Here is a 115,343-nt window from a genome sequence, read left to right as displayed (position 1 = left end):
GTTCTGCAAGTTTCCTAATTTCTTCTGCAACAACAGAAAAACCTCTTCCATATTCACCAGCCCTAGCTGATTCTATTGCAGCATTTAAGGCTAAGAGATTTGTTTTTTCTGAAATATCTCTTATTATATCAATTATCATAAGAACTCTTGAAGTTTTTTCTTTTAATTCTCTTGCAATAATAAATACCTCTGAGTTTTTACTCTTAACATTTTTTGAGTTTTCAGCTACATCTTCTATCATTTTAAATATATTTTCAAAAGTATCTCTACTTTCTTTAAACTTTATTTCCATTTCCTTAGAATTATTAACTGCGCTTTCAATATCTAATCTTATATTACTTGAAGCTTTATTTTGTTCTTCAATATTTGAAGTTGTAACCTCACACCCATTTAATATTTCTAATATAGCACTACTAATATTGCCAGAAGATGTTTCTATTGTATTAAAGGTATCAGAAATTGATGAAGTATTTTTATTTAACAAATCAATTGCAGTTCTAATCTCCACCAATATTTTTTCTTGTTCTTTTACCATCTTATTACTTTTTTCTCTTTCTATATTAGCTTCTTCTCTTATTTTATTTGATATCTTTGTTATTACATAAGCCATAATATAAAACATAAAGACGCAAACTATTTCTAACAGGATATTTTCCTTTATATCAGGATTTTTTATATTTATAAATACCCAAATTATATTAAATGTAGTAGCTCCAGCTATTGGAATAATCATAAATTTATGATCTAAATAAATCATGCATATAACTATAAGTGGCACAATTGCTATTGGTGCTACTACTAAATTAGACTTAAATAGTAAAATTGCATATACAATAGCATAAGGTGTTCCAACTATATGTCTAATTTTTATATTTTCTTTATTTCTAAAATAAAAGATAAGCATAATTATTGTAAAGATTGCCATTATAGCAAGTGCTATTATTGCAAAATTCTTTTCAATTTTATTATCTTTTATCATAAATAATAATCCAAGTGAGTATGTTATCGCAAGAACTGTTGTTGCTATAACAAAACCTCTATTCGTTTGTTTTTTCACATTGTTTCCCAAATTCTTTTCCCCCTCTATCTTTCTCTATAATATTTTCGTAATATCCAATTTTTTCTTTATATTTATAATGATAAAAAAAGAAAAAAGTAGAAATATGCCATAATTTATAAAATCATTTGCATATTTCTACTAATTTGTTATTCCATCATAGACTATATTTATTAGTCATATAAAGGATGTTTTTCACATAAGGCTTTTACTCTAGCTTTTAAAGATTCAATATCAGGATTTTTTACAGAAAGAGTATCATTTATTATAGATGCAACTTCTTTAATATCCTCCCCCTTAAATCCTCTTGTTGTAACTGCTGGAGTCCCTATTCTTATTCCTGATGTTATAAAAGGACTTTTTGTTTCATTTGGTACTGTATTTTTATTTACAGTTATTCCAATACTATCTAATAATATTTCCGCGTCCTTTCCAGTAACATCTTTGTTAGTTAAATCAATAAGTATTAAATGGTTATCTGTTCCATCTGAAACTATATTAAAACCAAAGTTCTTTAATTCCTCTGAAAGAATCTTACAATTATCAACTACATTTTTAATATATTCTTTATAAGATGGTTCTAATGCTTCTTTAAAACACACTGCTTTTGCTGCAATTGTATGTATTAATGGACCTCCCTGTATTCCTGGGAATATAGTTTTATCAATTTGCTTTGCATATTTTTCCTTGCAAAGTATTAATCCCCCTCTCGGTCCTCTTAAAGTCTTATGAGTTGTTGATGTAACAAAATCTGCATATGGAACTGGTGATGGATGCACTCCTGCAGCAACTAAGCCTGCAATATGAGCCATATCAACCATAAAGTATGCTCCTACTTCATCACAAATTTCTCTAAAAGCTTTAAAATCGATTATTCTAGAATAAGCACTTGCCCCTGCAACAATTAGCTTAGGTTTATTTTTTAAAGCAATTTGTCTTACTTCTTCATAATCAATAGTTTCAGTTTCCTTATTAACTCCATAAGATATGAAATTATAAAGTTTACCCGAAAAATTAACTGGTGATCCATGAGTTAAATGTCCACCATGACTTAAATCCATTCCTAATACAGTATCACCATACTCAAGTATTGACAAATAAACTGCCATATTAGCTTGAGAACCTGAATGTGGTTGAACATTTGCATGTTCTGCTCCAAAAAGTTCCTTTGCTCTTTCCCTTGCTATGTCTTCAACTTCGTCTACCACATGACATCCACCATAATATCTTTTATTTGGATATCCTTCTGCATACTTATTAGTAAGATATGACCCCATAGCTTCCATTACAGCTTTTGATGCAAAATTTTCAGAAGCAATTAATTCAATTCCTTCTTGTTGTCTTTTTAATTCCTTATTGATTAATTCATTAATAATTTTATCTTCTTTTGAAAGATTTTCAAAATTCATCGTATCACCCCAACTAATATTTTAAAATGTACTTTGTCTAAATTATAAATATAATTCCAATAATAATCAATTAAAATCTATAATAATTATTATTTTCATCTTTAATATAATTAAAAATGAAAAGCAGTATATACTATATAATATTCAATATGTTATAATACCTAAGGAAATTATACGTTTTTAAGGAGTATATTGCTATGGATTTAAATGAAATACTTCACGTTGCTACCTTCGCCGGAAAAATAATGTTAGAATCTGGCGGTGAAACTTACAGAGCTGAAGAAATAATATGGAGAATTTGTAAAATTTATGGTGTAGAAGAAGCTGAAAGCTTTGTTACTACTACTGGTATAATGGTTTCTATTTGCCATAACGGAAAAACTTATTCTCTTATTAGACGAGTTTCTACAAGAACCATTGACTTAGACAAGGTTCATAAGGTAAATGATTTATCTAGAAATATACTAAGCAGAGGGTTAACTGTATCACAATTAAAGGAACAACTTCAAATCATTAATGATGGTCAAAGATATAATGACAAAACAGCAATTATTATTTCTGCTCTTGGTGCTTTCTGTTTTGTATTTCTTTTTGGTGGTAAAGTTAAAGAGGCCATTGCTGCATTTTTCATTGGACTTATTATTAAATCTTTATCTATAAAATTTTCAAAGCTAGAAATAAATCAATTTTTTATAAATAGTATTTGTGCAGGAATATCTGCTATAATAGCAATTTTATTCTTAAAAATTAATTTAATTAATGATATCGATAAAACCATAATAGGATCTATAATGCTCTTAGTTCCTGGTCTCGCTATTACTAATGCTATCAGAGATACTATTTCTGGGGATCTTTTAGCTGGATCAACTAGAGCTGTTGAAGCATTTTTAGTGGCCATATCAATTGCTATAGGAACTGGAGCTGTTCTTAGTTTCTGGATTTCTACATTTGGAGGTCTATAATGATAAATACAACTATGATAACACAATCAATTTTTGCTCTATTTTCTGCTCTTGGCTTTGGAATATTATTTAATATTAAAGGGAAAAAATTGTTTTATGCCGCATTAGGTGGAGGTATAAGTTGGTTTGTTAGTTTATACTGTGAAAGCTTAGGCTTTGATGTAACTTCATCATTTTTTATTGCATCAATAGTTTTTAGTATATACTCTGAAATAATGGCTAGAATCTTAAAAACTCCAGTTACCACATTAATAATATGTGCATTAATACCATTGGTTCCTGGTGGCGGTATGTATTATACTATGTATGAAGCAATTAGTGGTAATATTATGGAATCAATTGAACTTGGGTTAACTACAATGTCTAGTGCTGGCTCTTTAGCTTTAGGTATAATTTTTGTTTCTACTTTAACTAGATTATTTCTCTCTGCTAAGAGAAAGAGAGAGCTTAGAGAATTAGAAAAGATATCAAAGAAAAAAAAATTATAAAAGCCATACACAAATTTGTGTATGGCTCTATTTATTATTCTTCTATTGAAATTGCAGTAACTGGACAGCTATCGCAAGCTTCTCTTGTTGCATCTTCGTATTCTGCTGGAACATCTCCTTCTTTAGCAACAGATACTCCTGTTTCTAATGAGAATATTTCTGGGCATATTCCTTCACAAAGTCCACAAGATATACATGTATTTCCATCAACAAATGCTTTCATAATTCTTTCTCCTCCTAATTATATATATTAAAGTTAAGTCTTCAAAATTTACTAAATAATTTATAACTTTATATACCATAATTATAAATAATTATTTATAATTGTCAATATTTATCACATGTCATAAATCCCAAATAATATTAATTGTATCAAATTAAATTGCTTATAATAGTTTTATTTCGTGTTCTCTACATATTTTAATATTTTTTTCATCCCACACACTTGATTGAACTTCGCCTATATGAGCTTTGTTTAAAAAGAACATACAAATCCTAGATTGTCCTATTCCTCCCCCTATAGTGAAAGGAAGTTTATCATTTAACAACAATTTATGGAATTCATATTTCCTTCTATAATCATTTCCTGAAACTCTTAGTTGATAGTCTAAAGCCTTCTTATCTACTCTAATTCCCATGGAGGAAAGTTCTACAGCCCTTTCTAATAATGGATACCAAAATAATATATCTCCATTTAAACTCCAATCATCATAGTCTGGGCTTCTTCCATCATGTTTTTCTCCTGATTTTAATATATCTCCAATTTTCATTATAAATACAGCCTTATGAGCCTTACAAATAGCATCTTCTCTTTCTTTAGAAGTGTAGTTTGGATACATATCTTCTAGTTCTTGAGTGGTTACAAAGAAAATTTTCTCAGGTAATTTATCTTCACCTTTTATTAATTCCTTATGAACATACTTCTCCGTTCTCTTAAATACATCATATATACTTGTAACTATTTCTTTTAATTTTTCTTCTGTTCTTTCTTCCTTAGTTATTATTTTTTCCCAATCCCATTGATCTACATATACAGAGTGTAAATTATCTAACTCTTCATCTCTTCTAATTGCATTCATATCAGTATATAAACCCTCTCCTACATTGAAGCCATACCTATATAAACTTAATCTTTTCCACTTTGCTAAAGAATGAACTATTTCAACATCTTCTCCTGTTGCTAAAATATCAAATTTTACTGGTCTTTCTATACCATTTAAATTATCATTTACCCCACTTTCACTATCTACAAATAATGGTGCTGAAACTCTAGTTAAATTTAAATTTTCTGCTAAAGCCCTTTCAAAAAAATCCTTAATTTTTTTAATGTTAATTTCAGTTTCAATTAATGTTGTATTGCTTTTATAATCTTTTGGTACAATTATTCCTTCGATTTTCATAAAAAATCCTCCTTAAATTTTATTATAAAACAAAAAAACCTTCACCCTTATAAAAGGATGAAAGTTATATTCCATGTTGCCACCTTAATTCATTATTACTTCACAATAATAATCTTATCAAGTACGTAAGTTAACCTTAGATACTCTATCACTTTAACGGGTGAAACCGATACTGCCTACTAGTTGTTATCTTTGGGAGTACAGCTCAGAGATGTTATTCAAACTAACTTTCCTATTCTACTTTCAGCCTAGATAGAACTCTCTTTGAGGATACATTAATCTTACTTCTTCTCTTCATAGCATTATTTTATTTGTATTATTGAAATTAATAATATCATTTTATTTTAAAATTGTAAATACTTTTTTAAAAATTCTATTAATTTAATAAATATACACTGTTTTATCTTACTATTTCACAAAAGTATTTATAGTCTTTATCAGTTGTTTTAATGTCTCTTGTTCCATAGATCCTTCTTCTATATTTAAACAATTATTAGCGTAGTATTCTATAGTTAATCCCCCAACTCTATTTATTGCTGATCTAATTGCTGATATTTGAACTAAAATATCTGAACAGCAAACGTTTTTTTCCATCATTCCTTGAATTCCCTTTACTTGACCTTCAATTCTTTTAAGCCTATTAACTATATCTTTTCTAAGCTTTTCATTTTCTTCTTCCATTTTTATCCCTCCAAAATATTATACCTCTACAGGGTATATATATTTTACCATTTATAAATATATCTTTCAATTAATAAAATATTAAAATTATCTTTACTAGGATATAAAGTGCTATAATAGTCTATATATTGTATTAAATTATATAATACCTTGGAGGTTATGATGGAAAATATCATTAAAATTTTTAACGAACAAAAAGATTTCTTTTATTCAGATGTAACAAAAGACATAGATTTCAGAATAAAAGCACTGAAAAAACTAAAAAAAGTTATAAATGAAAATGAAGAAGAAATAATGATTGCTTTAAATAAGGATTTGAAAAAATCAAACTTTGAGTCTTTTGCTACTGAAATAGGAATGGTATATGATGAAATAAATCTTCACTTAAAGAACTTAAAAAGCTGGGCTAAAAAAGAAAAAAGAAGAGCTCCATTAGTACACTTTCCTGCTAAAAGTTATATATACAAAGAACCTTATGGTATTGTTCTAATCATAGGTCCCTTTAACTATCCATTTCAACTAATAATTTCACCTTTAATTGGTGCTATATCTGCAGGTAATTGTTCAATAATTAAACCTTCTGAAAACAGTCCAAATACATCATTATTGTTAGAAAATATAATAAATAAAAATTTTGATGAAAGATATATTAAAGTAATAAATCCTTTAGGTGGAAAAGAAACTGTTTCATTTTTATTAGATTTAAAATTTGACTATATTTTCTTCACTGGAAGTATAACGGTTGGAAAAATCATTATGGAAAAAGCGGCTAAAAATTTAATTCCTATTACCTTAGAACTAGGTGGAAAAAGTCCTTGCATCATAGACAAAACTGCAAATATTCCCCTAGCAGCTAAGAGAATTGTTTGGGGTAAATTCTTAAATGCTGGTCAGACTTGCGTTGCTCCTGATTATATACTAGTAGAAAGTTCTATAAAAAATGAACTACTGAAGTCATTAAAAGATGAAATATTAAAACAATTTGGTTCAAATATAAAAGCTAGTCCTGACTTTCCTAGAATAGTAAATATTGATTCTCTTAATAGGCTTAAAAGCTATTTAAAGGATGGAAATATATACTTTGGTGGAACAACTTGTGATGAAGATTTGTACATGGAGCCTACTATACTTATGGATATAAAAGAGAACTCCTCTGTTATGTCTGATGAAATTTTTGGTCCTATTCTTCCAATTATAGAGTTTTCTAGCTTAAATGATGCAATTAACTATGTTAAATCTAAAGAAAAACCGTTAGCCTTATACTATTTCTCAGAAGATAAATCTTCTATAGAAAAAGTTCTCTTAAAGATTTCATCTGGAGGTGCTACTATTAATGACACTATTATCCATGTGGCTTCATCAAATATTCCATTCGGAGGGGTTGGATTAAGTGGTATAGGTAGTTATCATGGTAAAGCTAGCTTTGATACCTTTTCTCATAGTAAATCTATAATAAAAAGAGGCACATTTTTTGAACTACCTATTAGATTTGCTCCTTATAAAGATAAAATTCATTTACTAAAAAAGCTTATGAAGTAAAGATATTTTATAAAAATAATAATTAATATTAAACAATTCATCTTAATTTGAAAATATTCATAATATACTGTAATATATAATTATATAAATATATATTTAAGGAGGATTTATGAGAAATTTTAATTATAAAAATGGCACAGAAATTATTTTTGGTAAAAATACCGAAAGTACAATAGGTAAAGAGATTAAAAAATACACAAACAAAGTTTTACTTCATTACGGTGGTGGAAGTATAAAAGCTAATGGATTATATGATAGAGTCATAACATCCTTAAAAAATGAAAACATAGAAGTAGTTGAGCTTTCAGGAGTTAAACCTAACCCTAGAGTATCTTTAGTTAGAGAAGGTATAGATATTTGCAGAAAAAATGATATAGATTTTATACTTGCTGTAGGTGGTGGAAGCGTTATAGATTCTGCTAAAGCTATTGCTGCTGGTGTTAATTATGAAGGCGATGTTTGGGAGTTGTTTATAGATAAACCAATTGAACATACTTGTCTAAAGCTTGCAACTATATTAACTATACCTGCTGCTGGTAGTGAAACTAGCTCAGGATGCGTTATAACTAATGAAGATGGATGGTATAAAAGAAGTACTGGTCATCCAACATTAAGACCTATCTTCTCCATTTTAAATCCAGAGCTTACTTATACTTTACCGAAATACCAAACTTCTTGTGGAATAGCAGATATGATTGCTCATATACTTGAGAGATATTTTACTAATGAAAAGAATGTTGATTTAACTGATAGACTATGTGAAGCTACATTAAAGGCTATTATGGAAAATGCTTTAAGATTAAATGAAAACCCTAATGATTATAATGCTCGAGCTGAAATTATGCTATCAGGAATGATTGCACATAATGATTCTTTAAGCATGGGAAGAATTGGAGATTGGGCTAGCCATGATATTGAGCATGAACTAAGTGGAATATATGATATTGCTCATGGTGCAGGACTTTCAATTGTATTCCCTGCATGGATGAAATATGTTTATAGTCATGATTTAAATAGATTTGCTCAATTTGCAAATAGAGTTTTCAATATAGATATTAACTTAAATAACCTTGAAGAAACAGCTCTCAAAGGTATAGAAGCCTTAGAAAACTTCTTTACTGAAATTGACCTTCCAACAAGATTAAGTCATGTAAATATAGGTGATGATCGTATCGAAGAAATGTCAATGAAGCTTGTTGCTCATTATGATCACGTTGGTAACTTTGTTGAAATAAGACAAAAAGAAGCTTTGGAAATTCTAAAATTAGCACTATAAATGATATCTAAAGCCCTCTAAATGATAGATAATAATTTAAGACTCTCCTAGTAAACTTCACATAATCAAGTTTACCAGGAGAGTCTTTCTTTAATTCCTAATTACACTTTTAATTTTTCATTATAATTATCTATTTTTCTAAAATTCATTTTATAATAGTAGAACTTATAAATAACTATAAAAAACACTACTAAAGATATAATTACTAAGGCATATAGCTTAAATAATTCTTCTGGTAAAACACTAATAATAGGATCAGTTTTTTCATCAAAAATCCAATAGTCATTATTAAAGAAAATTTTATGAAATATAACAAAAGCCTTAGAAAAATCAAATAATATTGCTGTTAATAATCCTCCTATTATACATATCAAAGAATTAGCTCCATAGTTTAATACTTTATATATTCTTATCTTTTTATTTTTTAATTTTCTATAAAGAAATACTCCTATAAAAAATAAAACAATAAAAATAATCATACCATAAATATATAAAAATATTTTTTTCACCTCGTAAAAATGAAACTCTCCATTCATACTCATAGGAAAACTAACTAATTTTAACTTATCTATAAAAGGATTTTGTAAATAACTAATTAATGTATTAAAATCTTTCATAAGCATTTCTCTTGATACTCTTCCTACTTCCAATAAGTTATATTTACCTATTGAATAACTATAAATAAACTTAAAATTCAAAGTCATTATAGTTGAAATTCCTATAGTAAATAATGAAATTAAAATTCCATATGTAACTTTTTTAAAAATTCTTAATACTCTTTTCATTTTTCACTCCATAACATGTTATTTTAATAATTATATATTATCCATACATCTTTTATTTTATATATTTATTATAATATCATAAAATTATAGATATAAAAATAAGATAAGCTATATATTATATAGCTTATCTTATCATTATTAAGTTTTAATTGTTTCTTTATTTAACTAACAACTAAATCTATATTTTCTTTATATTGAGTATGCTCTTTCTCCTTATATAATATAGCATTTTTAGGGCAAGCATTCACGCATCTACAACACATTATACAATTATCCCTAAATTTAATATAACTATTTATATTTTCAATATTTTTTGTAGGACAAACATTTACACATAAATTACATTTATCACAATTTGAACTTACAGAGAAATTTAAAGAATTCTTATATAAATCTCTTGTTTTAAATTTGTATATTGTTTTATAAATAGATGCAGTAATATCACTAACCTCTTCTTTTATAGTATTATCTATTAAAAAATTTAAAACTATATCTTTAATATCAGCTAATGAACTATCATAAATTTCCCTAATATCTTTTCTAGTTACCTTTTTGTATCCTTTACCCAAAGTAAAGCTGTCTGGCATCTGAAAATTTTTAGTTACAATTACCTTATAATTTTTTTCTAATAATATTTTTTCTAACTCATGAAAATAAATTTTCATTTTATCTTTTCCAGTGGAAAATATCATAGTTTTTATTTCTTTTGATGAATAATATAAATTATCCTTTAAATACTCAATAAAATTATGTGGTATATATTCAAAATATTTAGGAAATCCTAGTATTAAAAAATCATAAGATATATTCTGTAAATCTAATTTCTCTTCAATTGAATGAGTTTCTATTTCACATCCATTTTTAGTAAATTCTTCTTCAATTTTATTAGCAATAAATTTTGTATTTCCAGTTCCACTAAAATATAAAATTATACCTTTCAATGAAAAATCCTCCCATTTAACTATATAAATTATTTATTCAACTATAAATAACATTATAAACCAAATGGTATATTATGGAAATATTTTTTTTATTCATTTTTTCTACTATATATACTTATCTTCATCAATTTATGATAATAAGAAATAGATCTTATACTAAATTAAACATTTTTTCTCTTAAACTTCCAAAATAATACTGATGCTATTAATAAGGTCCCACATATTAATAAGTATTGTATAAATAATGGATTTGAAAAACTACCAAATAAAATAATTATAGACCCCCCCATAGCTAATATAGGATTTATTCTTCCTTTCCATATTCCTTTAACTTCTCCACTTAAGCCCATCTTTAAAACTTTTATATATAGTAATATGTATAATAAATAATTAACTGTTATTGATATCTCAGAAATATCTCCATTAGGTAAATAATTATATTTCTGAGTTATGTAATGAACTATTAAACAAATTAAAGAAATTATAAAAGCAACTATTGCTGAATATATAGGCATACCTAATTTATCATTTACTAATTTTATTTTATTAGAATTAGGGAACATATTTCTAATAGCTAATGAATAAGGCATTCTAACATGTCCCATTACTAATCCATTAACAGTACCTATAATAGATACAACTACGAATGTTAAAATTATTTTAGCTCCCCATGGACCAAATATCATACTGGCAGCCAAATCAACATGAGCATCTCCTAGAGCCATTATTTTTTCAGGCCCTACATAAATACTTATTCCAACAAAATATAAAACATAAATTATTAAAATAAATAATGGTGCAATAATTAGAGCCTTTGGTAAATTTCTCTTAGAATCCTTAATTTCATGTCCTATAGATGTTGCAATTATCCATCCATCAAAAGAAAATGCAATTGGAGCAATTGCAGCTATCCAGGATGCTGATTGCATATGAACCACATCATCAACTTTAATTTCACTTGGATTACCAAATAATATTCCTGCTAAGGCAATTAAAATTAAAGGAATAATTTTAATTACTGTGGATGCATTTTGAAAGTAACCTCCTAATTTTCCTGATAAGACATTTAGAATATATAATACTATCATAACAACAAAACCAATACTAGTATGAGTAGCTAGTCCAGCTTCAATTCCAAACAACATGCAAATATATATTCCAGACACCCAAGAAACTACTGCTATTAGTGTTGGATAATATAAAAAAGTATGAAACCAGCCAAAAGCACATGCTACTGATTCATTATAAGAATATTCAGCATATGTTATAATTCCTCCTGCTTTAGACTCTCTAGATGCTAGTTCTGAAATAGTTAAACTTCCAAAAATAATACCAAGGGCTGCTATTGAAAAAACAATAACTCCTAAAGTAATACTTCCATTTGTAGCTATTAGTATATTATCACTTTTAAAAAATATACCTGAACCTATAACGATTCCTACTATCATTCCTATGGCAGTAAATAATCCATATTCATTTTTTTTCATAATTCCACCTCTTCTTAACGTCATTAAATATATTATGCCAATTTTACTATGTACAATATATCATATATATTTGAAAATAAGAATAAAAATTTTCTAATATTAATAATTTTTTTATAACAAAACCATTATTTTACTTTTAATTATAAATTATTGATCTAGATGAAAACTTTTATTAAATATTTGTAAAACAAGCTTTCTATTATATAATTAATTTATAATAAAGCTTTATAGGAGACTATTTATGAAAGATATTTTAATTTATTATCTAATTTTAATTAATATTATTGCCTTTATAACTATATATATAGATAAGGAAAAAGCTATTAAACATAAATGGAGAATTAAAGAATCCAATTTATTTTTATTAGCCATTATAGGTGGAAGCTTAGGTACTTACCTCGGTATGTATTCTTTTCATCATAAAACTAAACATAAAAAGTTTATATTAGGTATTCCATTGATTATGTTTTTTCAAATTTCACTTTTTTTCTTTAAATAAAATAATAGAAAGATATCATAGTGCTTGCACCGTGACGCTATTTCAAGTCACCTCACTATGATATCTTTCTATTTTAAACTAACTTCTTATTTTTATTAAATATCTTTCTTTGAATATAAATTTGATGTTATAAAATAAGAAGTTAAAATTAATGTTATTATACAAAGCACTATTAAAATTATAAAAATATTATTATTTAAATTTATCTTAGGTAAAAACTTTGTTAATTCCATAGAATACACTATTGGAAAAACCGTTAGAAATACTAGTATAACTCTTGCTTTTTCAAAATTAAGTAATACCTGCAACGGAACCAATATTGTCATCATAAATATTCCTATTCCGCCTAAAACTAAAATAAATGACCATAATGGAATCTTTGATACAACATTAAATCTTTCAAAACTTAACATTAATTTATATATTATTGATAATATTCCCATTGAAACTAATGTATTTATAGAAACAAATATATATTTAGATAATATATATTCAGTACTTTTTACTGGTAAAGAATATATAAGATAATTTACTTTGCTTTTTTCTTCATAAAAGGCCGTATTATAACATGTAGCCATTATAAACATTGCACCTGCAAATGGAAACATATCCGGCTGTATAAATACTAAAAATATTGCTAATCCAATTATTAATGTCATATATTTTTTTAATGATAATAAAGTCTCAAACTGTAATAATATTAAATTTATAATTCTGCTCATGTTATTCCCTCCCTGTATAATAAAGCATTATATCTTCTAATGTAGGCTTCTCATATATTACTTCATTACCAAATACCTCAAAAGCCTTTACTTTATTATCTGTAAGCCCTTCAAAGTTATATCCACTTGTTTTTATGGATATAAACTCTTTTTTTGTATCTATATCTAAAAGTTCTTTCTTTCCCTTAATAATAGAATGATTTTCTAATATCAAATCCTTTTCTCCATACAATATAAGGTTTCCTTTGTAAATAAAAGCAATATAATCAGCACATTTTTCTAAATCACTGGTAATATGAGTAGAATAAAATATGGTAGTATCTTCATTTTCCATTTGTTCTTGTAAAATTTCTAAAAACTCATTTCTTACTATAGGATCTAAGTTAGCAGTAGGTTCATCCATTATTAAAACTTTTGGCTTTTTAGCTAAAGCTATGGCTAGTTCAAATTGTTTCTTTTTTCCACTTGAAAGCTTTCCATAAACTAAATCTTCTTTTATATTAAAGTTATTTATTATTCTTTTATAAAGATTCTCATCCCAATTTTTATAAAACCTTGAAACAGCTCTTCTTATACTTTTAATATTAGACTCTTCTAAAAAACCAGATGTATCCCCAACAAAAGCTATTACTTCTTTTATATTTACATTCTTACTTACATCTTCATTTAGTACTAAAATTTCCCCTGCATTAGCTTTTATCATATTCATAATAGCTTTAATAGTTGTTGTCTTTCCCGAACCATTTGGCCCTATAAATCCAGTTATATAACCTTTCTTTACAATTAATTCTTTTATGTCTAATTTGAAATTCTTATAATTTTTTTCTACCCCTCTAATCTCGATAGCTTCCATAACTATACCTCCTCATATAAACTTTTAACTATATCTAAAGTTTCTTCCAATGTTAGTCCAATTGCTTTTGATGAAATTATGGCTTCTTCTAATTTATTTTCTATTTCATACATTGCAACTTCTCTTAATCTTTCATTGTTTGCTTGGGAAACGAATGTCCCCTTTCCTACCACAGTTTTTATAAATCCTTCCTTTTCTAATTCCTCATAAGCTCTCTTAGTTGTGATAATACTAACTTTTAATTCTTTTGCTAAAGTTCTTATTGACGGTAAAATCTCTCCTGGCTTTAAGTTCATATTAACAATTTGATTCTTTATTTGCCTTTCTATTTGCTCATATAAAGGTACTTGTGAGGAATTGCTAATTATAATATTCATTACTTCACCTCCAAGTGTATATTAAGTGTATATATACTCTATATACATATATTATTCCATATATTTACCATTGTCAATAATCTAAATTAAATTATATTAAAAAAGAGATAGTTTTAAATAAAACTATCTCTTTTACTTGTAATTTATAAGAAATTACTTCATTAAATTTTAATTCCTATTGTTCTTTCTTTACAATTGAAATACCTAAGTCTTCTAATTGATTTTCATCTACTATATTTGGAGCTTCACTTAAGTAACAATAAGCATTTTGATTCTTAGGGAATGCTATAACATCTTTGATGTTATCAGTTCCTGCTAAGAACATTATCATTCTATCAAGACCAAATGCTAATCCTCCATGTGGTGGTGGACCAAACTTAAAGGCATCTATTAAGAATCCAAATCTCTCCTGAGCTGATTCTTCAGTAAAGCCTAAAACTTTAAACATTTTTTCTTGAAGTTTAGAATCGTGGATTCTTATAGAACCTCCACCTAATTCTTCACCATTTAAAACTAAATCGTATGCTTTAGCTCTTACTTCTCCTGGATTACTTTCAAGCATATCTATATCTTCATCCATAGGTGATGTAAATGGATGGTGAGCTGCATAATATCTTCCATCTTCTTCTGAGTATTCAAAAAGAGGGAATTCAGTTATCCAAGTAAAGTTAAATTCATTTTTATCTTTTATTAAATCAAATTGTTTTGCAAGTTCTAATCTTAATGCTCCTAAGCTTTGGAATACTACTGAGTTCTTATCTGCTACTATAAATATAGCATCACCAACTTCAGCATTCATAGTTTTCATAATTGCATTAGTTACATCATCAGTTAAGAATTTTGCTATTGAAGATTTAATACCATCTTCTTTAATTTGAATCCACGCAAGACCTTTTGCTTTATATGTTTTAACAAATTCACCTAATTTATCAATTGGCTTTCTTCCAAGGTCTGCTCCACCCTTTAAGCAAAGAGCTCTTACAGAACCACCATTTTCTATAGCTGATTTAAATACTACAAAATCCATATCCTTTACGTCTTCTGTAATATTAGTTATTTCCATTCCAAATCTTAAATCTGGCTTATCTGAACCGTATTTTTCCATAGCATCTTTAAATGTCATTCTCTTAATCGGAAGCTTAACATTTACTCCAGCTACTTCTTTAAATACATGAGCAATTAATCCTTCATTCATTGACATAACATCATTAGCTTCAACAAAACTCATTTCTAAGTCTATTTGAGTAAATTCTGGCTGTCTATTAGCTCTTAAATCCTCATCTCTAAAGCACTTAACAATTTGATAATATCTATCAAATCCAGAAACCATTAATAGTTGTTTAAATATTTGAGGTGATTGTGGTAGTGCATAGAACATTCCTGGATAATTTCTTGAAGGAACTAAGTAATCTCTTGCACCTTCTGGAGTACTCTTTGTTAACATTGGTGTTTCCACTTCTAAGAAATTATTTGCATCTAAATAATCACGAACTGACTTAGAAACCTTACTTCTAATCATAAATATTCTTTGCATGTCAGGTCTTCTAAGATCTAAATATCTATATTTCAATCTTATATTTTCTGCTGCATCTAAGCCTTCCTTTATGTAGATAGGCGGAGTATCTGACTCTGAAAGAACTTTTAAACTTTCACATTTAAGTTCAACTAATCCTGTTGGCATATTGTGATTTGGAGCCTCTCTTAAAACTACTTCTCCAGTTACAGCTATACAGTATTCAGGTCTTACATCTTTAGCTTTTTCAAAAGCCTCTGCATTTATTTCTTCCCCAAAAACTATTTGCATAATTCCTGTTCTATCTCTTAGGTCTATAAATTGAAGACCTCCTAATTTTCTGTTTCTTTGCACCCATCCCATTAATGTGATTTTTTGAGAAACGTTACTTTCTCTAACTTCTCCACACATTAGGGTTCTCTTTAATCCACCTAAAGCTTCACCCATTATTATTCCTCCTAACTATTTTATAACCTTTGTTATTTCATCTATATTATCTAAACTAACTTCAAATTGTTCACCATCGCTCATTCTTTTAAGCTTTAAAACTTTATTTTGAAGTTCGTCATCACCTAAAATTGTAGTAAAGGCTGCTCCTATTTTATTAGCATATTTCATTTCTGCCTTTATGCTTCTTCCCATATGATTTACTTCTGTTTTTACATTATTTGTTCTAAGCTTATTTGCTAAAACAAAAGCTTCAAGTTTAGCCTCTTCACCTCTAGCACCTATATAAAGCTCTATAACATCTTCTTTTGGAATTTCTATTTCTTCATTTTCTAACGTCATAATAAGCCTTTCAAGACCTAAACCAAAACCTACAGCTGGCATTTCTGGTCCACCTATTTCTTCAATAAGCTTATCATATCTTCCACCACCACAAACTGTGAAATCATCATTTAAGATTTCAAAAATAGTCTTTGTATAATAATCCAATCCTCTTACTATACCAGGATCTATTGTATATTTTATGTTTAATGCATCAAGGTATCTTTTAACTTCTGTAAAGTGAGAATCACATTCTTCACATACATAGTCTAGTATTATAGGGGCATTTTTAGTAATTTCTTTGCAAGTTTTTTCCTTACAATCAAGAATTCTCATTGGATTTTTTTCAAATCTTGTTTTACATACATTACAAAGATTATCATAATTATCTTCTAAATATTTCTTTAAAGCTTCATTATACTTAGGTCTACATTTTGGGCAGCCTAAATTATTTATATTTAAACTTAAGCTCTTTAAACCTAACTTTTTTAAAGCTTCCATTGCTAGTGAAATTACTTCCGCATCCATAGATGGCTCTTTCGATCCAAAAACTTCTACTCCATATTGATGGAATTGTCTAAGTCTACCCTTTTGTACATTTTCATACCTAAAGCATGGTATCATATAGTATAACTTTGTAGGTTGTGCTTCATTAAAAAGTCTATTTTCAATAAAAGCTCTAACTGTAGGGGCTGTTCCTTCTGGTTTTAAAGTTATACTTCTATTTCCCTTATCATTAAAAGTGTACATTTCTTTTTGTACAATATCAGTTGTTTCACCAACTCCTCTTAAAAATAATTCAGTATGCTCAAAAATTGGTGTTCTAATTTCTCTTACACCAAAGGCTTTTGAAACTTCTCTTAATATCCCTTCAACATAATGCCATTTATATGCATCTTCAGGCAACATATCCTTAGTACCCTTAGGTGCTTGGATTTCCATAATATCTCCTCCTATTTAAGGTAAAGTGTATCTAAAAGTTTTATCTTTTCCTCTACCATTTCCTTAATTCTACTAGTGTACTCTCTAATGTCTTTAACATTTCCAAATCTCTCAATTCTATCTTCTTCTAAGAATACAACCTTAGATACCGCATCAGCACCTAATGCTATTATAGTTTGTTTATCTTCTATCATTTGGATATTATATAAACATTCCTTACCTTCTTTAGAATATCCCAAATTCTCCATATTTCCAACCATATTTTTTTGTCTATACATATAATATGGATTAATCTTTAAAGATTTTGCTAAATCCATGCTTTTTTCGTACATTAAAGATAACTCATCTTGTTTTTTAATTTGTATTCCCTTTTTTAAAATAAAATTCTCATAAAGAATAGAAGCTCTTTTTAAAGATAGTCCATGAACTGTTAAACTATCAGGTTTTAATTTTAATATTTCATTAGCTGTATAATTTACTTCCTTTATTCCTTCACCAGGAAGTCCTATAATCATATCCATATTTATATCATTAAAACCTAAACTTCTTGCTAAATTAAATTTATCTATAACATCATTAGCTGTATGCCCTCTACCTATCATCTTTAAAGTATCATCATTCATAGTTTGAGGATTAATACTTATTCTAGTAGTATTATATCTTTTCATACTCTCTAGCTTCTCTAAAGTTATGCTATCAGGTCTTCCACATTCAACAGTAAATTCTAAGATATCTCTATCTTTAACAAAGGCTATATATATTTCCTTCATAATAGACTCAAACTCTTCATTATTTACTGAAGTTGGAGTTCCCCCTCCAAAATAAACACTTTCTATATTTAATTTTCTTTCATCAACATACTTTTTTATCTCTCTAATTTCATATGTTAATGCCTCTAAATAAGGATTTACTAGTTTTTTATTACCACCAATTGGGTTTGCTGTGAAGGAACAATAAAAACATCTAGTTGGACAAAAAGCCATACCAATATATATAGCTATATTTTTTTCATCTTTATTTACAAGTTCTTTTTCTTTTCTTGCTACTTCAATACATAGTCTAGCCTTATCTTCTGAAGCTAAATGTTTCTTTTTAAATAATTCAATTATTTCTTCATCACTTTTTCCTTCTTCTAAATATTTTAATGCTATTTTAGAAGGTCTTATTCCAACTAGAATTCCCCATGGATAATAATCTCCTGTTAATTCTTTAAGAGAAGAAAATATTAACTTTTTAATATCTTCTTTAATATTATCTCCTATAGCAGATTCTTTGTAAAAATTTTTATATAAAAATGATACTTTTTTCTCATCTATATTTATAATATAGTCTCCATTATCTTCAAACTTAATTTCTTCTAATGGATAATATATATTAAACATTTGATATACATCATATCTATACTTTAAATTATTTAATTTAATTATTACTTCCATTTATTCTCCTTTTACACTAGGAATGGATTTTTCATCCTTTCGTGAATAATAGTAGATTTTGGTCCATGTCCAGGATAAACATTAACATTATTATCTAATATCATAAGTTTATTTTCTATACTATCAATAATTTCATTGTAACTTCCACCTAAAAAATCGGTTCTTCCAATTGAACCATTAAATAAAGTATCACCTGTAAACACATTATCTTCAACTAAATAACAAGTACCGCCTTTTGTATGTCCAGGAGTAAATATAGTTTTAAAAACTAAATTCCCAACCGTTATTTCTTCACCTTCATTTACATACTTATAAAACTTAGGTAGTTTACCAAATATCCCAGAAGAGTCCATTTCCATATATTCTTCTTCTGCTTTATTTAAATATACATCAACATTATATTTATCTCTCAGCTCTACAACAGCTCCATTATGATCAAAATGACAATGAGTTAAAAGTATTTTATCTATTTCTATTCCTAATAAATTAATCTCTTTAATTAAATACTCAGCACTTGCACCTGGGTCAATTATTGCTGCTTTATTTGTAGTTTCATCAATAGCTAAATAGCAGTTAGTTTGTAAAGATCCAAGTGGGTATGTTTTTACTATCATATTATTACCTCCTAACTAAAAACTCTTTTTACTATCTAATATTAAAGTAACAGGACCATCATTTTGAATGTCAACCATCATATGAGCTCCAAATTCACCTGTTTCAACCTTTAAATTAGTTTCTCTAAGTAACTCTACAAATTTATTATATAAAGAATTAGCCCTTTCTCCACCTTCCGCTTCCATGAAGTTAGGTCTTCTTCCTTTTCTACAATCACCATATAGAGTAAATTGTGATATAGCTAAAATATCACCTTTTACATCTAATAGAGATAGATTCATTTTATCATTTTCATCTTCAAAAATTCTTAAGTTTACGATTTTATCCCTTAAGTACACTAAATCTTCTTCACTATCTTCTTTTGAAATTCCAATAAGTAAATTAAGTCCTTTATTAATAGCTCCTACTATTTTATCTTCTACTATAACCTTTGAAGATGTTACTCTTTGAACTACAACTCTCATAATATCCCTCACTAATTATTCATTCTATAAACGTCCATAACACCTTTTAATCTTCTTATTTTTCTCATAAGTTCTTTTAGTTGTTCAATGGAATCAATTTTTATTTTTATATTTATCATAGCAACATTGCCTTTAGAAGACTTAGCATTTAAAGCATTTAAAGGTAATTTTGACTCTGTAATTATTATCATTATATCAGATAATATTCCAATTCTATCTTCAGCTCTAACTTGAATTTCTGCAACATATGCAGCTCCCTTAGCTGTGCCCCAAGATACTTCAACAACTTTACTGCTATCATAATTAACTAATGCTTTTAAGTTACTACAATCGCTTCTGTGAACAGATACCCCTCTCCCTTTGGTAATATATCCTTGTATTTCATCTCCTGGCACTGGATTGCAGCATCTTGCAAATCTAACCATTATGTTATTAACACCCTTTACTGTTATTCCATAAGAATTAGATGATACAGCTTTATTATTATTTTTATCAGACTTAGATATATGCTCATCTATACTTTTATTTAAATTTTCAGGTGTTTGCTTTTCAATAATATTTTCTTCTTTTAATTTAGCTATGTAGGCTGATGCAGATATTTGTCCTATGCCTATTGCAGCATATAAATCTTCCATGTTATGGATATTATATCTTTTTATAAATTTTTCATAACCATCACCTTTAGCAACTTCTGAATATATTACTCCCTGCTTTTTAAGTTCCTTCTCAAATATTTCTTTACCTTTATCTATATTCTCTTCCTTTTTAATCTTCTTAAACCATTGTCTTATTTTACTTTTAGCTTGGTTACTCTTAGCCATATTAAGCCAATCAATATTTGGTCCCTTAGCATTTTTAGAAGTTAAAACTTCAACTATTTCTCCTGTCTTTAACTTATAATCAAGAGGAACAATTTTCCCATTTACCTTTGCACCTACACATCTATTTCCAACATCAGTATGTATTCTATAAGCAAAATCAATTGGTGTCGCTTCACTTGGTAAATTAATTACTACTCCTTTTGGAGTAAATACAAATATTTCATCTGTAAATAAATCTATTTTAAATCCTTCTATAAATTCTTCCGCATCTGAAGTTTCTTTTTGCCACTCCAGCATATCTCTAAGCCAAGCTAATTTGTTTTCAAAAGAGATTTCTTTTTCTTCTTGTGTATCTCCTTCTTTATACTTCCAGTGCGCCGCTATACCATATTCTGCAGTCCTATGCATTTCAAAGGTTCTAATTTGAATTTCAAAAGTCTTCCCCTGTGGTCCTATTACTGTAGTATGAAGTGATTGATACATATTAGGCTTAGGCATGGCAATATAATCCTTAAACCTTCCTGGTATTGGCTTATATATTGTATGTACTATTCCTAACACACCATAACAATCTTTAACTGTATTAACTAAGATTCTTATAGCTGTTAAATCAAATATTTGTTCAATACTTTTATTTTTATTCACCATTTTTTTATAAATACTATAAAAATGCTTTGGTCTGCCATCAATATCACAATCTATTTCAGACTCCTCAAGTTTTTTATATAAGTCCTCTTTAATCTCTGATATATAAGTTTCTCTTTCAACTCTTTTTTCTGCGATTTCCTTAACTAAATCATAATACTCTTCTTCATGTAAATATCTAAATGATAAATCTTCAAGCTCCCACTTTATTTTAGAAATACCAAGCCTATGAGCTAATGGAGCATATATATCTAGAGTTTCTTTTGCCTTTTGCTTTTGCTTTGCTTTTGGCATAAATTTTAAAGTTCTTAAATTATGAAGTCTATCTGCAAGCTTTATAATAATAACTCTTATATCCTTAGCCATAGCTAAAAGCATTTTTCTTACATTATCAGCCTGTTGCTCTTCTTTAGTTTTATATTCTATTTTTCCAAGCTTAGTTACTCCTTGAACTAAATTTGCAATTTCTTCATTAAAAATATTTTTTATATCTTCATAGGTATAATCTGTATCTTCTATTACATCATGTAGAAGTCCAGCAACAATAGTACTCGTATCCATACCCATTTCTGCTAGTATTATAGCCACATCTATTGGATGAGTTACATATGGCTCTCCTGATTCCCTTTTTTGCTCTTTATGGGCCTCACAAGCTAAATCATATGCTTTTTTCACTATATTTATATCAATATTATTACAATTTTCCTTAATTTTCTGTAATAGGCTTTCATACATATGGGTAATCTCCTTTGATTTAGTCTAAAATAATTGGCTGGTTTTAACAACCAGCCATTTTTCTTATATTATATAATATTCGTCCCGATATTTCAACAATATTAAAACTCATAATCAACTAACGACATAACTTCATACTTATCAAGTTTCTTTCTTCCGTTAAGCCCAGTAAGTTCAATTGCAAAATCTAAACAAACAACTTCTCCACCTGCTAACTCTACAAGCTTTGCCACAGCATCAATAGTTCCACCAGTTGCTAATAAATCATCTACTATGGCTACCCTTTGACCTTTTTTTATAGCATCTTTGTGTATTTGCAATGTATCGCTACCATATTCTAAATCATAAGTTATTGATACTGTCTCTCCAGGCAATTTTCCTGGCTTTCTCACAGGTACAAACCCTATTCCCATGGCATAAGCTACAGGCACCCCGTATATAAAACCTCTTGCTTCTGGTCCAACTATTAAATCTATATTTTTATCCTTCAAGTGTTCTACCATTTTGTCTATAGAATATCTTAATGCTTCACCATCACCAATAACAGTTGTAATGTCTTTAAAGCTAATTCCTTCCTTTGGAAAATTGTCAATCACCCTTATTTTTTCCTTTAGATCCATGATAACTCCTCCATCACTAAAAATTATAAACTATATAATTATTATAACTATTTTTACTAAAAAATAATATGATTATTTCTTAAAAGTAATTAATTAAAATAATTATATAGTCATCTTTGATTTATTTAAATATTTAGTTATTTGTTCTGCTCTATCTTTTTTATTTGTAGTTAATAATTCTATAATTATACGTGCATTATCCATCATTCTAACTGCATTTATAGTCGGAGTGATTACATCTATAATTTTTAATATGCACTCATTATCCATTTGAACCATATTATAATAATTCATTATAGCTCTTAAACCGTAATTATTAGTGTTAATCAAAAATTTTCTTCCTTCTTTTAGTATGACACCATTTTCACCTTTTAATGGAACTTCAGCCCATTGTTCTCCTATAAGAATTAAATCTAAATATTTATTAATACTTTTAATGTTATAATAAATTGCAATTGCTTGCATTAACTTAAAAGTCAATCCACTAATAGATAAATTCTTATATCTATATTGACATCCTTTTTGACTAGGATTTATGTATATGTAATTTTTTTCTTCATTATCTTCTTTATTTTCCAAAACTATCAAATCTATCCCAAGATCCCTACAAAGCTTTTCTTCTTCTTCTGACTTTAAATCTAATCCTAAGGTTATTAAGAGCTGTCCTCCTAGAAAACTAACTTCATTTATTATACTTTCAGAAGTTATTTTAGAATTAGAATCTTCGTCATGGATTATATACTCCGTATCAGCATTTAAATACTTTAATACTAAGTTTAAAGATGATATAGCACATAGTCCATCAACATTTGGCACACCATAAATAACTATCTTTTTCCTATTATTTATAGCTTCTACCATATGTTCAATAGCTTTGTTCATATTTTTAAGTATAAAGGGATTATATCCACTAATATAATTTGGACTATAAATACTCTCCCAAAACTTACGCATTATAAACTCCTCCATAAAACTTAAGAAAACACATATATTATAATGTAAAATCTTAAATATTACAAATGTTTTCTTACAAAAAAAACAATAAACCTCCAAATTATTAAGGAGGTTTATATTTTTTTATATTATTTAGCCCTAAGCTATTTTAGTATTAGATTTTTTAGCTTGTTTTTTTCTTAAAAGAACCCATGTTGGTGCAGCTATAAATATAGAAGAATATGCACCTGCTGCTATACCTATAATTAATGGGAATGAGAATTCTCTAACTGTCGGTACAAATATATTTACAGCAATAATTGTAATTAATGTTGTTAATGTAGTATTTATAGATCTTGACATAGTTTGAGTTAAACTCTTATTAGCTATTTCAGTATCTGATGCTCTTCTCATATTCTTAGCATTTTCTCTCATTCTATCAAAAATAACTATTGTATCATTTATAGAATAACCAACTATTGTTAATACCGCTGCAATAAATGGTGTGTTAACTGGTATATTAAATATAGCAAAAACACTTATTGTTATTAATAAGTCATGTACAAGTGCTATAATTGCAGCTATACCATAATCCATCTTAAATCTAATTGCTATATATACAAGCATCGCACCACAAGCTATAAATAATGCGAAAATAGAATTTCTTGTAAGTTCCTTACCTATTGAAGCTCCTATTTCAACTTGTGATAATAACTTATTATCTTCTAAATTATACTTATCTTGTAAAGCCTTAAATACTTCTGATACCTTAGTAGTATCTAAATCCTTAGATTTTATTTCATATTGAGTGTCATTTGCTTCATTAGTAACTGCATCAGGCACTAATGCTTTTACAATTTCATCTGCTTCTGGTTTGTTAAAACCTGCTCCTAATTCTACTACCATCTTAGTTCCACCCTGGAAATCTATTCCAAAATTCAACCCTCTAGAAACGGTAAATCCTAATCCTATGATTATAAATATTAGTGAAAGGCTAAACCAAAGCTTAGTTTTTTCTATTATCTTAAGCATTCTTAGCCCCCCTTTTTACTCTAAATTGACCAAGACTCTTTAACAGTCCCATATCTACAGCTAAATTAATTAATGTTTTTGTTACTATTAAGGCTGTAAATAAACTTAAAAGAATACCTATCATTAAGGTAACTGCAAATCCCTTTACCGAACCTGAACCTATAAAATATAATATTATTGCTGCTATAAATGTAGTTGAGTTTGAGTCAACAATTGACGACATAGCATTTTCAAATCCAGCTTTAACAGCACTTTTAATTGATATTCCCTTTATTAATTCTTCTCTAATTCTTTCAAATATTAATATATTAGCATCAACAGCCATTCCAATTGTTAACAGAAAAGCTGCAATTCCAGGCAATGTTAAAGCTACCTTCATTTCTGCAAATACTAAAAGAAGTAAAGTAATATATAGTGTTAATGCAATACTTGCAAAAACACCAGGCAATCTATAATAAACTATCATAAATAAGAATATTAACCCTACCCCAATTGCTCCTGCTTTTAATGCATTAGGAAGTGCTTCCGAACCTAATTGGGCTCCAACACTTTCAACAGAAACTGCTTTAACTGTAACCGGAAGAGCACCAGAACTTATTATTCCTGATAATTTCGTTGCTTCATCCATTGATGACATTCCATTAATTACTGCTTTACCATTAGTAATTGCACTTTGAACTACCGGTGATGATACTACCTCATCATCCATATAAATGCTTATAGTTTTTCCTATGTTATTAGCTGTTACTTCAGCAAATTTATCTTGACCTTCCTCATTTAATTCTAATGAAACTACAGGTCTTGAAGTATCATCTAAAACAGCTGTTGCCTCTTTAACATCTTTTCCTGTTAAGACAACATTCCCATCTGCATCCTTAAATTCTAAGTTACCAGTTTTACTTAAACTTTCAACTATTTCATTTGAGTCATAAGCACCAGGTATGTCAATTCTTATTCTTTTGTCACCTTCTTCAGTAACTACAGTTTCAGCTACTCCAATTTTATTAACTCTAAGTTCTAATAATTGCTTTGTTCTTTGACGTACATCAGATGAAACATCATCCTCTTGTATTTCCATTAAAACTGAAACTCCTCCTTGAAGATCAAGGCCCTTTGTAATTGCTTTATCAAAAGACTTAAATTCCCAGCCTGCTACTACAAAGCCTTTAAAGCCTGCAAATGCTAGTGAGATAATAGCAACTATACAAAGTACAAATAATGTTAAGCTTTTGCTCTTACTTCTCCCTTTCATGTTCTTCCCCCTCTGGTACATTTTCTCTTAAATTATATTACTTATGTTAAGTAATATCAACAACTTTTTATATAGTTTGTATTTTATTACCATGTCCTATGCCAAATTTTATTAATTTATATAAATGTTTTCATTTTTATTAATTTATTTTTAAATAAAAAATGAAGAATTATAGATGAACTTTTTTACAAACTGCTAAAACAATTTAATTTTAACAATTTTTATAGGAGTTTTCTCCTTCATTCTTCACCTTCACTCTTCATTCTTTATTCTACTACAAGTTTATACCAAGCATACCAGATAAAAGCCCAATAAATAAGCATAATACAAACTTTATAAAATCATATATAGTTAAAGTTGCTTCTGCTCCAAATAATATTCCGATAAAATATAAGGATATGTAAAAAATACATCCTACAGCTAAACCAATAATCCACCCTTTACTGCCATACGATTTTACAGCTATTACAGAACCTAATACTAAGGCTAAACAGGAAATTACTACGTAGATTATATTAAATATTTTTTCTTCAATTGGAACTCTATTCATTACAAAAGAAAAAATAATAGTTGTTATTATAGTAATTACGAGTGCCCATGCAAGTCCTTTAAATACACTTTTAAAATAGCTTATCCAATCCATAAAAACTCACCCCCTAGTATCAATTTTATGATTAACTAGGGGGCATTATTCTTATTGTTCTACTTTATTTACTTTTGTAGCTATTCCATTTTTAGAAATCTTAAGTTTAGTTCTTTCAGCACTAGTTTCAATTATTACATAGTCATCTTCAACTATTATAATCTTCCCCATTATTCCGCCTCTTGTAACTATTTCATCATTCTTTTCTAAAGCAGTTAACATTTCATTATACTTCTTTGTTCTTTTCTTTTCTGGTAGTATTAATAAAAAATACATAAGAGCAAACATTAAAGCAAAAGGTATTACTAATGATAATATAGGTTCCATTGAATTCATTCCCTTCGTATAATAATATTTTTTATCATTTCATAATAAAAAATATATAACATTTAAGTGGTACTGTCAATTATGTTAACAGATGTTTAATACTTTAAGCTCTTCCATTCCATTCTTTTAGTTTTTGTTCTTTAAATTCCTTAAAATATCCTCCATCTATAGCTGCTCTTATATCTTCCATAAGCTTATTATAAAAATAAAGATTATGTAAAACACAAAGTCTCATAGCCAGCATTTCCTTAGCTTTAAATAAGTGTCTAATATATGCTCTAGTATAGCTTTTACATGCTGGACACTCACATCCTTCATCTATAGGTCTTGTATCTAGTTCAAATTTAGCATTCATTAAATTAATTTTACCGTCTTTAGTAAATACATGTCCATGCCTTCCATTTCTAGCTGGAAGAACACAATCAAAGAAATCAACCCCTCTATCAACAGCTTCTAAAATATTGCTAGGAATACCTACTCCCATTAAATAAATTGGTTTATCTTCTGGCAAATAAGGGACTACTGCATCTATAATCCTATACATTTCTTCATGAGTTTCACCTACTGCTAACCCACCTATAGCATATCCATCTAAATCCATTTTAGTAATTGTTTTAGCATGTTCTATTCTTATATCCTCATAACAACCGCCTTGATTGATACCAAAAAGCATTTGTTCTTTATTTATAGTCTCTGGCAGAGAATTTAGTCTATCCATTTCAGTCTTACATCTTTCAAGCCATCTAGTAGTTCTTGCTACTGATTTCTCAACATATTCTCTTGTAGATGGGTTTGGAATACATTCATCAAAGGCCATAGCAATTGTTGATGCAAGATTACTTTGTATTTGCATAGACTCTTCTGGTCCCATGAAAATCTTTTTCCCATCTATATGAGAAGAAAAATATACTCCTTCTTCCTTTATCTTTCTCATTCCTGATAAAGAAAATACTTGGAATCCACCTGAATCTGTTAAAATTGGTCTATCCCAATTCATAAACTTATGTAAGCCCCCAAGTTCTGCTACAACCTTATCAGATGGTCTTAAGTGAAGATGGTAAGTATTAGAAAGTTCTACTTGACATCCTATATCTTTTAAATCCATAGTTGATACAGCACCCTTTATAACTGCTAAAGTACCAACATTCATAAATACAGGTGTTTCTATAGTTCCATGAGGAGTTTCAAATCTTCCTCTTCTAGCTTTTCCATCTTTTTTTAATAAAGTATATCTTTTTTTACTCAAATTTTCACTTCCTCTTCTTGTTATTCTTTAATAAGCATAGAATCTCCAAAGGAGAAAAATCTATATTCTTCTTTTACAGCTGTATTGTAAGCATTCATTACATTCTCTTTTCCTGCTAAAGCAGAAACTAACATAATTAGTGTAGATTCAGGTAAATGAAAGTTTGTAATTAACTCATCTATAACCCTATATTTGTATCCTGGATAAATGAATATGTCAGTCCATCCACTTTGTTCTCTAACATATCCATTTTCATCTCCAATAGTTTCTAAAGTTCTAGTGGAGGTTGTTCCAACTGCTATAACCTTGTTGCCTCTTTTTTTAGTTTCATTTATTAAATCAGCATTCTCTTTATCTAAATGATAATATTCCGAATGCATAATATGTTCATTAATATCTTCAACCTTAACTGGTCTAAAAGTCCCTAGTCCTACATGAAGAGTTAAATAAGCTATATTAACTCCCTTTTTCTTAATTTCATTTAATAATTCTTCAGTAAAATGTAATCCTGCAGTAGGAGCTGCCGCCGAACCTTTTTCTTTTGAGTACACAGTTTGATATCTTTCCTTATCATCAAGTTTTTCCGTTATATATGGTGGAAGGGGCATTTCTCCTAACTCATCTAAAACTTGCTCAAATATACCCTCATAAGAAAATTCAATTATTCTATTTCCTTCTTCAACTATATCTACTACCTTGCATTTTAGTTTTCCTTCACCAAAGGTAAAGCTTTGCCCAATTTTAGCTCTCTTACCTGGTTTTGCAAGACACTCCCATTTATCTCCTTCTATTCTTTTTAAAAGTAAGAATTCAATTTTACCACCAGTTTCTTCTTTTTCACCAATCAATCTTGCTGGCATTACTCTAGTATTATTTAGTACTAATGTATCACCTTCATTTAAATATTCTATCACATCATGAAATGATCTATGCTCTATACTTCCTGTATTTTTATCTAAAACCATTAATCTTGAAGCATCTCTTTTTTCTAAGGGATGTTGTGCTATTAATTTTTCTGGTAGATAAAAATCAAAATCACTAACCTTCATTTTATTATCTCCTTGTCTTTTCGTAGTATATTTATCAAAACAATTTTTGTTGTTCTCCAGTTATTTTTCTTTTCCTTTTGCTTCTTCCTAAGTGTTCATAAGCCTTATCTGTTGCTATTCTTCCTCTTGATGTTCTTACAATAAACCCAGTTTGTAATAAATAAGGTTCATAAACATCCTCTATAGTTCCTAGCTCTTCTCCTATAAAATAGGATAAAGTTTCTATTCCAACAGGGCCACCATTAAAATTATCAATTATAGCTTCTAAAATTTTATTATCAACTCTATCAAAGCCTTTATTATCAACTTCTAATAATTCTAAAGCTGCTTTTGCTTCTTTATAACTTATTAATGAATTAGAATATACCTCTGCATAATCTCTAACTCGCTTTAATAGTCTATTTGCTATTCTTGGTGTACCTCTTGAACGTCTAGCTAGCTCATATGCTCCTTCTTCCGTTATATCGCAATTAAGAACAAATGCAGATCTTATTATAATTTCTTTTAACTGCTCCTCTGTATAGTATTGCATATCACAAAGGACTCCAAATCTATCTCTAAGAGGAGAAGTAAGCATTCCTATTCTAGTTGTAGCACCTATTAAAGTAAACTTAGGTAAATCTAATCTAATAGACTTTGCTGCAGCTCCTTTTCCTATTACTATATCTAAAACATAATCCTCCATGGCGGGGTATAATATTTCTTCAACATTTCTATTTAATCTATGAATTTCATCTATAAATAAAACATCATTATCTTTTAAGGTTGTTAAAATAGCAGCTAAATCTCCCGCTCTTTCTATAGCCGGTCCTGATGTAATTTTAAGTTCTCCATTCATTTCTTTTGCTATTATATTAGCTAAGGTTGTTTTTCCAAGTCCAGGTGGTCCATATAAAAGAACATGATCTAAAGATTCATTTCTATTTTGTGCAGCCTTAATAAATATATTTAATCTTTCTTTAACTTTATCTTGACCTATATATTCTTGTAAAGTTTGAGGTCTTAAACTTAATGTGTTTCCATCTTCAAAAATCTCCTGTGGCGTTATTATTCTTTCCATAAACTCACCTCTAACCCATAAGAACTTTTAAACAATTTTTTATTATATTCTCCAAGCTATCAGTCTTATCTACTTTCTTAAGAGCAATTTCTGCTTCTTTTTCAGAGTATCCTAGTGCTAATAAAGCTCCTAAAGCTTCTGCTATATTACTTGCATTTTCAGGCATCATGTCATTAAAATCTCCTGAGTTTTCAATACCTTCTGCTAAATCTTCTTTTTTAATTTTATCTTTTAACTCTAAAATAATTCTTCCTGCAGTTTTCTTCCCTATTCCAGGAGCTTTACATAAGTGTTTTTCATCACCCATCATAATTGCATATCTTAAATTATTTATTCTACTAATAGAAAGTAAAGATAAAGCAGCCTTTGCCCCTACTCCATTTATAGATATAAGAAGCTTAAACATTTCTAGTTCATCTTTAGAATCAAATCCATATAAACCTAAAAAATCTTCTCTAACTATTTGCTCAAGATAAAGCTTAACTTCCTCATCAATTTTAGGCATAGATGACATAGTTGCTCCCGAGGTGAAAACCTTGTATCCAATTCCGTTATTTTCAACAATTATATAGTCTTTATTTATACCTTTATATTTTCCTATTATGTATTCGTACATACAACTACCCCTCCCTTATGCTCATTAACCATATTAATCTACACTATACTTTATCATTATAGATAAAATAATTCAAGGCAAAAAAACGAGGCTACTCAAGCAGCCTCATAACTAAAAATATATAATAATGTTTATATTTCTATATAATTACTATTTTTTATTTTAAAAACTACTTTCAATAGTTTTTAATCAATTTTACATTCTAAATTCTTTATTATTCATTTGTAACTTATCTATCATTTCCTATAAAAAATAATGCCACTGTTCCAGGCCCCGAATGGCTACCTACTGCCGGACCTATATTATTTATAATAACATCTTTAACATTCAACTCTTTTAATATTAACTCTCTTAAATGTTCAGCATCCTCTAAACAATCTCCATGACTTATAAAAATAACTTGTTCTTCTGGATTTACAATTCTCTCTTTTAATTTTTCTTGTAATGCCTTTATAGATTTTTTTCTTCCTTTAACTTTTGACACAGGAATTAATCTACCTTCATTATCTACATGCATTATAGGTTTTATGCTTAACATTGTACCAACAATAGCTACCGTGCTAGAAATTCTTCCGCCTCTTTTTAAGTGATTTAAGTCATCTACTGTAAACCAATGATTTATTTTAAGCTTGTTTTCTTCTATCCAGTTTATTATTTCTTCTTTATTTTTTCCTTCCTTAAGCATATTAGTTGCGTAATATACAATAAGCCCAAGGCCCATTGAAGCACTTTTAGTATCAATTATTGTTATATCAGCGTCTTTCATATCTTCTAAAACAGTTTCTTTTGCTAACCTTGCACTGTTTATACAACCACTTAACGCTGATGAAAATCCAATATAAATAATTGAATATCCTTCTTTAACAAACTTTCTAAAACCTTCTTCAAAAGTATTTACATTCACTTGAGATGTTGTTGGCATTTCTCCTTCTCTAATAAGATTATAAAAATTCTTATGAGATATGCTTTCACCTAAATCATCAGGTATGTCCTTACCATTAATATTAACTCTTATAGACATAACTTGAATATTATTTTCTTTAACAAAGCTTATAGGTAAATCACAACAAGAGTCTGTGAAAATTATAGTTTTCATCATCATACCTCCTATTATTTAGCCAGTTTTTTCTATTAATTATAATTCTTCTTCTTTACTCTGTCTAGAGATATTAAGTAATATTCCAACAGCTCCTAAATTAAATACCAGGGATGTTCCTCCATAACTAATAAAAGGCATTGGAACTCCTGTTACAGGCATAGATCCACTTACTACCGCTATATTAATTATAGCTTGAATTGCTATAACAGAAATTATTCCTATCCCTAGTAAAAACCCATAATTATCTCTAGCTTTAATTGCTATAGTTGCTCCTTTAATTACTATAAACATAAAAATAACAATTATTGCAACGCAGCCAATTAATCCCAGTTCCTCACCTATAATAGCGAAAATAAAATCATTATGGGGCTCAGGCATAAATAAAGCCTTTTGCCTTGAATTCCCAAGCCCTACGCCGAATATTCCTCCTGACCCCAATGCATAAAGAGATTGTATTAATTGATAACTATCTCCAGAAGGATCTGCCCAAGGATTTAAAAAGCTAGTTAATCTATCTAATCTATAACTTTGAGTAAATATTAAAGCTATACCTGCTGCTAAACCTACTGGAACTAATGAAAATAAGTGACTAAGTTTAGCACCACCAACTAATATCATTATAAAAGCAACCATCATAACTATAGCTGTTATACTTAGATTTTTTTGAAGTAATATTAATAGTGCAAAAACTCCTGCTATAGCTAAATAGAAAATAGTTCCTTCCTTAAATTTTCTTATTTTTCCCTTCCTTTTATCTATTAATAATGCTAAATAAAGCACAACTACATACTTAGCCAATTCAGATGGTTGGAAAGATAGAGGTCCAAGTCTTATCCACCTAATGGCTCCATTTATATTAGCGCCTGCAAATAATACTATTACTAGGAATCCTAAAGTAATTAATACTAACCATGGTGTCCATTTCTTATACAAATGATAGTCTAAAGACATGGTTAGAAACATGCCTACTATTCCAACTGTAGACCAAATTATTTCTTTTATAAAATAAAACTCTGAATTATATACATCCTTTTGATATAAAGCATAATATGAGCTTGATGAATATACCATAACTATACCTATAAAAAGTAACACTAATATAGCACATAATAATCCATAATCTATACTTTTCATACTATACTTTTTTTTCTTTCTTTTTAAATTGCTCTCCTTTATATTTGACTTTTTAACTTTATTCATCTTATCTCCACTCATCCTACTCTTTTAAACTTAATGTTACCTTTGTTCCTTTTTCTATAAGCTTTCCAGCTATAACATCTTGTCCATCTACTATTCCTACACCATTACTTCTAAAGCTTATATTTAAACTATTTAAAATATTTGTAGCTTCTTCTAAAGTTTTCCCCTTTAAATCTGGCATAATAAGCTTATTAGAATCTATTTTATCACCTGGTAAATTAACGCTAATATTCGCTCCCGCTTCTACTAATGACCCTGGATATGGCTCCATGTTAGTAACCTTAGATGCTGTATTGTCAACCATAATATTTAAGTTAAGCTCTTCTAAAATTTTCTTTGCATCCTTTATGCTTTTCCCTCTTAATTCAGGAACTACAACTTTAGTTTTTTCTAAATACTTTTCCTTGTACACTTGTGAGTCCATATAAGTAAATAATTCTGTTAACAGTGACTTTAATATTGGGCTAGTAACCGGTCCCCCGTAATATTGACCAGCACTTGGTTCTACTACTTTAATGTATACTGTAACTTGTGGATTATCGACAGGATATAATGATAAAACTGAAGCTATATACTTATCTGATGAATATCCTCCATTTACAGTATCTACTGTTTGAGCTGTTCCTGTTTTTCCGCCAACTCTTCTATTCTTATCCCCCATAAATGCTCCAATTCCTCCACCTGCATTTATAGTTCTTTCTAAGTAATCTCTTATAATAGCAGTTGTTCCTTCTGATATAACACCCTCTTTAACAGTTGGTGTTAAAACTTTATCTATTACTTTTGTACCATTACTTGCTTCGTAACTAATTTCCTTCATAATATGAGGTTGAATTAAATCCCCACCATTAGCTATAGCATTAAATGCTTGTAATAATTGAAGACTATTAGCTGTATTAGTTTGACCAAACGCAATTGTTGCTAAATCCATCTCACTCATATCACTAACAGATTTAACTATCCCCTCAGATTCTCCTGGAAGATCAACTCCTGTTAATTGTCCAAATCCCAACTTGTCTATATACTCTTTTAATTTTTGATTTCCAAGTCTTGCTCCTACCTCCATAAACCCTACGTTACATGAATTTTGTAAAATTTCTGCAAGGGTTTGTGTGCCATGTCCTGCTGTATTCCAACATTTTATCGTAATTGACCCAAACTTTACTCCCCCATCACAATAAAAAGTATCACTTTCACTTACAACTCCCTCTTCTAAAGCTGCTGCTAAAGTGAAGTTTTTAAAAGTTGATCCTGGCTCAAAGGAATCACTTATTGCACCATTTCTAAACATACTTTGAAGTTTATCAAAATCATTATCCCCTTGAAAATTCTCATAATCTTCATATGGAGTATTAGGATTAAAATCAGGCTTATTAACCATGGCTAATATTTCTCCATTATTAGGGTTCATTACAATAATAGTTACTTCCTTAGCCTTATTATCTTCATACCCTTTTTCTGCTGCTTTTTCAGCAATTAGCTGTATATTTTCATCTATAGTCAATGTAACTGTTTTTCCATCAACTGGACTAGTGTATTTCACAGTTTGAAAAGGTAATTCATCTAAACTCCCATCTACTTCAGCAATCTTATATCCATCTAATCCTTTAAGTTCATAATCATATTGTAGCTCAATACCATTTAATCCTTTATTATCATCATTTACACTTCCCAATACATGAGATAAGAAATTATCATTTGGATAATATCTTTTAGGACTAATAGAAGTAACTACTCCATATATATTTAATGCTCTAATTTTATCTGCTAATTCTTTATTTATTCCCTTTATAAGATTACTTGTAGTAACTTTAACTCCATCCTCACTAATAGGATTTAATTTTTCCTTAACTTCTTCTAAAGCTAATCCTGAAGCCTCTGATAATTTTTGTGCTACTTCATCTTTTGTTATTTCTTCGTCCTGTATATATATATCTATTGCTTCTAAATCTAAGTCAACTCTATAAACATCAATAGAAGTTGCAAGAATCGAGCCATTTCTATCAGTAATATCACCTCTATCTGCTTCAACTGTAACTTGAGAATTCCATTGTCCCTGAGCCATATGCTTGTACTCTTTACTTTTATAAATCATAATATATGTTAATTTACTTATTAGTAATAAAAACACCAAGCAAACGGATATAGTCACATATAGAGCTCTTTCTCTTGAATTATTCTTACCTTTACTGTCTACTTTTCCCTTAGCACTCTTAAATCTTCTTTCCATTCTAAACCCCCAAGGTTGTAATTATATTTTCCTAAGTTCTATTATTTAATTATAACAAAAATTAAATAATTATGTAAATCAATACATTATTCTTAACTTAAATAAAAGTAAAAGTGAAAATTCACTTTTACTTTTCATGAAACAAATCTAAATATTCTTCATATCCTTCTTCCTTCATCTTTTCTTTTGGTATGAATTTTAAAGCTGCTGAATTAATACAATATCTTAAGCCACCTAATTCTTCTGGTCCGTCACAAAAAACATGACCTAAATGTGAATCTGATGATTTACTTCTTACTTCTGTCCTTATCATTCCATGACTTCTATCAATGTTTTCCTTAATTAACTTCCTATCAATAGGCTTTGAAAATGCAGGCCATCCACATCCTGAATCAAATTTATTATCTGATACAAATAAAGGTTCTAAAGATACTATATCCACATAAATACCTTCTTTAAAATTATCGTAATACTCATTAAAAAAAGGTGGCTCTGTACCATTTTCTTGTGTAACTTTATACTGTAACTCAGTTAATTTATTTTTTAATTCCTCTTTACTATATTTTTTCATTTTCCACCCCTCCATTTACTTATAATATTATATATATTATATATGTATCCAGAAATTTTTTCTATTTATTCTTAGTTATAAATAATCTTTTTACAACAGTTTGTGGTGGCTCTGACTTTGTCATTGCTTCACTAACTCTCATATAAACTAAATCACCTTTTTCAACTTCTATATTTTCTTTTTTATCATTAGTTGAGTTCATAATTTTAGTTTCATCATTAATTATCCCTACAACTTTAATCTTATTTACTTCATTTCCTTTTATATATCCTTCTACTGTTACCCTAATAATCTTATCTTCTTCGCTCTTTTGAACTTCAATTACTTCTCCCATTACTACAGGACTTTTGCTATTCATACCCTTTTCTGGATCTGCTCCTATTAGTATAAATGAAAATACGAATATAGAGCAAATTACTATTAATGATTTTTTAAACTTCATAAAAAAACCTCCTAAAATTAAAATCATTAATAGTTTTGATTTATTTTATATAAATATTCATTTAATTTTACTTCTTAGAAACATAGGGATTATCCTTAATATAAAATCTCCATAAAAATTCTTTAGCTTCCTCAGCATAATCAATTCCTATTCTCGTTGTTTCTACTATTTCAAAATTTTTGTTTGGATTATATTCTAAATATATATCTTCTTCTAAATATAGTTTTTTATAATTATCACTTCTTGTTATATTTAGAGCACTACAAAGCTTAGATGGCCCATTTGTTAAATTCTTTTTTTGATATTTAGTTAACTCATTATAATTTTTGTTAAATCTTATATTTGAAATTAAATCAAAATTGTCTAAAGGCTCTACCGCTCTAATTAATACAGCTTCTGGTTCATTTTTTATATTAGTTACTATATTAAAGCAATGATATAATCCATAAATAAAGTAAACATAGGCTATTCCACCCTCTTCATATAAAGGCTTAGTTCTTTCTGTTCTTTTATAATTATAAGCATGACATGCTTTATCTATTGCACCTATATAACTCTCAGTTTCTACAATCATTGTTTTAATCTTAATTCCATTAACTTCTCTAACAATATAATCTCCCAATATACTTTTAGCAACATCTATTGCACCTTTTTTATAAAAATCCTTGCTTATTATCATCTTATATCTCCACAAAAAGTATTTTTTATTTATTATAACCTATTTTAAATTATTATTATTAATTATCAAAAATATAATTTATAATCAATACACTAATAAGATATTTTTAGCATTAGTAATTTATTGAGAAATGAGTTAATAAACCTAAATGAAGAAAAAAGAGCAAAGATAAAGGAGCTATTAAGCCCCTTAAATCTTTGCTATTTTAAATTTTTTAATGATGCTAGTGTTTGTTTATTATCTTTATAATTAATATAAATATCATTATTCACAGTAGAAATTTTAATATATGGTCCAGTATTACTTTGAATATAAAGCTTCACCTTTTCTCCACTTTTCAATTTAAAATCACCTTTTTTAACAAAACCCCCATCACTATAACCATTAACCTTTAAGGTTACTTCTGGTAAACTTTCTATAAGCTCTATTGATTTAATATCTTGCTTTTTTATGCTTGTACCAAAACTTCCATCAATAATAATAGTATTTTCTGTTACTTTAATTTTATTTGGTTCAGCACCAAAGGAAAATGTTATTAAGGTTATTGAAAATGCTACAAAAGCAATTATTATAATTACAATAGTTTCCGCTTTATTCTTTTTATTATGATCAAATCTTTGAATATAAAATAAATATCCAAAAATCACCACAAGCATTAATATAATAAATGGCAATATTGAAATACTATAATATTTAGAAGTCATCGACCCTAAAAATAATATAAAAGCTATTAGGTAACACATTCTACTCATGTGCTTAGCAACATTTTCTATATCAATTCTTGCTTTTTCTTCCTTAGATGCAGTATTATAACCTGCAATTAGCCAATAGCACTTATATCTACTTATTGCTATTCCAAGAAATACAAATAACAAACTGACAATAGAAAAAATAATTATATACGCCATTATTAACCACCCTTTTAAGCGTTTAGGAATACCCTTTATTAAGTTAATTATATCATCTTTACTTATAGTGTCAATATAAAAATATAATTTTTACCACTCTATATTTAATATATCTACTTCATCTTTAATTAAAGATACTTTATACCCTTCATATATTAGCCATGATATAATTTCACTTTTTATTTTCTCATCTTCAGTAATAAGAATAGCTGATATTTTATTTATTTTTATTTCTTTAGCATAATTTATATTTTCTAATATTTTATTTTTTCTATCTTCTAATAAGATCTTTTCCATGTAACCACTCCCTTTTAACTATTATTATTCTTATAAATAGGATATTATGTTAATTATTTTCTGGGAAATATTTACATTCGCTAAAAACAAAAAAAAACTCCCTAAGGAGTTTTTCATCATTTTTAACTCTTAATTTTAATTATTAGATAGCTCTTTTATTACTCCTATTGCAACACCTAAAATACTTACATCTTTATTTTCTAATTTTATAGGAGAATATAGAGAATTGGCTGGCATTAATTTAGGTGATTCGCCATTTAAATTTAAAGTTTTTAATGTGGCCTCTCCATCCAAGCTAGCTGCCACAATATCATTGTGATTAGCATTTAATTGTTTTTTTATTACAACTAAATCTCCGTCACAAATATTTTTATCAACCATTGAATCTCCCTTAACTCTTAAAATAAATGAATCTTTTCCTTTTTCAAGCCAATATTTAGGTAAATGGAAAAATCCTTCTATATTATCATTTATCTCTATAGGATTACCTGCAGCTATATTATTAAACATAGGTATATCAGCTAATTCATTTTCAGCATATACAGTATTTTCATCATCATCATATAGTTCTTTATTATTAGATGAAGTATCTATATTAAATTCAACTATATTTTTATTTTTTAAATTAACATACTTATATCTCTCAATAGTATTAACTTTCTTTTCTTTCTTCTCAAATTTTAATTTAAAGTTAAAACTCTTTCCTTTAACATCAACACCTAAAGTATTAAATTTTCTTCCCTTTATCATCCATGAGTTTTCATTATTATTTAATTCACTATTTAATATAAAAACAAACGAAGAGTATGATCTTTCTTTATAAAGTCTTTTAACAAAATCTATTTCAGCTTTTGTTAACTTCTCAATATCATCTAAAATTACATGACTGTATAATCCCTTAAATCTTTTTAGATACGAAATAGCAAATAATACATGATCATATTCATCTACAAAAAAATCACTTAATAATTTTTCATTATATAATTCTTTTATTTTATATATACTTTCCCTTGTATAAGAATTTTTTTTAATTCTTTCTTTTCTACCTTTTCTATCAACTGATAAATACTCTTCTAATTCAAAATTACTAGCCTTTATCCAAAGAATCTCATCTAATAAGAATTCCAAACTTATTTTTTTTATAAACTTTGATTTTCTACAAAAATATTCTATTTCATCTTTTAAACCACTCAATATCTCTATAGCTTGGCTTCTATTTATTTTCTTAAAAATTTGTCCCTTTTCTCTAATATAAGCATTATAATATGTATTTAAAAGTTCTTCTAAAGTAACAATACTAACTCTTTCTTTATCTAAAGAAAATAGTGAATAAAAGTATTCTTTATTATTTTCTTTGTTATAAAGCTCAATAGCATCCATATTTTTGCTATAATTTGATGTTACAAACAATACTTTATCATCTTCATAAAGACAATAATTATTTTCTAAATTTAATGCCTTATAAATTGATACAGTACTTTTACCTGTTCCTTCTTTACCTTTTAAAACCTGGTAACCAGAAGATCTATGTCTTATAAACTTATCTTGAGTTTTTGTAAATTCCATTATCTCACCGCCTAATCTACGTCCAATTATTTATGTATTATAATAATATATTCATTATTACTATAAGTCAAATATTAACTAATATATTTTAATTAATCTATTTTCTAAAATTAAAAAGCTTATGAAAATATTTATATAAATATTTTCTAAGCTTTATATAAGTTTACTGTTAATATATTGTGCTTACTAAATAAATGGATTATAGAATCTTCCATTGTTAGCTTTAGCTGCTATAATAGCTAAAACTAATAACAAAACAGAAATTCCGATAGTTATATAGTCTCCTTTTTTAAACTCTCTTGCATTATACCAAGTACGTTTTTTATTCTTACCGAATGCTCTTAGTTCCATAGCTGAACTTATAGTTTCTATTCTTTCTAAACTTGAAAATATTAATGGCATTAATATTGAAGCTGAATTCTTAATTCTTTTTGTTAACTTTTCTTTTTTAGACATATCTATTCCTCTAGCTTGTTGTGAAAAAGATATCTCTTGATAATCTCTTTGAACATCTGGAATATACCTTAAGGCTATAGAAACAGAGTAAGCTATTTTATAATTAACTCCTATTTTATTTAATGAAGCTGCAAATTCGCTTGGATTAGTTGCAACCATAAATAATAATGCCATTGGTATAATTGAAAAGTATTTTATTGTTATATTAAATTGATAAAATAATTGTTCTAAAGTAACCGTATAAGGTCCAGCAATTTTAAACAGCTCAGTTTTGCTACCGTAAATTTGAACACCTTCATATGGTGAAAAAATAAAAATTGCCACATTATTCAATAGTAAAAATATTAGTATAAAATAAAGTACAAAGGATATTTGTTTAAATTCTACTTTTGATATTTTAAAAACAACTATGCTTAAAAGAAGCATGAAAATAAGTAATCTTGTATCATAGGTAATCATAGATGCTACTGCCCATATTATGAAAGCAATTAACTTTGCTGCCCCTGTTAACTTATGAATAGGGGAATCTATATTTGAATACTCTAACATTTTACTCATCTGCTCTAATCCTCCTGTCATAGTCTATAAACTTTTTCACAAAGCTTCTTGGATTTTCTAGCTCAGACTTTATTGCCAAATCATATAAAGATGTCTCTTTTAAATTAGCTTCTATGATAACATTTTTATCTGTTATTACATTTGCAGCAATATCATCGCATAATTTTAACCCATTTGAAAATACTATAGCTCTATTTGTATACTCTAGCATTAAGTGCATATCATGGGTTATCATAATAATTGTAACACCTTTTCTATTTAATTCTTTCAAAAATTCCATTATTTCAGTATAATGCTTGAAATCTTGTCCTGCTGTCGGTTCATCTAAAATGATTATTTCAGGATTTAATATAAGAATCGATGCTATTGTTACACGCTTCTTTTGTCCAAAACTAAGAGCTGAAATTGGCCAATTACGAAATTCATATAATCCACAAATCTTTAAAGTTTCGAATACTCTTTCTTTAATTTCTGATTCTTTTACTCCTCTCACTCTAAGGCCTAGTGCTACTTCATCAAATATCATAGTTTTAGATATCATTTGATTTGGATTTTGCATTACCATACCAATTTTATCTGCACGCTCTTTAATAGTATCATTAATTAAGTTTCTTCCATTAAATAATATTTCTCCTTCATTAGGCTTATAGAAACCACAAATAAGCTTTGATATTGTAGACTTTCCTGCTCCATTTTTACCAACTATACTAACCATTTCACCTTTTTTTACATTAAAAGAAATTCCTTTTAATGTGTCCCTATTTTTGTCATATCCAAACTTAACATTTTTCAATTCTAATATGGTTTCATTATCAGTATCCTTGCATTCCTCAACAGTCTCATTATACCAATTTTTTAGTTTATCCTTACATTTATCTAAATTTAATTTATTTATATTTTGCGGATTAATATCTGAAGTAACCTCACATCCAGCATATCTTAAAGCTGTTATATAAAGCGGCTCGCGAATTCCTATTTCAGGTAATATATTAGTGCTTAATAATTCTTTTGGCGTCATATCTGCAATTATTTCACCATTATTTACAACTATTATTCTATCTACATCACAGTGTAGTACATCTTCCAATCTATGCTCTATAATAACTATAGTTTTATTTGTTTCCTTTTTAATCTTATCAATTAATTCAATTGCATTCTTACCCGTAGCCGGATCTAAATTTGCAAGTGGCTCATCAAATAAAAGTATATCTACCTCTCCAACCATAACCCCTGCTAATGTTACACGTTGCTTTTGCCCCCCTGATAAACTGTGAGGCGCTACATCTAAATGATTATCTATATCAACAATTTCAGAAACTATCTTAACTTTTTCTTTCATTTCATCTTGTGACACACATTCATTTTCTAATTTAAAAGCAATATCTTCAGCTACAGTTAATCCAATAAATTGACTATCTGGATCCTGAAGTACAGTTCCAACTGAATTTGACAGTTCAAAAATACTCATTTCCTTAGTTTCTTTACCATTTATTTTTAAACTTCCTGAAATACTTCCTTTATAAGAAAATGGAATTAATCCATTTATACAATTTGAAATTGTACTTTTCCCCGATCCTGATGGACCAACAATAAGAACTTTTTCACCTTCATATATAGTTAAATTTATATTATTTAATGTTGGCTTTGCTTGAGCTCTGTATTGGAAGGTAAAGTTATTGAACTCAATTACAGGTTTTTTCATAGCAAATCTCCCTTTACACAAAAATATAATGTTAAAAACTTTGTCTCCGATTTAAAATATTACTACATTTTTTGTAATATGTATATAAAAAAGTATTAAAATATCATATCTAGGTTCCGTCGCAATCTCCAAGGCACCTTGCTATGATATTTTAATACCTCAAAAGTGAAGGATAAAAATTATAAAAAGTTATGTACAGTTTAATCTTTTTATAATTTCCCCAAAGAATAAAAATACTAGAAACCCACAGCCTCCAGTATTTTATTTATATACTATTCTCTATCTAAGCTTCCTTTTTTAACCCTAGTTTTTGCATAAGTATAAACTAAAATAGTTCCTAATACTCCAACTGTAATTGAATTAGAAATTGCAGCTACTATTCCTTGTAAATAAACTTTATTAGCTGGCTCTGCATAGATAAATACATCTAATGTAGGTGCAATTAATAACCATGCAATCATATTGGCAATTACTTGATAAGCATTGAATAAAATAATTTCTTTTATTTCAAACTCTCCTTCATTAACCTTTAGCTTTTTCCATGATAATCCTAAAATAAGACCTACAACAGCTGAAGCTATAACCCAACTAAACCAAGGTGAACCGTAAAAGACCAAATCCTTTAAAGCATGTCCTATAAACCCTATAGACAATCCTGCTATTGGTCCATATAAAACTGCCATTAAGGCTAAAAATGCATAACTTGTTTCTATATTAGTATTTGGTATCCCTGTTGGAATTGAACCAAAACGACCTAATATCATAAATACAGCTGCACCTATTCCTATTGCAACTATTGTTTTAATAGATAAATTTTTTTCCATTATATTTCCTCCATATAAATGATAATTTTATTACATTACTATTATAATTTATTTTTACTCATATACAAGCCTTGGTGCTTTTCTAATTGATATTATCCAATTAGTACCTGTTTGTATATTATAAGCTCTCGAGAATGAAGCTTAATTAATAGCAACAGCTAAGTTATCTAAAGAATTAACATAAACCAACGTTTCTCCTACATAAACATCTACAAAAGATTTTGCATAAACCATTATATTTCTATAAGTTTCTTTTGGCCAATAAACTGTGTTTTGTATCAACCTATAAGATGCCTCCATATATTATATACATTATTAAAGGGCCTGTTTAAACAGTCCCTTAATTACAGGTTTTCACAATTTTTAATTAAATATATTCATTAATATTTTTGTATTTCTAACTCAGAAATAATAGGATAATGATCAGATGGGTATCTACCATCTTTATTATAGTATATAATTTCACTATTTTTAACATTAAATTCTTCTGTAACAAAAATATAATCTATATGAAGTCCCTTTTTTCTTCCTTTAAATTTACTTAATGTGGATAAAGAATAAATCTCCTTTTTAGTATCTTGTACAGCTATGAATTTCTTGCTAATATATTTGCCTTCCGATAAATTTCTAATAGCTTTGCTATTAGGACTAGCATTAAAATCCCCCATTAATATGGCTGGATAATCATCTTTTTTATGTTGATTTTCTATATATTCACCTATTTTTTTTAGTCCATATTCTCTAGCTTTAGGCAATAAAAAATCTAAATGTGTATTATAAACTCTAATTATATTACCATCTTCTAACTCAATTAAAGCAGTAGTACATATTCTTGGAAAAACAGAATACCAAACAGAACTACCTGTTTTTTGAGGATTTTTAGATAACCAAAATGTATTGTACTCTATTATTCTATGTCTGTTAGAAACTAAAATATCATTTCTCTCTATAAAATATTTGCTACTCCGTGGCATTCCTACAAAATTATAATTAGATATTTCCGAGGTAAGGTCATTAAACATTTTATTGTTTAATTCCTGAACTCCAATTATATCAAAATCATTATTTTTTATTAGTTCATAAACTATTTCTTTTCTTTTATCCCATCTATTATTAATATCTAAAGGAAAGTCTGTTCTTAAATTAAAAGTCATTACTTTCATGTCAATACCTCGTTATTTAGAGTTATTTAGCTGGATTAAAAATTCTTTCTTTAATATTAATTTTATCAAAAGCATATACAGCTAATAAGAATATTATACCACTTACTATTGGTTGTATAACCTCTAAATATAAAGTTGCAAGAGGAGCAATAAAGTTTCCGGACACAACAGCACCTGCTAAATAGTAACCAAAACAGCCCACAAAGCCAGCTAAAACCAATGCTAAAACATTTCTTTTACAAAGTAATTTATCTGATTTAGACGTAAAAAATAATACCATAATTGGTTTTATAACTATAGTTGGTATTACCCATACCATTCCACCAGTTAAGGCATCTGCAAGACCTGCTCCTACTCCTGCTGCAAGCATCGCATATGGTGTAGGTAAAAGTATGGCACCTAAATATATAAATGTATCCCCTAAATGAATATATCCTCCATTAAATCCTGTTGGTATTCTAGGTATAAAGGCAATTGTTGTACATATTATTGCTGCAAAAAGCGCTGCTAATACAATGTTCTTAGTCTTATTATTTGTGTTCATTAATTAAAATCAACTCCTTTAAAAATAACTCAAACATAATTCCCTCTTTTGTATCCGTATTAAATTTGGAAGTAAATTCTATGGTTTTATAAATAAATTTAGTTGCATTTTCTACACAATACTTTAAATCATGGCCGTTTAAAAGTAATCCTATAACTATTGAAGTAAATATATCCCCTGTTCCACTATAAGATTTATGATTAAAATTACTTTCTACTTTAAAAAACTTATTTTCTATTTTGTCATAAGCAAAATTAACTATTTTATTTTCTCTTATAATCCCCGTTATTATTACCTTTTTAGGCCCTATAGCTGATATCTTTTTTGCTATATCAAGTATATTTTCATCATTTGAATTATATTTATCATATTGTTCATTAATTAAGATGCATGCTTCTGTTAAATTCGGTGTAACTATATCAGCAATTGAGACTAGATTTTTCATTTTATCGCACATTTCTTTTGTAAAAGTGCTATAAACAACTCCATTATCACCCATAACAGGATCAACTACTATTAAAGAGTCACCTCTTTCATTAATAAAATTTGAAACTATATCTATTTGTTTTTCAGACCCCAAAAAACCACTATAAATACAATCAAAGTCTATATTTAAGTTGTCCCATGATTTCTTATAATTTATCATTTCATCAGTAATATCTAAAAAAGTAAACTTATCGAATCCTGTATGACAGGATAATACTGCTGTTGGAAACGGACAACACTGAACCCCTAAAGCAGATAAAACTGGTATTGCTGCAGTTAAAGAACATCTTCCAACTCCTGATAAATCATTAATTGTTGCTACCTTCTTGATCTTATTCATAAGTACACCTACTTCTAAAATTTATTCATTCCTTAATAATAATCCAAGAATTTCATTTTGTCTATTGTATCGGTACAATCCTTCAATTGCTTAATTAAGTATTTATAATTAAAGTGTTAACTAATAAAAGCACTTTCAAAAACAAAAAGGTAGATATACGTAACTTTATTATTCCTGTACTTTAATTTTAGGAATAATTATCTTACATATATCTACTTACATACTTAATTTTTCATTTATTAATTGTCTATAGTAAACTTAAAGCTCCATAGCTAAACTTAACACCTTATTACTTCTATTAATAAAATTATCCATTTCCTCTGGACTTAATTCTTTATTAGAAAGTAATGCTATATCTACTATATAATTACACATCAATTCAACTTTTTCTTTGTTTTCATCTAATTTTATTTGTGTTAATTTTCGTATTATAGGATTATTATTATTAACTATTAAAGTTTTTTCCTCGTTAAACATGTTCGGAATATCCATTCCTCCAAACATTTTACTCATTTCAGCCATTCTTCTAGACTGTTCAGAAACTAATATCATCGCTGGAGTATCAGAATTTCTAAGACTTTCAACTTTTACTTCCTTTATACCATTAGAAGATATTTCTTTAAATAAATCTTTTATTTTATTATTTATATCTTCTAACTCTTCACTATCATTATTTTTTAATGTATCTGAAATATCTGAATCGATTCTTGCAAAGGTTACTCCTGTTTCTTTAGACTCTAAAAAGCTTATAAAATGATTATCTAAAGAACAATCTAATACTAAAGCATCTAAATTAGCTTCCTTAAACATCTTAATGTATTGTGATTGCTGTTTTTCATCTGTTACATAGAAAACCTTATTTTCATGCTTTTCTTTATTTTCTTCAAGATATTCTTTTAAAGTTATATATTCTCCATTTAATCTTCTAAAAATTATTATATCTTTAATTTTTTCATAGAAGCCTTCATCTCTTAAACATCCATACTTAATAAATATTTGTATATCTTTCCAGAAGTTATTAAAGTTTTCTCTTTCATTTTTATAAAGATTAACTAATTTATCTGCTACCTTTTTAACTATATGCTTAGAAATTTTTAGTACATCTCTATCCTTTTGAAGGAAGCTTCTAGAAACATTTAGTGGTAAATCAGGACAATCTATTGTTCCCTTTAATAATAAAAGGAATTCAGGTATAACTTCCTTAATATTATCAGCAACAAACACTTGATTATTATAAAGCTTTACTTGACCTTCTGTTGCTTCTAATTCATGCTTTAATTTAGGAAAATATAATATTCCTTTCAAATTAAAAGGATAATCAACGTTCAAATGTATCCAAAATAAAGGATCATTAAAATCTAAGAACACCTTTTTATAAAAATCCTTATATTCTTCGTCAGTGCAGTCCTTTGGAGACTTCATCCATAATGGAGTTGTATCATTTAAAGGCTTTTTATCCTCACCTTTTTCTTCTTTACATTCATCTTCTAAATATATCTCTGTAGGTAAGAAAGAACAGTATTTTTGAATAACTTCTCTAACTTTATATTCATCTAAAAACTCTTTACTATCTTCATCAATGAATAAGGTTATAATGGTGCCTCTTTCATTTTTATTTGATGGAGATATTTCATATTCTGTTCCTCCATCACAAGTCCAAGTTACAGCCTCAGATCCTTCTATATAAGATAATGTATCTATTTGAACTCTTTTAGCAACCATAAAAGCTGAATAAAAACCAAGTCCAAAATGTCCAATTATATCCTTATCTTCCCCGATTTTCTCCTTATATTTGCTTATAAAATCTTCAGCTCCAGAAAAAGCAACTTGATTAATATATTTTTTTACTTCTTCTTCAGTCATACCAATTCCGTTATCAGTAAATTTTAAAGTTCCATTTTCTTTATTAACGGAAACAACAACCTTATAATTTTCATTTTCTTCTATCTTAGCTTCACCTAAGCTTTGTAATCTTTTTAATTTACTTATTGCATCACAACCATTACTAATAAGCTCTCTTATAAAAATATCTTTGTCTGAATAAAGCCATTTTTTAATAATTGGAAAAATATTTTCAGTATGAATTGAAATATTTCCTTTATTTTTCTCCATAAATAATCCCTCCTCTTACATCAAATCATTTTAGATAATCTACTAGATTATGTCAATATTTACTAAAGATCAATTTTAATCATTTTAGTTTTTTTATACAATTTAAATTGATAAATTTTCATTTTTCAAATTAAATCTTTAATTATCAACTACCTTAATCTTATTATTATTTATACCAATTACACTCAAGCCATTATTAATATACTCATTAATTATTTTAATAATTTCACAAGTTATTTTTTCTCCTGGACAAACTATTGGAATACCTGGGGGATATGGAACTATAAAGTCTTTTGAAATTTTATTTATAGCTTCATTTAAGTTTATCTCCCTATCCTTTAGATTAAATATTTCATATGGCTCTAAAATTTTTTCAGGATACGAATTAATAAATTCCATTGTACTTTCATTATTTTTTAATGTATTTAAATTAAGTTCCTTTATAGCTAAATATATTTTTTCAAAATCCTCTATAGTATTTGACGGAGATAAAATTAAAACTACACCTTTACTAAAACTCATTTCTGATTGAATGTTTTTTTCTCTTAAATAATCTAAAAGCTTATGCCCACTAAAACCATCCTTAACTATCATTAAATATCTACTTTTATCAATTGTATAACCACTTTTAACTTCTTTTTCACTTACTATATAAACTTTATTTAATGAGTTTATTTTTTCTGTATAATTTTCAGCTACTTCAATTAAGTTTTTATAATCTTCTCTTGCATAATTATCTAAATAATATCTAGCATAATCTAAAGATGCCATAATTAAATATGATGGTGAAGTTGTCATAAATGCTCTTAAGTAAAATTCAACATTATCACAATTGTTATTTACTAATAAAAAAGCTCCTTGAGTAAGACTTGGCAGTGTTTTATGGGCACTAACTACTACATAATCTCCTAGCTTAGCCATGGATTTAGGTAATCTTTCATTAAATCCAAAATGAGCTCCATGAGCACTATCAATAATAACTTTTAAGCCTATATCCTTTAACTTCTTTATTACATCTTCTATATCACTAGAAATTCCAAAGTAATTTGGTGAAGTTAATATTATTCCCTTTGGATTATTAGCCTTATTTAAAGCCCTAAGTATTTCTTCTTCTCTTGGAGGTAAAAATATTCCGAGATTTTCATCTATTACAGTATCAATATAAACTACTTTTAATTTTCTTAATATAAGTCCATTATAAATTGATTTATGACAATTTCTTTCAACTAATACTTCATCACCTTCATTAAAAGCTGAAAATATAGCAGCTAGATTACCCCCTGAGCTACCATTAACTAAAAAATAAGCTTTTTTAACTTTATATGTTTTAGCTAAAAGCTCCTGGGCTTCCCTTATTATTCCTTCTGGATTATGGAGATTATCTAAAGGGTCTACTTCTGTTATATCTAAATCTCCTAAACTATCTTTAAAAACTTCTCCTAATTTATCTTTTAAAAAAGCCTTACCACTTTTATTTCCAGGCATTGATAAAATTAAATTTTCTTCATTCTTATATCTTAATAATCCCTCTAACAATGGCGCCTTATTCATCATTTCTCCTCTTTAATTTATTATTATTTCTATAGATTTATTACTTAATACTTTTTTAGCAGAATTTAAAATATCTTCACTTGTTATCTCTTCAAGATTATCTAATTCTTCATCATAAATTTTATAATTACCAAACATAGTACTATATGTAGATAACTCCTTTGCAAGGATTATATTTTGTTCTTCTCTAAATAGTCTTTTTAATTTTATACTCTTAATATAGCTATTTTTTTCTTCATTTTTTATAATAACTTTATTATCTAAAACTTTATTTATAGCTTCATCAATTAAATTTAACGCCTTATCTAATTTGTCTTTTGATGTACTGAAGTTTATCTTATAGAGTTTTATATACGTTTCATAGGCTATCTTAGTTAATACATCATAAACAAGACCATTTTTTGTTCTTAAAACATCAAATAAAACAGAATTTACTCCCTCACCAAAATATTCATTGAAAATTTTAAAAGCCTTCATCTCATTAAAATTTAATGTATCTATTGGAAATATAATTTCTACTTTACATCCATTAGTACCTTTTTTAATATTCCTATAAACTCCAAAATTATCCTTATCATAAATTATATCTTTTTGATATGAAGTATTACTTCTTTCCCAAGCTTCAAAATATTTTTCAACTACATTTTTTATTAATTCAAAATCTAATGAAGATACTACAGCTATTGATAGGTTTTGTGGAATATAATTTTCATTATAAAAAGCTTTTATATCATTTAAAGTTATTTTTTCTAAATCATCAAATCTTCCTATTATGGGATACTTTATTCTTCTCTTCTCAAAACTATTTAAAAATAATTTATCTTCACAGAACTGTTCTAGCTCCTCATCCCACTCTCTTAACTCTTCTTTTATTACATCCATTTCTTCTTTAAATCCCTCTTCTTCAAAAATAGGATTTATAATTATATCAGAAAATATTTCTATGGCTTTTTCAAAATCTTCTCCAAGCATTGTTCCGTAATAAATTACATAAGGATAATTAGTCATAGCATTTTGAAAACCAAATATACTACTTAATTCTTTATTTATTTCATTTTCACTTCTTTTCTTTGTTCCTTTATAAACCATATGCTCTGTAGCATGAGCTAGCCCCATAAGATTTTTTTCTTTGCACGCACCTGCATCAACAGAAATTGAAATTGACGTAAGCTTAGACATTGTTTTTCTATAAATTAACTTTGTTCCATTATTTAACAATACTTCCATTGCTACCTCCATATATTTTATAATCCTATTTTAATATTTTTATTATAAAATGTAAAAATAAAAAAAGAGATAAACATTATATTCCTTGCTCCGTCGCATACGCTCAAAGTCAACCTCATACAATGTTTATCTCTTTGCAAACTGAAGGAAGGAAATTATAAAAGAGCTGCCATTAAGACAGCTCAGCTTTATTCTGCTTTTAAAGCAATAGCACATTCAATTCTTTTCTTTTGCATCTTGCAGCCTATTTCATACGGAATTTTCATATCTCCATTGAAACTGAAATTATTTGCTTGGCAACCTCCACTACAATAGAATCTTGCCCAACACTCTCTACATTTTGGCTTATTATATATATGAGCTTTTTTGAACTTCTTTCCAAGTTCTGAATTATATGTATCATCATATATAGTTCCAAGCTTAAATTCTTCTTTTCCTACAAATTGATGACAAGGATATACTTCTCCTTGAGGTGTTATTGCAACATATTCAAATCCTGCACCACAACCTGAAATTCTCTTATATACACATGGTCCACCATTTAAATCTACATTAAAGTGATAGAAGTTATATTCACCCTTCTTTTCTCTCTTTCTTCTTGCCATATCTTCATATAGCTTATCGTAGTTTTCCATTATCTTTGGTAAATCTTCTTCTCTTAAAGCAAGAGGATGTCCATCTTCAAGTACAACTGGTTCAATAGATACTTCATCAAAGCCTTCATTTACCATAGCCATTACATCTTCAAAGAAATCAGTATTTGCTCTAGTAAATGTACCTCTTACATAATAGGTTTTACCAGGAGTTCTCTTTTCAATCATCTTTTTTATGTTAGGTAGTATATCATCATAAGAGCCTGTTCCATTAACTTTAATTCTTACATTATCATTAACAGATTTTCTTCCATCTAATGAAAGAATAATATTTCCTAACTCCTTGTCCATAAAATCCATCATATCATCATTTAAAAGAGTGGCATTAGTTGTCATAGTAAATCTAATATTTTTGTTCCACTTCTTTTCATTTTCTCTAGCATACTGTACTATTTCCTTAACAGTATCCATTATCATTGTTGGCTCACCACCAAACAAATCTATTTCAATATTTCTTCTTGGACCACTTCTTTTCACAACATAATCAATTGCCTTTTTAGCAGTTTCTATAGACATAACACCTTTATGCCCATTATATTCACCCTCATCTGCAAAACAATATTTACATCTTAAATTACATCCATGGATTATATTTAAACAAACTGCTTTAATATAATCCCTATCATCCATTGACCCATGGGCTATATCTTCATATTTATCTTCAGAATATAGCATACCATCTTTTATAAGTTCTAATATTTCATCATAAGCTTCTATAATATTATCTTTATCATATTTATTTGATAAAAGTTTAATTGTTTCTTCTTTATCCTTCATTCCATCATCATGTACTAAATCATATACAAGCTCGTCTACTATATGAACAGCTCCTGTATTTACATCTAATACAAAATAATTTTCACCTTGTTTAAATTTGTGTATTAAAGACATCTTAATCCCTCCAAAAGCTATTTAACTAAAAAGTAAGCAGCAACCTATTGTTGCCGCTTTCTTTTTAATTAGTTTTCACACTCTAAGTTTGCAACTGTACATGAAGTTTTGCAAGCTGATTGACATGAGTTAGCACATTCTTTACAACCTGGTTTTACTAAGCTGTTTTTGATGTTAGTCTTATTGATTGTCTTGATATGTTTCATGATTATACTCCCCCATTCTTTCAAAATCCCCCACGATTATATCATAAAAATTTTAGTTATAAAAGATTAAATTTATAAATTTGGTTAATTTCTAATTATGTAACCATTATATGGTATCCTTACTCCAACCCCTGTTACATCATAATTATATTCTGTATTTTCTAAAGGACTTCTTCCTTCCACAAAATTTATTCCTATTCTATATAATGCCCTTACAGTTGCTTCACTATCTTGAATTACTGTTCCTGTTAATTCTCCCTTATTAATTAATTGCTTTGCTTCTTCTAACCCATCTACCCCAACTATTGGAATATATTTCTCGCTGTTCCCTATATTATATCCATATTTTTGTAACGCTTTTAAAGCTCCTATGGCCATAGAATCGTTGTTTGAAATTATAAGTTCTATGTCCTCTCCATATTCACTAAATAATTTTTGTATTTTTTCTTCTGCACATTCTCTTTCCCAATTACAGTGTTCTTCTGCAATTAAATTAGTGTTTATGCCATTATTATTTAAAGTTCTTATTACACATTCAGATCTTAGTTGTGCTTCTATGTTATTTACTTCTCCAGACAATAAAATTATATCTAATATTTTATTATCATTTTTATCTTTTATATCATTTTTTCTTAATTCTCTTAATATTATTTCTCCCTGAATATTTCCTGATTCACAAGCTTCTGTCCCTAAATAAATGGACTTTTTATAAGATTCTATCCAATTTAAAGAACTAGGCTCTCTATTAAAAAATATCACCGGTATGTCTTTTTCTTTTATTTTTTCTATTACTTCCTTAGATTTAGTAACATCAACCAAATTTAATAATATTACATCGACATTATCACTTAAAAGTTTTTCTATCTGAGAATTTTGTAATTCTTGGTTGTTATTAGCATCATAAATTGTTATTTCTATTATGCCTTTATTTTTACTTTCTATTTTTAATAATTCATTTTTTATAAGTTTTATATAATCATCTTTTTCTTTATATAGTAATACCCCAAATTTTATAGGGTAACTATTAGAAATAGCTTTTGGTGAACTACCAGATAAAATGCTAAACATTAAAAATATCAATATTAAAAAACTTATTTTCTTCATAATCTACTCCATTTATTATTATTTTTAAATATAGTATTTATTTATATTCTTTCTAAATATTTTATATTTATGTTATCTATTTACTTTTACAAATATTTAATCAGTAATTTTATCATTTAATGTTATATATTACATAAATATTTTTTCTGTTTTTCTATTGAAAAAAAATTCATTTTTGTTATTATATATTTAGACTTAAGTAGCTTCCAAGTGGAGTGAAACTGTCTTTTACAGAAGTATCTGGGGAGTGATTTGGGCAAATCACTCTTTTTTATTTAAAAAAAATAAAGGCAACTATATTTAAGTCACCTTTATTTGTTAAAAATATATATTTTTAGGTGGATTCACCCTTATATATTCTTCTATCTCTAAATAGTATTCTCCATCAAAGGATATTTTCCCCAAAACTTTTAACCATTCTCCTTCTTTAAATTTATCCTTAGAAAAAGTTTTTATCCCTATCATATATGAATCGGCAGCACAACAATTCATCTCTTCTCTTCCTAAAATAAACTTTTCCTCTTCATATTTATATACATGTCCAGTAAAAACTACATATCTCCCTAAATATTCAGCTCCCTTACTATTTAAATCTTCAAATATATAGTGATTCTCATGACTTATTTCAATAGCATTTTTGGCTAAAATGTTATTAAAACTTATTAATTCTTCTCTATCATCATAGCTATTATTTCTTATTAACAATAATACTCCAACAATTAAAGTAAAAATAATAGGGAGAAACTTCATTGAAGTGTCTTTCCTCGAATTAAAGCTTATCACTTTCATTGATTGCACTATAATAAAAATCGGCAATATAACTAAGGCTATATATAAATTTTTAGTTGTTTTTACACTTAGATAATTATAAATATCTCCTGAAATCATTAAATAACTTATATAAACAGTTATAAGAATTAATATTAATAACCAAATAAATTCATCTACATTAAATTTTTTCATAATCCTCCATAAGTAAAAGCTGTTAATAACAGCAGGTTAATATTTAATAATAAAGGTTAAAGCAGTTGAAAAAGCTAGTACAACTACTACAATTAAAAAAATCAGCTTGTATGCAAATGATTTTTTGAAATATGATGATATTATAATTGCATTTTTCAAATCTAACATTGGTCCAAGTATTAAAAAAGCTGATATTGCTGGAACTCCAAAATAACTTAAAAATCCTTTAGCTATGAAAGCATCTGCCTCTGAACATAGAGACAATAAAAAGGCTAGGGACATCATCATAAAAATTGGTAGTAATGTTCCCTTTGTATAATTAATTAAATATTCCTCTTTTAAAATAATAATAAATATACTAGATAAGAAAGATCCAAATATATAGTATCTCAGTATGTTAAAAAATTCCTTACTAGAATGTTCTAAGCATAGTCTTAACTTTGATTTATTATAAAAATAATCTACTACCTCACAACCGCAATCACATATATTTTCATATTGGCTCTTTATCTTAACTACTTCTTCTTTTTTATTAGTTAAAATTTCTATTAGAAATCCTATTATTATTGCAGATATAATTCCACCTAAAACTCTAATGAGAACTATCTTAGTATCATTAAAGGCATAGAAAGTAGATACTATAACTATAGGATTCACTATTGGTACTGAAAGCATAAATACTATGGCTACAGCAATAGGTACCCCTTTTTTTATTAGACTTCTTGCAATAGGAACTATAGCACATTCACAAATAGGGATAAAAATGCCTAGAATAGCTGCAATAATAATTGATATAAATCTACTCCTTGGTAATATCTTTTTTACTCTTTCTTCTGAAATATACATTTGAATAATTGAAGATATTATTGCTCCAATTAATATAAAAGGTAGTGCTTCCAATACCATACTGATAAAAATATTAGCCCATTTTATCATATAACCTTTTTTCTCCTCTCCTATTAAATAAAGCATTAATCCCTTTTAAGAATTCCCATTCTTTAAAATATTTTGAGGATTTCAAATCAAAGCTTAATTTGTTTATTGAGCTTGATAATATTATAGGTGCAGTATTATTAATTTCTTCTACTTCTTTTATTAATTCTATTTGCTTTTTTTTATCTAATAAATCTATATTATTTAATACTATTAATTTACTAGATTGTATAAAGGGAACTATTATTTCACCCATATTTCTTAAATATATCATTAAACTGTTACTATTTCCTATATAATAATTCCCATAGAAATTATATTTATTTTTTACATGTTTATCTTTAAAAATCTCTCCAATTAAACTTAATTTTTCTGTTCCATTATACTCAACAATAACCTTATAGTATTTCTTTTTACTAATTTTATTAATTAAAATTTCTTTTAGACCCTCAGTCTTTTCTAACCAGATTACTTCTATATTTTTTCTCTTACTTTGAATCTCTGTAATTCCTTTTTCTAAAAGTACAATTAATATATCTCTATTTGCACAAACCTCAGTATCCAAATAGGAATTTATAAAGGATGTTTTTCCTGAACCTAAAAAGCCACTTACTATTTCAACCCTAGTCTTCATTTTATCCCTCAATTAAATAGACTTTCTATTTCCTTTTTATTTAACTTAACTCCAATAAAAGAAATTACAGTATCCTTACTATTAGATATTTTTCTTATTTCAAACTCATCCTTTACAAAATCAAATTGTCCAAAGCTACCATCTATAAGCTTTACTATTCCCTTTGCTCTTAAAACTTCTCCAAAGCTAGTACTTGAAGAGATAAACTTAAACTTAGACACCAACTCTGATTTGGAAATCCTTTTATTTGGATAAATAGCAAAGCTTTCAAAAGTATCCTTAGCCTTATTATTTTCTATTGCCCTTAAATTTGCTTTTAAACTTTTATTTTCATTAATATTTTTAGTATTTATATTTCTTAAAATATCTAAAGAATTTATAACATTCCAATCCTCTGTTAATATAGTATTTTTTTTGCTTATTTTATTTATTTTTGCTATAACCTCCTGTAACTTATCTTTTTTTATCTTTTGAGTTCTACTTAAAATTATTTTTTTTGAATATATAATTTGATCCTCATAAAAATCTTTAAAATTATTAATATATAAATCAAATTTTTCTGGGTCTATTACCGTAATTACATTATCAACATAAACTTTTTCTTTTAGTCTTTCTTCTTTAAAAACTTTCAGTATATCACTTAGCTTCGCAACACCAGAAGGCTCTATTATTAACCTACTAGGTTCATACTTTTCTATAACCTCTAAAATAGCATTTTTAAAATCTCCCGTTACTTCACAACAAATACATCCTGAGTTAATTTCCTTTATTTTAATATTAGATTCCTTAAGAATTAATGCATCTATACTTACTTCTCCAAACTCATTTTCTATAATTACTATATTATCTTCATAAGCTCCATCTTTAATAAGTTTTTTTATAAGAAAGGTTTTTCCTGCACCTAAAAAACCTGAAAAAATATCTACTTTTACTTTCATTCTTCACCTCAAAATAAATAATATTATGTTCTAAACATTTTATGATAATAAGAATATATTTATTACAAAAAATAGAGAAATAGCCATTACTAACAATATATATATTATTAGTAATGGCTATTTCTTTATTATATATATTAATTTTCTTTAGTTACTAAACTTAAATTTTCAAAAGAATTTGTTAATATATATCTTCCTTCTCCAACTTTTATATATTTTAACCTAACTTTATCACCTACAGAACTTAAAGCAACCTCCCTAGAAGTTTCTGTAGAAACTGTAAATATGTTTTCTTGACCTTTTATTTTAATATCATATATACTAGTTCCATCTTTAACCACTAATCCTATTCTTTCTATTTCTCCATCTAAAACTTCTTCATTATTACTACCTTCAAGAGAAATATTCGTATTAGTCAACCCTTCCATATATTTATTTAAAGTAGATTGAAGAGAATCCCCAACTCCAACTATATTGTAGTTTTTAACATTTACCATAGCATATTGTTTTACTAACCCATTAGAATCCTTCAATGTCATAAAGTATGTTGGCTCATTTTGAATATTAATTAAATATGGTAATGTTGCTGTGTATCCATACTGCTGAACTTTTCCCTCTGCTGACTTCATACTTGCAGTTTCTGTAGCACCTGAAGTTTTATACATTTTTGTTTTACCAGTTCTTGTGTCAGTTAAAGTAAAACCAACTAACCCTTCATCATTTCCCACTGATGTTATTCCTGTATAGTAATAACAATCATCATTATTATAAATTAAATTCATTCCTTCAGTTGATTTTAATTTATTTTTATCACTAAAATTAAATACTCCATGCACTAACTCTCCCCACTTATCTATATAATTTCTTATATATCTATCTGGCTGGATTCTATCTATCCATTTTGGTGCATTTTCTATATCATATACTTTAGATTCTCCACTTTGAGCATCTAAAACTAATACTCCTACTGCCTTTGATTCTGCTAATCCAATTGCATTATCATACCTTGTAACTACCCAATAAGGATTACCTTCATCATCTAATTCAAAGGTAAAATCAGTATGACCAGCTTTCATGTCCCTTAAGTAAGAAGCCCTTTCCAAATCACTAAATAGATATGCTGATTCTAAATATTTTATTTTAATATCTTTTCCCTTTACTTCTGTAACTAATTGAACATCACTTTCATTAGTTGCGCTTACCTTTATATAACCTGTTGTTCCTTCTCTATTAGTTAACCACTTAAAAAATGAGGAATGTTCTAAAGGAGCTACAAAATATAATTGCCCATTTACACTTTGAAGAGTTAAATCTCCTATTGTTACCTGACTTCCTAAACTAGGTATTTCCCCTAACTTTTTATCAGCTAATTTATAAGCAACATCTTTATCTATTGTTGGCAATTGCTTTAAATCTATATGTTGAATTTCATTACTAAACTCAACACTTTCTACTTCACCGATTAAATCTCTATGTGCTTTATAATTTAATAACGGACTACAAGCAATAGATGCAATTATATATATTAAAGCAACCGTAATTGCAGCTACTCCATATTTTTTGTTAAAAGTAAAGAATGCATATACCGCAGTAACTACAACAAATACTCCAACTATATAAAAAGAGCTTAAGGTAAAATCTAATATTAAATCACTATTGAAAGCTAAAACTATTCCTGAAACTAAATAAGCAATAATTAGATAACTTAAATATTTTGAAAATGAACTTTTTTTTGGTTTGAAATCTTTTATATTTTCCATTTTAATCCCCCTAATTCAAAAGAACTACTTGTATGTTATAATATATAATATAGTATTTTTTACCTCTTGTAAAGTATTTTTTATCATTTTTAATAATTTATTTATATTTTATCAATTTATATTTTTCCAATATACAGTGTAATTAATTTAAATAAAAGTAACCCGACAAAATGTCGAGTTACTTTTTTAATTATTTTTGTAAGTTTTAAAAAGATAATTTACCACTATTTTCCCCATTGATTGTTTGTAGCTGTTTTTTCAGCACCGTGTGCGCATCCACAACAGCCTGATTTATGTTTCTTTTCTTCGTTCTTTTTATTTTCACATCCACATTTACTCATTTAAAACACCTCCTATAACTTACACTCTTATTATTTGTTTTTAAAAGATTTTAATGTTATAAAAAATGTTCATTATATGGATTAAAAACTATATCAATGTTTTAATTACCAAGCTAATTTCTAAATATTATATATCCCATATATCCAATATAAAGTATTACTAAAGTTAATCCTTCTATTTTTCCTAATGCTAACTTATCCTTTTTCCCTTTGAACATAAATACTCCAAGAATTAACGATACAACTATTAAAAATAATATATCCGCTAATAAAGATGCTGAAATTAGAATAGGATTAATACTTGAAGAAACACCTAAAATTAATAATATATTAAATATATTAGAACCAAGGACATTTCCTATTGCTATATCATTTTCTCCCTTAATAGCTGCTATTATAGATGTAACTAGTTCTGGTAAAGATGTACCTATAGCCACAATAGTTAAACCAACTAACTTATCACTTAATCCAAAGGAATAAGCTATATTAGAAGCGGAATTAACTACTAAATTTCCACCTAAAATTATTCCTGCTATTCCAACTATTATTTTAATTATTGAGGCTAAAATTTTTATATTATTATTGGTTTCATTATCTTCGCCTTCAGATTTAGCAGTTTTTATTAAATATAATGTATAAACTACACAACCTAATATTAAAATAATCCCTGATAATCTACTTAAACCTACTTCTTTATTAAATAAAATTCTCCCGAAGGTTAACATAAATAAAGAAATAGTAACAACTATATTTACTATATAATCCTTAAGCATTGTGCTTTTTTTAATTAATATTGGTGTAATTATGGACGTAACTCCTAATACCATTAAAGTGTTAAAAATATTAGATCCTAGTACATTTCCTATAGTTATGCCATTATTTCCTTCAAAAGAAGCTATCAAACTAACTGCAAGTTCTGGTGCACTTGTTCCAATTGAAACTATGGTTAACCCAACAACAATAGGTGGAATTCCAAATTTTTTAGCAATATTTGATGCTCCTTCAACAAATATATCTGCTCCTTTAATAAGTAAGATAAAACCTATTATTAATATTAAATAACTCATTTTTTCTCCTTTATCTTTAGTTACTATTCTTTTTTATAATTTTAACTATATCTAATTTTTTATTCATATCTTTAAATACATAAAATAAGGTAATCTAAAAAAGATTACCTTGTAAAAATCTTAATAAGTAGAATTACTTTCTTTTCCTTCACAAATTGCTACGGATGCTGAAGCTCCTATTCTATTAGCTCCATTTTCAATCATAGTCATTGCATCTTCTAAAGTTCTAACTCCACCTGAAGCCTTAACTCCAAGTTCATCACCTACAGTTTCTCTCATTAGTTTTATATCACTTGCAGTAGCTCCACCTGTGCTAAATCCTGTAGATGTTTTAACAAAATCTGCACCTGCTTCCTTTGATAACTTACAAGCAGTTATTTTTTCTTCATCTGTTAAAAGACAAGTTTCTATTATAACCTTTGTTAAGGCCTTTCCCTTTGCAGCATTTACAACAGCTTCTATGTCTTTTTTAATGTATTCTAGATTTCCTTCTTTAAGCTTCCCAACATTTATAACCATATCAACTTCAGTTGCACCTTTTTTAATAACATCTTCTGTTTCAAAGGCTTTAACTTCAGTTGTAGTAGCTCCTAAAGGAAATCCTATCACAGTACAAACCTTTACATTGCTTCCTCTTAATATACTATGAGCCTTTTCAACCATTGCAGGATTAACACAAACTGATGCAAAATTATATTCTAATGCTTCCTTACATAGCTTTTCAATTTCCTTTTCAGTAGCCTCCGGCTTTAAACTAGTATGATCAATCATTCTAGCTAAATCTTTTTTATTCATAAAAGATCTCCTCCTATATAGTATTTTAAACACTCTCATTATATAGTAAATTTGATAATATTTAAAGACATTTTAAAATAAAGTTAATTGCTCTATTGAATTTTCCTTAAAGGATGACACAGTTACACCAATTAATCTAATATTTTCATTAATTTCTTCATTATTTATTATTTCATTGCAAACTTTATATATTTCATTAAAATTATTTGTATAAAAATTTAACGTTTTACTTCTAGTATGGCTTTGGAAACTTTCTGTTTTGTATTTAACCGTTATAGTCTTTCCTTCTATATTTAATTTTATTAATTGATTACTTATTTCTTTAGAAAAATCTTTTAGATACTCTAGAAGTTCTTCTTTATCACTTGTATCAATTTTTAATGTTCTTTCTCTGCCATAGGATTTTCTATCTCTTTCAACCTCAACTTCCCTATTATCTATTCCTCTAATTCTATCATATATCTCTAAACCATACTTTCCTAAATACTCTATATAAAAGTCCTTTGGCATTTCATATAAGTCTTTTACAGTAAATATACCTATATTGTTTAATCTTTCAACTGACTTTTTTCCTAATCCATAAATTTTAGAAATTGGAAATGGCAAAAGAATCTTTGGCATCATATCCTTAGTTATTATCTTAATTCCATTTGGCTTATTCCAATCAGATGCTAACTTTGCTAAAAATTTATTGTAAGAAATTCCAATTGAAATAGTTAATCCTATTTCTTTTAACACACGATATTTTATATAATTTGCAGCTTCAAGTCCATCCTTAAATCTACTATACGTTATATCTAAATATGCCTCATCAATAGAAAGAGGTTCTATTATTGGAGTTACATCCCTTAATATATTAAATATCTTCCTAGATATTTCTTTATATCTAATCATTCTAGTTCTTAAATATATTCCATGAGGGCACAATTTTCTAGCAATAAATATAGGCATAGCAGAATGTATACCATATTTTCTAGCCTCATAAGAACATGTTGATACAACCCCTCTTTCACTTACCCCACCTACTATAACTGGTTTTCCTCTAAGTGATTTATTATCAAGTTGCTCTACTGATGCAAAAAAGGCATCCATATCTACATGTAATATTAACCTTTCCATATTAACTCCTTTAGGCTAAGGCTTCCGCAAACATTCCTTTATTTTTAGACTTTATAAAACAATATACTCCCTGTGCTAGTAATTCATCAATATAGTTTCTTTTTTCATTTATTGTTGTAAAGGATATTATCGTTATTGCAATAATAGTTCTAAAGCCCTTATCCATATAATATTCATATTCGCTTTCTTCATCGCATAGCATGTCTATTACACCTTCAATTAAATCTACACTTTTTCTTGTATCTCTATTAGATAGTACACCTAAAAGAGGAAGAAATTGTTGTGCAAGCTTTATTTCTCTTTTTTCTAACTGTAAAATAAATTCAATAGTTTTATACATATGGCCAGAAGAGCCATTTAACATTATGGCATTTGTTAAGCTTTGAATTCCATTTTTAGATTTTATATTTAAATTAGTCATATAATTATATATAGTTTCAATAAATTCGTCTATTGTCTTTATATCAATATCATTTAATGCCCATAATGCACAAACTAAATAATCATCTTCACCTGTTATATTATAATATTTTTCTTTAAGTAAAATAAATACAGCTTTCATTTTTTCAGCTATTTTTTCTTTATCTTTATCCTTACCATATTTAGCTAAAACAAATGAAGTTAGTACTAGATAATCACACTCATTAAAACCTTCTGATTTTAAAACTTCCTCTACTTCATATATATCACTAATTAATTCTTTCTCATTTTCTTCTTCTAAGGCTATTAAAAGAGAAAGGATGTAAAGTATATCTCCTCTAAAGGGAGATACCCTAGATGATGTAGACTTAATATATTTTCTAATACCTTTTACCTTTTCAAAAGGTATTTCTTTTTCATAGTGAGAATAAACTAAAGATGCAAAATGATTAATTAAATCTCCATCATTTCTTAAATCTATTTTCGCTTTTCTATAATTTTCAATTGTCAAATTAATTCTGTCTCTGAGAAGTTTATCCATATTAATACTCCCTCGCTTTACTTAAGCATATTAAATTCCCCAAGTTTATTATACTATAAATACTGTGTCATTTTCATAACAAAATAATAACAATTTATAAAATAAACATTAAAGTAGCCAAGGTAAGTAAAACTTATCTTGGCACTTAAACTTTATCCTTTGTTTATTTAAATACTAACAACAGAATAATAATGCTAAAGCTGCTAATCCAAATAGGCCGCCGCATCCAAATCCACAGCCACCACCGAATCCTCCGCATCCACAACTACCACCAAATCCTCCACAACTACAACCACCGAATCCTCCGCATCCAAATCCGCATCCACAGTTATTTTGTGTAGCAAAAACACTTCCATTTTTATCAAAAATAATAATTAATTTTACAGTGTTATCACAATCAGTTATATACATTTGTGGGAACTGACAAAGAAATTGTGATATAGCTGGGCTAAAAGATCTTACTATTATTGCAAATTCTTGTGGAGCAAATGTTTCCGGAATAAAACTATCTACCAAATTACAGTTTTCATTTAATTCTTCTATGCCAAATTTAAAATCATCCATGTTGTAATCACTGCAGCATTTCTCATTCTTCTCTGAACAACAAGGATTTCTTCTTATAACTTTAATTGGACTAGAAATAGCAATTAAGTTATTACATGGTAAAGCTGGAGCTTGTAAAACTCCATCACATCCAGTAACTATAATGTTAATTTTTATTCCGTCACCACATATACACTTTGGTAAATTTCTTCTAATTTCTCTTCCTATACATCCATCACAACAAATAATTAAATTGTATTCATTGCAAGAACACATGTTTCTAACTTTTTTTAAACATATTTTCATTTGTATCTTCTCCTTTTATCTAAAAGTATGGATAGTACATAATATGTTTAAATTATTTATTGTTCTCCTAAAATAAATTTTATTATTATTGTATAAAAATATATAAACTCGTTAAGAATAAAAAAGGATACCTTAATCAGTATCCCCTTAATATTATGAAAAAATTATGGTAGTACTTTATCTTTAAATACTACCATAATTTTTTTCTCTTAAGGCTTCATAGCATATTCTCTAATTTTACTTCTGTTATAGAATCTTATATACTCCTTATATAAAAACCATTATTATAAATTTCTTTGTTATATTTTATTTCTATATTATCACATAATCTTTCATCTTTTCTAGCTATTACAAAATTCACTCCATTTATACTAACTTCGGAGTCTTCCTCTGACACATAATCAGTATAAAGATCATATGCTGGCTTACCACATCCCACTGCAGCAACCTTTATTCTTATATTCTTTAATTCACTATTTTTTATTTTTTCTAATAATGCTATCTTTGTTTCTTCATTAAATACTATATTCAATATTATCTTCCTTTCTAAAATTAATAATTAAAATTATATCACCAACATAATATTATTTATATATATTATAATAATAAATATTTTATAAGGAGGATATACTATGAAGAGGGATTATATTGACAGCAATGAAAGTTGTTCAATTAAATTACCCTATCCTAATATAGAAGTTAGAGAGAAAAATGTAGATTATGCAAAAATGTTAAAAAAATGTTATTGTGGTCTATATTCAGAATTAACACTAGCAAATCAATATATTTACCAAAAATTTTTAACAAATTCTTACTTAAAAGATATATTTGAAAAAATGTCAAAAGTAGAACTTGAACATTTAAATATTTTAGGAGAATTATTAATAGCTTTAGGAGAGCAACCAAACTTTTCTTTAGAAAGAAAAAAGAAAAGCTATAATTGGAATGTAAATTTCATAAATGAAGATACTTCATTAAAAAGTATGTTAATAAACAATATTAAAGCTGAAGAGAAAATAATTAAAGAGTATAGAAAAATTGCTAAAGTAATTGATGATGAAAATATAATTACTATACTAAACAGAATTATCTTAGATGAGGAAATTCATATAAAAATTTTAAAACAAATATATAAAAATGAAATCGATAAATAAATATTTATTTTTTTGTTTTATTAATACTTTAATTATGTTATAATGACCTTGATATTATAATTGTTTATATACAATATTTCATAGATATAAAGGAGTTTTAATTATGGGTTTCAAAGATAAAATGAGTAAATATTTTACAGATGCATATATGGAAAAGTATGGGGATAGAATGACTAGCACAGCTGGTACTGTTTTATCTGTAAAAATAGAAGAAAAGAACATATTAGGAATTATAAGAAAATTAACAGCTCATATTTTAATTAAGCCAGATATGGGTAAAGGTGTAGTTAAAACTCAATATAAGGTTAGAAAATGGTTTAAAAAGCCTACTTTTATTGATGTTAAACAAGGACACAAAGTTATTATAATGGGAATTGAAGGCGAAAAAGGCAAAGCTGATTCAGAAGTAATTACTATTTCTAATATAGCTAACTTAACAACTAAAAAAGACTTACACCCATTTGATCATAATCAATTAAAGAAAGCAAGACAACAAGCCACAAAAATGAGAGCAAGATAGTAATTTTTTATATAGGAATTTAGATTTAATCTAAATTCCTATTTTATTTTTACAAAAGAAGGTTGCCTTAAGCAACCTTCTTTAATTTATATTATTTTAACCTTATTAATTAAATACTACAACTTCTGTTTCTTCAATAGCCTTGTTAACTAATTCATCAATATTTAAAACTTCTTCAGATTTTCTTATCATATCTACTCTTGGTTTAGTTTTTGGATGTTTTGGAACAAATATTGTACAACAATCTTCATATGGTAATATTGATGTTTCGTATGTTTCAATTTCTCTAGCTATATCCATGATATCAGTTTTATCCATAGCTATTAAAGGTCTAAATACTGGTCTATCTGCACAATCATTACTTACCATTAAACCTTCCATAGTTTGACTTGCAACTTGACCTATACTTTCCCCTGTTGCTACAGATTGAATTCCGTACTTCTCAGCTAGTGCACAAGCTACTCTCATCATAAATCTTCTCATTATTATAGTTAATTCATCTTCTCTACAACCATTAATTATAGCCATTTGAATTTCTGTAAAAGGTACTATATGTAAGTTTACCTTTTCTGTGTAATTTGATAATATCTTAGCTAAATCTTTAACCTTATCCTTTGCTCTTTCAGAAGTATATGGATGACTATGATAATATACACAATGTAATTCAACACCTCTTCTAGCCATTAAATACCCTGCAACTGGAGAATCTATACCACCAGATAACATTAGCATTGTACTACCATTAATTCCATATGGAAGTCCACCAACACCTTTAATCTTGTCTTTAGTAGTATATATGTATGCACTTTCTCTTATTTCAATATTTACTAAGCACTCTGGATTTTTAACTTTAACTTCTAATCCATTCATATTGTACACAACAAACGCTCCAACTTCTTTAGAAGTTTCTAAAGAGTTTTTAGGAAAAGATTTATTTGCTCTATTTGTTTCGATTTTAAAATTCTTAGGATTAGCTTCTTTAACCTTTCTTAAAGCTTCTTCTTTAATAGCTTGCATATCTCTTGGTACTTCCGTTACTATACAAACTTCTGAAACTCCAAAAACTTTTCTTACTCTTTCCGCAGCCTCTTCTATATCATTCGCCTTTATAAAGTATCTTCCTTGATCTGAAATTAAAGAATATTCTAATCCCTTTAACTTCTTTTTTATATTATCTCTTAATTTTTTTTCAAACTTATTTCTATTTAAGCCCTTTAAAAAAATTTCTGATGCATATTTTACTAATATTAATTTATTCATCTTTTAACTCTCCTTAAAAATGTTAATGAACTTTTCAGTACTTCTATAACCTTATCTACCTCTTCTTTAGTGTTAAATTTAGAAAATGAAAATCTTATGGCACTTTCCACTTCTTGATTGTTTAACCCTAAAGCTTTAACAACATAACTTCCTTGAGATGCACTTGTTTTAGAAGTACATGCAGATCCTGTTGCTACATAAATATTATTTTCTTCTAATAAGTGAAGTAATACCTCAGCCCTAACTCCGATAAATGAAACATTTAGTATATAAGGAGTAAAATCATCTCTTAAAGGACTATTTATTCTTATATTATTTATTTCACCTAATCTCTTTATCATATATTCTTTAATAGATTTTACATATTCAAAGCTAGCCTTACTATTTTCCATAGTTAATTCAGCTGCTTTATGCAATCCTACAATTCCAGGGACATTATGAGTACCACCTCTTATTCCACTTTCTTGACTTCCTGCATTTATTAAAGGATTTAATACTATACCTTTTTTAATAAAAGTAAAGCCTACACCCTTAGGTCCATGAATTTTATGCCCAGCAGCTGTTAACATATCTATATTCATTTTCTTTACATCTATATTTAACTTTCCATAAGATTGTACTGCGTCAACATGGAATCTTGCTCTAGAGCTATTTTTCTTAATAATTCTACCTATTTCTTCAATATCTTGAATTGATCCCATTTCATTATTTACATGCATTATTGTAACTAATACCGTATCTTTAGAAATAGCCTTTTCTAATTCCTCTAAGGATATTTTTCCATCCTTATTTAATTTTAAATATGTAACACGAACTCCATTCCTTTCAAGTTCCTCATATGGCATTAAAACTGAATGATGCTCAAAGCTTGTTGTAATAATATGATGTCCTGGTTTTACTAATCCCTTAATTATTAAATTATTACCTTCACTTCCACCTGAAGTAAAATATATTTCTTCCTTTGATGCATTTATACTTCTACCTATAAACTCTCTTGCTTCAGTTATTTTCTTTTCAGCCTTTATTCCTATTTTATGGAGAGATGATGGATTACCGAAATATTCCTCCATTGCTTTTGCCGTTTCTTCTATAACTTCTTTATATGGTTTTGTTGTTGCACTATTGTCAAAATAAATTTCCAAAGTTTATCCCTCCCTTTAGTATTTTACAATAGGTTTAAAATTAATATATCAAATTTCTAAAAATAAATAAAGATATTTCTCTTTAAACTTAGTTCATAAAAAAAAGACTATTCATAAAATAGCCCTTTTTTTGCGTGATATAAAATATTTTAAGGAATTTTTATTCCATAGCCACAAATTCAACTTTTTCTACATCTCTTAATTTGGACAATCCATCCATTAATGTAGTTAAATCTCCACTTATAGATGATATATTAATAGTTAAACTAACATTAGCTTTTTTATTCATTGGTATACCTTGGTTTATAGTAATTATGCTACCACCCTCTTCTGAAATATAATTTAATATTCCAGAAAGTACACCTTTATTATCATTTATCATCATATTTATAGTTACCTTTTGTCCTTGGTCAGTTTCTACAAGCTCAAATACAGTATCTTTATATTTATAATATACACTTCTACTTATATTAACTGTTTTAGCTGCTTCAGTAACATCCTTAACCTTTCCTTCTTTAAGAAGTCTTTTAGCATCAACTACTTTTTCATAAACATCAGGCAAAGCTCTTTTGTCTACAATTAAAAAATTCCCTTTCATTTGTACCACCTTTATATGACTTAGCCCCCACATTATCTATAGAAAGCTCTTTAACATTCCAATTTATATGCTCATCTTTTAAAAATTTTTTTATATTTCCCACAATCTCCTCATGGTCATTTTTTATAATAGCCATAATTGTTGGCCCTGCCCCACTTAAAAAACAACTTAAGGCTCCACTGGATATACATTTATTATAAACTAAATTATAATTTTTTATTAGAGGACTTCTATACTTTTCATGTAATGAGTCCCTACAAGCATATTTAAGTAGTTCATATCTTCCATTTGAAAAAGCTGAAATCATTAATGATGCTCTACTTATATTATAAACTGCATCTTTAAAAGCCACTTCCGTTGGTAATACTTTTCTTGCTAAGGAAGTCGATAATTCGAAATCAGGAATTATTGCAACAAAATTAATTCCTTCTTTTACATCTATTTTATTATATATTACATCCTTTTCTTCAATTACAGATACAACCATTCCACCAAAAAAGGCAGGTGCTATATTATCTGGATGTCCTTCAATTTCAACACCAATTTTAAAAAGGTCTTCTAAGCTTAATATATTCCCCATTATATAATTTGCTCCTAAAAGTCCTGCTACTATACAGGTAGAACTAGATCCAAGTCCCCTTGACATTGGAATGTTTTCTTCAACTAATTTTATCTTTAATCCCCTAGGTATATAATTACACTTATTAAAGCAAATCATCATAGATTTATATACAATATTATCTTTATTAGAAAATTCTTCTTTGAATCCTTCAAATTCAACTCCATTTTCAATTTCAGAGAATTCAAATATATTATATAGATTAAAGGCTATTCCTAACGTATCAAATCCTGGCCCCATATTAGCTGAAGTTGCTGGTACTCTTACTTTAATCATTGATTATACCTAAAAAATCTAAAAGTGGTTTTTTTAATTCATTGCATTCACAAATAAAATTATGAATTACCTCTTTATTATTTAACCCTTTTAAATTAAAAGGAACTTTTACTTTTGAAAAATTATATAACTTTTCAATTACTTCAAAATCATCAATACCACTAAGTTCTAGTCCTAATGCCCCTAAAATACTTCTAGGAAATTTGTATGGGCTTGCAGTTGAAGCAATTAAATATGGTGTTTCATCCCTAGTTTCACTTATATATTTATTTAATACAGCATAAGCTACTGCTGTATGAGTATCTATTAAGTAGCCCTCTTTATTATATACATCGCTTATTGCCTTATAAACCTCTTCACTTGTAGCATAATTTCCGTAAAAATCCTTTAATCCATTTATAATTTTTTCATTTACTTTATAGATGCCATTTTCACTTAAATCTTTCATTAAGTTTTTTATTTCATTGCAGTCCCTACCACTTGCTTCAAATAATAGTCTTTCTAAATTAGAAGAAACCAATATATCCATAGAAGGTGATTCTGTTAATATAAGTTCCCTTCTTTTGTCATATATACCTTTTTTGAAAAAGTCAGAAAGTACGTTATTTTCATTAGATGCACATATAAACTTAGCAATAGGAAGCCCCATTTCCTTTGCATAATATGAAGCAAGTATATTCCCAAAATTTCCAGTAGGAACTACTACATTTATTTTATCCCCAAATTTTATTTTTTGCTTATTTACTAATTGAAGGTACCCATAAAAATAATAAACAATTTGTGGTATTAACCTTCCAATATTAATTGAGTTTGCAGAAGAAAGTAAGAATTTATTTTGAATTAACTTTTCCTTAAACTCATTATCCCCAAAAATATCTTTTACGCCTCTTTGAGCATCATCGAAATTACCCCTAATTCCTACTACTCTTAAATTATTTCCTTCCTGAGTTAACATCTGCATTTCTTGTACTGGACTTACCCCATCTTTAGGATAATATACCATTACCCTAAATCCATCTATATCTTTAAAGCCTTCTAAGGCCGCTTTACCTGTATCTCCTGATGTAGCTGCTAAAATCACTATTTCTTCATCTAAGTTAAGTTTCTTCTTAGCTAATCCCATGATTTGAGGAAGAAACAATAATGCTGCATCTTTGAAAGCTGACGTAGGTCCATGATATAATTCTAAGAAATTATTTTTCAACTCTACTTTAAACCTTTTTTCATACGCCCCGTTTATTGCAAGTTTAATCTCTTCATCATTAAAATCTGTAAAATATTCTTTTATAACCTTAAATGCAATTTCTTCATAAGTTAAGCTTGTCTTATCTTTAAAATCTTTAAATATATTTGGAAAATTCCTTGGAACATATAACCCCCCATCTTTAGATATTCCATTTATAATTGCCTTGGAAGAAGATATATCTTGTTCTCCTCCCCTAGTACTAATAAACCTCATAAAATCACCCCAAACTTCGGTTTATTATCTTTTTATTTATATTAACATGTTTTCCTTATATGTACAAGTGTTTTTATTTTAGATACAAAAATATTTTTTATTATTAAAGGGACTGTTAAAAACAGCCCCTTTAGACTCAAATTTATAAAAGTTTTTATTGTAATATATCCTAATTACTTCTTAGTTTTTATAAATAAATATACGCTATTTATTAAGAATATTACACCAGAATAAAATAATACTATCCCCCATTGACCAATATTTAATGCCACAGTATTAAATACATCTGCTAAAAAAGGAACATATAAAATTGAACATACCATTATTATAGAAACTAATACAGCTGCAACTAAATATGGATTTGTAAATACCTTAATTTCAAAAATAGAATGTCTTTCTGATCTACATTCAAAAACATGTAATAATTGTGACATAACTAATGTAATTAAAGCTAATGTTCTACATGTTGCTAAATCCATGCCATAAAGCCTTCCTGTCATAAAGGAAAGTAATGTACAAATTCCAATTAAACATCCTCTTATTAATATCTTGCTCCATAGTCCTCTAGCAAATATACTTTCTCCTTTTTCTCTTGGTTTATGCATCATTATATCCTTGTCTGGTGGATCTACACCAAGAGCTATGGCAGGTAGTCCATCAGTAGCTAAATTAACAAATAATATTTGTATTGGAGTTAAAGGATTTGGTAAATAGAAAATTGAAGCTAAAAACATTGTTAATACTTCACCTAGATTACAAGATAATAAATACCTTATAAACTTTCTAATATTATCATATATTATTCTTCCCTCTTCTACTGCTGAAACTATAGTTGCAAAATTATCATCCATTAGTACCATAGAAGCTGCTTCTTTAGTTACATCTGTTCCTGATATTCCCATAGCAATTCCAATATCAGCTTCCTTAATTGCTGGAGCATCATTTACTCCATCTCCAGTCATTGCAACTATATTGTTTTGCCTTTTAAAAGCTTTAACTATTCTTAGTTTATGATGAGGCGAAACTCTTGCAAAAACTCTAATATCATTAACTTTTTTAAATAGCTCTTCCTCACTCATCCTTTCTATCTCTTCTCCAGTTACCGCTTGGTCGTCTGTATTACATATATTAATTGATTTAGCTATTGCAAGAGCTGTATTCTTATGATCTCCTGTAATCATAACTGGTTGAATACCAGCGAGCTTACACTTTAATACAGCATCTCTAACTTCTACCCTAGGTGGATCTATACTTCCTGCAACACCTAAAAATATTAAATCTCTTTCTAAGTCATCACTTTTTACTAGTCCTGTTTCTTTATAAGCAGCTGCAATACACCTTAGGGCCCTGTTAGACATAGCTTCTATATATGAAGCAACTTGTCTCTTCTTTTGAGATGTTAATGGCTTAATAGTTCCATTTTCCAATATGTGGGTACATTTCTCTATTACCCTTTCTGGAGCCCCCTTCATATAGCAAACTTCCTTAGAACCCTCTCTAACTATTACACTCATCATTTTTCTATTAGAATCAAAAGGGATATCAAATATTCTATTAGAATTTGAAACAAAGGCTTTTAATAAATTTGTATCATTAAAAAAAGCCTTTACTAAAGCTGTTTCTGTTGGATCACCATACAGAGCTTTATCTATGTTTTTAACATTGAAATCATAATTACAATCATTACAGTAAACAAAAGCCTTTATTAAAGTTGAATGACTTTTTAATTCATCTTTATCTAAGTTATAAATTCGTCCATTTAAATATATTTCTTTTACAGTCATTTTATTTTGAGTTAATGTTCCTGTTTTATCTGAACAAATTACTGACGTACAACCTAAAGTTTCTACTGCTGGTAACTTTCTTACTAAAGCATTTTTCTTTAACATTCTAGACACACCTAGTGCTAAAGCAACTGTTACTATAGCTGCTAAACCTTCTGGTATAGCTGCTACTGCTAAAGAAACTCCTAGTAAAAACATTTCTGTAATTTCATTACCTCTAAGTATTCCTAATACAGTTACAACTCCACATATAACTAGGCATAGTGCTACTAGAATCTTTCCTAGTGAATCTAATCTTTCTCTTAATGGAGATTTTTCTTCTTCAATATTATCTAAAAGATTTGCTATTTTCCCCATTTCAGTATTCATTCCAATACCATCTATAAGTAAAATACCTCTTCCTTTTAATATAGTAGTTCCCATATATCCTTGGTTTTTTCCTTTTTTAGAATCTTTTGAAACTCCAACTGATTCTCCTGTTAAAAGAGACTCATCTATCATTACGCCTGATGCTTCAATAAAAGTACCATCAGCTGGAATTCTATCTCCTGCTTCTAAAATAACTAAATCACCCATAGTAATTTCTACTGAATTTATTACCTTTAAAACACCATCTCTAATAACTTTACAAGTAGGTGCTGCAAGCTCCTTTAATGCCTCAAGAGATTTTTCTGTCCTATACTCTTGAACAAAACCCATAATAGCATTTACAACTACTATTATAAGTATTGTTATAGCATCAGCAGTATCACCCATTAAACCCGATATAACAGTAGCTGCTATTAGTACCCAAACTATAAAATCATTAAATTGAGATAAAAATATTATTATAGGTGATGTTTTTTTCTTATGAGATATTTCATTTAATCCATAGTTTCTTTGCCTTTTCTCTGCTTCCTTTGTAGTTAGTCCCCTAGATATTTCTCGTTCCTGTATCACCGGTTGTCCTCCTTATAATAGTTTCTATATATTATATTTAGTAAATTTAAAGATATGATTTTTTTGAAAACTTTAAATATTATTTTCTGTATGGAGAAATATTTTCATAGTTTATATATACAAAATTCTACATATACTTTCATTAGGTCTCTTTACAAATTAATAATATAAATATAGAATATGTATAGATATAATAAACTAAGGAGGGTAATAACTTGAAAGATGTAGTATACGTTACTGGGCATAAAAATCCAGATTCAGATTCAATATGTGCAGCATATGCATATGCTGAATTTAAAAATAAGACAGGCAACTTGCCAGCTATTCCAGTTAGACTTGGAAATGTTAATAGAGAAACTCAATATATTCTTGATTATTTTGGAGTTGAAGCTCCACAATTATTAAAAACAGTAAAATTAAAGGTAGAAGATTTAGCTTTTGATAAGATTACTCCAGTTTCACCTGAAATATCATTAAAAATGGCATGGAACATAATGAGAAGTAAAAACATTAAAACTCTTCCTGTAGCAGATGAAAATAATAATCTACTAGGAGTTTTAGCTATCTCAAACTTAACTTCTTGCTATATGGATATATGGGACAATAAAATTTTAGCAAAAAGTAATACTACTTTTGATAATATAGTAGATACTTTATCTGCAAAAGAAATTTATACAAATCCTACCACTAATCACTTCCCTGGTAAAATAGTTGTTACTGCTATGAAACCAGAAAGTATGAAGGATCATATAGAAACAGGAGATATAGCAATAGTTGGTGATAGAGAAGAAGTTCAAAATGCATTATTAGACTTAGATATATCACTTATGATTATAACTGGAGCACATATTCCAACTGCTAAGATTATAGAAAAAGCAAAGAAAGCTAATATTAGTGTTATAAGTACACCACATGATTCATTTACAGCTTCAAGACTTATAATTCAAAGTATCCCTGTTGGATATGTAATGATAAAAGATAAATTAGTAACTTTCTCAACTGAAGATTTAGTTGATGATGTTAAACCAGTAATGATTGAAACTAGATATAGAAGCTATCCTGTTATAGATCCAAATGGAAAAGTAGTTGGAACTATGTCAAGATATCATTTAATTTCAAACTATAGAAAGAAAATAATTCAAGTAGACCATAATGAAAGAGGTCAATCAGTTGATGGTTTAGAGGATGCAGACATCTTAGAAATCATTGACCACCATAGAGTAGCTGATATTCAAACAAGTGGTCCACTATACTTTAGAAGTGAACCTATTGGAAGTACTTCTACTATAGTTGGTAAATGTTTCTTTGAAAATGGAATAAGACCTTCTAAGCAAGCTGCTGGTCTTCTATGTGGTGCTATAATTTCTGATACATTATTATTTAGAAGTCCTACTTGTACTCCTGTTGATAAGCACACTTGCTTAAAACTTGCTGAAATTGCAGGAATCAATGTAGAAGAATTTGCTAAGGAAATGTTTAAAGCTGGTACTTCACTTAAGGGAAAAACTGTTGAGGAAATATTCAACCAAGACTTTAAGCCTTTTACTATTGGTGATACTAAGGTTGGTATAGCACAAGTTAACACTATGGATATCGAAGGATTTATGCCATTAAAAGACGAAATGCTTACTTATATGAATACTAAAGCTAAAGAAGCTGGTTTAGATATGACTTTACTATTATTAACTGACATTCTTAATGAAGGATCTCAAATATTAGTAGCTGGAGATAAACCTGAAATAGCTGAAAAAGCATTTAAAGTAACTTTAACTGAAAACACTGCATTCTTAGATGGTGTACTATCAAGAAAGAAACAAGTAGTTCCACCAATAACTGCAGCAATAAATTCATAATAAAAAAGAGCTGTAATAACAGCTCTTTTTTATTATCTGCTTCTCATATTATTAATCATGCCCCACATTTCATCTGCTGTTGAAATGCCTCTTGAACTTAATTGAAATGCTCTTTGGGTGATTATCATATCTGCAAACTCTGTAGCAATATCTACGTTAGAACCTTCTAGAACTCCTTGATATAAATCAAAGTCGTTAGTTCTTTCAACTTGAACTCCTGGTGCAGGACTAAATAAATTATCTCCTACAGATACGAAGGCTCTATCTCCAACTGCAGTATATACGGGAATTTCTGCAACTTGAATAAAATTACCTCCATCTTTGATATAAAGCTCACCTTTTTTATCAACTAAAAAATTATTTTTATTTAATATAACATTATTTTCAGAATAACCATTTAAATAGTTTAATTCAACCTTGTTTCCCCTGTTATCTACAAGTCTACCTCTTGAATCTATAGTAAATGATCCATCTCTTGTATATAATTCCTTTCCATCTGGAGCAATTATTTTAAAGTAACCTTGTCCATCAATAGAAAAGTCTGTGCTTAGTAATGTTTCTTGTAAACCACCTTGAGAATTATCCCTATACCATTCTGAAGTTTTAGTTCCTGTTCCTATAATAGAATCCTTATCATTTATTGGATTTCCAAGTCTATCTAAGGATTCAGATAAAAGATCCTTAAACCCAACTTCTATCTTCTTATAACCCATAGTATTAGCATTAGAAATATTATTTGATATTGCATCTAATTTATCTTGGTTTGCATTCATTCCAGTTTTAGCAGTCCATAAGGTTCTTAACATAAATCTTCCTCCTATTATTTAACTGCTCCAATTTCATTAGCAGCCTTTCCTAAAGTTTCATCAAGAGTTTGTACTATTTTTTGATTAGTTTCAAAGCTTCTCATCGTAGTAATCATATTAACCATCTCATTAGTTATATTAACATTAGATCCTTCTAATGCTCCTTGAGTAACATAAACTTCTGCATTAAAAATAGGATTTTCTCCTCTATAATAATTATCCCCAACTTTTTCTAAGGAGTTATAATCTACAAAATCCGCTGTTGCTAAGGTATGAGTAGCTCTATTCCCCAGGAAAATATTATTGCTTTTATCTAAGACAATATTATCTCCACCAACAAATATAGGTTCTAATGCTCCTGTATTTTTATTAACCCCAAGAACTCTATCCCCGCTACTAGTCATTAAATATCCATTATTACCCACTTTAAAACTTCCATCTCTGGTATATAATACTTCACTGCCATTATTAGTTTGTTTTTCAATTGCGAAATATCCTCTTCCCTCAATTGCAAAATCTGTACTCTTATTAGTACTCTTTAATACACCTTGAGTAAAAGCAGTATCCACAGTATCTATCTTTGCTCCTAAACTTAAGCTTCCAAGTTTTTGAGTTACATTTCTTCCATTAACAACCTTATCTTTATTTTGAATCATAACTTCATCAAAACTTTTTATTGATAGGTTATCTCCCTTAAAGCCTGTTGTATTAGCATTAGTCATATTATTAGTTATAGTATCTTGCCTATTTTCTAAGGTTATTAGACCTGATACAGCTGTATATAAACTTCTAATCACTTATCTCATCCCCTTTAAACAATACTTTACATTCATCACTGTAATGCATACCTAGTCCTCTTGCTCTTTCTTCTATCTTATCACTAGATAATTCCTTATTATAACTATATCCAAACATAAAAACAGAGGTTAAAACCATTCCTATTCCTATTCCCATAAGTATCTTTCTGTCGGCAAAAAAATTAAATAATTCTATTATTTTTTTAATAAACTTTTTATTAATAGTACCTCCCCCTTACCTATGGATAGTTTTTCACATATCTCATCATCTGTTAATCCTTTATCTAAAAGGATTTTAACTTTTCTTTGCTTTTCACTTTTTAAAGTTTCTTCCTTAGTAGTCTCTATTTTGTTTGAAAAATCTATTTCAGATACAACATCTGTTTTTAGACTATTTTTATTATAATTGTGGTTATTAATTATATTATCGACTTTTACTTCATTTTTCTTAAGACTATTTATAGATAATTTTAAATCTTCAATTTCCTTTTGTAATTCTAAAACAGTCTCAGCCATATCTTTTCTTATTCCTAATATTTCAAGATCATAATCCTTATTATTATTTACTTCTTCTCTTTCTAATATTTTTTCAAAAGATCTATCTTCTTTTTTTATAGCTTTTAAATTTAAAAATATTAAAATAATTCCTATTATAATTATTAATAAAGGAAGCATACAAATCCCTCTTCTTACTTAAATATATTTAATTTTTTGCATTATCGCTCTTAAATTTCTAATAGCTCTACTATGTAACTGACATACTCTTGACTCTGATACTTCTAAAACTTGTCCAATTTCTTTTAATGTTAATCTTTCATAATAGTAAAGTTTTAATATTAGCTTATCCTTTTCTTTTAGCATTTCTATAGCCTCTGCTAAAATTTCAAGTTTTTCTTTATCCTCTAATGAAGCTTCTGGTGAGATAGAATCTTTATCCTCTAATGTTTCCATTATAGTAACGTCATCATCATCAGAATAAATAACTGATTCTAATGAAATTATAGACATATAATTAATATTATTTTCAACTTGTGAAACCTCTTCTTCAGAAATATTTAAATCCATTGCAATTTCCTTTAAGGATGGTTCTCTCATTAATTTATTTTGTAATCTTTCTACAGACTCATTGTACTTAGCCAGTTTATCCATAGCTCCCTTAGATATAGGCCTATTTTTTCTGATTTCGTCTATCATTGCACCCTTTATTCTTAAGGTTGCATAAGAAGAAAATTTCATACCCTTTGTTGAATCATATCTATTAATTGCATCTAAAAGCCCAACAATTCCATAGCTTACTAAATCCTCGTATTCTATGTACTTAGTTTTTCCTAGCATTATTCTAGATGCTAGATATTTAACTAATGGTATGTACTTTTCTACTATTTTTTCTTTATGAATCATCGGGCTTTGACATTCCATATATTAAACCTCCTCTAAACAAGTTCCCTTTGCTTACGCATAATTTTAAAAACTGTTCTTATTATTTTTTCTCTAGTTGAATTATTCATATCTATAAAACTAACACCATATATATATCTTTTATCTTCAGTCTTTTCTATTCTTATTATTTTACCTTTTACATTTATTTTTTCATTTTCATATTTTAAATTTCCAATAACCACGTCATTATTTTCTAATTTTTCCTTAGCCTTAATCCTCATCCCTCCACCACTTAAATCTAAAAGTAGTGCATTTTCATAATTATCTTCTGTTTTTATATCTTTTTGTAAATCACTTTCTTTAATATAATTAATTACTTGAACTACATTTACCCTAACATAGTCTCTTCTTTGAATTTTTCTTATATTATATGGTTTAGTTAATCTATAAAAAGGTATATCTTTTTCTATATATCTACCTATTACCTTAGTTTTGTAATTAAAAACATTTCCCTTTTCATCATAAAATATTTGTTCAATTTCACTTTCATTTTTTAAAGTTAAATATATTCCATCATTTACTGGAATAGTTATTAAAATTTCACTTTCTTTAATATCTTGAATAGTTGCTTTATATACATTTTCCTCCCATAAAACATCTATCATAGAGTTTATTAGTAATTCCATTGTTGACACTTACCCCCTAAGAAAAAATACTAAATAGCTTTTTAAATAGCCCTTGAGCTCCAGCTCCTATTTCTTCCTTTTTATTACCAATTAATTTCAAAGTTATATCTTCTATACATTTAGATGCATCACAACTAGGATATCCAATAATAAATGGAACTTGATTTCTAACTGATATGATAAGCTTTCTGTCTTCATAAACATATCCTAAAAAATTTACATCTAAAGCTAAAAATTTATTAACAGCACTTTTAAATTTAAGAAATGTTTTTTCTCCTTCTTTTTTATCTAAAGCTTTATTAACTATAATATTAGCCTTATCTTTTATTTTAAAATGATTCACCGCTTTTAATAAACTATATCCATCTGTTAAAGATGTAGGCTCTGGAGTAGTTATTAATACTACTTCATCAGAGCATGCAATAAAAGCTAGTACACTTCTACTTATTCCTGCTCCAGTATCTATGAATATATAATCAAAGCCTTCAAGCATTTCTATTTTTTTTAAAAACAATTCTCTTTGGTTTTGTTGTAAATCTTCTATGTTATTAAGTCCACTGCCACCAGGCAATAACTTTACACCTTCCGGCCCTTCAACTATTATATCTTCAATTGCTAATCTTCCATTAATTAAATCTAACACATTATGCTTTGGATAAATTCCCATTAAAACATCATCATTACCCATTCCTATATCTGCATCAAAAATTAAAACCTTTTTACCCTTTTTAACTAAATTAATAGCTAAATTAACAACAATATTACTTTTCCCAACTCCACCTTTTCCTGATGTAATTGTTATAATTCTTGCCTTCCTATGTTCTTCAAAAAAACCTTCTCCACTTGCTAATTTTCTTAGGCTTTCAGCTTGATCTAACATATAGTATCCTCCCCAAGAACCAATTTACAAACCTCATTTATTGAAGGTGTTTTTATATCCTCTGGAACATTTTGTCCTGTTGTTATATAAGCTATTTCTTTTTTAGATTTTTTAATAATATTATAAATACATCCATAGGAAGTGGTTTCATCTAATTTAGTTATTATAATATTTTCATAGTTTATTTCTCCATAACCTTTTAATATAGTATCTATATCTTTATTTTTAGTAGTACCACTTATAACTAAAGAAATATTATCGGCATTAATTTTTTGTATAAAAGCTCTAAGTTCAGATATTTGCATTGTATTTTTACTACTTCTTCCTGTAGTATCGATTAATATAACATCACAATCTTCAAGTTCTTTAATTGCCTTTTCCATTTCTTTTAGTGTAATAACTACTTTAAATGGAATATTCATAATTTCTGCATAAGTTTTTAGTTGTTCTACAGCTCCAATTCTATATGTATCTATAGTTATTAATCCAACCTTCTTTTTATCGATTAAAGCAAGTCTTCCTGCAAGCTTTGCAATTGTTGTAGTCTTTCCTACTCCTGTTGGACCTATCAATGCAATTTTCCCACTTAAATCCTTAGTAGAAACTTTAATCTCTTTACTTAATAATGTCTTAAAGTCTTCTTTAAATTTATCTATATCATCATAATCTTCTAAATCTAAACCTTCTAATAAATTTTTATCTACATCTATTTCATTTAAATAATTTTCAACCAGATTATCCTCTTTTTCTTTATTAGTGTTTTTTATAACCTTATTTAACAAATCTTTTATTTCTTTAACTTCTTCTTTTAAGTTATTCTCTGGTTCCTTTGATTTTTTATCTTCTTTATCAATAATATTTTTTATACTATTTAATGAAGCTTTAAAACTGTCTATATTTTCTTCTTTTTCAACAGTTTCATATTTATTTTTTTTCTCTAACTTATTATTTTCTAATGCTGCTGTAACCTCTATTAATTTAGGCTTAAAGTATCCCTTTACTCCTGATTCCCTTACTTTTCTTTGGCTTAAAATAATTGCATCCTTACCTAATTCATATCTTATTCTTGTTAAAGCCTCATTCATGTTTTTAACTATATATTTCTTTATAACCATTATAATGATACAACTCCTTCTGTCCTTATTTCCACATCATTAGGAATTTCATTTAATGATATAACCATAATATGTGGGAATACCATTTCTATAAGCTTTCTAAATACTGGTCTAATATTTGGTGATACCAATATTACCGGTTGATTGTTATAGAAATAAACCCTATCTATAGTATCTCTTATACAATTAAATATCTTTGTAGTTGTATCTGGATCTACTGCTGGGAATGAACCTTGTATTGATTTTTGTGTATTAGCTGCGATTATTTCCTCTATTTGAGGTGATAATGTTACTACTGTAATTGCTCTCTCTTCATCTATAATTTGATTGCATATAGTTCTAGATAGTGAAAATCTAACATACTCTGTTAAAAGTTCTAAATCCTTAGTTAATCTAGAGTTATCTGCTAAAGATTCCATTATTGTAACCATATCCTTTATTGGAACCTTCTCTCTTAATAGATTTTGTAATACTTTTTGAAGTTCACCTATGGTCATAAGATCTGGTATTAATTCATCTACTACAGCACTATATTTTTCTTTAGTATTTTCAACTATTAATTGAACTTCTTGTCTACCAAGTAATTCATAGGAATGAGATTTAATTGTTTCAGTTAAATGTGTAACCATAACAGTTGTTGGATCGACTACTGTTAATCCCTTTATTTCGGCTTCTTCCCTTTGATCCTTATTAATCCATACTGCTGGTAATTTAAAAGTAGGCTCTATTGTCCTAATACCTGCAATTTGAGAGTTATCTCCTGTTGGATCCATGCAAAGTAACATATTTGCCATAAGTTCTGCTGAAGCTATTACTGTTCCTCTAATCTTTATTACATACTCATTTGTTTTTAACTGTAAATTATCTCTTATTCTAATAGGTTGTACTACTATTCCCATTTCAATAGCACATTGCCTTCTAACTGATGCTATTCTTTGTAGTAAATCACCACCTGTAGATTCATCTGCTAAAGGAATAAGTCCATAACCAATCTCAACTTCCATTGGTTCTACAGAAATTAAAGTCATTACATTTTCTGGTTCTTTTCTCTCTAATTCTGTATATTCTTCTTCAACTCTTGCAAGTTCCTCCTCTTGAGTCTTTTGCTCTTCCTTAATAAGCATATAAGTAGAAACAGCCCCAGTTACTGCTGCTAACATAAAAGGAAACATTGGCATACTAGGAATCAATGCTAGGAAGAACATAACAGCTGAAACTATTCCAAGTGCAACTGGAAAGGCTGTAAGTTGTTTACTAAAGGTTTTACCAAAGTTATCTGCACTCCCTGATCTAGTTACTAATATACCTGATGCAGTTGATATTAATAAGGCCGGAATTTGGCTAACTAAACCATCACCTATAGTAAGCTTAGTATAAGTTGCTCCTGCTTGTAAAAAATCCATTCCTCCCATTACTCCAATAATGATACCAGCAATTATATTTATAATTGTAATTATTATACCTGCTATTGCATCACCCTTAACAAACTTAGATGCACCATCCATTGCTCCATAGAAGTCTGCTTCAGATTGTAAATCCTCTCTTCTTTTTCTTGCTGTAACCTCGTCTATAATACCTGCATTTAAATCTGCATCTATACTCATTTGTTTTCCAGGCATAGCATCTAAAGTAAATCTTGCTGATACTTCTGAAACTCTACCTGCACCATTAGTTATAACTACAAACTGAATTATTATTATTATTAAAAATATTATAATACCAACTACATAATTTCCACCTATAACAAACTCACCAAAGGCTTCAATTATTTTTCCTGCGCTTCCTTCACTTAATATAAGTCTTGTTGATGAAATATTAAGACCTAATCTAAGCAATGTAGTTACAAGTAATAATGTTGGGAAAACTGACAATTGTAAAACATTAGTTGTAAACATTGTAATCATTATGATTATAGCTGATAACGTAATATTAAAAGCTAATAAAACATCCAAAATAGCTGATGGAAGAGGTATTATTATCATAAGAACAATTCCTAATACCCCAAAGGCCACCAATATATCTGTATTCTTTTTTAAATTTAATCTATTATTTTCAAGCAACCTTATCCCATCCTTTATCTAGTACCTTTTTTCTTTTTCTCCAATTTATATACCATAGCTAATACTTCTGCCACCGCTTGATACATATCTTGTGGAATTTCTTTATCTATATCTACAGTTTCGTATATCATCCTGGCTAAAGGTTTATTTTCTATTATTGGAACCTTTGATTCTAATGCTTTTTCTTTTATTTTTATAGCAATAGCATCGGCTCCCTTAGCTACAACCTTAGGTGCTTCTGACTCCCCTTCTACATACTTAATAGCTACTGCTAAATGAGTTGGGTTTGTAATAACTACCGTAGCATCTCCAACGGATTGCATCATTCTTCTTTGTGACATTTCTCTTTGCTTTTGCTTTATTTTAGATTTTATTTGAGGATCACCCTCCATTTGTTTATATTCTTCTTTAATTTCTTGCTTTGTCATTCTAATATCTTTCTGGAAAAGCCTATATTGAACTACATAATCTATAACTGCTATTACTACAAGTAATACGCATATTTTTATAAAAATACCTGTTATTAGTGATTTAACTTCACCACCTAAGGAAGGTAGGTAAATATTTCCTATTTGCATTATCTTATTAAAATTATCCCTTATGTAGGAATATGCTATAAATATTACTATAGAAATTAAAATTAAATTTTTAACTAATTCCACTAAAGATTTCTTAGAAAACATATTCTTAATCCCATTTATTGGATTTAATTTTCCAAAGGAAGGTTTTATAGCATCCTTAACTACTAAAAATCCTGATTGAATTAAACTTGCAATAACCCCTGCTATCATTATTGGCAATATTACAGGCATCATAGCAATAGCTACTTTGCTTAACACAAATGCATTTATTCCTTTTAAACTACTTTCGGTTATTTCCATAGTTCCCATATCACCTAAAAAATAAATTATGTTGTTTTTTAATATAGATACTATAAATCCACTTAGCGTTATTATTACTAAAGTTGTTGCTATCATTGTAATTCCAAGACCTACATCTTTACTTCTAGGAACTTGACCTTTTTTTCTTGAATCACTCTTTTTCTTTGGTGTGGCTTCTTCCGTTTTTTCATCTGCACCGATTAAAAATACCAATGGAACTGTAGTTATTATTTTTCTAAATATATCTGGTAAATAGCTTATACTATTTAAAAATAACTTAAGTATAATTGGTAGTGATACTCCTATAGCAATAATTCCAACTAACATTTTTACTGGCATTCCAAGTATCATTACATTAATTTGAGGAACTGCCCTTGATATTAATCCCATAGAAACATCTGTTAATATAATAATCAATACTATTGGTATTGCTATTTTCAAACCTATTAAAAAATAGTTGGCCACTATTTCAATCATTGTCATCATAGTGTCTCCATAAAGTAACCCCTTTCCCATTGGTAAGGTAATAAAACTTTCTATAAGAGATTTAATTAACATATGATGCCCATCTACTATAAAGAAAACTACTAAAGCTATATAATGAAGTAAATTTCCTGTTATTGTAGTACTTGCCTTACTATTAGGATCTATAGTATTTATCATACTAAGTCCTATATGTACATCTATTAAACTTCCTGCCATTAATAGTATTTCAAAGGCTATATTAGAAATTAATCCAAGTATTAATCCATTAGTAACTTCAAAAAACATATAAATTATTAAATAATAATTGCTGGTTATTTCTCCTATACTTGAATAATCTATTCCTCCTAATAATGCAAAAGAAAATATTAGTGAAAACATAGCCTTTAAAGTTTTTGGTGTTCCATTTGGAAAGAAAATATTTGATATAGTAAAAAATGAAGTTACTCTTAAAAATATAAAAAATAGTGCCAAAAAGTAGGCTGTATCTATCATATCTTATCTACCTCCTAAGTAGATATTTTAATAATTATTTCAAATATTCTTTCCGTGAAACTTACTAATGTATGTAGCATAAAGCTTCCTAGCATTAGCCCTACTGCTGCTATACCAATAAGCTTAGGAACAAAAGTTAAGGTTTGTTCTTGAATTTGGGTAGTTGCTTGAAATATACTTATTATAAGTCCAATTAATATTGAAACTAGTAATATTGGCCCTGCCACCTTTAATGATGTATATAAAGCATCTCTTACAATTCCTACTACTAAATTTTCACTCAAAACTTTCACCTACCCTCCAAAACTCATTATTAATGATTTTACAATTAAATACCATCCATCTACCATTACAAATAGTAAAAGCTTAAATGGTAATGCTACCATAACTGGAGGTAGCATAAACATTCCCATGGACATAAGTATACTTGCTACTACCATATCTATCATTATAAATGGTAAGAAAAGTAAAAATCCTATTTGAAATGCTGTTTTTAACTCGCTAATAGCAAAAGCTGGTATAACTACTGTTAGCGGTACATTTTCTTTTGTTATTTCAGTTTTATCTAACTTGGAAGCTTCTATAAATAACTCTAAATCCTTTTGCCTTGTTTGTCTTAGCATAAATTCTCTTAAAGGCTTACTTCCAGCCTCCATAGCTTCCTCTTGTGTTATTTCATTATCCATAAAAGGTTTAAAAGCCTTATTATTTATTTCCGAATAAACTGGTTGCATTATAAAAATAGTTAAAAATAATGCTAGTCCAATTAAAATTTGATTAGGAATAGATTGTTGTGCTCCTAATGCATTTTTTAAGAAAGAAAATACTACAATTATTCTTGTAAAAGATGTCATCATTATTATTATTGATGGCAATAATGTTAGTATAGTTAATACTATTAGTAACTTTATATTATCAACATAATTTTGAGGTGAAGCATTTTCTCCTCCAACTGAAAAATTGATATCTGGTACATTAATAGGCTCAGCACTTACACTTTTATTGAAGGTGAATATTAAGGTTATCATTACAATGGCCATTAATAAATATTTTTTCTTTTTCATAAAACTCTTCCTCTTAGTTATTTTTCTTCTTAAATCTATTAATTTTAGATTTAAATTCACTCATTACTATTTCATATTGTCCCTTTATTTTTTCTTTTTCAATTCTTTTATTTTCTTCTAAAAGAAATATTTCTTCTTCAGTTAAGTCATCTAATTTTTCTACCTTATTACTAGAGGCACTTAATATATAACCTTTGTTTCCAACCTTAACTACCGCTATAGATGAATCCCTTGATATTTGAGTTCTTTCCAAAACTTTAATATACTTTCCTTCATTCATCTTATTAATTTTATCTCCACTTAATTTAAATACTAAGTACATAAGTGAAAATACAAATAATAAAGCAAATAATAACTTAATAATTAAAAATGCAAAATCCATACCTTCTCTCAACTTTCCTTACTGTACTATAATATCGCTTATATAAACATCCTTTAGTACTCCTGCTGTTAACTTTTGATTAATCCTTGAAATTAAATCACCTTTTAAAATAACTTCATTTGAAGGTTCAAAATCTTTTGCCTTACAGGATTTTATATAGAAAATAGCTACATCTCTAATAACTACTTTTTTTTCTTCTATTTCCTTAGCTAAATCCTTATTTGCCTTATCATAGCTAATGGACATATTAAGTTTTACATATCTTTTAGAACCTTCATCACTTAAATTAACAAAAATTTCTCCAACTTCAACAAAGCTTTCTTCAACTACCACTGGTAGTGATGCATTGTTTTTGCTCATAAAAAAATATACTCCTCCAAAAGTTCCTGCACCTACAAATATTAAAAGTAGTAAAATTATTAGCATACCTTTTTTATTCTTTTTATTTTCTTTTTTCTCCTCAGCCATCTTAACTTTCCTCCTTATCAGCCGTCACAATTAAAATATCAACTCTTCTGTTTTTAGCCATATCTTCATAGGTATCATTAGGAGCTACTGGCTTAAACTCTCCATATCCCGTTGCTGAAAATCTTTTAGCATCTTGTCCCATAACTTCAACAAAATATCTTACAACATTAACAGCTCTATCTGCCGAAAGCTCCCAGTTTGAAGGAAACTTAGATGTATTTATAGGTCTATTATCTGTGTGACCTTCAACTAAAACCGGATTATCTATAGCTTCAATTACTGATGTAAGCTTGCTTAATATAGATTTGCTATCTTCCCTTAAGTCAGAACTTGAAGTTTCAAATAGTATATTATCTCTTAGTTGCATTGCAACTCCTCTTTCATCATCAACAATTTCAACTACATCTTGTAAATTATTATCCCTAACAAATTCTTTTATACTATTATATAATTTTCTTTGTTCTGTTAATTCTTCTCCACCTTGGATAGGATCTTCAGTTTCTCCACCTATTAATGGTACTTCTCCGTTGTACATATTATACTCCATAATACTATCTCCACTTTGACCACTCATTAAAGAAGTAAATGCACTTGATATGCTCTTTGTTTTTTGTGCATCAACACTGGACATAGAATATAAGAGTACAAAGAAAGTAAGTAATAAGGTTACAGTATCAGCATAGGTTGCTAACCATTCATCACCTTTTAGTCCCCCACCTTTATTCTTCTTATTTCTAGCCATTAAATAACAACTCCTTCACCATTTTCAATGCTGTTATTTAAATATTCTAATTTTTCCTTAGGAGGTAAGTATGTTATTAATTTTTCTTCAACAATTCTTGGGTTTACTCCAGACTGTATTGCAAGTATGCCCTCTAACATCATTTCTCTTTCTCCTACTTCTTTTGCGCTTTTTTGTTTTAAGTTAGAAGCAATAGGATTACATACAATATTGGCTAAGATTGATCCATAGAATGTTGTTATTAATGCTTTTCCCATACCTGAGGCAATATTAGCTACATCTGTTAGGTTTGCAAGCATTTGAATTAATCCTATTAAAGTACCTAACATACCAAAAGCTGGTGCATAAGCTCCCCAAGCCAAGTATATTCCAGCACCTTTATCATGCCTATTTTCCATTTCACCAATTTCTAACTCTAATATTTCTCTAATTGTTTCTGGTTCAATACCATCTACAACCATTTGTAACCCTTTCTTCAAAAAAGGATCCTCCATATCAGCAATATCATCTTCTAAAGATAATAAACCTTCTCTTCTCGCTTTTTTAGAAAGGCTACTAAACTTTACAATTATATCTTTTCCTGATGATTTATTTTCTTTAAAAGCTTGCATAAATAGCTTTCCCATATTTTTTACTTCATCTAATGAATATGTAATTAATAAAGCGGAAACTGATCCTCCTACAGTTATAATTACAGATGCTAAATCCCAGAATATTTTAAGACTACTTCCAAGAAGCATTCCATAAAGCATTAATACTATACCTAATATTAAACCAACTGAGGTTAATATATCTGACTTTTTCATTTAAAACTGCCTCCCATTATAATCTATAAGTAACAATCTTATTTTTATATTTTATTACTTTTTCAACTACCTCTTCTACACTTTCAAGGACTATATACTTTTTCCCATTGGTTAAAGTTATTAAAGTTTCAGGAACTTCTTCAATCTTCTCAATATGATCTGCATTTAAGATAAAGTCTTTATTATTCATAGCTGTTAAATCTATCATAATTATCTACCCTCTTTATTTTATATTTAAGGGGCTGCCGAAATCTTTTCTAAGTCAACAGCCCCAAAGGCTTATCTCTTTAAGTTAATAATATCTTGAAGTATTTCATCTCCAGTAGTAATCATCTTTCCTGAAGCTTGGAAAGCTCTACTTGAAACTATCATATCTGTAAATTGTTCTGATAAGTCTACGTTTGACATTTCAAGCATACCTTGAAGATTATCTCCATACCCCTGTGAATTATCATCAGCTAAAGTTCCTACTCCACTTTTAATAATAGCCTCACCAGAGTTAACAGAAGAACTATAAAGGTTGCCACCTAGTTTTGATAAGCCTTCTGGATTTTTAAATGTAGCCATTGCTATTTGTCCAAGTGCAGCAACTCTACCATCTTCTAAAACTCCATTTATTATTCCATTCTTATCTATTGTATAAGTTTTTACCTTAAGCTCTGTTTCTGTACCTGGAATTTTAACCTTATCTGGTATTTTTAATGTCTTAAGTTGTCCATCATAAGATTTTAAATCCTTAGTTGCATCAACAAAGTTTATACTTCCATCTGCATTTAAACTCTCAATTGGAGTACCACCGTAAGTTTCATCAGAAACAACTCCCCCAATTTCCATAGGTTTACCTGTAACAGTAATTCCTTGATCCATACCCTTTGCTTCTAAAGCTCTAGTTAATGCATCTTGAATATTTTTAGCTGTTATTGCATTTCCTGTTACAAAGTCTCCGTTTATAGTAATTGTTTTATTATTAGAACTAATATCAATTGAAGTTTTAGTTCCAGGTGTTATTGTTCCTAATTGGAACTTATATCCATTCAATGCTGAACCTGCATCAAAGGTTAATTCAACTCCACCAACCATCACCTTTCCTGGAGCCTTATCTTCTTCTCCACCTTCAATATTATCTGAAGTCAGTCCCGTATATGGTTTAGAAGTTCCAGAAATTTTTACTTCTGCATCAGTAATTCCATCTTGAAGCTTAATTCCCTTAGCTTTTAATTCGTTATTTATAGCATCTTGTAAATCTTTTGCTGCAACCTTTTTAGTAAAATCACCTGTGATTTCAAGCTTATTATTATCATAAGTAACCTTTAATCCAGGCTCATTTATATCAGTTATTTCAAATGTTAAATTATTTAATACCTCTCCCGCTGGCAATTCTACACTTAAACCTGCTATATTTAAAGCCTTTGGAGATTTTTCTGTAACACCACCGCTAATTTTAGCCTTATTTCCAATATCACCACTAACAATTGCACCAGTTACTGTTAATTGAGTCTTTTTACCATCTGTTTTCAAAGCACTATTTAATTTAGCTTCTAATTCCTTATTAGTGAATTTAGCTGGAATAGTATTAAAATCACCATTAATAATTATATTCCCATTTTCAACAACTACTGATAATGCAGTTCCTACAGCACTTTCTCCAATAGAAACTGTGTAGTCATTAAGCTCACCATTTGTAAACCCTGAGAATTTAAATCCTCCTACAGAAACATTTTCTATTGTTGCTGCTATATTATTTTTACCTGAATTATCAGAAGAACCTTTTATATTAGCTAATGTTGCTGCACTTCCAGTTACCTTAGCTTCTTGATTAAGTCCAACCTTTTTTATTGCATTATTTAATTCATCTTGTAAATCTGATGCATTAAATGCCTTATTTAAAAAATCTCCATTTATAACGATTTTTTTAGTACCAGTTTGAACATCAACTCCTAGCACTTTACTATTTATTTCGCCTATCTCAAAACTATATCCGTTTAAGTCATTCCCCTCATTAAGTTGAACTGTAAAACCTCCAATGTTTACAGCTTTAGGTGCTAAAGCATCAGTACCTCCTGTAACTGCATCAGAACCTAAGCCTTCAAAACTTATTGGTTTTCCTGATACAAATACTTGTTGTGAAATCCCCGCTGAAGATAATCCCTTATTTATAGCAGATTCTACTTGAGCAGTAGTTAACGCTCCATTATCAGAAAAGTCTCCATTTACAACTATTAATTTCTCTGACTTATTTACTTCTGATGAAGTTACTGTTCCAGGTCCAATTGCCCCTAACACAACTTTATAACCATTTAACTGTGAACCTGGTCCAAATCTAAAGTTTAGTCCTGCTGTACTAACTGTATTTGGAGATAACCCTGTTGCTGAATAAGAACTATCATCATTAGTTAATGAATATCCCATAATTCTAAATCCATCCCCAGTCAGAAGATTTCCTTGTTCGTCTAATGTAAAAGAACCATCTCTTGTATACATTATTTCAACACCAGAATTACTCAAGGATTGTTCTGTAATATTATGAGCTCCTGCTCTATGATTTACCTCTAATGAATTTCCATATATTGATGATCCTTTACTTACCATAAAGAATCCATCACCATCTATAGCTACATCTAATTGCCTACCTGTTGGCTGAATAGTACCTTGAGTCATAACTGCATCTATACTTGCAAGCTGTACTCCAAGACCTACTTGACTAGCATTTATACCACCTTGATTATTTGACGGTGCCATTGCATCTGAAACATTTTGACTAAGCATATCACTAAACCTTGCTCTTGAAGATTTAAATGATGTTGTATTAACATTTGATATATTATTTCCTATAACATCTAATTTTGTTTGGTTAACTTTCATTCCGCTTATTCCGGAATACATTGATCTTAACATAAATTGACCTCCAACCCTTTATTTTTTCTTGTATCTGTCATTCAACAAGAACTAAGCCTCCTATATAGGTCCAGCTTATAAAATTACTACACTATCTACATTTGTAAAAACATTTTCCTTAGCTCTTTCTTTTTCTATTGCTGTTATTAAAGTTTTATTCTCTATACTTGCTACTAAGGCTACGTCTTTATATATCATCACTGAGTTTTTAGATCCTTTTTCTTCGGCAATCTTAAAACCCTTTCCAATTTCCTTCATATCAGCTTCAGTAAAATTAATTTCTTTTAATCTACTAGCTGCATGCTTTGATAAGGTGTATCCTTCATCATTTTTATTAATTTCATTTTGTAAAATGTCATTAAAATTAGTTTTACTATTACTTTTATAATTTATATTTTGTTCTGGTAACTGAAAATTACCAATTGGATAAGCTTGTCCGTTTATAACTCTAAAGCCCAAAATATCACCTGCTTTTTACTTTAATTGTCTTCTGCAGTTTCTTCTTTTACAATTTCGTCCTTTGTATTTGCCGCTTTTATTAATTTATCATATGTATATTCTTGAACTTCATCTGAATCATGTAACTTAACTCTTACCTTTACTACACCTTGATCCTTAACTACTCCAAGTACTTCTCCAGTTATATTCTTTCCATCACTATTTTTTTCATTAATTTCAACATGTTTTCCTATAAATGCTGAAGCTACTAAAAATGACATATTACCATTTATATTATTAATTGCAGGTAAAGAATAATCTGGCACATCTAATACAGTTAATACATCACTAATATCAAAATCTTTATATACATTACTTCCTTTTTCATTAACTTCTACAGAAATAGTAGTCTTTGAAGAAGTAGAAGTTACTGCTTTTACAACTCCTGTATAATTTGCACCTTCACTATCAACACTCTTTAAAGTTACTCCTTTTCCAACTAATGAATTATGAGCATAACTTGACATAGTATTATTTAAGTTGGTCATTTGTTCCATAGATGCAAACTGAGCCATTTGAGTAACATATTGTGTTGAATCATTGTTTCCCATAGGGTCCATATTAGATAATTCTGCAGATAATATAGTAAGAAATGCATTTTTATCCATATCTTGACCTGGTTTCATTATCTTAGTTCCTCTATCTGTAGCCGTTGCACCAGTATAATTATATATTGTACTTGCCAATCAATATCCCTCCTATGCTAAGAAATTCACATTATTATCAATGACTAAATCTTCTAAGGACTCATCTTCTTCATAAATTGAATTTCCTTCTTTTTTATTATTAAATTCTTTTAAGTTATCTCTTGAATTTTCTTTTCCACTAAAGAAAGTGGTATCTTCATTATAAATTCCTATATTAACTTCTTGAATTCTAATGTTTTGATTTTCTAATGTTTTCTTAATTTCATTTAAATTAGAATTTAATAAATTATATGTTTCCTTAGAAGTTGCCTTTATTTCTGCCTTCATAATTCCTTCTTCTGAAAGAATTTTTATAGTCATTTCTCCAAGTTCTTTAGGATAAATTTTCACTTTTAATTCTTCAACAGCATTTCTTACCATATACTTAACATTCTTTATAATATCTAAGTTAATACTTTCTTTATTAATTGCTATAGGTTCTTTAATTACTTCAACAGTAGCATTAATTTTATTTAACTTATCATAATAATTTAAAGTTTTAGAAAAGCTTTGACTACTATCCTCATCCAAAAACTTCATCAGTATTTTTTCTTCTTTTTTATCAATATTATTATCCTTAGAAGTTTTTCCTTCATTTAAGTTTTCTTCATTAGTATTTTCTTTTAAGTTAATTTTAGATTCACTTTTTTTTGTACTACCTTCTACATTAGCTACGTTATCTTTATTAATATCATTTTTTTGTGTGCTATCTTTGCTAATATCACTAATAGTCTCTAACTCCTTATTAGTATTTAATATCAAAGTATTTAATATCTCCTTACTAACATCAGTTTTAAGCTTACCTTCTATTTCCTTAATAGAGCTGTCTGGCATAATACTTATTAAATTTTTAATTTCATTTAATAATTCTTTATTAATTTCATTTAAAGAATTACTAGGACTTAAAAATTCATTTTCTTTAGATTTATTTAAATATTTTTCTATTAAGCCATTAATATTTTTTAAAACTTCATTTTCTTTATTTAAAGAAATATCTTTATTAAAGTTTAATATTGAATTTTCATCTTCTTTAAATAGCTTACTTAAAATATTTTCCGAAACTTCTATATTGTTAGTATTAATTTCATTTAAATTGTTAGTATTATTTTCACTAGAATCTTTTAAATTAACTTCAATTAAATTAAGTAATAAAAATAATATTTCTTCTAAAGCTTCATCATCAGAATTAATTTTCAAATCTTCATTATTTAGTACTTCTTCAATTTTCCCTAAAATTTCAGAAGTTAATTCTTCAGTAGTTATTTGATTTTCTTCACTACCTTTTTCATCTATATTAGTTTTAGTATTATTTTTTATATTCTTAGAAGAGTTGTTTATACTATCTTCATTATTTAAATTAACTTCTTTAGATAAAAAATCTTTAAAATCATTTTTATTTTCAACTTTTAAATCTTCACTCTTATTATTAGATTTTAAACTTTGAACTTTACTACTTAAGTTAATTACTACAGCTGTATCCACCACTTATATCACCTCCCTTCAATGACTTCTCATATATGCATATAACGCTAGTTCATCATTAAAAATTTGCTCTTTTCTTTCTTCTTCTTTAGTAAACTCTGTATATTGTCTATCCTTCAAAATATCAACGGTCTTCCTATCTATTTGCTTTTTTAGTAAATCATTTCTTCTTATTTCTAATTCTTTATTCTTAGTGATTAAGTTTTTTTCTGTTTCAACAATTCCTTTATCTAGGGCAAATAAATAATTTCTTTTTATTTTTTGATAAACTAAGGATTCTCCTTCCTTAATTCCACTATATTTATCATAGCTTTCTTTAAGATCTATAAGCTTTCTTTCTGTTTCCTGCTTTTCTCTTTGAGTCTTAGTAAATTGTCTTTTACTTTCTTCTTCTTTTTCTATTCTAATTTCTAGAAGCTTTTCTAAGCCAAACTTAAACTTTGTTGACATTTCTCTTCATTCCTTTAACTTCTAAACATTGAAACTAAGCTTTCTAAAGAAGTGTTAAAATCAGACTTTTCATCTATTCCTTGCTTTAGATAGCTATTTAATTTGTCATTATATTGAATTGCTAAATCAATTTTTTTATTACTTCCTCTAACATAAGCTCCTAAATTAATTAAATCTTCTGCATCTTTATAGGTTGCAAGTAAGTCTCTCCCCATAGATGCAGCTTCCTTATGAATATCTAAAGCTATGTTAGGCATAAGTCTACTTATACTGTTTAAGATATCAATTGCAGGATAATGATTTTTGTGAGCTAAATGTCTAGATAAAACTATATGGCCATCTAAAATACCTCTAACAGCATCTGCAATAGGCTCATTAAAATCGTCACCGTCTACTAACACTGTATAAAAGGCAGTAATAGACCCCTTATCTGAAGTCCCTGGTCTTTCCATAAGCTTAGGTAGCTTTGCAAAAACAGATGGTGTATATCCCTTTTGAGCAGGTGGCTCTCCAATTGCTAGTCCAACTTCTCTTTGAGCCATAGCAAATCTAGTTACAGAATCCATCATTAAAATAACTTTTTTTCCTTTATCTCTAAAATACTCTGCAATAGCTGTAGCTGTTAGTGCACCCTTTATTCTTATTAAAGCTGGTTTATCAGATGTAGCACACACAACCACTGATTTTTTCATTCCTTCTGGTCCTAAGTCTTTTTCAATAAACTCTAAAACTTCCCTACCTCTTTCTCCAATAAGAGATATAACATTTATATCTGCTTCAGCTTCTCTAGCTATCATACCTAAAGTTGTACTTTTACCTACTCCTGACCCTGCAAATATTCCTATTCTTTGTCCTTCTCCAACAGTTAAAAATCCATCAATAGCTCGCACCCCTGTTGGTAGTATTTCTGTTATTCTTTTTCTTTTCAATGGATCTGGAGGTTGATTTTCAAGAGGATATGCTTCCCCTTGAATTAACTCTCCTTCTTCTAAAGGATTTCCAAGTCCATCTAGTACTTTACCTAATAAATCTTCAGTACATCTTACTTCTAAAGGCCTTCTTTCTGGAACAACTCTACATCCTGGAGCTATTCCAATAAGTTCTCCTAAAGGCATTAGTAAAACCGCATCTTGTCTAAATCCAACTACTTCGCACTTTATAGGAGATCCTTCTTGATTGAAAATTGTACATAACTCACCAACAAAAGCCTTTACTCCTTGTACTTCTATGGTTAATCCTATTACTTCTTTAACAGTTCCTTCTAAATAATGAGTATTAACTTCTGTTATTTTTTTATTTATCATATCAAAATCTACATTAATCATTTTTCACCTATTATTTAAATAAAGCATCTTCAAGTTTTTCTAATGCTACATCTAAACCAACAATTGCTTTTCCAGTACTTTTTTCAATAATTGCATTTCCTTCTTCCATTAATGTGTCTTCTAATATAAATATTTCACCTTTAATTGCATAAGCTTTTTTATAGTAATCTACTTTTTCTTCAATAGCTTTTATATGTTTAGAATTACATTTAATTATTATGTTTTCTTCACCTTTAGCTTCTTCTAAAACATCCTCTATTAAAGGAAGAACTCCATTGTCTAGTCCTAATTCTTTCTTTGCAATTATACTTGCCATTTTAAATGCAAGATTAATTATTTCTTTTTCTTTAAAACTTAAGTATTCTTTATACTCCCTATTAGCTTCTTTTAATATTACCTCTGCTTTTTCTATTTTATTTCTAATCTCTTCTTGTGTATCAATCTTAATTTTCTCTAATCCTTCATTATATCCATCTTCAAATCCATTAGATTTTCCTTGATTATATCCTTCTTCATAGGCTTTTTTTTCTATTTCAGCTGAAATCACTCTAGCCTTCATTATTATTTCTTCTGCTTCTGATTTAGCTTTCTTTACTATATTAGCTCCTAATGTTTCGTAACTTTTTTTTATTTCCTGTTCTACGGACACTTTTTCTTTTTCAAGTTCTTCAGATTCTACCTTACTAACATAATTTGTTTCAATTACTTTATGAGATGACTTTAAGGCAGATGTATTCTTAATTAATTTATATGATAATTGCATCTTCTCCACCTCTTGAAATAATTATTTCTTGAGCATCATCTAATCTTCTAATAATAGAAACTATCTTTTGTTGAGCTTTTTCAACATCCATAAGTCTTACAGGTCCTAAGAATTCCATATCTTCCTTTAATGCTGCCGCTGCTCTCTTAGATTGGTTTCTATAAATAGCATTTGCCACTTCATCTGAACATCCCTTAAGGGCAAGAGCAAGCTCCTTACCATCAACTTCTCTAAGAATTCTTTGAATTGAAACATCATCAAGAGTAATAATATCTTCAAATACAAACATAGAACTTTTAACAATATCTGCAAGTTCTGCATCTTCTCTTTCTAAGCTTTCTGTAATATTCTTTTCTGTAGTTCTATCTACTTGATTTAATATATCAACTAAAGTATCAACTCCACCTAATGATGTCATTTCACTTCTTACTACAGTACTTAATTTACTTTCTAAAACTTTTTCGATTTCTTTAATTACCATAGGTGAAGTATTACTCATAGTTGCAATTCTATATGCTACCTCACTTTGAGTATCTTCTGGTAATTCTGCAAGAACTTGAGCCGCTTTGTCTGGTTGCAAATAGCAAAGTATTAAGGCAATAGTTTGGGGATGCTCATAAGTAATTACATTTAATAATTGATGAGCATCAGCTTTTCTAGCAATAGAAAAGGGTCTGTATTGTTGAGTTGCTTCCGTTACTTTACTTAATATTTCATTTGCTCTTTGTGTTCCTAAAGCCTTTGATAATAGTGTTCTTGCATAATCAAGTCCACCTTCAATAATATAATCTCTTGCCTTATTAATCTCTAAAAATTCATCTAAAATAGTTTGTCTTTGCTCTGAGCTTACAGTAGAAATATTAGCTATTTCATATGTTATTTTTTGAATCTCAGCTTCTGGCAGCTTTTTCAGTATTGCAGAAGAAGCCTCTGGTCCTAGGGTTATAAATAATATAGCTGCCTTTTGTACTCCATTTAACTTTGCTGACTCTCTTGCCATATTATCACCTCTCATTTTCAGCTAACCAAGATTTTATTATATCTACTACTTGATCTGGTTTTTCTGTTGCATATTTCTTTATTTCATTTTCAATATGTGCCTTTGGATTAACACTTTCAAAGTTAATACTAGGCATTTCTACTATTTCTTCATTGGAAACTCTATCATCAATAACTACATCTAAAAGATTTTTCTTTTCTTCTTCATTATTTTTACGTTTTTTCCTTATCACTATTACTAGAATTACTATTACTAGAATTAATCCTAGCACTCCTAAAATTGAATACATTATTATCTTATTTCTATTTTCCTTTGATAAAGCTTCATTTATAGCCTCAAACTCCTTTTGAGCTTCTTCCTTAGTTATAGGATCAAAGGTCATTCCTACTACGGAAACACTATCTCCTCTTTCTGTATTTAAACCAATTGCATTTGCAACTGATTTTTCTATAGCAGCTTGTACATTTCCATCAATATTACCATCAATAAATACAGAAGCAGTTAATCTCTTAACTTCTCCAGGTGCACTAATAGTCTTTACTTCCGTCTTTCCACTTTCATAATTAGTATTTACTTCTTCTCTTGAAGATCCATTATTGTTTCTTCCATTATCTATAGTGTTACCCATATTATTATCAACAGGACTACTTGTAGACTCACTTGTATCACCATTGTTATTTTCTTTAATAACTTGCTGACTTACTATAACTTTATTAGGATCTACTATAGTTTCTGTTTTTTGCTTTGAATCAAAATCTAAATCTACATTTACAGAGCTTTTAACCTTATCTTTTCCCACTACTGGTTCTAAAAGAGAAATTATTGATTTTTCAATATCTTGTTCATATTTTTTCTCTAAAGCAAATTGTTGCTCTATAGTTTCTGAACTTACAACTGCGCTATTTTCATCAAATAATCCCTCAGTTAATAAATTCATATTATCATCTATAACTTCAATGTTCTCCTTGGGAACATTTTCAGTACTTCCTGAAACAAGAGAAACTATAGACTTTACCTGCTCCTTTGATAATTTATTGCCTGAAATTAGCTTTAAGTAAACCGCCGCTTTTCCTGGTTCCTTATCTTCTACAAAAACCGAATCCTTTGAAGGAGTAATATGTACCCTTGCTGTCTCTACTTGTGGAAAACTCTTTATTGTTTTCTCCAGTTCTCCTTGCTGCATTCTTAATTTTTTTAATTTAAATTCTTCATCAGTCATTCCAAAAGAACTACTAGAATCCATAAGCTCATATCCCTTACTTCCATCTGAAAGTTCTGGAGCTAATTCTAGTCTTAGTTCGTCAACCTGCTCTTTAGGAACTAATATTGTGTTTCCCTCTATTTTCATATCAACTTTTTTTTCATTTAACTTAGTTGTAACCACTTGTGCATCTGTAGCCTCTAAGTTAGAAAATAAAACTTTATACTTAGTTGCTGAGTTATAAAAAAATAAAGATCCAATTGCAATAATAAAAGTAATTATAGTAGCAAAAATTGCTATTTTTATTCCCTTACTAAAATTTTTAAACCTTCCCCACAGCTTACTAAGGCTCTCTTTAAGCTTATCCATTAATAATAGCACTCCTTCGTATTACAATTGCATTCTTGTTAATTCTTGTACTGCCTCTACAACTTTATTTCTTACTTGAATAGCTAGTTGAAGGGACATCTTTGCTTCTTCCATGCTTAACATCATTTCATGGACTTCAACATCTTTGCCTGCAATAAAATCATTAGTTATATTATCTGCCTCAATCTGCTTTTCATTTAGCTTGTCTAAACTTTCCTTAAAAGCATCTTGAAAGCTATTTGAAGTTTTACTATTATTATCAATATTAGAACTATTATTTATATTCAAACTATTATAATTTTCAAAAATCTTTTCTGCCGGAACAAAATTGTTTATTATCATGCTTAACTACCTCCCTAACTCTAATGTCTTAGTAAACATACTTTTAGTTGCATTTAATGTATCTACGTTTGATTCGTAAGATCTAGAGGCAGCTATCATATCAGCCATTTCATTAAGTAAATTTACATTTGGCATAGTTACATAACCATCTGTATCTGCATCTGGATGAGTCGGATCATACACCTTTTTCAATGGTGATTCATCTTCTACTATCCCTACAGCTTTAACTCCATTTAGTCCTTTTTCCTTATCTAGATTTTCTTGAAAAACTGCTATTTTTCTTACATAAGGCTTTCCATCTTCTCCTCTAGTGGTAGTTGCATTAGTAATATTAGAGGTAACTGTATCCATTCTAAGTCTTTCTGCTGATAATCCACTAGCACTTATTCTCATAGTATTAAATAATCCCATACTTATCTATTCCCCCCTGAAATAACACTCTTAGTCATGCTAAGTTTTGAACTTGCTTGAGTTATTAGGGCATTATACATTAATGTATTAGATGCTTGATTAACTTTTTCCAAATCCATATCAACATTATTTCCATCTGTTCTCATACTTGTGGTATTATCTTCTTTAACTGATATTATAGAGTTATCTAAACTTCCATTTAAGTGATTTACATTAGTCTTTTTTAAAGAAAATTTATTTTTTGCTTCATTTAAATTTTCTTCGAAGGATACATATGATTTTTTAAAATCTTCAGTATTTATGTTAGCCATATTATTTGCTATGACTTTACTTCTTAATGCTGAAGCATCTAATCCTAATTTAATAAATTGGAATCCCACATCATTATTAATATTCATAAACTTCTCTCCTAAACAACATTTTATTACTTAATTTTTAACCCAACTTTTATAAAACCTATAAAAAGCACTTTATAGATTTGCTATCTAAAGAAAATTTACCCATATTTATATTATAGTTTAATATAATTTATTTTTCTATAATAATTTTTGCTAAAAATCATTTTATTCTCCAGCATTTTTCGCAATAAAGTTAATCATTTTTAATTTATTATTAAATTTTACATTTTACAGCATAATTTTATATTATTTATATACTTTTATTTAACTTATTTATAAAAACTCAAAAAATAGAGAAGACTTAACGCCTTCTCTGTCGATAAATTATTTCATATTTTCAAGGACCCTTAATATCTCTTGTGGAAATTTGTTAGTTTGTTGCATTAAAGCAATAGATGTTTCATGTAATATTGATGTTCTCGCATATTCTGCCATTTCTAAAGCTATATCAGAATCCCTAATTCGACTTTCAGCACTTACTAAATTAGAAGAGCTTCCACTTAAATTTTCGGCTGATGTTTCCATTCTATTTTGAATAGCACCATATTTACTTCTTACAGAATTAACAGTATTAATAGCTGAATCTACTATTTCTAAACTTTTGTCTAAATTATCAATATTTGTTATATCTAAAGAGTCTAATGTATTCCCCTCTTTATCTATAAGTATATCTGTACTTATATTATATATAGGTATATTAATTTCTTCTCCAGTATTAGAACCAACTACATGATCTAAGTACTTAGGATATTTATTATTAGTCACTCTATCAGAGTTTAGCAACTTTACTCCATTAAATTCTGAGTTATTAACTGTATAATCAATGCTTTCTTTTAGTTGATCTATTTCATTCTGAATAATTTTAAAATCCTCTTTAGTATTACTACCTCCAGCTTGTACAGTTAACTCTTTAATTCTAATTAAAGATTCACTAACACTAGATAAGGCGCCATCTACAGTTTGCATCATAGATACTCCATCTTGGATATTTCTTTCTGCCATTTGAAGACTTCTTATTTGAAGTCTAAGTCCTTCGCTTACTCCAAGTTTATTGGGATTATCTTTAGCAGAATTAATTTTAGTTCCAGTACTAATTCTATCTAAGGCCACTGATTGTGTTGCTAAATTTTTTTTATAATTTCTATATACATTTAAAGATTGCATATTTTGATTTAATCTCATAATATTCTCTCCTAAATTTAAAGTTATTTAATTTAATTATCGTTAATTAATTTTATTTCTTAATATTAAAATCTAAATCCACAAAAATTCTTTTCACTAGATTATTTAAAAATTCTTTATTAAACTTACTCCACTTTAGTTCATCTAAATTAATAATGTCTAGTATGGTAATTAGTAATTTTCTGTATATACTATTATCACTTATTCTTATATCTCATTGATTGTATTTAATTTTCCAAAATTCAAATTCATTGGTCGCTGGCTAAGAATGAATAACTATGCCTTCTAACTAAGATTTGCTCTTACCCATAAGAATATACGAAAATAACTTAATTATGATAAAATGAAATTAATAAAAAAGTTGATAGTAGATATTTTTTATGAAATCTATCAATGGTGTAAATATAGAGCAAATTAGAATAGAATCTATTCAATCATATATTCACAAGTATATTGAAATAAGATTAAAATATAAATTAATTGCTATTATTAATATATAATCCTAAAGATTTAAAATAGCAATAAATAAATTAGTTGAAAGACCTAAACTTTATTCTAGGAGTTTACTAAAGTTATAATATTTAATCATTATAAGCTTTCTTTAAATCCTTTATTAACTATTGAATTAATTTAGGTTGTAATATAGCTTTGAGTAGAACGAATATGGAAGCTTCGATATTAGAAGAAAACATTCTAGTATAAGTAAAATATATAAAATAAAAAAACTAAATAATAATAAAATTCAAAAATATCTACATCATATAAAAAATGTAAATATACTGGCTAACAATGGAGATTTAAATAAAGAATAATTATAAACGTTACCTAGTTATAATTAAGAATTTTTATAAAAGTAAAGTAGTGAAGTTTTATTGCCTTTTTTTACTTACAGTAAAAAAGATTAATATAAATACTACGCCCAAAGAGATTTATAGAAGTGCTAAGCAGTTTGTTTTCAATATTAATTACCAATACATCCCAACTTATATTTGCATAATAACAAAAAGATTTTTATTGATATAAAAACAATAAAAATCTTTTAGAATCTCTTCTGAAATACATCTAGATTAAATCTAAATAATTCAAGTATTTAAGTTATAAATAAAAATTAGTTCAACTTGTTATTGAAGTTTATAATTAGTTTTTATATTAATATTTTTCTAAAATTATGTAGACATAATTAAAATTTATATTAGATATTAATAAAATAATAAGATTAATTATTGCAAAAAATTAAATTATACAGACTTATCCATATCTACATTTTCTACAATGCTTCTTAAAACAACTCCATTATTATAATTATAAATAACATTTTCATGTAAAATATTTTGTTTTATCATATTCGCAGGTTCATTATAACCTACCATAGCTCTCAAAGAAGTAGTTCCAGATAATCTAGGATTTATTTCAAAAATTAATAACTTTCCATCAACTACTCTACCTTGAATATTAATAGGACCTCTTGAGTCAATTTTTTTTGCAATATTCTCCGCTTGTTCTTTAATATTATCATTAAATATAAATTCACCTTGAGAAATTCCAGATGATATAACTATATTAATATCATTCAACTTAGCCCTTTTATTTGTTGATAAACCATTATTTATTATTCTTTTTAAAATTATAGAACCAAGTATATTTCCATTTTTATCTGATGAAACACCTATGGTATATTCATTATTACTATCCCCAATATATTCTTGGGCTATTATGTCAATTCCATGCTTTAACATATAGCCACTAAACATCTTCAACTCTTCCATATCAAAAGAAATATATATATGTGCAGAACCTCCTGAGTTTGTATTTGGTTTTAATATAACTGGAAAGTAATCAATCTTTTTACAATCATCAATGGTATTTATCTTTTCATATTTAGGTACTGATAATCCCAATTGTGATAATTTTTCATATGTACTAAATTTATTTGAACATAATTTTATAAGTTCATTACTATTAATGCCAACATATATATCCTTAAACTCTTCAATATTATTACTGAAATATTGAAGTTCTGGTTCAGATCCTGGAAAAATTGCTTTTATATCATAACTATTAATTAATTCCTTAATAACTTTATTATAGCTTTCATCATATGCAGATGGAATAACTAAAAACTTATTAACATTTCTTTTATTAAAACATATATCTGTTATATCCGTTCCTATAATAAATAAGTTTAAATCTGACATCTTCAAAGCTTTTAATATTTGTTCCCCAAAACCTGCTCCTCCAATACCAGTTATTAAAATATTAATATCTTTCATACAATCACTACCTTATTATTACTCTATATTTCTTTCAAATATATCAACTAACATATTATCAAATCCATTATTTCTTAAATTTAAAACATAAGTTTTTATATCATATTCAACCTTTATTACTTTCCATTCATTATTATCTAAATCCATTATACCGAATGACGGCTTCCACGTTTTGTCTCTTTGCTGTCCAACTGATCCTGGATTTATTACTATACTATTATTAACTTTTATATAATTTCTTCTATGAGTATGACCATGAAAATAATAATCATAAATTTTTATATAATCAAATTTACTTAAAACATCATTTTCATCCTTTAAATAAACTTCACTATTATCCTTAAGTGAATGACAAAAACAATATTTTTTGTTTTTATATTCAAGTTCAATAAAATCTAAGCTTTCTTTTAAAAATAAAATATTTTCTTTCCTTAATAAATTTCTGTGTCTATTAATACCGTATATCTTTTCATTTTCAATTTTATATTCAAGTTCACCTAAAATAAATTTATCGTGATTACCTTTTATACATTTAAAATCATATAGTTTTAAACACTCAATAACTTCATTAGGCTTATCATAATACCCAACCATATCGCCTAAACATATTTTTAAATCACAATTATGTTTATTTATTTCGTTAACTACTGCTTTAAGAGCATCATAATTAGAATGTATATCAGAAATTACTGCTATTTTCATCTATTCTTCACATACCATTCTATATATTTTTTTAATCCAGTGTAAATATCATACTGAGGTTTAAATCCTATTTCATTATATGCTCTATTATAGTCATAAATTGGTTTGAAATTTTCTTGTGCATCAATATATGTGCCAACATTAATCTTTGATTCTGATTTACATATTTCTTTTATTATTTTAGCTAAATTAATCATAGATGTATTATTATCAGAAACTATACTATATATTCCATTTATTTTATTATTAGTATTAATAAATAGTTCAATTGCTTTTATAACATCATCAACATAAATAAAATTTTGTTCTCTTTTTCCACTACCATATACATTAATATCTAAACCCATCAAAGCATTTTTAACAAATATATTTAATACACTTTTGGGATTTGAATATTGTCCATAAGGTGATGAAATTCTTAATGATGCTGTTTCAATTCCCCTACTTTCTAGCATAGCACAAACATGCTCTCCATGAATCTTTGATAAAGTATAATAATCTTTCATCTTGTAATTATTATAATCTTCCATAGACCCAAAACTTGATATATAAATAAATTTTTTAATATTTTTATTTAATGAAAATTTATATAAGTTATCCATCATAATTGCATTCGGTAAAAATATATCATTAAACTCAAGATTTTGAAATGAAAACGGTATTACTGATGCTAGATGAACTATACATTCAATATTTTCATTTTTTAATTTTTTATCTATGTCATAATAATTTTTTTCGAATTTTATACAATCTAAACAATCAGAAGTTGTAGCAAAAATATACTTATTTTTCATATCATTTTGTAATTTTATTTTAAGATTTTTCCCTATAAAACCATTAATTCCTGTTACTAATATATTCATTAATATAAATCACTCCAAAACATCACATGATTTTTATACTTTTTAGATTCAACTCTACACAAAAATTTCTTATATAATTATTTTCTATATCAAATAAAACTACTTGATTTCTCTATATTTTTTTCATATATATGATATTTTAAATTTTCTTTAATCCATTTTTATTTATCACTAAAATATTTATATCTTCAGATATGTCCTTTAATTTTTTTATTACATCTTTATGATAAAATGGATTAAGTGTTAAAATTACATTTAATTTAATATCTTTCTTTAAACTATTAAAATTATTTATTTCATTATTGGTTCCTGGAAAGAACCTTCCTCTTAAAATGCTATTGTCATCTATTAATCTAAAATTATATATTTTAGATTTTAAATCTAAGTCATATAGTAACCAGCCTAAAGTCATTCCTGCACCATAAAAACAGGTTTGTGCTTCTAAATCTATTTTCTCTATTATGTCATTTTTTAACTTATTTCTTTTAATTAAGTAATTTCTGTAAAATGATTGGTCAGTTTTTGATATATTAATTTTCTCCCAATCATAAATATTACTCAGTTTCTTTTTTAATCCTAAAATTATACTTTGTTTATCATCATATTCAGCATCAATAATTTCGAATTGATTATTATTAACTGCTAGAAAAAGTGAATATGGATTAAAATAATGAATATGTTCATGAGATAAGAATAATGGAATTAAATTTTCAATATAAGTTTTTATATTTGGAACTTGAATAAATACTAATCCATCAACACTTAAATCACTGTAAATTTTTTGTAAAAAATAATTAATATTATTTATATGCTCCAAATTAAACCTAGATACAATAATATCAAATTTATTTTTAAATTTATATTCTTCGTATTTACCTGAAATAAAATTATTATTCATTTCATTTAATGGTGAAGGATCAATTCCAAAGCACTCTAAGTTGTATCCATTATAAGTTTCTAATTGCTTTCCTGACGAACAACCAACTTCTAATAATGTTTTAAATTTCTTATCTTTCACTCTTGTTAAAACTCTTGAAAATAGGTCTGCAAAAGGCTTTCTATATGAAGCATTCATTGATTCAAGATTATCAAATGGATAAAATGAATAATATTTTTTATAAATAATATCAGATTCATTTTCATCTAGTGGTTTTTTAAATATATGAGTGCATTCATCACAAAAATATGAATCTATAGTTTTATTTAATATGTTATCTCTCATCTCTCCCTTAACAGGAAATAAAATTAATGGTAAATTATCAATGGATAAAAAATTACTTGTTTTATCTGAGTTACAAATTGGACACTTCATATCAAATTATCTCCTCTTAAATTATCTAAAACCTAATTCGTTTATTACTGTTTCTATTTTATTTTTTATTTCTATTACCGTTTCATAATCCATTTCGCTATACAGAGGCAAAGCTAATCCTTGTTTATATGCAATATTTGAATTTATATATTCACTAATTTTATGTTTATATTTATTTTGATAATAAGGTTGTACATGTACTGCATATGCACCAAAATTAGTTTCTATGCCTTTTTCTTTTAATTTTTTAATCAGTTCATCTCTATTTATTTTTTCATCTAAAATTATATGATATGTTTGCCATACATGTTTTCCATAACTTTTTTCTTCTGGCAATGTGATACCTTTTATACTTCTTAGTATATCATTATATTCATGAGCCATTTCTATTCTTTTTTTAATAATATTTTTTATTTTCTTCATTTGAACTACACCAATAGCACCTTGAATATTCGTCATTCTGTAGTTTAAACCAGCCATTACAAATTGATGTTTTCCATCTATAATATTTAAACCATGATTCCTAAGCACCCGTATTTTCTCTGCTAGTTCATCATTACTAGTAACTATAACTCCACCTTCTCCAGTAGTTATAGCTTTTCTTGGATGAAAACTAAAACAGCCTAAATCACCTATAGTTCCAATCTTTTTCCCTTTATATTCTGCTCCAAGGGCACATGCAGCATCTTCTATTATTTTAAGATTATGCTTTTTAGCTATTTCCATAATTTTATCCATGTCTGCACACTGTCCAAATTCATGAACTGGAATTATTACTTTAGTATTATCTGTAATTACCTCTTCTATTTTTTCTGCATTAATACATAGACTATCTAATTTTATATCCACAAACTTAGTAGTTCCCCCCACATGTTCAACAGCATTTGCCGTAGCCGGAAATGTAAAATCTGGTATAATTACTTCATCATTATTACCTATTCCTAAAGCTAACAAAGCTAAATGTAATGCTGCTGTTCCACTACTTACAGCAATTACATTTTTTACATTCAAATACTTTTTTATTTCATTTTCAAACTCTTCTACCTTATCTCCTTGTACTAAGTTTTTAGAAGCAAATACTTTTTTTATTTCCTCTAACTCTTCTTCTCCTATATCAGGAACTGCAAGTTTAATCATTTAAAACCTCTCTATACCATTCAATAGTTTTTTCTAATCCTTTATTTAAATCATACTTAGGTTCATAACCTAATACTGATTTTGCTTTATCTATATTTGGAATCCTAAGTTCTACATCAACGTAATTTTTGGGTACATAAACTATATCTGATTTAGAATTTGCTATACTTTTTATTATGTATGCAAGCATAGAAATAGTTACTGTACCTCTTGTATTTCCTATATTAAAAGATTGACCTATTGCCTCTTCCTTTTCTAAACAAAGCATTATTCCCTCTACAAAATCATCAACATAACACCAAGATCTTATTTGATCGCCATCACCATGTATTTGTATTTCTTCATTTTTAATAGCTCTTATTACAAATTGGTGAATAGCCCCTTCTCCAACCTGCCCTTCTCCATATATATTAAATGGTCTTACTGTTACTATTGGTAATCCGTATTCCTTATAATAACTATGAGCTAAATGTTCTCCAGCAAGTTTTGACACAGAATAAGTCCATCTTGCTTCTCCTACTGGTGCTAAATTCGTTGTATGTTGCTCATCAACTTTATATGCATAAGAACCAAATACCTCTGATGTTGAAAAGTCTATAAACCTATCAATTTTATGATTTTTTATGGCCTCTAAAACATTATATGTACCAATCATATTAACCTTCATAGTAGTTACAGGACTTTTAATAACTGTATCTATTCCTGCTATCGCCGCTAGATGAATTATAATATTTGGCTTAAATTCGTCTACAATAGATTTAATATTATTAAAATCAAGTATATCTCCTTCAACTAACTTAATATTATTTTTCTTTAACAAATCTGTGTTCTTAATGGAATTTCTTTTTAAATTATCATATATTAATATTTCATTATCATTACTAAGTATTTTACATAATTTCGTACCTATAAAACCTGCTCCACCTGTTAATAAAATTCTTTTATCTTGTATCATATTATACCTCCAAAATTATAATTCTTTGTATATTTCCATCATGTCTTTGGCTATTATATTCATATCATGATATTTTTCAACATATTTTCTACCTTCAAGACCAATTCCCTTAAGCATGTCTTTATTTTTAATAGCATACTCTATTTTTTCTTTAATATTATCAGGATTTGCCGATATTATAGGCAATTCTTTAGGATATTTTTCTTTCATAAAATCACTTATCCAACAAATTACAGGTTTTCCCATTGCCATTGATTCAACTGCAAATAATCCATAAGATCCAATTAATATTTGATCTATAATTAAATCTGCTTTCTCATATATTTTAGTAGCTTGTTCATGTGACATTCCTTGAACAAGTTCAAAATCAAAATCATATTTTTCTTTTAATTCTTCAATTGCTTTTAAAATATATCTTGTACCTTTAATCTCCGGCGCAGTTGGAGCATGAACTATTTTAAATTTCTTATTAGATACTTCTTTAACACATTTATATTTACTTAAATCTATAGCAGCTCTTATATAATGGATATTAGAATGATAATCCTTAACATACTCAGCAAGTTCATAATCTACTAAACAATTTGGAACATACCTAGATATAAACTCTAATTTTCTTTTTATATTATCTTCATTCCTATCCTTAGCTACAGCATATTTATTTAATTTTATTGCCTTAGAATACATTCTAACATCAGAACCAACATATTGCATTATTACTTTTTTACCCAGCTCTTTTAATAAAGGTAAATCACTGTAATCTAAAGTCATACTTGTACCAAAGTAAAAATGAAATACATCATTTTCTGATATCAACTTTGGGACTAAATTTTTAATTTCAAAATTAGCTTCTTCCCAAGATTTAAATGAATTTACATCTATTGTATAATCAGACTTATATCCTAAATAACTAGGATAATAGTTTAATGTTTTAGTTTTAACTCCTAATCTTTTTAATCCTTCTGTTATAGTGTACATTTGATTTGCAATTTCCATAGTGCCATGTAAAGCCCTTAAATTATTATCTTTATTATTTATAGACTCTACATCTGAAATTATACTTTTTACTTTTATATTAGTATCTGGAATAGATAGCTTTGCTTTACAATATAGCTCTACAGCTTCAATATTATTCTTTTTTTTACTCATTAAATAACTTAAGTTATAAAGTAAATCTTGATTTTGCGGATCAATTTTCAGCCCTTTTTTTAATATCATTTCTGCTTCATCTATTTTTCCTTCTAGCATTAACAAAATAGATTTAGCTGAAAATATTTTAATATCATCTTTAAACATTTTTTCATATTCTTCTATAAAATTTTTAGCTTCAACTAATAAATTATTATCTATTAATATTCCTATATTATATAATAACTTAGATTTTAAGTTTTCTAATTCTTCATTCATAATTATCCCCCGTAAAATTTAGTACTATCTGTTAAGTTATATTAAGATTGTCTTCTCTCCTATAGGAAACCATTAAGTTTTGCTATAACCAGTTATTACCACAAGAAGATTAGAAAACAATAAACAAAACCGATATTAGTTCTTTTATTATTACTTTAATAAAATACATAAGTTTATTTTCTACAATTATATTTATCAAAAATCCTAATATAAGCATTATTCATTAATATTAGCGTTGCTAAAAATATAAAATCCCCAGAATTTGAATATTCGTAATATAAATTTAACAATTTCATAGACTTACTATATTGGTTTCTATTTACCAAAGAATACACATAAGTTTCTATAAGACCTTCTACATAATTACTATTTTTATTGACAGTTAAATCAATAGCCGTTTTTAAACTATTAGTAGCTTCTTGATAATTATTTTTCATATAATAGCTTTTACCAAGTACATAATATAAATAAGGCTCCTTAAATTCCAATTTAAGTTCTTTTAGTAATAATTTAATATTTTGAAATTATATTTTTTAATAGATTTCAATCACTTAGCTATGTTACTTTCCTCATTTTTGAATGTAATAAAAACTGAAATCATTTCAATTACTTCTTCCCTAACGTTTAACTGTAGATTAATATTAGTCTTTAATAAACTATATTAATATATTCTTCATAAAAAATAATATCTTCATCCCTATCTAGTATCTTATTGTATTCATTGATATTCTTTTTAGCTTCCTCTAATTTATTTTCCATTAATAAATTTAAAATAATATTTTTAAATTCTTTCTTACATTGATCCATTTCATTATTAATAAAGGAATTCTCAATAAATAAATTACTTAATAGTTTAATAATATCTTTAAATTGTGGCTCAATAATCAAAGCATTTTTAAGTAAATCAATAGAATATTTAACATCAGTATTTTTGTAACTGAATGCCTCATAAATATAAAGACAAAATCTTTCTCTATCTGCTAATAAATACATATTTTCTGCTAAAAGCACTTCATCTTTATAAATTGACGTTATATATTTTATATTCAACAAAATATATTTAATAATTAATTGTATATTTACATCTGTTTTATTAGCCAGTAAAAATTCATATAAATAATTACTAAAAAATTTTATTTGTGATAAATCTCCATTTTTAATCTTATCATCCATTGCTGCAATAAAATTATTATTATCTATAGACTTGTCACTAATTAAATATTGCACAAATTTAGAACTATTTTTAAAACTTATTTTTTTCAAAAAAGCACTTATATCAATATTATTATTTATACAAATTTCTATTATCCTTGAATAAAAACTTTCATTATTATTCAAATCATATAATGTTAAAAAGTTATTAATTAATTCATTTTGTTTATCTATATCTTTTTCAATTAATATTTTATTATAATCACCATAAATATCACTAATTTTTGATAATCCATATCTAATGTTTTTATTTAAATCTATATACTTATTTTCTATTATTTCTGAAATCATTTGTCTATTGTTAAAATCTAGTTTTTTATAAAGTTCTAGAATATCTTCTTCCTTCAAATATCCTATTATTGCATTAATACATACTCTTTTATCCCCAATATTTTCAAGTTTATCTATTTCTAATAAAGCTTTATTATATTCCTTTTCATTCAAATAGCAAGATATTAAATTTATCCTAGCTGTATTTTGAAATCCATTTTCTATATTATAACAACTTATAGATAAATCCTGTGAAATCTCTAATTTATCAAACCTACTTAACAAATCAAAATATTTTTCAAAATCCATAATAGCTTCTTTATAACTAAATAACATAAAATTATTTATTCCTCTTAAATAATATAAATCTAAATAATCATTTCTAATAGTTATACCCTCTGTACATATTTGCCTTGAAACTTCAAATTTTCTAACTATATTCGCACATCTTGCAAAGGCTGCATATAGATAACTATTTTTATATTTTTCATTATTTGACTTTCTACTTAATATATCATAAGCCTTTTTAAAAATATTATAGGCCTTTTCAGATTCATTATGCATATCATAGCTTACTCCTAATTGAAAAATATAATATATATTTTCGGGATCACTTTTCAATTCTTTTTCTAATATACTCTTTGTTCGTATAAATTTTTTTTCCATAAGTTCCTTATCTTTAACATTATATCCATAATGATTTATATATAAATTAATTTTATGTATTGGATTTTTATAAATTGGTTGATTATGTACAGAACCTAAGTATTTAAACTCCCCATCATTTTTAAAAAATCTAGGTGATGGAGTCATAGCTACAGTACTTTCATCATTTAAATCATTATAATTTCTTATGTTACAAATTAATGTATTATTTTTATTAATATTTTTATCTAAAAGATATTTTTTTAGTTTATCTTCTTCTAAAACTTCTTCATCTGCATCTAAAATAAATATCCATTCTCCTGTGGCATAACTGATAGTTATATTTCTCATTTCTGAGAAGTTATTATTCCACTTATGAAAATAAACTTTATCTGTATACTCCTTAGCTATACTTACTGTATTATCACTAGAACCCGTATCTACAATTATTAGTTCTGCAATACTGTTACATAGATTTTTAACACTCTCACAACATCTTCTTATATTTTTTTCTTCGTCTTTAACCATCATGCATATACTTAATTTTTTTTTCATATATATTAACTCCTTAAATTCTATTTAAATCCACAAAACTAATCTTTATTTTATTTATCGTATATTAATTAAAAATCTTTATATAAAACAAGAGAGTATAATAATCAAATTATTATACTCTCTTAACTAAAGTTTTAACTTTGCTCTTTAATTATCTTAATAATTGAAGAACTCCTTGTGGTTGTTGATTAGCTTGTGCAAGCATTGCTTGTGCAGCTTGTTGTAATATGTTATTCTTTGAGAATGTCATCATTTCTTTAGCCATATCAACATCTCTTACTCTGCTCTCAGCTGCTGTTAAGTTTTCTGACGCAGTTCCTAAATTATTAATTGTATGTTCTAATCTGTTTTGTAATGCTCCAAGCTTTGATCTTTCTGTTGAAACCTTTGTTATTGCTGAACTTATACTTGAAATTGCAGTATTTGCATTTGCAACAGTATCAACAGCTAAAGAATCTACTTTTAAACTTGTAGCTGACATACCACTAATTGACAAGCTTATAGTTTGTCCTTTATTAGCTCCAACTTGGAATTGCTTTCCTGCAAAAGTATTATCTAATAATTTTTGCTCATTGAATTCTGTTTGACTTGATATTCTTGTTATTTCTGAACTTAATTGATCTATTTCTGCTTTTATAGCTGATCTATCTACAGTTACATTTGTATCATTAGCTCCTTGAACTGCTAATTCTCTCATTCTTTGAAGTATTGAATGAGTTTCATTTAAAGCTCCTTCAGCTGTTTGGATTAATGATATAGAATCTTGAGAGTTTCTTCCAGCTTGATCTAAACCTCTGATTTGTCCTCTCATTTTTTCTGATATTGCAAGTCCTGCAGCATCATCACCAGCTCTGTTTATTCTTAAACCTGAGCTTAATTTTTCCATTGACTTACCAGCTGTTGTTGTGTTTCCTGTCATGTTTCTGTGTGCATTTAATGCATTCATATTGTGATTAATTATCATAATAAATTCCTCCTTGATTTTTAAATTGACATCCTTGTCATAATGTTATTAACATTATAAAAACATCTTTCTTTATTCAAATTTACTCCTTTTTAATGCTTTGAATGAATAAATTTAAATACTTGCTTATCTTAATAATTGAAGAACTCCTTGTGGTTGTTGATTAGCTTGTGCAAGCATTGCTTGTGCAGCTTGTTGTAATATATTATTCTTTGAGAATGTCATCATTTCTTTAGCCATATCAACATCTCTTACTCTGCTTTCAGCTGCTGTTAAGTTTTCTGATGCAGTTCCTAAATTATTAATTGTATGTTCTAATCTGTTTTGTAATGCTCCAAGCTTTGATCTTTCTGTTGATACTGTTTCTATTGCCTTATTTATATTAGAAATAGATGTATTTGCAACAGTAGTATTAGTTACAGCAATATTAGCACCACTTACAGATAAATTTGTAGCTGACATACCATTGATTGATAAACTTATAGTTTGTCCTTTATTAGCTCCAACTTGGAATTGCTTTCCTGTAAACTTACCATCTAATAGCTTTTGCTCATTGAATTCTGTTTGACTTGATATTCTTGTTATTTCTGAACTTAATTGATCCATTTCTGCCTTTATAGCTGTTCTATCTACAGTTACATTTGTATCATTAGCTCCTTGAACTGCTAATTCTCTCATTCTTTGAAGTATTGAATGAGTTTCATTTAAAGCTCCTTCAGCTGTTTGGATTAATGATATAGAATCTTGAGAGTTTCTTGATGCTTGGTCTAAACCTCTAATTTGTCCTCTCATTTTTTCTGATATTGCAAGTCCTGCAGCATCATCACCAGCTCTGTTTATTCTTAAACCTGAGCTTAATTTTTCCATTGATTTTCCAGCTGTTGCTGTATTTCCTGTCATGTTTCTGTGTGCATTTAACGCATTCATATTGTGATTAATTATCATTTTATAATTCCTCCTTGATTTTCAAATTGACATCCTTGTCATTTTTATATTAGAACTCCTACCATTTGGGTGGAGAAATTCTCTATATAGAGC

At 27.6% G+C, this 115,343-nt stretch carries 115 protein-coding genes, 1 pseudogene and 1 other annotated feature (1 of these 117 running past the window's edge); of the genes and pseudogenes, 8 read left to right on the top strand and 108 right to left on the bottom strand.

All coding sequences use genetic code 11. The features are described from left to right. Positions 1 to 1,069, bottom strand: the 5' portion of a protein-coding gene (locus tag BN6774_RS08910; RefSeq protein ID WP_066892772.1) for a methyl-accepting chemotaxis protein. 398 nt of this gene lie to the left of the window's left edge; only the first 1,069 of its 1,467 coding nucleotides appear in the window; the start codon lies at positions 1,067 to 1,069; its stop codon lies off the left edge, out of view. Between the two features lie 161 nt (positions 1,070 to 1,230). Continuing rightward, positions 1,231 to 2,466: a serine hydroxymethyltransferase gene (gene glyA, locus BN6774_RS08905; RefSeq protein WP_066892770.1), complete on the bottom strand. Its 1,236-nt coding sequence runs from the start codon at positions 2,464 to 2,466 to the stop codon at positions 1,231 to 1,233. Between the two features lie 197 nt (positions 2,467 to 2,663). On the opposite strand from glyA, the gene BN6774_RS08900 reads away from it, so the two are divergent. Further along, the gene (locus BN6774_RS08900) at positions 2,664 to 3,428 is read left to right on the top strand and encodes a threonine/serine exporter family protein (protein WP_066892768.1); all 765 of its coding nucleotides are present in this window, start codon (positions 2,664 to 2,666) and stop codon (positions 3,426 to 3,428) included. A gap of 14 nt (positions 3,429 to 3,442) precedes the next feature. Further along, on the top strand, positions 3,443 to 3,916 hold the full coding sequence (locus BN6774_RS08895; protein WP_066896563.1) for a threonine/serine exporter family protein: 474 nt from the start codon (positions 3,443 to 3,445) through the stop codon (positions 3,914 to 3,916). A gap of 34 nt (positions 3,917 to 3,950) precedes the next feature. Here the strand turns inward: BN6774_RS08895 and BN6774_RS08890 are convergent, their stop codons facing one another. The 3 genes from BN6774_RS08890 to BN6774_RS08880 all read right to left on the bottom strand — a co-directional run bounded on the left by BN6774_RS08890 (position 3,951) and on the right by BN6774_RS08880 (position 5,997). Then, positions 3,951 to 4,139, bottom strand: coding sequence for a ferredoxin (locus BN6774_RS08890; RefSeq protein WP_066892766.1), 189 nt, complete (start codon positions 4,137 to 4,139; stop codon positions 3,951 to 3,953). A gap of 163 nt (positions 4,140 to 4,302) precedes the next feature. Then, positions 4,303 to 5,316: an aspartate--ammonia ligase gene (gene asnA, locus BN6774_RS08885; protein WP_066892764.1), complete on the bottom strand. Its 1,014-nt coding sequence runs from the start codon at positions 5,314 to 5,316 to the stop codon at positions 4,303 to 4,305. A gap of 50 nt (positions 5,317 to 5,366) precedes the next feature. Beyond that, positions 5,367 to 5,623, bottom strand: a binding site (T-box leader). 101 nt (positions 5,624 to 5,724) lie between these two features. Beyond that, entirely contained in the window at positions 5,725 to 5,997 is a 273-nt protein-coding gene (locus BN6774_RS08880) for a metal-sensitive transcriptional regulator (protein ID WP_066892762.1), read from the bottom strand. Positions 5,998 to 6,159: 162 nt separating this feature from the next. On the opposite strand from BN6774_RS08880, the gene BN6774_RS08875 reads away from it, so the two are divergent. Beyond that, entirely contained in the window at positions 6,160 to 7,536 is a 1,377-nt protein-coding gene (locus BN6774_RS08875; protein WP_066892760.1) for an aldehyde dehydrogenase, read from the top strand. A 109-nt stretch (positions 7,537 to 7,645) separates the two neighbouring features. Then, entirely contained in the window at positions 7,646 to 8,812 is a 1,167-nt protein-coding gene (locus BN6774_RS08870) for an iron-containing alcohol dehydrogenase (protein ID WP_066892758.1), read from the top strand. Positions 8,813 to 8,913: 101 nt separating this feature from the next. Here BN6774_RS08870 and BN6774_RS08865 read toward each other — a convergent pair whose 3' ends face one another. The 3 genes from BN6774_RS08865 to BN6774_RS08855 form a co-directional block, all read right to left on the bottom strand. Then, on the bottom strand, positions 8,914 to 9,597 hold the full coding sequence (locus BN6774_RS08865) for a TIGR01906 family membrane protein (protein ID WP_066892756.1): 684 nt from the start codon (positions 9,595 to 9,597) through the stop codon (positions 8,914 to 8,916). A gap of 161 nt (positions 9,598 to 9,758) precedes the next feature. Next, positions 9,759 to 10,538: an EFR1 family ferrodoxin gene (locus BN6774_RS08860; protein WP_066892754.1), complete on the bottom strand. Its 780-nt coding sequence runs from the start codon at positions 10,536 to 10,538 to the stop codon at positions 9,759 to 9,761. A gap of 161 nt (positions 10,539 to 10,699) precedes the next feature. Beyond that, a complete protein-coding gene (locus BN6774_RS08855; protein ID WP_066892752.1) occupies positions 10,700 to 12,025 on the bottom strand; it encodes an APC family permease in 1,326 nt (441 codons plus the stop codon). A 241-nt stretch (positions 12,026 to 12,266) separates the two neighbouring features. Here BN6774_RS08855 and BN6774_RS08850 point away from each other — a divergent pair, with 241 nt between their 5' ends. Continuing rightward, positions 12,267 to 12,524, top strand: coding sequence for a DUF1294 domain-containing protein (locus BN6774_RS08850; protein WP_066892750.1), 258 nt, complete (start codon positions 12,267 to 12,269; stop codon positions 12,522 to 12,524). Positions 12,525 to 12,619: 95 nt separating this feature from the next. Here the strand turns inward: BN6774_RS08850 and BN6774_RS08845 are convergent, their stop codons facing one another. From BN6774_RS08845 to BN6774_RS08600, 52 genes are all read right to left on the bottom strand, one after another. After that, positions 12,620 to 13,246 (bottom strand): ABC-2 transporter permease, encoded by a 627-nt coding sequence (locus tag BN6774_RS08845; protein WP_066892748.1) that lies wholly within the window; start codon positions 13,244 to 13,246, stop codon positions 12,620 to 12,622. A gap of 1 nt (position 13,247) precedes the next feature. Next, on the bottom strand, positions 13,248 to 14,099 hold the full coding sequence (locus BN6774_RS08840; RefSeq protein ID WP_066892745.1) for an ABC transporter ATP-binding protein: 852 nt from the start codon (positions 14,097 to 14,099) through the stop codon (positions 13,248 to 13,250). 2 nt (positions 14,100 to 14,101) lie between these two features. Then, on the bottom strand, positions 14,102 to 14,476 hold the full coding sequence (locus BN6774_RS08835; protein ID WP_066892743.1) for a GntR family transcriptional regulator: 375 nt from the start codon (positions 14,474 to 14,476) through the stop codon (positions 14,102 to 14,104). A 175-nt stretch (positions 14,477 to 14,651) separates the two neighbouring features. Then, the gene (aspS, locus tag BN6774_RS08830) at positions 14,652 to 16,436 is read right to left on the bottom strand and encodes an aspartate--tRNA ligase (RefSeq protein WP_066892741.1); all 1,785 of its coding nucleotides are present in this window, start codon (positions 16,434 to 16,436) and stop codon (positions 14,652 to 14,654) included. Positions 16,437 to 16,451: 15 nt separating this feature from the next. Next, positions 16,452 to 17,699 carry a histidine--tRNA ligase gene (gene hisS, locus BN6774_RS08825; protein WP_066892740.1) on the bottom strand — a complete coding sequence of 416 codons (1,248 nt, stop codon included), beginning with the start codon at positions 17,697 to 17,699 and terminating at the stop codon, positions 16,452 to 16,454. Between the two features lie 11 nt (positions 17,700 to 17,710). Beyond that, positions 17,711 to 19,135: a coproporphyrinogen III oxidase gene (locus BN6774_RS08820; RefSeq protein ID WP_066892738.1), complete on the bottom strand. Its 1,425-nt coding sequence runs from the start codon at positions 19,133 to 19,135 to the stop codon at positions 17,711 to 17,713. 11 nt (positions 19,136 to 19,146) lie between these two features. Then, entirely contained in the window at positions 19,147 to 19,749 is a 603-nt protein-coding gene (locus BN6774_RS08815) for an MBL fold metallo-hydrolase (protein ID WP_066892736.1), read from the bottom strand. A 15-nt stretch (positions 19,750 to 19,764) separates the two neighbouring features. Further along, entirely contained in the window at positions 19,765 to 20,214 is a 450-nt protein-coding gene (gene dtd / locus BN6774_RS08810; RefSeq protein ID WP_066892734.1) for a D-aminoacyl-tRNA deacylase, read from the bottom strand. Positions 20,215 to 20,225: 11 nt separating this feature from the next. Continuing rightward, the gene (locus BN6774_RS08805; protein ID WP_066892731.1) at positions 20,226 to 22,415 is read right to left on the bottom strand and encodes a RelA/SpoT family protein; all 2,190 of its coding nucleotides are present in this window, start codon (positions 22,413 to 22,415) and stop codon (positions 20,226 to 20,228) included. Positions 22,416 to 22,516: 101 nt separating this feature from the next. Further along, positions 22,517 to 23,035: an adenine phosphoribosyltransferase gene (locus tag BN6774_RS08800; RefSeq protein WP_066892730.1), complete on the bottom strand. Its 519-nt coding sequence runs from the start codon at positions 23,033 to 23,035 to the stop codon at positions 22,517 to 22,519. Between the two features lie 102 nt (positions 23,036 to 23,137). Beyond that, a complete protein-coding gene (locus tag BN6774_RS08795; protein ID WP_066892728.1) occupies positions 23,138 to 23,989 on the bottom strand; it encodes a DHH family phosphoesterase in 852 nt (283 codons plus the stop codon). Positions 23,990 to 24,127: 138 nt separating this feature from the next. Next, complete coding sequence (gene secF / locus BN6774_RS08790) at positions 24,128 to 25,000, bottom strand: protein translocase subunit SecF (RefSeq protein ID WP_066892726.1); 873 nt, start codon at positions 24,998 to 25,000, stop codon at positions 24,128 to 24,130. Next, on the bottom strand, positions 24,993 to 26,252 hold the full coding sequence (secD, locus tag BN6774_RS08785; protein WP_066892725.1) for a protein translocase subunit SecD: 1,260 nt from the start codon (positions 26,250 to 26,252) through the stop codon (positions 24,993 to 24,995). Before secD ends, secF begins: the two co-directional genes overlap by 8 nt. 274 nt (positions 26,253 to 26,526) lie before the next feature. Further along, on the bottom strand, positions 26,527 to 26,895 hold the full coding sequence (locus BN6774_RS08780) for a TIGR04086 family membrane protein (protein WP_066892722.1): 369 nt from the start codon (positions 26,893 to 26,895) through the stop codon (positions 26,527 to 26,529). A 51-nt stretch (positions 26,896 to 26,946) separates the two neighbouring features. Then, positions 26,947 to 27,231 carry a preprotein translocase subunit YajC gene (gene yajC / locus BN6774_RS08775; protein ID WP_066892720.1) on the bottom strand — a complete coding sequence of 95 codons (285 nt, stop codon included), beginning with the start codon at positions 27,229 to 27,231 and terminating at the stop codon, positions 26,947 to 26,949. A 94-nt stretch (positions 27,232 to 27,325) separates the two neighbouring features. Beyond that, on the bottom strand, positions 27,326 to 28,468 hold the full coding sequence (gene tgt / locus BN6774_RS08770; protein WP_066892718.1) for a tRNA guanosine(34) transglycosylase Tgt: 1,143 nt from the start codon (positions 28,466 to 28,468) through the stop codon (positions 27,326 to 27,328). Between the two features lie 20 nt (positions 28,469 to 28,488). After that, positions 28,489 to 29,517 (bottom strand): tRNA preQ1(34) S-adenosylmethionine ribosyltransferase-isomerase QueA, encoded by a 1,029-nt coding sequence (gene queA, locus BN6774_RS08765; protein ID WP_066892716.1) that lies wholly within the window; start codon positions 29,515 to 29,517, stop codon positions 28,489 to 28,491. A 34-nt stretch (positions 29,518 to 29,551) separates the two neighbouring features. Beyond that, positions 29,552 to 30,577 (bottom strand): Holliday junction branch migration DNA helicase RuvB, encoded by a 1,026-nt coding sequence (gene ruvB, locus BN6774_RS08760; protein ID WP_066892714.1) that lies wholly within the window; start codon positions 30,575 to 30,577, stop codon positions 29,552 to 29,554. 10 nt (positions 30,578 to 30,587) lie between these two features. After that, entirely contained in the window at positions 30,588 to 31,193 is a 606-nt protein-coding gene (gene ruvA / locus BN6774_RS08755; protein WP_066892712.1) for a Holliday junction branch migration protein RuvA, read from the bottom strand. 229 nt (positions 31,194 to 31,422) lie between these two features. After that, on the bottom strand, positions 31,423 to 32,292 hold the full coding sequence (locus BN6774_RS08750; RefSeq protein WP_207644573.1) for a DegV family protein: 870 nt from the start codon (positions 32,290 to 32,292) through the stop codon (positions 31,423 to 31,425). A 36-nt stretch (positions 32,293 to 32,328) separates the two neighbouring features. Next, the gene (gene spoVE, locus BN6774_RS08745) at positions 32,329 to 33,492 is read right to left on the bottom strand and encodes a stage V sporulation protein E (protein ID WP_084767126.1); all 1,164 of its coding nucleotides are present in this window, start codon (positions 33,490 to 33,492) and stop codon (positions 32,329 to 32,331) included. A 16-nt stretch (positions 33,493 to 33,508) separates the two neighbouring features. Beyond that, positions 33,509 to 35,722 (bottom strand): stage V sporulation protein D, encoded by a 2,214-nt coding sequence (locus BN6774_RS08740; protein ID WP_066892706.1) that lies wholly within the window; start codon positions 35,720 to 35,722, stop codon positions 33,509 to 33,511. 127 nt (positions 35,723 to 35,849) lie between these two features. Continuing rightward, positions 35,850 to 36,308 carry a peptide-methionine (R)-S-oxide reductase MsrB gene (gene msrB / locus BN6774_RS08735; protein WP_066892704.1) on the bottom strand — a complete coding sequence of 153 codons (459 nt, stop codon included), beginning with the start codon at positions 36,306 to 36,308 and terminating at the stop codon, positions 35,850 to 35,852. A gap of 46 nt (positions 36,309 to 36,354) precedes the next feature. Then, positions 36,355 to 36,735: a hypothetical protein gene (locus tag BN6774_RS08730; protein WP_066892702.1), complete on the bottom strand. Its 381-nt coding sequence runs from the start codon at positions 36,733 to 36,735 to the stop codon at positions 36,355 to 36,357. Between the two features lie 67 nt (positions 36,736 to 36,802). Beyond that, positions 36,803 to 37,414 carry a DNA-3-methyladenine glycosylase gene (locus BN6774_RS08725; protein ID WP_066892700.1) on the bottom strand — a complete coding sequence of 204 codons (612 nt, stop codon included), beginning with the start codon at positions 37,412 to 37,414 and terminating at the stop codon, positions 36,803 to 36,805. A 200-nt stretch (positions 37,415 to 37,614) separates the two neighbouring features. Next, the gene (locus BN6774_RS08720) at positions 37,615 to 38,322 is read right to left on the bottom strand and encodes a DUF3784 domain-containing protein (RefSeq protein WP_066892698.1); all 708 of its coding nucleotides are present in this window, start codon (positions 38,320 to 38,322) and stop codon (positions 37,615 to 37,617) included. 90 nt (positions 38,323 to 38,412) lie between these two features. Further along, entirely contained in the window at positions 38,413 to 38,619 is a 207-nt protein-coding gene (locus BN6774_RS08715) for a hypothetical protein (protein ID WP_066892696.1), read from the bottom strand. A gap of 135 nt (positions 38,620 to 38,754) precedes the next feature. Continuing rightward, positions 38,755 to 40,185 carry a transcriptional repressor LexA gene (gene lexA, locus BN6774_RS08710; RefSeq protein ID WP_066892694.1) on the bottom strand — a complete coding sequence of 477 codons (1,431 nt, stop codon included), beginning with the start codon at positions 40,183 to 40,185 and terminating at the stop codon, positions 38,755 to 38,757. A 186-nt stretch (positions 40,186 to 40,371) separates the two neighbouring features. Then, positions 40,372 to 41,199, bottom strand: a complete 828-nt coding sequence (locus tag BN6774_RS08705) for an energy-coupling factor transporter transmembrane component T family protein (RefSeq protein WP_066892692.1) — start codon at positions 41,197 to 41,199, stop codon at positions 40,372 to 40,374. Then, positions 41,192 to 42,901: an ABC transporter ATP-binding protein gene (locus BN6774_RS08700; RefSeq protein WP_066892690.1), complete on the bottom strand. Its 1,710-nt coding sequence runs from the start codon at positions 42,899 to 42,901 to the stop codon at positions 41,192 to 41,194. The genes BN6774_RS08705 and BN6774_RS08700 overlap by 8 nt, the downstream gene beginning before the upstream one ends. A 272-nt stretch (positions 42,902 to 43,173) precedes the next feature. Beyond that, positions 43,174 to 43,725, bottom strand: coding sequence for an ECF-type riboflavin transporter substrate-binding protein (locus BN6774_RS08695; protein WP_066892688.1), 552 nt, complete (start codon positions 43,723 to 43,725; stop codon positions 43,174 to 43,176). A 141-nt stretch (positions 43,726 to 43,866) separates the two neighbouring features. Next, positions 43,867 to 44,007 (bottom strand): SAM hydroxide adenosyltransferase, encoded by a 141-nt coding sequence (locus BN6774_RS19040; RefSeq protein WP_307986767.1) that lies wholly within the window; start codon positions 44,005 to 44,007, stop codon positions 43,867 to 43,869. Positions 44,008 to 44,105: 98 nt separating this feature from the next. Beyond that, positions 44,106 to 44,888: an endonuclease/exonuclease/phosphatase family protein gene (locus tag BN6774_RS08690; protein ID WP_066892684.1), complete on the bottom strand. Its 783-nt coding sequence runs from the start codon at positions 44,886 to 44,888 to the stop codon at positions 44,106 to 44,108. 22 nt (positions 44,889 to 44,910) lie between these two features. Continuing rightward, positions 44,911 to 45,432 (bottom strand): TIGR04002 family protein, encoded by a 522-nt coding sequence (locus BN6774_RS08685; protein ID WP_066892682.1) that lies wholly within the window; start codon positions 45,430 to 45,432, stop codon positions 44,911 to 44,913. Then, positions 45,419 to 46,258, bottom strand: a complete 840-nt coding sequence (locus tag BN6774_RS08680; RefSeq protein ID WP_066892680.1) for a pyridoxamine kinase — start codon at positions 46,256 to 46,258, stop codon at positions 45,419 to 45,421. Before BN6774_RS08680 ends, BN6774_RS08685 begins: the two co-directional genes overlap by 14 nt. Before the next feature lie 258 nt (positions 46,259 to 46,516). Then, the gene (gene htpG / locus BN6774_RS08675; RefSeq protein WP_066892678.1) at positions 46,517 to 48,370 is read right to left on the bottom strand and encodes a molecular chaperone HtpG; all 1,854 of its coding nucleotides are present in this window, start codon (positions 48,368 to 48,370) and stop codon (positions 46,517 to 46,519) included. A 138-nt stretch (positions 48,371 to 48,508) separates the two neighbouring features. Further along, positions 48,509 to 49,924: an aminotransferase class I/II-fold pyridoxal phosphate-dependent enzyme gene (locus BN6774_RS08670; RefSeq protein ID WP_066892676.1), complete on the bottom strand. Its 1,416-nt coding sequence runs from the start codon at positions 49,922 to 49,924 to the stop codon at positions 48,509 to 48,511. 9 nt (positions 49,925 to 49,933) lie between these two features. Beyond that, positions 49,934 to 51,148 carry a M16 family metallopeptidase gene (locus BN6774_RS08665; RefSeq protein WP_066892674.1) on the bottom strand — a complete coding sequence of 405 codons (1,215 nt, stop codon included), beginning with the start codon at positions 51,146 to 51,148 and terminating at the stop codon, positions 49,934 to 49,936. Positions 51,149 to 51,336: 188 nt separating this feature from the next. Next, positions 51,337 to 52,692 (bottom strand): thioether cross-link-forming SCIFF peptide maturase, encoded by a 1,356-nt coding sequence (gene scfB / locus BN6774_RS08660; RefSeq protein ID WP_066892673.1) that lies wholly within the window; start codon positions 52,690 to 52,692, stop codon positions 51,337 to 51,339. Positions 52,693 to 52,760: 68 nt separating this feature from the next. Further along, complete coding sequence (scfA, locus tag BN6774_RS18145) at positions 52,761 to 52,898, bottom strand: six-cysteine ranthipeptide SCIFF (protein ID WP_016208429.1); 138 nt, start codon at positions 52,896 to 52,898, stop codon at positions 52,761 to 52,763. Between the two features lie 84 nt (positions 52,899 to 52,982). Beyond that, positions 52,983 to 54,002 carry a galactose ABC transporter substrate-binding protein gene (locus BN6774_RS08655; protein WP_066892670.1) on the bottom strand — a complete coding sequence of 340 codons (1,020 nt, stop codon included), beginning with the start codon at positions 54,000 to 54,002 and terminating at the stop codon, positions 52,983 to 52,985. A 318-nt stretch (positions 54,003 to 54,320) separates the two neighbouring features. Next, positions 54,321 to 54,965, bottom strand: coding sequence for a TIGR03943 family putative permease subunit (locus BN6774_RS08650; protein WP_066892668.1), 645 nt, complete (start codon positions 54,963 to 54,965; stop codon positions 54,321 to 54,323). Between the two features lie 36 nt (positions 54,966 to 55,001). After that, positions 55,002 to 55,901: a permease gene (locus BN6774_RS08645; protein WP_066892665.1), complete on the bottom strand. Its 900-nt coding sequence runs from the start codon at positions 55,899 to 55,901 to the stop codon at positions 55,002 to 55,004. Next, positions 55,885 to 56,532: a GTP-binding protein gene (locus BN6774_RS08640; protein WP_066892662.1), complete on the bottom strand. Its 648-nt coding sequence runs from the start codon at positions 56,530 to 56,532 to the stop codon at positions 55,885 to 55,887. Before BN6774_RS08640 ends, BN6774_RS08645 begins: the two co-directional genes overlap by 17 nt. Before the next feature lie 8 nt (positions 56,533 to 56,540). Then, complete coding sequence (locus BN6774_RS08635; protein ID WP_066892658.1) at positions 56,541 to 57,470, bottom strand: CobW family GTP-binding protein; 930 nt, start codon at positions 57,468 to 57,470, stop codon at positions 56,541 to 56,543. 137 nt (positions 57,471 to 57,607) lie between these two features. Continuing rightward, complete coding sequence (locus BN6774_RS08630) at positions 57,608 to 59,230, bottom strand: cell shape-determining protein (protein ID WP_066892655.1); 1,623 nt, start codon at positions 59,228 to 59,230, stop codon at positions 57,608 to 57,610. A 454-nt stretch (positions 59,231 to 59,684) separates the two neighbouring features. Continuing rightward, positions 59,685 to 60,638 (bottom strand): calcium/sodium antiporter, encoded by a 954-nt coding sequence (locus BN6774_RS08625; protein ID WP_066892652.1) that lies wholly within the window; start codon positions 60,636 to 60,638, stop codon positions 59,685 to 59,687. A gap of 120 nt (positions 60,639 to 60,758) precedes the next feature. After that, positions 60,759 to 61,433, bottom strand: a complete 675-nt coding sequence (gene deoC, locus BN6774_RS08620; RefSeq protein WP_066892648.1) for a deoxyribose-phosphate aldolase — start codon at positions 61,431 to 61,433, stop codon at positions 60,759 to 60,761. Between the two features lie 72 nt (positions 61,434 to 61,505). Next, the gene (locus BN6774_RS08615) at positions 61,506 to 62,552 is read right to left on the bottom strand and encodes a DNA polymerase IV (protein ID WP_066892645.1); all 1,047 of its coding nucleotides are present in this window, start codon (positions 62,550 to 62,552) and stop codon (positions 61,506 to 61,508) included. A 10-nt stretch (positions 62,553 to 62,562) separates the two neighbouring features. Then, positions 62,563 to 63,513 (bottom strand): DUF4003 family protein, encoded by a 951-nt coding sequence (locus BN6774_RS08610; protein WP_066892642.1) that lies wholly within the window; start codon positions 63,511 to 63,513, stop codon positions 62,563 to 62,565. Positions 63,514 to 63,687: 174 nt separating this feature from the next. Beyond that, positions 63,688 to 64,362: a hypothetical protein gene (locus BN6774_RS08605; protein WP_066892639.1), complete on the bottom strand. Its 675-nt coding sequence runs from the start codon at positions 64,360 to 64,362 to the stop codon at positions 63,688 to 63,690. A 256-nt stretch (positions 64,363 to 64,618) separates the two neighbouring features. Further along, on the bottom strand, positions 64,619 to 64,894 hold the full coding sequence (locus tag BN6774_RS08600; protein ID WP_066892636.1) for a hypothetical protein: 276 nt from the start codon (positions 64,892 to 64,894) through the stop codon (positions 64,619 to 64,621). 100 nt (positions 64,895 to 64,994) lie between these two features. Here BN6774_RS08600 and BN6774_RS08595 point away from each other — a divergent pair, with 100 nt between their 5' ends. Together BN6774_RS08595 and BN6774_RS08590 are read left to right on the top strand one after the other, a co-directional pair. Next, positions 64,995 to 65,516: a ferritin family protein gene (locus BN6774_RS08595; RefSeq protein ID WP_066892634.1), complete on the top strand. Its 522-nt coding sequence runs from the start codon at positions 64,995 to 64,997 to the stop codon at positions 65,514 to 65,516. Positions 65,517 to 65,619: 103 nt separating this feature from the next. Next, the gene (locus BN6774_RS08590) at positions 65,620 to 66,036 is read left to right on the top strand and encodes a hypothetical protein (RefSeq protein ID WP_066892631.1); all 417 of its coding nucleotides are present in this window, start codon (positions 65,620 to 65,622) and stop codon (positions 66,034 to 66,036) included. 105 nt (positions 66,037 to 66,141) lie between these two features. On the opposite strand, the gene thiI is transcribed toward BN6774_RS08590, so the two are convergent. From thiI to BN6774_RS08560, 6 genes are all read right to left on the bottom strand, one after another. Beyond that, positions 66,142 to 67,296 carry a tRNA uracil 4-sulfurtransferase ThiI gene (gene thiI, locus BN6774_RS08585; protein WP_066892628.1) on the bottom strand — a complete coding sequence of 385 codons (1,155 nt, stop codon included), beginning with the start codon at positions 67,294 to 67,296 and terminating at the stop codon, positions 66,142 to 66,144. Then, positions 67,293 to 68,438 carry a cysteine desulfurase family protein gene (locus BN6774_RS08580; RefSeq protein ID WP_066892625.1) on the bottom strand — a complete coding sequence of 382 codons (1,146 nt, stop codon included), beginning with the start codon at positions 68,436 to 68,438 and terminating at the stop codon, positions 67,293 to 67,295. Before BN6774_RS08580 ends, thiI begins: the two co-directional genes overlap by 4 nt. A 160-nt stretch (positions 68,439 to 68,598) precedes the next feature. Further along, a complete protein-coding gene (locus BN6774_RS08575; RefSeq protein WP_066892622.1) occupies positions 68,599 to 69,036 on the bottom strand; it encodes an ACT domain-containing protein in 438 nt (145 codons plus the stop codon). Then, positions 68,993 to 69,931, bottom strand: coding sequence for a homoserine kinase (gene thrB / locus BN6774_RS08570; protein ID WP_066892619.1), 939 nt, complete (start codon positions 69,929 to 69,931; stop codon positions 68,993 to 68,995). The genes BN6774_RS08575 and thrB overlap by 44 nt, the downstream gene beginning before the upstream one ends. Next, the gene (gene thrC / locus BN6774_RS08565) at positions 69,924 to 71,390 is read right to left on the bottom strand and encodes a threonine synthase (RefSeq protein WP_066892616.1); all 1,467 of its coding nucleotides are present in this window, start codon (positions 71,388 to 71,390) and stop codon (positions 69,924 to 69,926) included. The genes thrB and thrC overlap by 8 nt, the downstream gene beginning before the upstream one ends. A gap of 173 nt (positions 71,391 to 71,563) precedes the next feature. Then, on the bottom strand, positions 71,564 to 74,113 hold the full coding sequence (locus BN6774_RS08560; RefSeq protein WP_066892612.1) for a calcium-translocating P-type ATPase, SERCA-type: 2,550 nt from the start codon (positions 74,111 to 74,113) through the stop codon (positions 71,564 to 71,566). 215 nt (positions 74,114 to 74,328) lie between these two features. Here BN6774_RS08560 and BN6774_RS08555 point away from each other — a divergent pair, with 215 nt between their 5' ends. Then, positions 74,329 to 75,966 (top strand): putative manganese-dependent inorganic diphosphatase, encoded by a 1,638-nt coding sequence (locus tag BN6774_RS08555; protein WP_066892609.1) that lies wholly within the window; start codon positions 74,329 to 74,331, stop codon positions 75,964 to 75,966. A gap of 32 nt (positions 75,967 to 75,998) precedes the next feature. Here BN6774_RS08555 and BN6774_RS08550 read toward each other — a convergent pair whose 3' ends face one another. The 42 genes and pseudogenes from BN6774_RS08550 to hag form a co-directional block, all read right to left on the bottom strand. Further along, entirely contained in the window at positions 75,999 to 76,772 is a 774-nt protein-coding gene (locus BN6774_RS08550) for a flagellar hook-basal body complex protein (RefSeq protein WP_066892606.1), read from the bottom strand. A 14-nt stretch (positions 76,773 to 76,786) separates the two neighbouring features. Further along, the gene (locus BN6774_RS08545) at positions 76,787 to 77,569 is read right to left on the bottom strand and encodes a flagellar hook-basal body complex protein (RefSeq protein ID WP_066892603.1); all 783 of its coding nucleotides are present in this window, start codon (positions 77,567 to 77,569) and stop codon (positions 76,787 to 76,789) included. Further along, positions 77,562 to 77,726 carry a hypothetical protein gene (locus tag BN6774_RS18500; RefSeq protein WP_159426824.1) on the bottom strand — a complete coding sequence of 55 codons (165 nt, stop codon included), beginning with the start codon at positions 77,724 to 77,726 and terminating at the stop codon, positions 77,562 to 77,564. Before BN6774_RS18500 ends, BN6774_RS08545 begins: the two co-directional genes overlap by 8 nt. 38 nt (positions 77,727 to 77,764) lie before the next feature. Next, positions 77,765 to 78,244 (bottom strand): hypothetical protein, encoded by a 480-nt coding sequence (locus tag BN6774_RS08540; RefSeq protein WP_066892600.1) that lies wholly within the window; start codon positions 78,242 to 78,244, stop codon positions 77,765 to 77,767. A gap of 18 nt (positions 78,245 to 78,262) precedes the next feature. Beyond that, on the bottom strand, positions 78,263 to 78,988 hold the full coding sequence (locus BN6774_RS08535) for a FliA/WhiG family RNA polymerase sigma factor (RefSeq protein WP_066892596.1): 726 nt from the start codon (positions 78,986 to 78,988) through the stop codon (positions 78,263 to 78,265). Positions 78,989 to 79,002: 14 nt separating this feature from the next. After that, positions 79,003 to 79,635 (bottom strand): flagellar brake protein, encoded by a 633-nt coding sequence (locus BN6774_RS08530; RefSeq protein WP_235829598.1) that lies wholly within the window; start codon positions 79,633 to 79,635, stop codon positions 79,003 to 79,005. A 16-nt stretch (positions 79,636 to 79,651) separates the two neighbouring features. Continuing rightward, the gene (locus BN6774_RS08525; protein WP_066892591.1) at positions 79,652 to 80,515 is read right to left on the bottom strand and encodes a MinD/ParA family protein; all 864 of its coding nucleotides are present in this window, start codon (positions 80,513 to 80,515) and stop codon (positions 79,652 to 79,654) included. Beyond that, on the bottom strand, positions 80,509 to 81,630 hold the full coding sequence (gene flhF, locus BN6774_RS08520; protein WP_066892588.1) for a flagellar biosynthesis GTPase FlhF: 1,122 nt from the start codon (positions 81,628 to 81,630) through the stop codon (positions 80,509 to 80,511). The genes BN6774_RS08525 and flhF overlap by 7 nt, the downstream gene beginning before the upstream one ends. Beyond that, positions 81,630 to 83,690: a flagellar biosynthesis protein FlhA gene (flhA, locus tag BN6774_RS08515; protein WP_066892585.1), complete on the bottom strand. Its 2,061-nt coding sequence runs from the start codon at positions 83,688 to 83,690 to the stop codon at positions 81,630 to 81,632. Before flhA ends, flhF begins: the two co-directional genes overlap by 1 nt. A 14-nt stretch (positions 83,691 to 83,704) precedes the next feature. After that, positions 83,705 to 85,549 (bottom strand): fused FliR family export protein/FlhB family type III secretion system protein, encoded by a 1,845-nt coding sequence (locus BN6774_RS08510; RefSeq protein ID WP_066892583.1) that lies wholly within the window; start codon positions 85,547 to 85,549, stop codon positions 83,705 to 83,707. 14 nt (positions 85,550 to 85,563) lie between these two features. After that, entirely contained in the window at positions 85,564 to 85,833 is a 270-nt protein-coding gene (gene fliQ / locus BN6774_RS08505) for a flagellar biosynthesis protein FliQ (protein ID WP_066896557.1), read from the bottom strand. A gap of 9 nt (positions 85,834 to 85,842) precedes the next feature. Next, a complete protein-coding gene (fliP, locus tag BN6774_RS08500; RefSeq protein WP_066892581.1) occupies positions 85,843 to 86,613 on the bottom strand; it encodes a flagellar type III secretion system pore protein FliP in 771 nt (256 codons plus the stop codon). A gap of 13 nt (positions 86,614 to 86,626) precedes the next feature. Beyond that, on the bottom strand, positions 86,627 to 86,995 hold the full coding sequence (locus BN6774_RS08495; protein WP_066892578.1) for a flagellar biosynthetic protein FliO: 369 nt from the start codon (positions 86,993 to 86,995) through the stop codon (positions 86,627 to 86,629). A gap of 18 nt (positions 86,996 to 87,013) precedes the next feature. Continuing rightward, positions 87,014 to 87,463, bottom strand: coding sequence for a flagellar basal body-associated FliL family protein (locus BN6774_RS08490; RefSeq protein ID WP_066892575.1), 450 nt, complete (start codon positions 87,461 to 87,463; stop codon positions 87,014 to 87,016). A 1-nt stretch (position 87,464) separates the two neighbouring features. After that, positions 87,465 to 88,205, bottom strand: coding sequence for a flagellar motor protein MotB (locus BN6774_RS08485; protein ID WP_066892572.1), 741 nt, complete (start codon positions 88,203 to 88,205; stop codon positions 87,465 to 87,467). Next, complete coding sequence (locus BN6774_RS08480; protein WP_066892569.1) at positions 88,205 to 89,011, bottom strand: motility protein A; 807 nt, start codon at positions 89,009 to 89,011, stop codon at positions 88,205 to 88,207. Before BN6774_RS08480 ends, BN6774_RS08485 begins: the two co-directional genes overlap by 1 nt. Positions 89,012 to 89,027: 16 nt before the next feature. Continuing rightward, positions 89,028 to 89,219 (bottom strand): flagellar FlbD family protein, encoded by a 192-nt coding sequence (locus tag BN6774_RS08475; RefSeq protein WP_066892566.1) that lies wholly within the window; start codon positions 89,217 to 89,219, stop codon positions 89,028 to 89,030. 71 nt (positions 89,220 to 89,290) lie between these two features. Then, complete coding sequence (locus tag BN6774_RS19090; protein ID WP_407922096.1) at positions 89,291 to 91,420, bottom strand: flagellar hook-basal body complex protein; 2,130 nt, start codon at positions 91,418 to 91,420, stop codon at positions 89,291 to 89,293. A 170-nt stretch (positions 91,421 to 91,590) separates the two neighbouring features. Then, a pseudogene (locus tag BN6774_RS19085) lies at positions 91,591 to 91,906 on the bottom strand (flagellar hook-basal body complex protein); the annotation flags it as partial. Positions 91,907 to 91,981: 75 nt separating this feature from the next. Then, the gene (locus BN6774_RS08465; RefSeq protein ID WP_066892561.1) at positions 91,982 to 92,365 is read right to left on the bottom strand and encodes a TIGR02530 family flagellar biosynthesis protein; all 384 of its coding nucleotides are present in this window, start codon (positions 92,363 to 92,365) and stop codon (positions 91,982 to 91,984) included. A 20-nt stretch (positions 92,366 to 92,385) separates the two neighbouring features. Then, complete coding sequence (locus BN6774_RS08460) at positions 92,386 to 93,090, bottom strand: flagellar hook capping FlgD N-terminal domain-containing protein (RefSeq protein ID WP_066892558.1); 705 nt, start codon at positions 93,088 to 93,090, stop codon at positions 92,386 to 92,388. A gap of 12 nt (positions 93,091 to 93,102) precedes the next feature. Next, positions 93,103 to 94,575 carry a flagellar hook-length control protein FliK gene (locus BN6774_RS08455; RefSeq protein ID WP_066892555.1) on the bottom strand — a complete coding sequence of 491 codons (1,473 nt, stop codon included), beginning with the start codon at positions 94,573 to 94,575 and terminating at the stop codon, positions 93,103 to 93,105. A 15-nt stretch (positions 94,576 to 94,590) separates the two neighbouring features. Further along, entirely contained in the window at positions 94,591 to 95,022 is a 432-nt protein-coding gene (gene fliJ, locus BN6774_RS08450) for a flagellar export protein FliJ (RefSeq protein ID WP_066892552.1), read from the bottom strand. Between the two features lie 14 nt (positions 95,023 to 95,036). Continuing rightward, positions 95,037 to 96,347 carry a flagellar protein export ATPase FliI gene (gene fliI / locus BN6774_RS08445; RefSeq protein WP_066892549.1) on the bottom strand — a complete coding sequence of 437 codons (1,311 nt, stop codon included), beginning with the start codon at positions 96,345 to 96,347 and terminating at the stop codon, positions 95,037 to 95,039. Positions 96,348 to 96,357: 10 nt separating this feature from the next. Further along, the gene (locus tag BN6774_RS08440; RefSeq protein WP_066892546.1) at positions 96,358 to 97,110 is read right to left on the bottom strand and encodes a FliH/SctL family protein; all 753 of its coding nucleotides are present in this window, start codon (positions 97,108 to 97,110) and stop codon (positions 96,358 to 96,360) included. Continuing rightward, positions 97,094 to 98,110, bottom strand: a complete 1,017-nt coding sequence (gene fliG, locus BN6774_RS08435; protein ID WP_066892542.1) for a flagellar motor switch protein FliG — start codon at positions 98,108 to 98,110, stop codon at positions 97,094 to 97,096. Before fliG ends, BN6774_RS08440 begins: the two co-directional genes overlap by 17 nt. Before the next feature lie 4 nt (positions 98,111 to 98,114). Continuing rightward, positions 98,115 to 99,680 carry a flagellar basal-body MS-ring/collar protein FliF gene (fliF, locus tag BN6774_RS08430; protein WP_066892539.1) on the bottom strand — a complete coding sequence of 522 codons (1,566 nt, stop codon included), beginning with the start codon at positions 99,678 to 99,680 and terminating at the stop codon, positions 98,115 to 98,117. 21 nt (positions 99,681 to 99,701) lie between these two features. Continuing rightward, positions 99,702 to 100,022, bottom strand: coding sequence for a flagellar hook-basal body complex protein FliE (gene fliE / locus BN6774_RS08425; RefSeq protein WP_066892536.1), 321 nt, complete (start codon positions 100,020 to 100,022; stop codon positions 99,702 to 99,704). 6 nt (positions 100,023 to 100,028) lie between these two features. Further along, positions 100,029 to 100,433, bottom strand: a complete 405-nt coding sequence (flgC, locus tag BN6774_RS08420; protein ID WP_066892532.1) for a flagellar basal body rod protein FlgC — start codon at positions 100,431 to 100,433, stop codon at positions 100,029 to 100,031. Positions 100,434 to 100,435: 2 nt separating this feature from the next. Continuing rightward, the gene (gene flgB, locus BN6774_RS08415; RefSeq protein WP_066892529.1) at positions 100,436 to 100,831 is read right to left on the bottom strand and encodes a flagellar basal body rod protein FlgB; all 396 of its coding nucleotides are present in this window, start codon (positions 100,829 to 100,831) and stop codon (positions 100,436 to 100,438) included. Positions 100,832 to 101,155: 324 nt separating this feature from the next. Continuing rightward, positions 101,156 to 102,013: a flagellin N-terminal helical domain-containing protein gene (locus BN6774_RS08410; protein ID WP_066892526.1), complete on the bottom strand. Its 858-nt coding sequence runs from the start codon at positions 102,011 to 102,013 to the stop codon at positions 101,156 to 101,158. A 1,238-nt stretch (positions 102,014 to 103,251) separates the two neighbouring features. Beyond that, a complete protein-coding gene (locus tag BN6774_RS08405; RefSeq protein WP_066892523.1) occupies positions 103,252 to 104,283 on the bottom strand; it encodes an ATP-grasp domain-containing protein in 1,032 nt (343 codons plus the stop codon). An 18-nt stretch (positions 104,284 to 104,301) separates the two neighbouring features. Next, positions 104,302 to 104,985, bottom strand: coding sequence for a metallophosphoesterase family protein (locus tag BN6774_RS08400; RefSeq protein WP_066892519.1), 684 nt, complete (start codon positions 104,983 to 104,985; stop codon positions 104,302 to 104,304). Continuing rightward, the gene (locus BN6774_RS08395) at positions 104,982 to 105,848 is read right to left on the bottom strand and encodes an NAD-dependent epimerase/dehydratase family protein (protein WP_066892516.1); all 867 of its coding nucleotides are present in this window, start codon (positions 105,846 to 105,848) and stop codon (positions 104,982 to 104,984) included. Before BN6774_RS08395 ends, BN6774_RS08400 begins: the two co-directional genes overlap by 4 nt. Before the next feature lie 139 nt (positions 105,849 to 105,987). Then, a complete protein-coding gene (locus BN6774_RS08390) occupies positions 105,988 to 107,160 on the bottom strand; it encodes a class I SAM-dependent methyltransferase (RefSeq protein WP_066892514.1) in 1,173 nt (390 codons plus the stop codon). Between the two features lie 21 nt (positions 107,161 to 107,181). Further along, positions 107,182 to 108,297, bottom strand: a complete 1,116-nt coding sequence (locus BN6774_RS08385) for a DegT/DnrJ/EryC1/StrS family aminotransferase (RefSeq protein ID WP_066892511.1) — start codon at positions 108,295 to 108,297, stop codon at positions 107,182 to 107,184. Beyond that, the gene (locus tag BN6774_RS08380; protein WP_066892508.1) at positions 108,290 to 109,252 is read right to left on the bottom strand and encodes an NAD-dependent epimerase/dehydratase family protein; all 963 of its coding nucleotides are present in this window, start codon (positions 109,250 to 109,252) and stop codon (positions 108,290 to 108,292) included. Before BN6774_RS08380 ends, BN6774_RS08385 begins: the two co-directional genes overlap by 8 nt. 15 nt (positions 109,253 to 109,267) lie before the next feature. Continuing rightward, positions 109,268 to 110,659: a tetratricopeptide repeat protein gene (locus tag BN6774_RS08375; protein ID WP_066892504.1), complete on the bottom strand. Its 1,392-nt coding sequence runs from the start codon at positions 110,657 to 110,659 to the stop codon at positions 109,268 to 109,270. 173 nt (positions 110,660 to 110,832) lie between these two features. Beyond that, the gene (locus BN6774_RS08370) at positions 110,833 to 111,096 is read right to left on the bottom strand and encodes a hypothetical protein (RefSeq protein ID WP_159426823.1); all 264 of its coding nucleotides are present in this window, start codon (positions 111,094 to 111,096) and stop codon (positions 110,833 to 110,835) included. Between the two features lie 211 nt (positions 111,097 to 111,307). Further along, entirely contained in the window at positions 111,308 to 113,341 is a 2,034-nt protein-coding gene (locus tag BN6774_RS08365; protein ID WP_066892495.1) for a glycosyltransferase family 2 protein, read from the bottom strand. Positions 113,342 to 113,492: 151 nt separating this feature from the next. Continuing rightward, entirely contained in the window at positions 113,493 to 114,305 is an 813-nt protein-coding gene (locus BN6774_RS08360; RefSeq protein WP_066892501.1) for a flagellin N-terminal helical domain-containing protein, read from the bottom strand. 126 nt (positions 114,306 to 114,431) lie between these two features. Beyond that, complete coding sequence (gene hag, locus BN6774_RS08355) at positions 114,432 to 115,250, bottom strand: flagellin Hag (protein WP_066892492.1); 819 nt, start codon at positions 115,248 to 115,250, stop codon at positions 114,432 to 114,434. Between the last annotated feature and the right edge of the window lie 93 nt (positions 115,251 to 115,343).

The organism is Clostridium nigeriense (assembly GCF_900086595.1).
In the GTDB taxonomy this organism is placed as follows: Bacteria; Bacillota; Clostridia; order Clostridiales; family Clostridiaceae; genus Clostridium; species Clostridium nigeriense.
Note: the sequence above shows the minus strand (reverse complement) of the source record. Positions and strands in the feature narration are given on the sequence as shown.

Coding starts and splice junctions, on each gene's coding strand:
- glyA (WP_066892770.1), bottom strand. CDS start 2,466: ATGAATTTTGAAAATCTTTCAAAAGAAGATAAAATTATTAATGAATTA.
- BN6774_RS08900 (WP_066892768.1), top strand. CDS start 2,664: ATGGATTTAAATGAAATACTTCACGTTGCTACCTTCGCCGGAAAAATA.
- BN6774_RS08895 (WP_066896563.1), top strand. CDS start 3,443: ATGATAACACAATCAATTTTTGCTCTATTTTCTGCTCTTGGCTTTGGA.
- BN6774_RS08890 (WP_066892766.1), bottom strand. CDS start 4,139: ATGAAAGCATTTGTTGATGGAAATACATGTATATCTTGTGGACTTTGT.
- asnA (WP_066892764.1), bottom strand. CDS start 5,316: ATGAAAATCGAAGGAATAATTGTACCAAAAGATTATAAAAGCAATACA.
- BN6774_RS08880 (WP_066892762.1), bottom strand. CDS start 5,997: ATGGAAGAAGAAAATGAAAAGCTTAGAAAAGATATAGTTAATAGGCTT.
- BN6774_RS08875 (WP_066892760.1), top strand. CDS start 6,160: ATGGAAAATATCATTAAAATTTTTAACGAACAAAAAGATTTCTTTTAT.
- BN6774_RS08870 (WP_066892758.1), top strand. CDS start 7,646: ATGAGAAATTTTAATTATAAAAATGGCACAGAAATTATTTTTGGTAAA.
- BN6774_RS08865 (WP_066892756.1), bottom strand. CDS start 9,597: ATGAAAAGAGTATTAAGAATTTTTAAAAAAGTTACATATGGAATTTTA.
- BN6774_RS08855 (WP_066892752.1), bottom strand. CDS start 12,025: ATGAAAAAAAATGAATATGGATTATTTACTGCCATAGGAATGATAGTA.
- BN6774_RS08850 (WP_066892750.1), top strand. CDS start 12,267: ATGAAAGATATTTTAATTTATTATCTAATTTTAATTAATATTATTGCC.
- BN6774_RS08845 (WP_066892748.1), bottom strand. CDS start 13,246: ATGAGCAGAATTATAAATTTAATATTATTACAGTTTGAGACTTTATTA.
- BN6774_RS08840 (WP_066892745.1), bottom strand. CDS start 14,099: ATGGAAGCTATCGAGATTAGAGGGGTAGAAAAAAATTATAAGAATTTC.
- BN6774_RS08835 (WP_066892743.1), bottom strand. CDS start 14,476: ATGAATATTATAATTAGCAATTCCTCACAAGTACCTTTATATGAGCAA.
- aspS (WP_066892741.1), bottom strand. CDS start 16,436: ATGGGTGAAGCTTTAGGTGGATTAAAGAGAACCCTAATGTGTGGAGAA.
- hisS (WP_066892740.1), bottom strand. CDS start 17,699: ATGGAAATCCAAGCACCTAAGGGTACTAAGGATATGTTGCCTGAAGAT.
- BN6774_RS08820 (WP_066892738.1), bottom strand. CDS start 19,135: ATGGAAGTAATAATTAAATTAAATAATTTAAAGTATAGATATGATGTA.
- BN6774_RS08815 (WP_066892736.1), bottom strand. CDS start 19,749: ATGATAGTAAAAACATACCCACTTGGATCTTTACAAACTAACTGCTAT.
- dtd (WP_066892734.1), bottom strand. CDS start 20,214: ATGAGAGTTGTAGTTCAAAGAGTAACATCTTCAAAGGTTATAGTAGAA.
- BN6774_RS08805 (WP_066892731.1), bottom strand. CDS start 22,415: ATGTATGAAAGCCTATTACAGAAAATTAAGGAAAATTGTAATAATATT.
- BN6774_RS08800 (WP_066892730.1), bottom strand. CDS start 23,035: ATGGATCTAAAGGAAAAAATAAGGGTGATTGACAATTTTCCAAAGGAA.
- BN6774_RS08795 (WP_066892728.1), bottom strand. CDS start 23,989: ATGCGTAAGTTTTGGGAGAGTATTTATAGTCCAAATTATATTAGTGGA.
- secF (WP_066892726.1), bottom strand. CDS start 25,000: ATGCTTAAGATAATAGAAAAAACTAAGCTTTGGTTTAGCCTTTCACTA.
- secD (WP_066892725.1), bottom strand. CDS start 26,252: ATGAAAGGGAGAAGTAAGAGCAAAAGCTTAACATTATTTGTACTTTGT.
- BN6774_RS08780 (WP_066892722.1), bottom strand. CDS start 26,895: ATGGATTGGATAAGCTATTTTAAAAGTGTATTTAAAGGACTTGCATGG.
- yajC (WP_066892720.1), bottom strand. CDS start 27,231: ATGAATTCAATGGAACCTATATTATCATTAGTAATACCTTTTGCTTTA.
- queA (WP_066892716.1), bottom strand. CDS start 29,517: ATGAAGGTTAGTGATTTTGATTTTTATCTACCAGAAAAATTAATAGCA.
- ruvB (WP_066892714.1), bottom strand. CDS start 30,577: ATGGAAAGAATAATAACGCCACAGGAGATTTTTGAAGATGGAAACACA.
- ruvA (WP_066892712.1), bottom strand. CDS start 31,193: ATGTACGAATACATAATAGGAAAATATAAAGGTATAAATAAAGACTAT.
- BN6774_RS08750 (WP_207644573.1), bottom strand. CDS start 32,292: ATGATGAAAACTATAATTTTCACAGACTCTTGTTGTGATTTACCTATA.
- spoVE (WP_084767126.1), bottom strand. CDS start 33,492: ATGAATAAAGTTAAAAAGTCAAATATAAAGGAGAGCAATTTAAAAAGA.
- BN6774_RS08740 (WP_066892706.1), bottom strand. CDS start 35,722: ATGGAAAGAAGATTTAAGAGTGCTAAGGGAAAAGTAGACAGTAAAGGT.
- msrB (WP_066892704.1), bottom strand. CDS start 36,308: ATGGAGGGGTGGAAAATGAAAAAATATAGTAAAGAGGAATTAAAAAAT.
- BN6774_RS08730 (WP_066892702.1), bottom strand. CDS start 36,735: ATGAAGTTTAAAAAATCATTAATAGTAATTTGCTCTATATTCGTATTT.
- BN6774_RS08725 (WP_066892700.1), bottom strand. CDS start 37,414: ATGATAATAAGCAAGGATTTTTATAAAAAAGGTGCAATAGATGTTGCT.
- BN6774_RS08720 (WP_066892698.1), bottom strand. CDS start 38,322: ATGGCGTATATAATTATTTTTTCTATTGTCAGTTTGTTATTTGTATTT.
- BN6774_RS08715 (WP_066892696.1), bottom strand. CDS start 38,619: ATGGAAAAGATCTTATTAGAAGATAGAAAAAATAAAATATTAGAAAAT.
- lexA (WP_066892694.1), bottom strand. CDS start 40,185: ATGGAATTTACAAAAACTCAAGATAAGTTTATAAGACATAGATCTTCT.
- BN6774_RS08705 (WP_066892692.1), bottom strand. CDS start 41,199: ATGAGTAAAATGTTAGAGTATTCAAATATAGATTCCCCTATTCATAAG.
- BN6774_RS08700 (WP_066892690.1), bottom strand. CDS start 42,901: ATGAAAAAACCTGTAATTGAGTTCAATAACTTTACCTTCCAATACAGA.
- BN6774_RS08695 (WP_066892688.1), bottom strand. CDS start 43,725: ATGGAAAAAAATTTATCTATTAAAACAATAGTTGCAATAGGAATAGGT.
- BN6774_RS08690 (WP_066892684.1), bottom strand. CDS start 44,888: ATGAAAGTAATGACTTTTAATTTAAGAACAGACTTTCCTTTAGATATT.
- BN6774_RS08685 (WP_066892682.1), bottom strand. CDS start 45,432: ATGAACACAAATAATAAGACTAAGAACATTGTATTAGCAGCGCTTTTT.
- BN6774_RS08680 (WP_066892680.1), bottom strand. CDS start 46,258: ATGAATAAGATCAAGAAGGTAGCAACAATTAATGATTTATCAGGAGTT.
- htpG (WP_066892678.1), bottom strand. CDS start 48,370: ATGGAGAAAAATAAAGGAAATATTTCAATTCATACTGAAAATATTTTT.
- BN6774_RS08670 (WP_066892676.1), bottom strand. CDS start 49,924: ATGATGAATAAGGCGCCATTGTTAGAGGGATTATTAAGATATAAGAAT.
- BN6774_RS08665 (WP_066892674.1), bottom strand. CDS start 51,148: ATGGAAGTATTGTTAAATAATGGAACAAAGTTAATTTATAGAAAAACA.
- scfB (WP_066892673.1), bottom strand. CDS start 52,692: ATGTCTTTAATACACAAATTTAAACAAGGTGAAAATTATTTTGTATTA.
- scfA (WP_016208429.1), bottom strand. CDS start 52,898: ATGAAACATATCAAGACAATCAATAAGACTAACATCAAAAACAGCTTA.
- BN6774_RS08655 (WP_066892670.1), bottom strand. CDS start 54,002: ATGAAGAAAATAAGTTTTTTAATATTGATATTTTTAATGTTTAGCATT.
- BN6774_RS08650 (WP_066892668.1), bottom strand. CDS start 54,965: ATGAAAAAATTTAATGTAGATGAATTTATTTGGTTATTAATATTAATT.
- BN6774_RS08645 (WP_066892665.1), bottom strand. CDS start 55,901: ATGATAAAATGGGCTAATATTTTTATCAGTATGGTATTGGAAGCACTA.
- BN6774_RS08640 (WP_066892662.1), bottom strand. CDS start 56,532: ATGAAGACTAGGGTTGAAATAGTAAGTGGCTTTTTAGGTTCAGGAAAA.
- BN6774_RS08635 (WP_066892658.1), bottom strand. CDS start 57,470: ATGAAAGTAAAAGTAGATATTTTTTCAGGTTTTTTAGGTGCAGGAAAA.
- BN6774_RS08630 (WP_066892655.1), bottom strand. CDS start 59,230: ATGGAAAATATAAAAGATTTCAAACCAAAAAAAAGTTCATTTTCAAAA.
- BN6774_RS08625 (WP_066892652.1), bottom strand. CDS start 60,638: ATGAGTTATTTAATATTAATAATAGGTTTTATCTTACTTATTAAAGGA.
- deoC (WP_066892648.1), bottom strand. CDS start 61,433: ATGAATAAAAAAGATTTAGCTAGAATGATTGATCATACTAGTTTAAAG.
- BN6774_RS08615 (WP_066892645.1), bottom strand. CDS start 62,552: ATGGAAAGGTTAATATTACATGTAGATATGGATGCCTTTTTTGCATCA.
- BN6774_RS08610 (WP_066892642.1), bottom strand. CDS start 63,513: ATGGATAAACTTCTCAGAGACAGAATTAATTTGACAATTGAAAATTAT.
- BN6774_RS08605 (WP_066892639.1), bottom strand. CDS start 64,362: ATGAAAATATGTTTAAAAAAAGTTAGAAACATGTGTTCTTGCAATGAA.
- BN6774_RS08595 (WP_066892634.1), top strand. CDS start 64,995: ATGAAGAGGGATTATATTGACAGCAATGAAAGTTGTTCAATTAAATTA.
- BN6774_RS08590 (WP_066892631.1), top strand. CDS start 65,620: ATGGGTTTCAAAGATAAAATGAGTAAATATTTTACAGATGCATATATG.
- thiI (WP_066892628.1), bottom strand. CDS start 67,296: ATGAATAAATTAATATTAGTAAAATATGCATCAGAAATTTTTTTAAAG.
- BN6774_RS08575 (WP_066892622.1), bottom strand. CDS start 69,036: ATGAAAGGGAATTTTTTAATTGTAGACAAAAGAGCTTTGCCTGATGTT.
- thrB (WP_066892619.1), bottom strand. CDS start 69,931: ATGATTAAAGTAAGAGTACCAGCAACTTCAGCTAATATGGGGCCAGGA.
- thrC (WP_066892616.1), bottom strand. CDS start 71,390: ATGAGGTTTATTAGTACTAGGGGAGGAGAACAAGATATATCTTCTTCC.
- BN6774_RS08550 (WP_066892606.1), bottom strand. CDS start 76,772: ATGTTAAGAACCTTATGGACTGCTAAAACTGGAATGAATGCAAACCAA.
- BN6774_RS18500 (WP_159426824.1), bottom strand. CDS start 77,726: ATGGGAATAGGAATAGGAATGGTTTTAACCTCTGTTTTTATGTTTGGA.
- BN6774_RS08540 (WP_066892600.1), bottom strand. CDS start 78,244: ATGCTTCCTTTATTAATAATTATAATAGGAATTATTTTAATATTTTTA.
- BN6774_RS08535 (WP_066892596.1), bottom strand. CDS start 78,988: ATGGAATGTCAAAGCCCGATGATTCATAAAGAAAAAATAGTAGAAAAG.
- BN6774_RS08530 (WP_235829598.1), bottom strand. CDS start 79,635: ATGGAATTACTAATAAACTCTATGATAGATGTTTTATGGGAGGAAAAT.
- BN6774_RS08525 (WP_066892591.1), bottom strand. CDS start 80,515: ATGTTAGATCAAGCTGAAAGCCTAAGAAAATTAGCAAGTGGAGAAGGT.
- flhF (WP_066892588.1), bottom strand. CDS start 81,630: ATGGTTATAAAGAAATATATAGTTAAAAACATGAATGAGGCTTTAACA.
- BN6774_RS08510 (WP_066892583.1), bottom strand. CDS start 85,549: ATGATAGATACAGCCTACTTTTTGGCACTATTTTTTATATTTTTAAGA.
- fliP (WP_066892581.1), bottom strand. CDS start 86,613: ATGAAAAAGAAAAAATATTTATTAATGGCCATTGTAATGATAACCTTA.
- BN6774_RS08495 (WP_066892578.1), bottom strand. CDS start 86,995: ATGGATTTTGCATTTTTAATTATTAAGTTATTATTTGCTTTATTATTT.
- BN6774_RS08490 (WP_066892575.1), bottom strand. CDS start 87,463: ATGGCTGAGGAGAAAAAAGAAAATAAAAAGAATAAAAAAGGTATGCTA.
- BN6774_RS08485 (WP_066892572.1), bottom strand. CDS start 88,205: ATGGCTAGAAATAAGAAGAATAAAGGTGGGGGACTAAAAGGTGATGAA.
- BN6774_RS08480 (WP_066892569.1), bottom strand. CDS start 89,011: ATGAAAAAGTCAGATATATTAACCTCAGTTGGTTTAATATTAGGTATA.
- BN6774_RS08475 (WP_066892566.1), bottom strand. CDS start 89,219: ATGATAGATTTAACAGCTATGAATAATAAAGACTTTATCTTAAATGCA.
- BN6774_RS19090 (WP_407922096.1), bottom strand. CDS start 91,420: ATGGGATATTCATTAACTAATGATGATAGTTCTTATTCAGCAACAGGG.
- fliJ (WP_066892552.1), bottom strand. CDS start 95,022: ATGTCAACAAAGTTTAAGTTTGGCTTAGAAAAGCTTCTAGAAATTAGA.
- fliI (WP_066892549.1), bottom strand. CDS start 96,347: ATGATTAATGTAGATTTTGATATGATAAATAAAAAAATAACAGAAGTT.
- BN6774_RS08440 (WP_066892546.1), bottom strand. CDS start 97,110: ATGCAATTATCATATAAATTAATTAAGAATACATCTGCCTTAAAGTCA.
- fliG (WP_066892542.1), bottom strand. CDS start 98,110: ATGGCAAGAGAGTCAGCAAAGTTAAATGGAGTACAAAAGGCAGCTATA.
- fliF (WP_066892539.1), bottom strand. CDS start 99,680: ATGGATAAGCTTAAAGAGAGCCTTAGTAAGCTGTGGGGAAGGTTTAAA.
- fliE (WP_066892536.1), bottom strand. CDS start 100,022: ATGATAATAAACAATTTTGTTCCGGCAGAAAAGATTTTTGAAAATTAT.
- flgC (WP_066892532.1), bottom strand. CDS start 100,433: ATGGGATTATTTAATACTATGAGAATAAGTGCTAGTGGATTATCAGCA.
- flgB (WP_066892529.1), bottom strand. CDS start 100,831: ATGAATATTAATAATGATGTGGGATTCCAATTTATTAAATTAGGATTA.
- BN6774_RS08410 (WP_066892526.1), bottom strand. CDS start 102,013: ATGAGATTAAATCAAAATATGCAATCTTTAAATGTATATAGAAATTAT.
- BN6774_RS08405 (WP_066892523.1), bottom strand. CDS start 104,283: ATGAAAGATATTAATATTTTAATAACTGGTATTGGAGGAGCAGGTTTT.
- BN6774_RS08400 (WP_066892519.1), bottom strand. CDS start 104,985: ATGAAAATAGCAGTAATTTCTGATATACATTCTAATTATGATGCTCTT.
- BN6774_RS08395 (WP_066892516.1), bottom strand. CDS start 105,848: ATGAATATATTAGTAACAGGAATTAATGGTTTTATAGGGAAAAATCTT.
- BN6774_RS08390 (WP_066892514.1), bottom strand. CDS start 107,160: ATGAAGTGTCCAATTTGTAACTCAGATAAAACAAGTAATTTTTTATCC.
- BN6774_RS08385 (WP_066892511.1), bottom strand. CDS start 108,297: ATGATTAAACTTGCAGTTCCTGATATAGGAGAAGAAGAGTTAGAGGAA.
- BN6774_RS08380 (WP_066892508.1), bottom strand. CDS start 109,252: ATGATACAAGATAAAAGAATTTTATTAACAGGTGGAGCAGGTTTTATA.
- BN6774_RS08375 (WP_066892504.1), bottom strand. CDS start 110,659: ATGAATGAAGAATTAGAAAACTTAAAATCTAAGTTATTATATAATATA.
- BN6774_RS08370 (WP_159426823.1), bottom strand. CDS start 111,096: ATGAAAAATAATTATCAAGAAGCTACTAATAGTTTAAAAACGGCTATT.
- BN6774_RS08365 (WP_066892495.1), bottom strand. CDS start 113,341: ATGAAAAAAAAATTAAGTATATGCATGATGGTTAAAGACGAAGAAAAA.
- BN6774_RS08360 (WP_066892501.1), bottom strand. CDS start 114,305: ATGATAATTAATCACAATATGAATGCATTAAATGCACACAGAAACATG.
- hag (WP_066892492.1), bottom strand. CDS start 115,250: ATGATAATTAATCACAATATGAATGCGTTAAATGCACACAGAAACATG.